This is a genomic window from Amycolatopsis iheyensis, from assembly GCF_024703995.1.
In the GTDB taxonomy this organism is placed as follows: domain Bacteria; phylum Actinomycetota; class Actinomycetes; order Mycobacteriales; family Pseudonocardiaceae; genus Amycolatopsis; species Amycolatopsis iheyensis.
Genome location: NZ_JAMXQV010000018.1, coordinates 57672 through 170413 on the forward strand (window position 1 = coordinate 57672; position 112742 = coordinate 170413).

Consider the following 112742-nt stretch of genomic DNA (forward strand, 5'->3'; position numbering starts at 1 on the left):
ACTCCATGACGAAGACCCTCGACGGCGACACCCCGGTGCCGGGCATGGTCCGGGTGGCGCAAACGAACACCGACGAAGCCTCCGCCGCCGTCAAGTACCTGGACAACGACAAGACGATCCCGGAGTCGCCGACCGTCCTGCTCGTGCAGGACCAGAACGAGGGCGACGACTTCGCCAAGACGCTCGGCACGGCCTTCGCGCGCTCGATCCAGAACGACTCCGCTCGGCAGTACAAGCTGACCTCGCCCGGCATGTTCTACAACTCGCGGCTCAGCGGCGCGGGCGAAGTGCTCAAAGCGAGCGCCGAGCGGGTGTGCGAGACCCGTGCCGACGTCGTGTACTTCGCCGGGCGCGGCAACGACCTCCAGGGTTTCCTGGCCGGCCTGGCCACCCGCAGCTGCGCGGGCGAGCGGGCGCTCACGGTCGTCGGCGCGCCGGACATCGCGCGGCAGACGAACACCCAGCTGTGGGTCGGGCAGGACGCGAACATGACGGTGATCTTCACCGGCCTGGTCAGCGCCGAGATGTGGACGAAGGACAAGCCGGCGGCGTCCGGCGCCATCATCGACCGCTTCACCGGAACCTGCGCGTACTGCTTCCCCACGCTGTTCCCCGGCGAACGACTCGACGACGGCACGGCGGTCCTTTCGCACGACGCCGTGTGGACCGTCGAACGCGCCATCCTGGAGCTTTCCGGGGCGAACCCGGGCATTTCGTTGTCCGCCGGCATGGTCGCGCAACAGCTGAACCAGCTGAAGGTGCCGGGCGCGAGCGGCTGGATATGCGCGTTCGACACCAATCACAACCCGGTGAACAAGGCGATCCCGGTGATGAGCATCGACCAGAACGGTCACCTGACCTACAAGGCGTTGTCCTCGGCGACCGGCGTCCCGCCGACGGCCTGCGGCTCATAACGAGTAGTAGTTATCTCCCGACCGAATTCGGGACCTTGCCGTCAACGGTCGCCCACGGCGGACTGTTCCGCTTGCGATCATGAACGACGCGTCGGTATGATCACCGATCACCGTAAAGCCGCGCTACGGTGCACCGCCGTTGACCGTTGGGGGAATTCGATGACAATGGCGTCACCGGAGCGTGCGACCACGGTTTCCGCGCACTGCAATGCCACCGCGTTCGTCTTCGTCCCCAACCTCTGCAATGCGAAATGCGACTTCTGCTACGTCCAGCCGGGTTTCACCCACCAGGCCCGCGCGAGCAAAGTCGTCCTGCGCCGGGCACGTGCCGCCGCCGAAGCGCTCGCCGGACTGGGTTTTCGCGAAGTGCGGTTCACCGGCGGTGAGCCCACCCTGTTCGCCAACCTGCCGGAAATCATCCAGCCTTTTCTCGATCTGGGTCTCCGCTACCGGGTGCTGACCAACGCGATAGACGTCGACGCGCGAATCCCGTTCTTCGAACACCACCCGCCCGAGCGGTTCACCATCAGCGTCCACGACACCCACGCGCCGGAGCGGTTCTTCGGGGTTCCCATCAGCAAGTCGCGCTGGTCCCGGAACCGCCGGAAGCTCGCGGCCATCGCGGAGGTCGAAGCGACCTTCGTCGTCACGAACCCGCGGAACGACAAACGGGTCGTCGGCCGCGCGCTCGAGGATCTCGCCGAGGAAGGCGTCAAGCACATCAAGCTGATCCTCGAAAACTCCCGGCAAAGTGAAGCCCGCGACTTCGACCGGCTGGCGGCCGACCTGAAGCAGGACTGGTCGGGCACGTTCGACACTTTCCGTTTCACGTCGACTTCGACGACCGCCTGTCGGCTTTCGGAAAAAGCGTTTCCGGCGCTCGAACTGGGTCGCGGGGAAGTGTATTCGTGCTGCGCGCAAGTCGGCGACAAGCACCTGCTCGACGGGCACCGTTCCGCCTTACCGGAAGACCCGGAAAGCGCCCGTCAAGCCGTCAGCGACGTGATCACGACCGCGATGTCCTACCGCGAAGCGGCCTTACCCTGCTCCGAGGGCACCAGATTCTGCCCGATAGCACTGTGTTCTTGAAAGCCCAGTCCGTGAACGAGCAGACTTGGCTGAACGCGCGCCAGAACCTCAACGCGGCTGTGCAGTCGGCGATTCAGGAGACGAATCCCCGTTTCCGGCTGAAGGGTTCGTTCGCCCGTGGGGATTTTCACCTCCTTCGGGACGGCATCACGACGTTCAGCGACATCGACCTGATCCTCCCCGACGACGGCCGGGACCGGCACGCGTGGGAGGCCGACGTGACCCGGCGGATGACGACGCTGGGCTGGCCGATCCGGACGTCCGTCCAGCACTTCGACACGATCGGGGTGGTCGGCGCCGCCGACTCGCAGCTGCTCGCGCTCGCCGAGCTGGTGCGGTTCGACGCCCGTCGCACCGAGCCGTTCTTCGACTCCTACATCCTCGCGAAGACCTGCCTGACCCTGCTTCACGCTGCCCCGCCGAAGCAGGCATCGCCGGCCCTGCGCCGATCCGCCGAACTCGCGAGACGCGGGTTTTCGACCGCGTTCGACGCGGCCTGGTCGATCCGCCTTCTTCGCGATCTGCCGGACACCCCGACGCTGGCCCACTTCCGGGAGCTGGCCTCGGGTCACGACGTCGAGGGCGTCCGCGCGTGGACCATCGACCGGTTGAAGCACTCCACGGTGCACCCTTGGCTTCGTCGCCGGATGACGGAAATCCTGGAAGAAGCCGGGTCATGAGCGAGGCTTTCGACGTCGTGGTCGTGGGATTCGGGCTGGCCGGCGCGGTGGCCGCGCTCGAGGCCGCCAGGGCCGGCGCACGCACCCTCGTCCTGGACGCGGCCCCCGCCGACCAGGTCGGCGGGAACTCGCTGGTCGCCGGTCAGGGCGTCTTCGGCAGCACCGACCACAACGGACTCGCCCGGTACCTCGCCGCGCTGCGGATCAGGGTGGCCGACCGGTATTCGTGGGCGGGGCACGCCATGGCGGTCGTCCCGTACCTGACGAGTCTCGGGATCCCCATGGCCCCGGGCAAAGCCGGCGGCGACTTCGTCGAAGCTCCCGGTTCGGAGGCGCTGCGGCGGTGGCGCCTGGCGGACGTTCGCGAAGGCCCGATCGTCCGGCGGGTGCAGAAACTCGCGGTCGCGAGCGGCGTCCGGGTCCGCTGCGACGCCCGCGCCATCGGACTCGGGCACACCGACCGGTCCCGGTTCTGCGTGGCCTACGCCCAGCGGGGTCGCCGAGTCACCGTCGACGCGCGGCACGCCGTCGTGCTGGCCACGGGCGGGCAAGCCGCTCGCCGGCGCCGGGCGTCCTCGGGAACGCCGTTCGCGCTCGGCGACGCGCTGAAACTCGCTCGTCAGGTCGGGGCGCGCACCTTTCCCGCCGGGTGTGCGGGCCCGTTCTACGGCTTCCGGGTCCCCGGGACGCGGTCCGCGCTGACCCCGCGACACCTCTACGGCCTGTCTACACCGGAACCGCGTTCCGGGGTGCTCGTTTCCCGCACCGACGCCCGGCGACTGCGCATCCCGCCTCCTCACCTGCACGGTCTCACCAAGGGGCGATCGGCGCGGTACGTCACGGCGCAGCTCCCGCCCGCGCTGCTGGTGGTCGACGACGAGGCACTCGGCGGCGGCCCGCTGGTCGAGCCGTGGCCGGACGGCCACGCCGAAGGGTGGGCGCGCCGCTACGGCGAGGCCTGGTCGCACACGAACGACGTCGAGATCGGCCGAGGCTGGGTGCGCGGCCTGGGCCGCGAATCGCGGCGGCGGCTGAACCTCAGCGCCCGCGGCGAACTCTTCGCTCTGCCGCTGGAGCCGGTGGTACTCAACACCCTGGGCGGCCTCCGCTGCGACGCCGCTTATCGGGTGCTCAGCGGGACAGGGGCGATCGAAGGGCTGTACGCGGTCGGCGAGGTGTCGTCCGTCTTCGGAAGGCTGTACCAAGGCTCCGGAAACCTCACCGAGTGCGTGCTCGCGGGCCGGATCGCCGTCGACTCCGCCTTGCACGGAAAGGATCCGAGAAGATCGTGACTGATTTCCTGGAGTCGCTGGGCGGCTGGGCCGGCGGGATCACGATACTGGTCGGCGCCATTGTCGGCGTGGTGGTCCAGAAGACCTGGGACAACCACCTCGGGCGGGCCATCCCGGTCTGGCGCAAGAACATCCGGTCCCGGGTGGATAGCGCCCGCGGCAGGACGCTGGAGGTCGGCTTGGCGAAGCCGACGGTCGGCGACGTCCTCCCGCAGTACTTTCGGCGGCAGGAGCCACAAGTCGACCTCGTGATCTACGAGCTGAGCCTCCGCCCCAACGTGCCGGTCATGGATTTGCTCTATTTCGAGTACCTCCGCTCACGACTCGCGAACGGTTCGATCAAGGAAGCCGTGATCGTCCCGTGGAGCGGCTGGCGGGACGACACCCACGCCGAAGCGGAGCGGAAAGTCCAGCGGAACATCGAGTCCATTTTCGGCCGGCACGCCCAGCGCGTGACGGTGGTTACCGCGGAAATGCTCCAGCAACACGCCGGAAGCGTTTTCGAGAACCATTTCTTCGAGATGGTGGGCAACCTCGGGAACAGCGATTTCCTCCGCAACGCGTCGGCGGTCATGGGCTACCGGTTCCAGTCGTACCACGACATCAACCAGGGCCATCCGGAAACCCACCAGGCCCGGTCGATCGTGGAGCACACGGTCCGCGGGTGGCTGATCGCAAAGTACGTCGAGGCGGAGCACTTGGCGAACTCCGGCGACTCCCGAAGAGTGGCGTCGATCATGTGGGAGCGCGAACTGACGAAGCTGCTCCTCCTCCGCAACCTCCTCGAGTCCCACCCCGACCTGGAATGCTCGCTCATCCTCGGCGCGAGCGTGAGCTACCGGAGGAGGCTGCGGTCGCACCCGGTGCCGACGTTCGTGGATTCGGCGATCACGATCTTCGGTGACCTGGACGACCAGATCACCCGGATTCGCCGCAAGAGCCACGCGGAGCTGCGCCGCACCAACCGGGTCCTGACGGACATCCTGAGCACGAGGTCGGGCCTGGGCGACATGACGGGCTGGGGAGCGAACATCGAAAACCGCCCGGACCTCCACTTGAGCGGCGACGGCATGGCCACGCTTCGCTCGATACTCCGGTTCCGTTCCCTCTACGGGTTCAGCGAGTGACGACCGCGGATCTCACCGCGTCGACGAGCTCGTTCCTGATCGTCGCCGGAGAACCGGAGTACGCCGAAGAGCTGGCCGGCGAACGAGCCGCGGACTTGCGGCTGTTGCCGACATTCCGGAAGCTGCTGGCTGCCCCGCAAGAACAACTCGGTGTCGCCGTCGACCAGCTGGTGACCCGAATCCTCCGCCTCCCACCACCGATCGGCGTGCTCTCGCTGGCCCGGGGCGGAATCCCGATCGGCACGTTGCTGGTCCGCATGGCAGCTCGCCTGGGAATACCGGCCGAGCACGGGGTCCTGGGCTGGGTGCGTGGTGAAACCGGTCCCCTGAACGAAGATTTCCTCCCGGGCGAATGCGGTTCACTGGTCTTAGTGGACGGCTGGACCGGCACGGGCGACTCGATCAGGGAAGTCCACGAACGCTGGACGGGCGGCGCCATGCTGACCGCGGCACTTTCGGACCCGGCGGGCGTGTGCGACATCGCCGGGACGAACGAAGACGTCCTGTGCCCGCACGCGATGATGCACAGCGTGCTGAACGAGGGCTTGGGCCGCGTCCGCCGGCACACCAGCGGCCTCCTTGTCGCCCCCCGCGACGACCGCTACGCGGACGGGTTGCTCGAGGAGTACCACTTCGGCCTCCTCGAACAGGCCCGGCGGGCGACAAGCCGGGTACGTGCGTTTTCCAGTCGGCTCCAGCACGAGCACGCGGATCGATCGCGGAGCCGGATCGGGATCAACGAGTGCTGGCGGGCGTCGGTCCGGGGTGAGCTGGGTGAGTTGGTCGTGAACCCCCGCTTCCGGGAGGAGCTGGACGTCGCGCTCTTGGTCGATCGGCAGAGGGGCCCGGTGCGGGAACGCGATCTGGGCGCGCTGCGCTGCGCCTGCTCGATCCGGACCGCCCCCTCACCCAGGATGGCGATGCGCTCATCGCCGCATCCGTAGGCGGTCGAGGACGGCTGAGCGTTCGGGGTACCGACGAAGTCGTGGTGGTGCCCCCGACGGGGTTCGAACCCGCACTTTGTCGATTTTAAGTCGACTGCCTCTGCCAGTTGGGCTACGGGGGCACCGCACACTCTAGGCGATGGGACACCCGCCGCACCACGACGCCTCGCCGGGGCCACGCAGTGTGAGCCGCCGGGCCAGACCCCAACAATTCGAGAACCCGATCATCGACAGACGGCTTGAGTGTCAATCAATTGACCTGGTTTTGTCCATTCCCATCAGATCGCACATCTAACGGTATTATCGAGCCAATGGCAGGAAACTCTGCGAGGCGGAAATGGACGGTGCAAGCACGGCAGCATTCGCAGCCGAACTGCTCGGTGTTTCTTCGATCACGGACCTCGCCCGGGCACAGCTGGCGCGCTCCGTGCTTCCCGGTGGCCGCGTGGAGGCGCACGAGTTCGGACGCCACCAGCACTCCTCGGCGTCCGCCGGTGGTGTGCTGATCGGGCTCGCCGGCTGTCCCCGCGTTCCGGACTCACTCGTCGCTCCCCTCGTGCGCCTGGTCAGTGCCTTGGTCGACGACACGGGCCAGGTCAGGCCCCACGACGGCGACCGCAGGAACGGGGACAGCACGTGGGCCGAAGCGCAGATACTGCTCGGCCTCCTGAGCCGGCCGAACCTCCTCGATGACCTCGCCAAGGTCGCGGTGTTGATCGACCGGCTGACCTCACTTCAGCACGACGCGGGCGGCTGGCCGCTGCGGACCGGCGGCGATCCCACTCCGACGTTCACCTTCTACCCGGCTCTGGCACTCGCCCAGGCCGCACGGCTGGGATTGCACACCGCCAAAGCCGTCGCGGCGCTACGCGCCACCGAAGGGTTCCTGGACCGGCAACTGAGCTCGGCGGCCACCTGCCTCGAAGAACGAATCCTGGCCCAGTTCGCCCTCGAACGAACGTCCGCTTCGACGACCGGCTCGGCATCCGCCCGCAGAAGAGCCGAGATACTGGCCTCCTGCTGGAACGCGCAGGCAGGACTTCTGCTCGACGACCGGCAAGTCACGATCTACGACCAGCCGGTGTGGCACTCCATCACGTGGCGCCCGCTGCTCTACTTGTGCCTGCGGACGTGGACGCCACCCTTGAGCCCGGTCGGCACCGTCCTCGGCGCCGAACTGATCGACTCCTTCGACCCCCACATCCGCGCGTGGCACGGGCCGGCGAGCAGCACGACACCCGGCAAGGGAACGTCCTGGGCATCGGCTCTCGCGCTCCGCGCGACCACCGCGTTCGCGCGCGACCTGCGGCGAGCCGGCCACACGGCCGCCGAGTTCCGCGTTCGGCAGGCGGAACTCACCACGCCGAAGTACGGCTTTGACGTCGCGATCTCTTTCGCGGGATCGGACCGCGGGACGGCCGAACTGATTTCCCGCAAACTCCAGGCCGCCGGCCTGCGAGTGTTCTACGACCGTGACTACCAGCACACGCTTCTCGGTGAGGACCTCACCATGCTCCTGCAGAACACGTACTTCGCGGCCAGCAGGTTCGCCGTCGTGCTGGTGTCGCAGGCTTTCCTGCAGTCCCGCTGGGCAGGCAACTGGGAGTTGCGCGCGATGCTGGCTCGAATGCAGCAACAGACCAGCGGCTATGCCCTGCCCTATCTGCTCGAAAAAGTCGAGGTGCCGGGCTTGAGTCCCACGATCGGCTATGTTTCCGCCGTCGACTTCAGCCCTCCGGAGTTCGCCGACCTGGTGATTCGCAAGATGCGCGAAAGCAGAACGCCGCCCAGTCCGGGATCTGGAAAAAATCAAGCGCACCAATGAGCGAATTCGGCGTGTTCACTTCCAACCCTCGCCGCACACTGCCTATACTCCGCCCATGCCCGAGTCAGAAGCAGCCGCGAGAGCGAGACCCGAGAGATCGACCGAACTGGTCCGGAAAACCGAGCAGATCGTCCGGTCCAAGCTGCACAATGAGTCCACCGGCCACGACTGGTGGCACGCCGATCGCGTACGCAGCACGGCCGTGCGCATCGCTCGAGAAGAGAGCGCCGACGAACTCGTTGTAGAACTCGCCGCATTGCTGCACGACGTCGAAGACTTCAAGTTCTCCGGCAGCGAAGATACCGGACCGCGTTTCGCCGGCGATTTCCTGCGTTCCATCGGCGTCGCCGAGCAGGACGCGAATCACGTTGCGGACATCATCCGCAACATCTCCTTCAAAGGTGCCCGAGTGACGCCGGCGCCACTCACCCTCGAAGGGCATTGCATCCAAGACGCCGATCGGCTCGACGCCATCGGGGCCATTGGAATCGCGCGCACCTTCGCCTACGGCGGCTACCGGCGGCGGCCGATCCACGACCCCGAAGTGGCGCCGGTCGAGCACGACTCGGTGCAGAGCTACCTCAGCACCAAAGGCACGACGATCAACCACTTCCACGAAAAGCTTCTGCTCTTGCGGGACCGCATGAACACCGAGTTCGGCAGGAAACTGGCGGAAGAGCGGCACCGGTTCATGGAAGGCTTCCTCGCCGAATTCGACAGTGAATGGAAAGGCGAACGCTGATCGTGGCACGGCCCGGGCCGACCGGTGGAGAAACGCGGTCGACCCGGGGCCGCTATCGCCTCAGTTCAGCGTCCACGACTGGTTCGCGCCGCCCGTGCACGTCCAGATCTGCAGTGGCGTGCCGTCCGCGGAGCTCGGGCCCGTCGCGTCCAGGCACTTGCCCGACGCCGGGTTGACCAACTGGTTTCCCGAGTGCGTCCACTGCTGCGCGCCCGTGCCGTTGCAGTCGTACAGCTGGACGCGCGCGCCGTTCGTCGTCGCGGCCGATGCCACGTCCAGGCACTTGCCCAGCGCCCGCAGCGTAGACCCGGAAGTCGTCCACTGCTGCGCGTTCGTCCCGTTGCACGTGTACAGGTCCACCGTTGTGCCGTTCGTCGACGACGCGCCCGCCACGTCCACGCACTTGCCGCCGTAGCCCGTGATCGTGCCGCCGCCCGCCGGGGGTGGCGTTGTCGTTCCGCCCGTGATCGCGTTGAAAATACGTGAGTACGCGTAGCCCGTGGCGCGGTCGTAGTCCTGCAGCTCCCAGAACGACAGCTCCGCCACGCCGTTCGACGCCGCGAAGCTCTCCAGCTGCTGGGCGTCCGACTGGCTGAACTGGGCGCCGTCGTCGTTGCGGCCCGCGATCGGGGTCAAGCCCATCATCGCGTACGCCGCCGACGTCGAGATTCCGTACAGGCTCGACAGCTGCGACGCCGATGCGCGGGCCGCCGACAACGCGTCGCCCAGGACCGGCTGGCCGTCGTAGAAGTCCATCACCATCAGGTTGACCACGCTGACCTTGACGCCCTTGTTCTTCGCGTCGCGCAGGAGGTCCAGCTCCTTCGACGGCAGGCCCGTCGGGTCGACCGCCAGCGTGTAGTCCACCTGCACCGACGGGTTCTGCTGCTGCAACGCCGCCAGCGCCGAGTTGCGGCGCTGGTTCGACGCCGTGTCGTTGAGCACCCCGCCTTCGATGTCGAAGTCCAGCCGGGGCGTGCCGTACGTGTTGACCACGTTCGCGTACGCCGCGGTCAGGCTCGACGTGTTCGTGCACGTCTGGGCCAGCTCACCGCCTTCCGCGCCGCCGAAGGACGGGATGGCGTTGCCGCCCGCCGCCTGCAGGGCGCTGATCTGCGACTTGAACGAGCCGACACCCGTGCCGTTCGCCTCCCAGACCGGCGTGCAGCCGGACTGCGGGGTCAGGAACGCCAGCGTGAAGAACTTCGTGCCGGTGGCGTTCATGTCGGCGGCCAGCTGGCCCGCGTCGCCGTCGCTGATCTGCAGGTACGGCGCCGCGTAGTGGGCGGGGAAGGCGGGCCCGGCCGCGTCGGCGGTGGCCGGAACCGCGAGTGCGAGTGCGGGGATCGCGGCCGCAAGAGCCGCTCTGACAAGGGAAAAGCGCATGGGAGCTCCTGGAGGGGACCGTGGGGAGGGAGCCGGCGCGGACTTATTCCGCGTTGTGAAGAAAGGGTTTACCCGCTCACCGGCCCAGTTGTCCAGACCATGTCACTCACCGGCACACAGCCGGTCATCCACCGCCAAAACGCCCTAACAGCACCAAAAAGCCCCCGGTCGACCCAGCGACCGGGGGCTTTCAGGAAGAAAGAATCAGGACTTCGAGACGCGCGCGAACTCGTCCTTCGGGTTGTTGATCTGCCCGAGCGAAATCACCTCACGCCGGAACAGCCCGCCGAGGATCCAGTCGAACAGGATGCGGATCTTGCGGTTCCACGTCGGCATCGCCTTGAGGTGGTAGGCGCGGTGGAACAGCCACGCCGGGAAGCCCTTGATCTTCAGGTTCAGCGCGTCGGCGACGCCCTTGTGCAGGCCGAGGCTGGCGACCGCGCCGAGGTTCTTGTGGAAGTAGTCCTTCGGCTTGCCGCCGCGGATCACCTTGATGATGTTCTTCGCCAGCAACGTCGCCTGGCGCACGGCGTGCTGCGCGTTCGGCGGGCACGTCGCCGTCGGGTCCTCTTCGGTGCGCGAGAGGTCCGGGATGGCCGCGTTGTCGCCCGCGGTCCAGACCTCCGGGTGGCCGACGACCTGCATCGCGGCGGTCGCCTCGAGGCGGCCGCGCTTGTCGAGCGGCAGGTCCGAGTTCGCCAGCACCGGGTTGGCCTTGACGCCGGCCGTCCAGATGATCGTGTCGGTGTCGAACTCCGTGCCGTCCGAGAGGACGACGTGGCCGTTCTCGAACGACTTCGCCGCGGTCGAGAGGTAGACCTCGATGCCGCGCTTCTCAAGCTGCTCGACCGTGTAGACACCCAGGGTCTCGCGGACCTCGGGCAGGATCCGCCCGGCGGCCTCGACGAGCACCCAGCGGACGTCGGCCGGCTGGATGTTCGGGTAGTAGTTCTCGACCGCGAACCGGGTCATGTCCTCGAGCTCGGCCAGCGCCTCGATGCCGGCGAACCCGCCGCCGACGACGGTGAACGTCAGCAGGCGCTTGCGCAGCTCGGGGTCCAGCGTGCTGGCGGCCTCGTCGAGCTTGGTCATGATGTGGTTGCGGAGGTAGATCGCCTCGCCGATGGTCTTGAAGGCGATGCCCTCCTCGACCAGGCCCGGGATCGGGAGGATGCGCGCGACGGCGCCGAGCGCGACCACGAGGACGTCGTAGCCCAGCTGCTCGATGTGGCCGTCGGCGGCCTCGACCGTGACGGACTTCTTGTCGTTCTCGATCTTGGTGACGCGCGCGGTCAGCACGTGGCAGCGCTTCAGGACCCGCCGCAGCGGCACGACCACGTGCCGGGGCTCGATCGCGCCGGCCGCGGCCTCCGGGAGGAACGGCGCGTAGGTCATGTGGGGCTGCGGGTCAACGACGGTCACGGAGGCCTCGTTGGCCCGGAGCATCTTCTGGAGGCCGTACGCCGTGTAGAGCCCGACGTACCCACCACCGAGGACGAGGATCCGAGTCGGTTCCGACTTCGACTTCGCAGCAGCCATGTCCTCATGGTGACACCTTCGCGGGCGCCTCGCTCGGGGACCCCATCTCGCTGTGACCAGCGTCGCTGCGGTTTCCGTAACGATTCAGTTCGGCCCTGTCACCGAGGCCGCGGCCCGGAAGACGTCGGCCACCATGGCGTGGGTCACGAGCCGGGTCTGGACATTCCGCGGCGACACGTGATAACAGCCGAAAACACGCAGGTCGTCCAGTTCCAGGACGGCGCCGTGCGCGAACGCCGGACGCGGCCGCGGCACCGGCCAACCCGCCTCGGCGAGCACGGGCAGTAACGCCTGCCAGCCGAACGCCCCGAGCACCACGATCGAGCGCAGTGTCGGACGTAACAGTGTCAGCTCCTCCGCGAGCCACGGGCGGCACGTGTCGCGCTCGGCCGGCGTCGGCTTGTTCTCCGGCGGCGCGCACCGCACCGGCGAGACCAGCCGGGTGCCGTAGAGCTCGAGGCCGTCGCCCAGCCGCTCGGACGTCGGCTGCGACGCCAGCCCGACCTCGTGCAGCACCCGGAACAGGAAGTCACCCGACGGGTCGCCGGTGAACATCCGGCCGGTGCGGTTCGCGCCGTGCGCCGAGGGCGCCAGCCCGACCACCGCGAGCGACGCGTCCGGCGGCCCGAACCCCGGCACCGGCCGCGCCCAGTACTCCTCGCCGCGGAACGCCGCCTTCGTGCCTGCGACACCCTCGCGCCAGGTGACCAGCCGCGGACAGGCGCGGCAGCCGGCGACGGCCGCGTCGAGCTGGGCGAGCGTCCTCATCGCAACGCCGCCCGGGACAGCCGGTCGGCCTGCCGTGTGGTCTCGGGCAGCCGGTAGCGCGGCGTCAGCGCCAGGGTCAGCCGGCAGGCGTGGGCCAGGCCGATCCGGTGCCCGGCCGAGACGTACACGGGCTTGACGCCGTCCTGGGTCCGCAGCACCGCGCCGACCTCCTCGCCGGCGTCGGCCAGCGGCGCCGACGAGCCTCGCGCCTGCTCCGGTTCGTCATGCGTGCCGACGAACCGGGTCTTGCCGACGCCGAACGCGGGCAAGCCGGTGAGCACGCCGAGGTGGCAGGCGAGGCCGAACCGGCGTGGGTGGGCGAGGCCGTGGCCGTCGCAGACCAGGACGTCCGGGGTGTGCGCCAGGCCCTCGAGCGCGGCCAGCAGCGGCGGCAGCTCGCGGAAGGCGAACAGGCCCGGCTCGTACGGGAAGACGGCCTTCGCGCGGTGGGTCCGCGCCTCGACCACGGTGAGCCCGGCCGTCTCCAGCGTGACGACGGCCGCGGCGATGCCGTCGGACTCGTCGTAGGCGACGTCGAGGCCGGTCACCGTCGGCGGCAGCGCCGGGAGGTCGTCGGTGAGGTCCACCAGGTCGCGCAGCCGTTCCTGGACGGCCCGCGCCTCCTCGGCCGTCTTCGGCCAGTCCCCGGTGTGCACCAAGTCACCCTGCCACAACTAGGTTGGGGCCATGGCGGACACGACCCCCGAAGAGGCGGCTGAGCAGAAGACTCCGGAAGCGACGGAGATCCCGGCCGAGCCGACCGACGACATCGTCACGACCCAGCACACGATCACCGTGAAACGCAAGAAGCTCGCGTACACGGCGAAGGCGGGGCGGATCGTCCTCCGCAAGGAGATCGTCAAGGACGGCAAGTCCGAGGGCTTCAAGGCGAAGGCGGAGGTGTTCATCACCTCCTACACCCTCGACGACGCCGACCCGGGTTCGCGGCCGGTGACGTTCGCCTTCAACGGCGGCCCCGGCTCGTCGAGCATCTGGCTCCACATGGGCCTGCTCGGGCCGCGCCGGGTGCTCTCGGGCGACGTCGACGACCTCGTGCCGCCGCCGTACGGGCTGGCCGACAACCCCGAGACGCTGCTCGCGCACAGCGACCTGGTGTTCATCGACCCGGTCGGCACCGGCTACTCGCGCGCGGCCGAAGGCGGCGAGTCGAAGGACTTCCACGGCTTCAAGGGCGACATCGAGTCGGTCGGCGAGGTCATCCGGCTGTGGGTCTCGCGCCACCAGCGCTGGCTGTCGCCGAAGTTCCTGGCCGGCGAGTCGTACGGCACGCTGCGCGCCGCCGGGCTGGCCGCGCACCTGCAGGACCGGCACGGGCTCTTCCTCAACGGCCTGCTGCTCATTTCGTCGGTGCTCGACCTCGGCACGCTGCAGTTCACCGAGGGCAACGACCTGCCGTACTCGCTGTACGTGCCGACGTACGCGGCCATCGCGCACTACCACGGCCTGCACGGCGAACGCCCGCTCGACGACGTCCTCGCCGACGCCGAGGACTTCGCGGCGAAGGAGCTGCCGTGGGCGCTGGCCCGCGGCGCCCGGCTGTCCACAGCGGACCGGGCCGAGGCGGTGGCCACACTGGCTTCGCTGACCGGGCTCACCGAGTCCTATGTGGACCGGGTCGGCCTGCGCATCGAGCACGTGCGGTTCTTCACCGAGCTGCTGCGCGACCGCGGCCTGACGGTCGGCCGGATGGACGGCCGGTTCACGACGTGGGAGCCGGACGGCGGCCGCGAGCACATGAGCGACGACCCGTCGATCTCCCGCGTGATCGGCGCGTACGCGGCGGCGTTCAACCACTACGTGCGGGCCGAGCTCGGCTACGAGAACGACCTGCCCTACGAGCTCATCCACGAGGACACGTTCCGCGCGTGGTCGTACGCGGACTTCGAGGGCCGTTCGGTGTCGGTGGTCGACTCGGTGAGCGCGGCGATGCGCGCGAACCCGCACCTCAAGCTGCACGTGGCGTTCGGCCACTACGACGGCGCGACGGCGTACTTCGCGGCCGAGCACGTGCTGGCCCACCTGCGTATCCCGGAGGAGCTGCGCGACAACATCGACACGGCGTACTACCCGGCGGGACACATGATGTACGTCCACGAGCCGACGCGGCTGCAGCAGTCGAAGGACCTCGCGAAGTTCGTCAAGAAGGCGTCGAACCGCTGATTTCGCCGGTCCCCGGAGCTCTGCTCCGGGGACTGGTGCGGCTCTTCGGTTCGCGGCCGCCTCACCGGACCGGCCGCAGTTCGCCGTAGTGCCCCGCCGGCAGCGCGACCCGGTGGCGCCGGTCGGCCAGCGCGCCGACGACCTGCAACGCGACCGCCAACGCCGCGTACCCGAGGAGCCACGGCGCGAAGCCGGGTGGCTGCCGGTGGGTCGTCACCAGGTCGGTGAGAACCAGGACCGCGTAGCCCGACGGCAGCGCGACACGGAGGTCTTCGCGCCGCAGCACGGTGTCCACCGCGAGTGAGGCCTCGTCCTCGGCGATCACCGGCCGCCGGCGCACGCCCGTCACGAGCACCGCGGACATGACCAGGGCCAGGGCGAGCACGCCGAGCCAGCTCCACGCGTAGGTGCGGTACGGGGTCGCGAAGAACATGGTGCCGCCGAGCGCGGCACCCCCGGCGAACGTCACCACGGCCGACGCGGTGTGCCAACCGCCCGGCAGCCCGCGTCGCGGCGGCACGGGCGCCTCGATCGCGCGGGTGCCCAGCCAGGCCGCCGCCTGCCGGTCCCGGTACCGCAGGCCGATCCAGGCCGCGGCCTGGATCCCGATGACGATGAAGTACGCCATCTTGCTTTCGGTCATCTCGACACCGCGTACGCCGGGCAAGTACTGCAGGCACTGGTAGCCGACGCCGCACGCGATCGCCGCGGCGACGACCGCCGCCTGCCGGACCCGCAGTCCTCGCGGCGCCGCGTTGCCGCGGACACCGAGCCGGGTTGCGAGCAACCGCGTCGGCGCCGCCACCGCGACCCCGTGCCGGCGCAACCAGAGGACGGCCTGCCCCACTTCGCCCCGCGTCGGTTCCTGTTCGCTCATGAAGTCCTACCGGCCGTAGCAGCCCGGCGGCAGGCGCCGGACCAGCAGCCAGCGGACGACCTGCGTGACGATCGCGACCCCGACGACGGAACGTCCGGCACGGTGAGGAAGGCGAAGATGGCCGAGGGCGCGAACCGGTAAGCGTCCTGCGCCCGCAACACGCGATCGACCGCCAGCGACGCGCTGTCCTCGGCGATGACGGGTCCGAACAGGACCTTGCCGAGGACCAGCGTGGTGACCCAGGCGCCGATGGCCAGTCCGAGCGTCCGCGCGGCGGGGAAGAACAGCGTGGGCGGGTCGGTGAGGAACTCCGTGACGCAGCCCGCCACGCCGCCGGCGAAGGTGATCGCGGTGGCGCTCAGGTACCACCCGCCCACCTGCTTCGCCGTCTCCCGCAGCGGCGGACGCGCCGGGGACAGGGCCTGGCGGGCGGCCGGGACGAGGCCCAGCACGAACTTGCCAACCCCCAGCGTGACCAGCATCGCGATCAGATACCGCAGTGACCGGTCGCGAACCGATTCCCGGGCCCCGACGCGCAGCGCCGGCAGCCGGGTGGGCAGGCTCACCAGCACCTCGCGCCTGGCCGGCCAGGCCCGGGTGGCCGCGACCTCCCTCATCGTCGGCTCGCCCGGAGCCACCGGCAGCGCCGGTTCACGCACGGCCATGGACTTCTCCCCCGATTCTCGATAGCGCGGCCCGCAGCCGCCGCTGCTGCCCGACGCCGGCGACGACCTGCGTCGCCACCGCGAGCACGGCGTAACCGACGAGCCACGGCGGATACCCCGGCGGCTCGGCCTGGTCGAACAGCAGGTTCGCCGCCACGGGCACGGCGTAGACCCCCGGCATCGCGATGAGCAGGTCGTGCTGCCGCACGGCCGTGTCCACGGCCCGGGAGGTCTCGTCCGCCGCGATGACCGGCCGCCGGACGACGTCGGTCACCTGCAGCGCGGTGACCGCCGCGCCCAGGGCCAGCAGAAGGAGCCACGACCAGGCGTACGTGCGGAACGACGTCGTGACGAAGATCGTCACGGCGAGCGCGGCACCCCCGCCGAAGGTCACCAGCAGCACCGCGAAGAACCAGCCGGTCACCGCGGCACGCGGCGGGCCGTCGAGCGTCCCGAACCGGGCCAGGGCCTGGCGGTCGCGGATCCGCGCCGGCAGCCAGTAGCCCAGCTGCTGGGCGATGACGAGGAAGAAGACGAACCCGCTCTCCAGCAGCTCCGCGCCGCGGACACCGGGCAGGAAGTCCAGGGCGTAGAACGCCGCGTCGGCGGCCGCGAACCCGAGGATCGCCACGACGAACCAGCGCCACGACCCGGGCGGGCGGGCGCCGGCGCGGAAGCCCAGCCGCAACGCCGGCAGGTCCGTCATCGTCGGCACGTCGACGCGGTGCCTGGCCAGCCAGCGGCTCGCCGCCGCCCGCTCCGCCTCCGTCGGGCCGGTCACGAGGCCGCCGTTCCGTAGTGGCCCGGCGGCAGCCGGCGGTAGCGACGCCGGACCTCCATCACGGCGCCGATGTGGACCGCCACCACCAGGACGCAGTACGCGACCACCGGCAGGATCCGCGCCGGGGACCACGGCCAGCTGGTGGACAGGTCGATCCAGGCGAGGAAGCCGAACAACAACGGCAACGCGAACAGCCGCGTGTCGTAAGCCCGCAGGGCCGCGTCGATGACGGCGGAAGCCCCGTCTTCCGCGATCACCGGGGCGAGCAGCGCCCGGCCGAAGACGAGCCCGACGCCCACGGCGCCGATCAGCAGTGCGGCGGCCCAGCCCGCCGGGTTGGCGGCGTACCCCGCGCACAGCGCCGCGCCGCCGCCGAACGTCGTCGCCACCGCGGCCAGGTACCACCGGCCCACCTGCCCGGCCGCCACCCGCAACGGTGGCCGGGCCCGCGCGGGAACGACGCGGGCGGCCGCGCGGTCGGCCTGGAGGACCCGGCGCCACCGGAGCAGTGGATAGGCGACACAGGACACCGCGAGCACCAGGAACCGCGCGAGCACCGGGACCGGTGGCAGCAACACGATCATCCAGACCAAGCCGGCGAGCATGCTGTAGGCCCGGTACGACCGCGTCACCAGCATCCGGGGCCCGATGCGCGCCGCGAGCAGCGGCGTCGGCTCGGCCACGTCCACGCCGTAGTGAGCCAGCCACGTCCGTGCGGCCTGTCTTTCGGCGAGCGTCGTCCACACGACTTCCACCATCGAACCTCCCCCTGTCCCGCCCTGAACGCCTGAGACGCCGTAGCGGTTTACCGGCCGTAGTAGCCCGGCGGCAGGGCGCGGTAGCGGCGGCGGACCAGCACCCAGCCGAGCAGCTGCAGCGCGATCACGGTGATCAGGTACGCCAGCGCCGTCCAGCCCAGCCAGCCGGGCACCGCCCAGTCGACGACGAAGACCGGCATCGCCAGCACGGCGTACACCGCGGAGGGCGCGAACCGGTAGGCGTCCTCGGCCCGCAGGAGCCCGTCGACGAACCGCGACGCCGGGTCCTCCGCGAGCACCGGCGCGCGCAGGACGCGGCCGAGCACCAGCGCGGTCGCCCCGGCCCCGACCGCGAGCGCGACCGTGTGCACCCAGATGGCCACCGAAGGCGGGTACCAGTGCTGCGAGGGGTAGCCCGGCTCGGTCAGCAACGACGCCGCGGACAACGCGGCCCCGCCCACGAACGTCAGGCCCGTCGAGAGGAGGTAGCACCAGCCGACTTGCTTCGCCGCCACCCGGAGCGGGAGCGGTTCCCCGGCGCCGACGAGGCTCTCGACGATCTGTTCGCGACGTTGCGTCCGGCGCCAGCGCACCACCAGGAACGCAGCGAAGATCAGGACGCTGATCGCGGCTTGCCCCGGCAGGTCCAGGTCGTCGAGCAGTGCCGCGTTGAACCACCACAGCACCGCGAACACGACCACGTACGCGGGGATGCCGAACCCGCCGAGACTGCGCCCACCCAGCCGCAGCGCCAGCAGCCGGGTCGGCAGCCACACGACGGCCCCGCGGCGCGCCAGCCACCGCCTCGCGTGGCCGACTTCGAGCACTGTCGGTTCGCCGGGCAGCCTCGGATCGACCGGCAGCGCCGGTTCACGCACGTCCACTGAACCCCCCTCGTTCACCGGATACACGCGGATCATCCCAGGGTGGTTGCCTCGCCGGAACGGGCTTTTGAAACTTTCTTTACTTCAGGCCCCGAAGTACCGCGCGGGCAGGGGAAGCGCTTCGAGGGCGGCGATGGCGTGCTCCTGGGCCACCCGCTCTTCGCGGACCAGCTCGCCGTGCCGGTCTTCGGCGAGTTCGAGGTAGACGCTCAAGCCGTCGGGCACTTCGCGCTCCGCCCACTTCTCGGCGAGCCGATCGGCCGGCAGGTGGACGCTCAGATCCCCGATCCGCTCGTGGAGCCGGTCGATGTGCGCGACCGGAAGATCGTTGCGGCGTTCGGCGAGCGACAAGGCCAGGCCGCAGAACTGCCGCAGGAGCCAGAGCTCCTGGCTTTCGGACAGCACTTCGCGGACCACCCTGGCGCGCATCGGCCAGTCGGAGCGGGTCAGGAACTCGGCGTTGGGCTCGCCGTTCTCGTACTCGAGCGCCGGGCAGATCCAGCTCGGCCGCTCGATCCCGGCCGAAAAGCCGGCGTGGTCGGCCGTGGCCAGCTCGGCCAGGGCCGCCTCTTCCACGACGATGTTCGCATCCAGTGCCATGACCATGGCGAGGTCGTCGGCAGCGGTCGGCAGGTAGAGGCCGTTCAAGGCCCGGTGTACCGCCACCCGCAACTCCTCCGGGCTCATTCCCAGCGCCCTTCCCTCGGTTGCCGGGACACTATCCGATCGGGCCGTTCGGGCCGATCTTCCCCGCCTGCCAGGCGCTGATCCCCTGGTTGAGAACCTGGTCCCAGGGCAGGCTGTTCGGCACGCTCCGGGCCCAGTCCTCGTAGTTTTCCGGCCCGCCGACGCGTTCCGACAGGTAGCGCTCGATCGTCAGCGCGTCGTCGCGCGTGTCGAAGTTCCGGAGGATGCTCATCTGGTAGCGGCCGCCGTAGTTTCGCGCCCAGTTGGTGTATTCGGCGACTGTGTAGCGCCCGGCGGGATCGTTCGTGATGCCGAACTTGAGGATCTTGCCCGCGGCCGGATCGACGATGACGTAGAGCGAAGTCTGTCCGAAGTCGGGGTAGTCACCGTAGATCGGCTTCCGCGTCATCGGGATCGCTCCCGTCTTGGCCCCGCACACGTCGTTGTGGACGAGCACCGGGGTGTCACCCGCGAAGACGTAGTAGGTGTGCAACCGGTCGACGGTGAGGTTGTAGGTCCGTCCGCTGCCGCTGTACTGCCGGTTCGCGGCCACCGCGACGCGGGCGTCGCCGAGGGCCTGAAGCTGGTCACCGGCGGCGAGACCGGCCGCGCCCGTCCAGGCGTGGTGCCCGGCGTCCCACACCAGGTGGTGCGCGGTCGTGGTGATCGAGGACGTGCCGACCGTGAGCTCGTCGAAGTCCTTGTCGTCGTCCGTCACGTGCACCGCGGTCACCGGGTGCTGCTGGGTGGCGGTGCCGTCCGGCTCGGCGTTGCCGACGAGATCGCCGGCCCGCACGAGCTCGATGGGCTTCCGGCTCCCGTCGGCCATCAGGACCTCGGTGCCCGCCGCGAAGCTGTTGAGGCACGGCGGCCGCGCCGCGGCTTCGGCGTCGCGTTGGAGCCTCGAGAGCTCCGTGCCGGTCTGGAACTCGAGGTTGCGCAGGTTCTGGAGTTCGATCACCGCCTCCGCGCCCGCCACGTCCAGCATGCCCTCGCCCTTGGCCAGCGCCCGGGCCATGGCCTCGGAGATCTCCCGGGAGCTGACCAGGCCCAGCTCCGATTCGGCGTTCTTGAGCAGCGAGCCCAGCTCGCACTCCGGGCACATCAACGCGAGCAAGCCGGCCAGGACGAGTCCGGAGAGCCCCTCGGAGAGCGCCGAGGTGCCGGTCGGCGGCGGGCCCGGCAGGTAGTCCGGGCTGAGCAGGTTCTTGGCGTCGAGGCAGTTCGCGAGGTCGGTGGTGCCCGGCTCGTTGAGCTGCCGGCACAGGTCCTGCAGGTGCTGGTAGATGCGCTGCTGTTCCTCCGGGGTGCCGCTGAACAGCTTGATGCAGTCCTCGGCGCTGTACGACTGCGCCACCCAGGCGTTGCGGTAGTTGCAGTCCCAGGTCCGCTGGTTGATCACGTTCTGCTTTTCGTTCTGCGCCTTGGTCGCGACGCTGTCCCACGCGCCCTTCGCCAGCTCGGCCGCTTCTTGGGCGCTCATCCCGGCACGGCGCGCGGCGTCATAGGCCCGGCTCGCCGAGTTGGCCGCCTGGAACGCGTAGTTGGCGGCGTCATTCGCCGAGCGCTGGGCCCGTGAGGCCGACCGGTCCGCCGCGTCCGCGGACGCCGTCGCCGACCTCGCCGCCGCGGCCGCCGTGTTGGCGGAAGTACGTGCCTGCTGCGCCGAATTCGCCGCTCGGTCGGCCGCCGCCCTGGCCTGGTCGGCGTACACGCCCGCTTGCTTCGCCGCGGCGTCGGCCTCACTGGCGTACCGGTTGGCGTCGTCGGCGGCATTGCGCGCGCGGGCCGCGGCGGCCTGCGCCTCGTCGGCGTCGTGGGTGGCCGACGAAGCCGCGGCCGCCGCCTGGGCGACCAAGCCGTCGACCGCCGCGTTGTGCGCGGCCGTGTTCTGGTCCCGGCGGGCGGCCGTGTGCTGCCCGACGGTGAGGAACTCGTGCCGCAGGGTGGGCGGGCCGTCGATGGCGGCCTGCGCCGACGCCATCAGCTCGCGGGAGCCGGCCGCCCGCGCCGCCGACATGACCTGGTTGACCGCGATGTCTTCGTCGGTCGCCAACGCGGTGTACTGACCCGTGTCGATGAACGCCCGAAGCGCCTGGCCGGAGTTCGCGTCCAGCGCGCGCTGCGCGTCCCGCACGACGACCGTGCGACCGGCGGTCCTCGCCGCCGACATGATCTGGTTGACCTGCAGGGAATCGTCGTCCTGGCGCCCGGTGTAGTCGCGGGACCGCAGGAAGTTCAGGACGTCGGTGTCGGACCCCGCCGCCGCGGCGGCGGCCGCGGTCCGGAAGCCGGCCGTCGCCGATTCGGCGAGCGTCGAGAGGACCACGCGGTTGTCCTGGCCCGCCGCGGCCGTCAGCCCGCTCTTCACGAACGTGACGGCCTCGTCGTCGGTGGCCCCGAGCGCGGCCAGCGCGGCAGCCTTCGTCCACGAGCTCCCGGTGTCGGCCAGCTTCAGCGCGACCTTGCGAGCGTCCTGGACGACCGTGGCCGGCGCCGTTCCGGCGGTGTTCGCTTCGGTGATCAAGCGGACCGTCTCGGCGTCCCACTTGGCCGCCTCGTCGAGGTCCCAGCGCGGTGGCACGGTACGGGCGGCGAAGTCCGCCAGCGCCGCCTTCGCCGCGTCGTCCTGCTCCTGCCCGGCCGAGGCGATCCGGTCGTCGTCGGCCTTGCGCGCGTCCTGCGCGATCTGCGCCGCCTGGGTCGAGGCGGTCACCGCGGCGTTGGCCGCCGAAGTGGCCGCGTTCGCGTGTGCGGTCGCCTGCGCGGCCGCGTCCGACGCGTGTCCGGCGTGGGCGGCGGCATCCAGCGCGGCCGCCTCCGCGCGCAGTGCGTCGTTCGCCGCCGCGTCCGCCGCGTCGGCCGCCTGCGAAGCGGCCTGTGACGCCTGCTGCGCCCACTCACGGCTGGCGTTCGCCGCCGCGGTCGCGCGCGCCGCCTGTGCCCGTGCCGTCGCCGCGGCGGCCTTGGCCTGCCGCGCGTCCGCGCCCGCGGCCGCCGACCGGTCCGCGGCTTCGGCGGCCGCGTCCGCGGCCGTCCTGGACTGGGCCGCGGCATCACCGGCGAGTTGTCCCGCGGTGGTGGCCTGCTGCGAGGCGGTCCGAGCCGACTGCGCCGCGTCCCTCGCCGTCGCCGCGCTCAACGCCGCGTCGTGCGCGACCTGGGCAGCCTGCCGGGCGTCGCCGGCTTTGCCCGCGTCACCGATCGCCAGCGCGGCCGCGTCGTAGGCCCGCGAGGCGGCGCGTCCGGCCTGCGCCGCCGCCGACGCGGCCCGCGACGCAGCGACCGCGGCGGTGTGCGCCGCCGCCGATGCCGCGTTCGCCGCGTTCACCGCTTGGCGGGCGGTGATCGCTGCCTGGTCCGCGGCGTACGCCGCCCGCGACGCCGCGTTGGTGGCCTGTTCGACGTGCCCCTGCGCGGCCGCGGCCGCGTCCTTCGCCGCCTGGGCGGCTTTCTGCGCCGCCGCGGCTTCCGTCACCGCGATGTCCGCTTGCCGCTTCGCCTCGGCGGTCTCGTTCGCGGCCTGTTCCGACGCGGCCTTCGCCGTCGCCGTCAGCTGGGTGAGCGAATCGATCTCGGCGTCCCGCGCCTGCGCGACCGGGAGGTCGATGGCCAGGAACTGGTTCAGCGCGTCGACCGTGTTGGCGTCGAGGGCCTGCTGGGCGGCCCGCTTGACCTCCGGGCCGCCGGCCGACATGACCTTGTTCACCTTGAGGTTCTGGTCGATCTGGAACGGGATCTGCCAGCCGCTGGTCAGGAACGTCCGCAGCGCGGCTTCCGAATTCGCGTCGAGCGCCTGCTGCGCGGCCCGCTTGAGCTGGGGGCCGCCCGCGGACATCGCCTGGTTGACCTGCAGGTTCAGATCCATCCCGTGCGGCGTCTGCCAGCCGGTGTCGAGGTAGGTCTCCAGCGCCGCGTCGGTGTTGGCGTCCAGCGCCTGCTGCGCCGCGCTCCTCGAGGACGGCCCGCCGGCGCTCATGAGCTGGTTGACCCGCAGGTTCAGGTCCATCGAGGAATCGAGGTCGAACTGCGTGGTCAGGAAGCGCGTGACGTCGGCGTCGGTGCCGGTCAGCGCGAGCGAGGCGTCCAGCTTCGTGACCGGACCGCCGAACTGCCAGAGCCGCAGGACCTTCGCGCGATCGGTTTCCGGCTGTGGTGCGGGATCCGCGTCCGAAGCAGCCGCGCCGGGAGCGGCGATCGCCTGCGGAACCGCGACACCGCCGATCCCGAGCACCACGGCGAGGACGACAATCAGAGCAGCACGAAACCGGCGTCTTTCGGAGTGCACGCGAATTTCCCCCATCACTCGAACGAAGACGTCGGTCCCGTTCGCCCGCAACGGAGATTAGATCAAGCCCGACGAGCCGGACAATCGGCCGAATGGCCGTGACACAGCTCATAACGAGCCACTCGCGAACGACGTGCCATAGTCTTACGGCGTCGTGACGGGGGTCCGTGCTGCACATTTTCGGTTTTCGCAGCCGCAACAAAATGGACATAAGGGGAAAAGATGCGCTTACCGGGTAGATCCCTGCTCGCGGCGGGCGTCGCGAGCCTCGCCGTGACCGGCGTGGTGACCGGTGCGGTGCTCGCGCACGGTGAGCCGTCGGCCGCGACCGGCCGGCCGACGCTGGGGCTCGCCGCCGCGCAGAACGCGAGCGCCGCGACCGACGACCAGCAACCCCCGCTCGTCGAGGACTACACCTACCCGGGCGCCGACCGCATCCTGGCCACCGACAACGTCCTGCTCGTCAGCGGCGACGGGCACATCGTCTACGCGACCTGCCCGACCGGACCGGACACCATCGGCCTGATCTGGGTCACGACGTCGGAGCACGTCGGTCCCGCGCACAACGGGAAAGTCTGCTTCCGCGTCCTCGGCGCGAGCGGACAGCTGTCGCTCAAGATCCCGGCCGTCTACTCGATCCGCGGCGACGGGCTCAACCCCGGCGAAGGCCACAAGCTCAAGGCGGCGCTGACCACCGACGCCGGCGTGCACACGACCGTCGACGTGCCCTCCGACGGCACCACCCAGGTCGGCGTCGCCGCGACCCCGTCGGGCGATCCCACCACCCTGCTGGAGCTCAAAACCGCTTCCTGACGCACGGAAACGGCCCACCTCCCCGCGGGAGGTGGGCCGTTTTCGGCGAAACGCTACTTCAGGTACTGCGACCCGCGGGTCACGGCCGCGTACGCGTCGACTGCGCCGTTGCCGTAGAAGCCGTTGAACGACGGGCTTCCTTCACACGTCGCCGTGAACGTGGCGTCGCGGCCTTCGTCCAGATAGTCCACCGTGCGCGGGACCGGGCACGCGATCTCCGACGCCGTGCCCTCGAGCACGCGCTGGACCTTGTCCGGGTCCATCCCGAACTCGCCGTGGGACTTCTTGCCGTACTGCGAAATGATCAGCGCCGAAACGCCCGTCGCGTGCGGTGTCGCCATCGAAGTGCCCTGCAGCCACTGGTAGTAGCCGACCCGGCCGTCGGCCGCGGTCGCCTTCTGGACGCCCAGTGCCACACCCGCCGGCGTCACGTTGCCCGCCGCGTCGATGTTCCCTTCCGCCACACCCACGTTCTTCGGGTACGTCGAGAGGATCTCGTTCTCGACCGTGCGGAACCACGGCGTGCCGAAGCCGTCGCGGAAGTAGCCGCCCGGGGCCGACACCGAGATCTGCTCGGTGCCGTAGTTCGAGTAGTCCGCCTTCGCCTGCGACGGCCCGAACGCGCTGACGCCGATCGTGTGGTTGCCCTCGACCGGCAGGTTCAGGCACGAGGTGTTGTCGATCGTGCGCGGGTGCGTCGTGTTGGCCGGGTAGTCCGGGCTCGTGGTGTCCGGCTGCGGCGCGCCGAGGTCGGTGTGCTGGTTGCCCAGCGCGACCACCATCGTGACGCCCTTGCGGTGCGCGTAGTTCAGCGCGCGCTGGGTCGCCTCGATGATCGTGCGCTGCTCGGCCTGTTCGGCGGCCGAGTCCGCCGGGTTCGCCGTGCAGTTGTACAGCCACGGGTCGGTGTAGAACGACATGTTGACCACGTCGATGCCCGCGTCGCCGGCGTAAGTCAGCGCGTCGACGGTCGGCTGCAGGAAGAAGTAGCCCGAGTCCTGGCCGGCGCGGATGTTCACCAGCGTCACGTTCGGTGCGACACCCGACACGCCGAAGCCGTTGGCCGCGGCGGCGATGGTGCCGGCGACGTGCGTGCCGTGCGCGCCGTCGTCGTGGTTCACCGGGTCGACGCAGCCGCGGAACTCGCACGGGCCGTCGACCTCGACACCGTTGACGTCGAACGGGATGTCCTTGACGAAGTTGCGCGAGTCGGCCTCGTCGAAGTTCGGCGCGATGTCCGGGTGCGTGCCGTCGACGCCGGTGTCGATGATGCCGACCTTGACCTGCTTGCTGCCGGGCTGCTTGGTGCGCGAGAGGTCCGAGCGGACGGACTTGAGGCCCCAGAGCTGGTCGTCCAGCGGGTCCATCCCGACCGCGGCGGCTTTCTTGGCCGAAGCCGCCTTGCCGCGGCCTTCCTTCTCGACGTTGTTGTTCTTGGCCTTCTTGCCGTCCTTCGGCACCGAGCCGATGACCTGCGCCTTGGCCGCGCCGAACACCGCGCGGTTCGTGGACACGCGCTCGGTGAAGCCGGTCGCCGGCGCGCTGGCCTTGATCAGGCCGACGGCGGTGTTCGTCTCGAGCACGGTGCCGCCGGCGGCCTTGATGGCCTGCTGGGCGGTGCCGATGCTCTGGGTGTCCTTGGCGAGCACGGTGAACTCGGTCGCCGGGCCGGACAGCGCGGGCTGCGCCGACGCGACCGGGACCGCGACGGCCGAGATCGCCCCGAACAGCGGGACGGCCATGGCCGCGGCGAGAAGCCTGGGTCTCTTCACGATTCTCCTCCTCGGGAAAGCGGTTCCTGCGCACCGTATAGACCGGACATTGTGCTTACAACGGCCAAACGTACGTTATGGAACAACCGACTTCTGCTCCGCGAAGTGACAAGCTGACAAGTGCCCGTCCGTCCTGGGCACCAGCTCCGGGACCTCCGTCGCGCACTTGTCCTGGGCTTTCCAGCACCGCGTGCGGAACCGGCACCCGGACGGGGGATCCAGGGGGCTCGGCACGTCGCCGGCCAGCCGGATCACCTGCCGCTGCCCGCGCACGGCCGGGTCCGCCACCGGCACCGCGGACAGCAGCGCCTGGGTGTACGGGTGGGACGGTCGTTCGTAGATCTCCTCGTCCGTGCCGACTTCGACGATCTTGCCGAGGTACATCACCGCGACCCGGTTGGACAGGTGCCGCACCACGGACAGGTCGTGCGCGATGAACACATAGGACAGCCCGAACTCGGTCTGCAGGTCGCCGAGCAGGTTCATCACCTGCGCCTGGATCGAGACGTCCAATGCGGACACCGGCTCGTCGCAGATGATCACCTTCGGCCGCAACGCGAGCGCCCGCGCGATGCCGATGCGCTGGCGCTGCCCGCCGGAGAACTGGTGCGGGTAGCGGTTGAGGTGCTCGGGGTTGAGCCCGACGACGTCGAGCAGCTCCCGCACCTTGCCCGCACGCGACCCCTTCGGCGCCACCTCGGGGTGGATCTCGAACGGCTCGCCGATGATGTCGCCGACGGTCATCCGCGGGTTCAACGACGTGTACGGGTCCTGCAGCACGATCTGGATCTCGCGCCGCAGCTTCCGGAGTTCGTTGCCCTTCATCGAAAAGATGTCGCGGCCTTCGAACTTCGCGCTGCCTGCGGTCGGTTCTTCGAGCCGCATGAGGACCTGGGCCAGCGTGGACTTGCCGCAGCCGGACTCGCCGACGACGCCGAGCGTCTCACCGGGCATCAGGTCGAACGAGACGCCGTCGACGGCCTTGACCTGGCCGATCGTGCGCTTGAACAGGATTCCGGTGCGCACCGGGAAGTGCTTCTTCAGGTCGGTGACCGAGAGAATGGGCTCAGGCACGGGAGTTCACCACCTCTTCGGCGAAGTGGCACGCGCTGGTGCGGCCGAAGCCGATGCCGTGCGGTGGTGGCACTTCGGTCGAACAACGGTCCTCGGCACGCTTGCACCGCGGGTGGAACGCGCAGCCGGGCGGGATGTCCAGAAGGCTCGGCGGCAGGCCCTTGATGGTTTCCAGCGTCTGTCCTTTGAGGTCGAGCCGGGGCAGGGAGTCCATCAGCGCCGCGGTGTAGGGGTGGGCCGGTGCGCGAAACAGCTCGACGACGTCGGCCTGCTCGACGATCCGGCCCGCGTACATCACCGCGATCCGGTCGGCGACTTCGGCGACCACACCCAGGTCGTGCGTGATGAGCACCAGGCCCATCTTGCGTTCCGCCTGGATCTCCGCCAGGAGGTCCATGATCTGGGCCTGCACGGTGACGTCGAGGGCGGTGGTCGGCTCGTCGGCGATGAGCAGGTCCGGGTCGAGCGCCAGCGACATCGCGATCATCGCGCGCTGGCGCATGCCGCCGGAGAACTGGTGCGGGTAGTCCTTGATCCGGCGTTCGGCGGCCGGGATGCGGACGATGTCGAGCAGCTCGATCGCCCGCTTCCGGGCGTCCTTTTTGGACATGCCGAGCCGCACGCGCAGTTGTTCCTCGATCTGGAAGCCCACGGTGAACACCGGGTTCAGCGCCGAGAGCGCGTCCTGGAAGATCATCGCGATCTCGCTGCCGCGCACTTCGCGACGGCGTTCGTCGGACGCGGTCAGCAGGTCTTCGCCGCGCCAGCGCACGGCACCGCCGGTGATCACGCCGGGCGGCATGTCGAGGATGCCCATCACGGTCTGCGCGGTGACGCTCTTCCCGGAGCCGGACTCGCCCAGCACGGCCAGGGTTTCGCCCGCGTGCACCGAATAACCGACGCCGTTGAGCACGTTGGCCACGCCGTCGGACGTCCGGAACTCGACGTGCAGGTCTTCGACTTCGAGGAGGAGTTCAGCGTCTGCCTGGGGCCTAGCCCCAGACCCCGGCCGGGGGGCAAGCCCCCCTGGACCCCCCAAAGAATATGTGTCGGACAAAGGAATCTACCTCGACTTCGGATCGAGCGCGTCGCGGATGCCGTCACCCAGCATCACGAAGGCCAGCACGGTCAGGGTGACGAAGGCGCCGGGGAACAGCAGCATGTGCGGGTCGTTGCGGAAGTAGTCCCGCGAGTCGCTGATCATCACGCCCCACGAGATCACCGGCGGGCGCACGCCGATGCCGAGGTAGGCGAGCGTCGCTTCGGCGCCGATGAACGCGCCGAGCGCGATGGTGGCGTACACCAGCACCGGCGCGAGCGTGTTCGGCAGCAGGTGCCGGAAGATGATCCGCGGGGTGCTCGCGCCGAGGCCGCGCGCGGCCTTGACGTAGTCGAGCTGCTTGGCCACCAGCGTCGCCGAGCGCATGATCCGCATGGCCACCGGCCAGCTCAGCACCGCGATCGAGCAGACCACCTGGACGATGATCGTGACGGCGCCCGGGTTCGAGCCCGGCGCGTTGAACGTCGTCAGGATGACGATCGCGCCGAGCACGAACGGCAGGCCCGCGAAGATGTCGCCGAAGCGCGACAGGATGCTGTCGACGATCCGGCCGTAGTAGCCGGCGAGGATGCCGACGATCGAGCCGATCAGGACGGTCAGCAGCGTCGCGAACACGCCGACCAGCAGCGACGCGCGGGCGCCGTAGATCGTGCGGGCGTAGACGTCGGCGCCCTGGTTGTCGTAGCCGAACCAGGCGTCCGCGGACGGGCCTTCGTTGGCGTGGGCCAGATCGCTGAAGCCGGCGTCGCGCGAGCTGAACAAGCCGGGCGCGATCGCGATCAGCACGATCAGCGCGATGATCACCGCCGAGGCGACGAACGCCGGCTTGCGCCGCAGCTGGCGCCACGCGTCGCTCCACAGGCTGCGGGGTTTCTGCGGGCCGGTGGCGGAGTCGTCGACGCGGGAGAGCTCGGCCGCGTCGGCCCCGCCGCCGCCCACCAGGTTCGGGTCAGTCATAGCGGATCCTCGGGTCGAGAACGGCGTAGAGCAGGTCGACGATCAGGCTCATCAGCAGGTACACCAGCACCAGCAAGACGACGACGCCGACGACGGTCGCGCTCTCCCGGTTCTGGATGCCGCGGAAGATGAGCCCGCCCAGGCCGTTGATGTTGAACACGCCTTCGGTGACGATCGCGCCGCCCATCAGGGCGCCGAGGTCGGTGCCGAGGAAGGTGAGCACTGGGATCACCGAGTTGCGCAGCAGGTGGACGCCGACGACGCGGCTCTGCGGCTGGCCCTTCGCGATCGCCGTCCGCACGTAGTCGGCGTGGCGGTTTTCGGCGATGCTCGTTCTCGACAGCCGGGCGACGTAGGCCATGGACAGGCTGCCGAGCGCGATGCCGGGCACGATCAGCTCGCCGATGGTCGGGTCGTCCGAGACGCTCGCCTCGATCAGGCCGAGGCCGTTGCCGCCCAGCGCGAGCTGCAGCACGATCGCCGTGACGAACACCGGCAGGGAGATCAGGAAGGTGGTCGAGACCAGCACGAGGTTGTCGAGGAAACCCTTGCCGCGCAGGCCGGTCAGCACGCCGGCGGTGAGGCCGATGACCGCCTCGATGACCACCGCGATCACGGCCAGGCGCAGGGTGATCGGGTACGAGTTGCCGATCAGCTCGCCGACGGACGTGCCGTTGAAGGTCTCACCCCAGTCGCCGGTGAACAGGCTCCCGAGGTACTTGAAGTACTGGACGAACAGATTGTCGTTCAGGTGGAACTTCTCGGTCATCTGGGCGATGTAGGCCGGCGGGCACGCGGTCTGCCCGCACTTGCCGGAGAACGGGTCGCCGGGCACGGCCCAGACGAGGACGTAGATCAGGAAAGTGGTCCCGAAGAACACCGGGATCAGCTGAAGCAGCCGTCGCAGGACGTAGCGGATCATGACGAGTTCCTAGTGCGCGCCGGCCGTCGTGAGTGTTTAGGGCGGGGTTTAACGCCCCCAAAACACACCACCGCGGGGGGGGGGGTGCGGCAGGTCAGCGCGTCACTACTTCTTCAGGACCTCGATCGACGAGTAGTCCGGCATGCGCCGGAAGTCGAGGGCCGCGGCCTTGAGGTTCTTCGACTTCGCCGCGACACCCATCTCGTCCCACACCGGGATCGACGGCAGGTCCTTCGCGATCAGGTCCTCGGCCTGCTGGTACAGCTTGACCGCCGCGTCCTTGTCGGCGGTGGCGTCCGCCTGCGCGAGGATCGAGTCGACCTGCGGGTTCGAGTAGCTGGAGTCGTTCGACGACCCGCCGGTCTTGTAGATCGGGTTGAGGAAGTCCTCGATGGACGGGTAGTCCGCGGACCAGTCCGAGCGACCCATCCCGGTCAGCTTCTTGCCGTTGACGATGCTGCGCCACTGGCCGAAGTCGGTCGCCGGCACGAAGTCGCACTCGACGCCGAGGGTGTTCTTGATGCTGTTGCACGCCGCGACCAGCGGTTCCTTGCGGCCACCGTCGGCGTTGGACGCGATCGTCAGCTTGCCCTTGAAGCCGGACTTCGCGAAGGCCTCCTTGGCCGCCGCCGGGTCGAACTTGCAGAACTGGCAGACGCCGGGCCGCGCACCCGGGATGCCCTGCGAGATGTAGCCGTCCGCGGGCACGTAGGTGTCGTTCATGACGGTCTTGGTGATCTGCGCGCGGTCGATCGCCAACGAGATGGCCTTGCGCAGCTCGAGGTTGTTGTAGCCGGGCACGTAGTACGGCACGGCGATGGTGCTGATCCCGAGCAGGTGGCCGGTGACCAGGCGGTCACCGAGGTCGTTCTTGTACTTGCCGCCCGCGACCGCCGACGGCGGCAGCGCCTCCATGAAGTCGACCCGCCCGCTCAGCAGGTCCTGGTAGGCGGTCTCCTGGCTGGAGTAGATCTTGATGTCGAGGTTCTTGAACTTGACCTTGTCGTCACCCTTGTAGTCGTCGAAGCGGGTGAGCTTGATGTCCTGGTTCGGCGTCCGCGAGACGAACTTCAGCGGGCCGTTGCCGATCGGGTGCTGTTCGAAGGCCTTGGGGTCCTTGAAGAACGAGTCGGGCAGCGGCGCGAACGCGGTGTACCCGATCTTGATCGAGAACACCGAGAACGGCGCGTCGAGCGTCACCTGGAACTCGTAGTCGCCCTTGGCGACCAGCCCGGACATCTTGTCCGTGGCCGGCTTGGCGTTCTTGTCCTCCGGGTGGACGTCCTTGTACCCCTGGATGTTCGAGAAGAAGTCCGTGTTGAGCTGCCCGTTCGGGGCGTAGGCGCCGTAGTTCCAGGCGTCGATGAAGTTGTGCGCCTTCACCTCGGTGCCGTCGTGGAACTTCCAGCCCTGCTTGATCTTGATGTCGAAGACCTTGGAGTCGGTCGTCGTGATCGAGTCGGCCATCAGGTTGAACGGCTGTGCGTCCGCTCCCTTGAAGCCGACCAGCGCGGCGAACATCGGCTGGACGGCCTTGGTGCCGCCCAGCTCGTTGGTGTTGGTCGGGACCAGCGCGTTCTGCGGTTCGGTGCCGTAGACGCTGACCGTGCCGTCCGGGTCCGTCCCGCCGGCGCCCGCGGAGCTGCCCGACCCGCCACCGCACGCGGCCAGCACGAGCGCCAGCGAAGTCATCACCACCGTGGGTCCCCAGAGCCTGCGCGAACGACGCATGTCCCCTCCATCTCCGTGACGTCCGAAAGGTGAGACGCACGCTATCGGGGGCGGTGAAGCCGATCACAGGACTGCGGTGTTGCAAATGTGTGACGGTCGTCGGCATCACCTGGTTGGAGTACAACCAACGTTGGAAACCGGATAGGCCGGAAGGCCCAGCGCGGACTGCTGGTCATCGCGCGCTCACCCTCGGTTCCGTTGCGGCGCAAGCCCTTTCGGGCGGCCGAACGGTCGGTCGGGCGCGGGGCACGCGGCTCCCACGTAGTGAATGACTCATTCATGTCGTCGGACGACATGAATGAGTCATTCACTACACGCGGGCGAGGGCCGGGTGGCGGGTCAGGCCAGGGCTAGGGCGATGCCGTCGAGGATGTCGTGTTCGCTGACCACCAGCTCCGTCGGGCCGCCCCGGGTCGCGAGCTGCTCCGCCAGGGTCTGGACCACCACCGCGCCGCCGCCGATCACGTCCACCCGGCCCGGGTGGATCACCGGGTTCGCCGCGCGGGTCGCGTGGTCCTCGGCGAGCAGGCGCGTCGCGAGGCGGTCGATGTCCGCCGTCGACAGCTTCGACAGGTGGACGCGCTCACGGTCGTACTCCGGCAGCCCCTGCGCGATCGCCGAGAGCGTGGTCACCGTGCCGGCGACCCCGACCCAGGTCCGCGCGCGGGCGACGTCGACGACGTCGAACGCCTCCGTGAGCACCTTGCCGGCCAGGTCGCGGGCGGCGGCGATCTCCTCAGCCGTCGGCGGGTCGCTCTTGAGCGCGCGCTCGGTGATGCGGACGCAGCCGATGTCGACGGACTTCGCCGCGAGCACCTCGGCCTGCCGGCCGTCCCACGTGCCCAGCACCAGCTCGGTCGAGCCGCCGCCGACGTCGGCCATCACGAACGGGCCGTCGTCCGGATCCTGCTCGCCGACCGCGCCGGTGAAGCTCAAGCGGGCTTCCTCGTCGCCGCTGATCACCTCGGCCTCGACGCCGAGCGTCTCGCGCGTCATGCGGAAAAACTCATCGCGGTTCTTCGCGTCGCGCGTGGCGGAGGTGGCGACCATCCGCACCTTCTCGACGCCCTTGCGCCGCGCGGCGATCGTGTAGTCGGCCAGCGCGGCCCTCGTGCGCTCGATGGCTTCGGGAGCCAGCTGCCCGGTGGCGTCGACACCCTGGCCGAGCCGGACGATCCGCATCTCGCGGTGCAGGTCGCGCAGGTCGACCGTGCCGTCGTGGCGCGGCGTCAGCTCGGCGACGAGCAGGCGGATGGAGTTGGTCCCACAGTCGATCGCGGCAACACGAGGCATGCGCCCACCCTAACCGGCGGGTGTGGTCGTCCCGACGGTCGTGGTCGTGGTGGTCGTGGTCACCGAGGTGATCGTCCCGCACGTCGGGGGCGGCGGCGTGGTCGTCGGGTTCGGTGTGGTCTCGCCGGTTCCGGTCGTCGTCGGGGGCGGGGTGGTCGTCGTCGACGTTTCGGTCGTGGTCGTGACCGTCGTGGTCGGCGCGGGGCAGGCCGGCTTCGAGGTGGTCGGACCGGTCGAGGTCGAGCCCGGCTTGGTCGGCGTGGTCGTGGGTGCCGGCGGCGTGGTCGCCGGGACCGGCGGGGGCGGGATCGCCGGTGGCGCGGGGAGCGCCGCCGCGTTCGGCGCGCCGATCGGCACGGTGCTGTCGGGCACCTGCATGATCCCGTTGCGGTAGGCCTCCGCCCACAGGATCACCGTGTTCACGTACGTGTCGGAGTTGTTGTAGCGGTAGATCGCGCCGCGCAGCTGGTCCGGGTTCGAGAGGTCGAAGCCGCCGGAACAGAGGTAGCGGCCGGTCGCCAGCGCCGCGTCGAAGATGTTGTTCGGGTCGGACTTGCCGTCGCCGTTGCCGTCGGAGGCGTACCCGCGCCAGGTCGCCGGGATGAACTGCGTCGGGCCGACCGCGCGGTCCCAGACCGGGTCCGTGTCGAGCTCGCCGTGGTCGGTGTCCGGGATCGCGGCGAACGCGCCCTGGCCGTTGAGCTCCGGGCCGAGGATCGGCTCGCGGGTGGTCCCGTTCGCGTCGACGTACCCACCGCGCGCGTGGTTGGACTCGATCCGGCCGATGCTGGCGATCAGCGCCCAGTCGATGTGGCAGGCGGGCTGCTCGCGGCCGAGGATGTCGGCGGCGTTCTTGTACGCGGCGAGCGCGGTGGCCGGGATGCCGAGGGGGCCGTCGGGGAGCTCGTAGGCCGGCAGCGGCAGCGGGGTGGGGGCGCCGGGGAGGGTGCCGTCGACGGCGATCTGCTGGATGGCGGCGTGGCCGGGGTCGTAGCCCTGGCCGAGGGCGGCGTCGCGGGTGTGGTCACCGCTGCCGCCGAGCCAGGCGAGCGTCACGCCACCGGCGAGCAGCGCCGGGATCACCGCGAAGATGCCGATGACCAGCGGGTACGCCGTGCGGTGGCGGATCCCGAATCTTCGGGTGTGGCTCCCGACTGCGTCTGGCAGTCGCCGCACGCGCATAGCTCGAAGCCCTCCTGGCCGGATCGATCCACCCTCGGGTGACAGCCTGCCGTACCCGGGGCCCGGTTTCACCCCTTCGGGAGTCTGGATCTCGCCGGACGGGGGTTTTCGCTCACCCAGCCCAGTTATCTGTTTACGACGCGCGAGCGTTACTCGGCACAGTCCCCCGTGGGCCACCCGTTCGCCTTAAGGAGCTCCAGCGTCTCGTCACCGAACGGATTCACCCCGGGACCGACGGCGAGCGAGTGGGCGACGTGCACGTGCAGGCACTTGACGCGGCCGGGCATGCCCCCGGCGGTGACCTGGTGGCCGAGCGGCTCGATCGCGTCGCGCTCGGCGAGGTAGGTCTCGTGGGTGCGCTGGTACTGCGCGGCGAGCTCGGGATCGGTGGTGAGCCGCTCGGTCATCTCCTTCATGATCCCGGACGCCTCGATCGTGCCGATCATCGAGTTCAGCTTCGGGCAGGTGAGGTAGTAGAGGGTCGGGAACGGCGTGCCGTTCTCCAGGCGCGGGCTGGTCTGCACCACCGACGGGTGCCCGCTCGGGCACCGCGCGGCGATCGCCCGCAGCGCCCGCGGCGGCCGTCCGAGCTGCTCCGCGATGATCTCGCGGTCGGCGTCGGCGACGGGCTCGAACCGGTGCTGCTGCGTGCTGTCCACAGCTCAAGGTTAGAGCGTGCCCCGGCTCTCCCTCACACCCCGCCACTTTCCCTACGAAAGCTCCGCGCCCGGCCCCCCGAAGCGGCACTTTCCCTATGAAAGTGGCGCTGGGGGCTCAGCCGCCGGAGACCTGGTTCCAGAGGTTCTCGTACCAGGAGCCGCCCGCGACCTGCTGCTGGCCGGTCGGCGGGGCCGCGTCCTGGGCCTTGTCCTCGGGCAGCTGGACGATGTAGGGCGTCTCGCCCGGCTTGACGTACCGCAGCCGCCGCCGGGCTTCGGCCTCGATCTGGGCGGGGTCGCTCAGCTCCGCCTTGCGGCCCTGGAGCTGAGCGACCTCCTGCTGCAGCTGGGCCTGCTGCGCCTGCTGTTCGCGGACCTCGGTGCGCTGGGCGAGGTAGGTCCGCAACGGCACGGCGATGGTGAACGCCAGCGCGCACACCACGATCGCCACCACCGCCGCGCGGCGGGTGGTGGACATGCCGAGCACCTTCGCCGCCCCCGACGCGCGCTTCGCGGCCAGGCTCCGGCGAAGCCGGGCCCGGGTGGTGTCCGCGTCGCCGGTGCGCCGCCGCGCGGCCGCCGAGCCGTCCGTGGGCCGGGGCGGCCGGGAGCCCTGGTTTCCCGCGCGCGCCGCTTCGGGGCGGCGGGCCCGCGTGGACCCACCGGCCCGCGAAGCCCCGCCGCCTCGGCGGTTGCGCGTTGTCCTCCCCCGGTCCGCCATCGCGGGCTCAGCCCTCGGCGCTGAACCGCGGGAAGGCCAGCTCGCCGGCGTACCGGGCGGCGTCGCCGAGGGTCTCCTCGATGCGCAGCAGCTGGTTGTACTTGGCGATCCGCTCGCCGCGGGCCGGGGCGCCGGTCTTGATCTGGCCGACGCCGGTGGCGACCGCCAGGTCCGCGATGAACGTGTCCTCGGTCTCGCCGGAGCGGTGGCTCATCATCGACTTGTAGCCGAACGACGTGGCCAGCGAGATCGCGTCGAGCGTCTCGGACAGGGTGCCGATCTGGTTGACCTTCACCAGCAGCGCGTTGGCCGCGCGGCGGGTGATGCCCTCCTCGAGCCGGTCCGGGTTGGTGACGAACAGGTCGTCGCCGACGATCTGGACCTTCTCGCCGACCTCGGCGGTCAGGGTGACCCAGCCGTCCCAGTCGTCCTCGCTCAGCGGGTCCTCGATGGACACCAGCGGGTAGTCGCGCAGCAGTTCGGCGTAGTAGGCCGACATCTGCTCGGCGCTCTTCTTGCTGCCTTCGAAGGTGTACGCGCCGTCGGCGAAGAACTCCGTCGCGGCGACGTCGAGGGCCAGCGCGACGTCGCGGCCCGGGGTGTAGCCGGCCTTCTCGATGGCCTGGAGGATCAGGTCGAGCGCCTCGCGGTTGTTCGCCAGGTTCGGCGCGAAGCCGCCTTCGTCGCCGAGACCGGTCGAGAGGCCGCGGCCCTTCAGCACCGACTTCAGCGAGTGGTAGACCTCGGCGCCCCAGCGCAGGGCCTCGCGGAAGGTCTCCGCACCGATCGGCGCGATCATGAACTCCTGGACGTCGACGTTGCTGTCCGCGTGCGAACCGCCGTTGAGGATGTTCAGCATCGGCACCGGCAGCACGTGCGCGTTCGGCCCGCCCAGGTAGCGGAACAGCTCCAGCTCGGCCGACTCGGCGGCGGCCTTCGCGACGGCCAGCGAAACACCGAGGATGGCGTTCGCGCCGAGGCGGGACTTCGCCGGCGTGCCGTCGAGGTCCACCAGCTTCTGGTCGACGATCCGCTGGTCGACGGCTTCGATGCCGACCATCTCGGGGCCGATCTCGTCGAGCACCGCGGCGACCGCGCGCTCGACGCCCTTGCCGTTGTAGCGGCCGGTGTCGCCGTCGCGGAGCTCGACGGCCTCGTGCTCACCGGTCGAGGCACCCGACGGGACCGCGGCCCGCGCCAGCGTGCCGTCGTCGAGGGCCACCTCCACCTCGACCGTCGGGTTGCCACGCGAGTCCAGAATCTCGCGCGCGCCTACCTGCTCGATGAGAGCCACGCCATGCTCCTCGGTGCGTTTGTCCTGCGATGACGCGCCCAGCCTAGCCGCCGCGGCAGTTCACCCGTTGGAGGACTCACCGCCCGCGCGGACGGCCTGCCAGCCCGGCGGCAGCTCGACGTCGTCGGACGTCTGCTGCCAGAACGTCCAGCTGTTGCCCCCGAGATCGGCGACGGTGAAGACGCGGGCGCCGTAGGGCTGGTCCTGCGGCGGCTCCAGCTCACCCTCCTCGTTGAGGGCCGTCCTGACGCGTTCGTAGACGTCGTCCACGTCGTCGACGTAGAGGATGTTGAGCTGGCCGACCGGGCCGTCGACCCCTTTGGCCTGCCAGTAGTCGTCGCCGACGCCGGCGATCTGGACCTTCGCGGCACCGGCGCAGAGGGTCGCCTGGAACACTTCGCCGGCCCCGTCGCAGAACCGGACCTCCTCGGTGAACCCGAAGACCCTGGTCAGCCAGGCGAGCGCCGCGGTGGCGTCGGCGTAGTAGAGGTAGGGCGCCAGGCCCCGGTACGGGCTGCTCATGGCGGAACAGTCCACCACGTCCCGTTCGGCGGCGTGTGCTAGCCCCTCTTCCGAGGTAACGTGGGAGTGACCATGACGGACGCCGCAGCTGCTTCGCAGCCTCCCGAGGAGTCGGGGTTCCATGCCTTCCGTCAGGCCGAAGACCTGGTCGTCCGCCGTCGTCCGCTCGACGCGCTGAAAGCGTTGCAGCCCCTGATCGAGTCCGAAACGGACAAGCCGTCGGTGCACCTGCTGGCCGGCCGCGCGTACTTCCACTCCGCCCAGCTGCGCCGGGCCGAGCAGGCGTTCATCCGGGTGCTCGAACTGGACCCGACGGACCACTACGCGAGGTTCATCCTGGGCCGCACCCTGGAGCGTCTCGGCCGCTTCGTGGAGGCGCTGGCCCAGATGCGCATGGCGGCGGCGATGAACCCGGTGCCGGAGTACCTCGAGGCGATCAACGAGGTCAAGGCCCGCATCGCCCTGCGCGAACCCTGACGTGGCCAGGGCCGATCGGCCTGCCCGGGGTCAGACTTTCGGCCGAGGAGGCCGGGCCCCTCGGCCGATCCGCCCGACCCCCGCGACCGGCGAAGCTGGTTCCAGACCGAAACAGGGAGGAACCGGAAATGTCGATTCTCGCGACACTGGGTGCGTACGCCGGCTTGCTGCTGCTGGTGCTGATGGCCGTCACGCCGTTCTTCGCGGACCGCGAGCTCTAAGGCGCGACGCTCGCCTCGGCGTACGCGTCCGCCGCGCTGAACACGTCCTGGCCGTACGGCACGCCCGGGTTGTAGAACAGGATCGCCCGCCACCACCCGGCCGGCGTCCCCAGATCATCCCCACCGGAACACAGGAACCGCGCCGCCGTGAACGCCGCGTCGTCCACGTTCTGCGGGTCCGGCGCGCCGCCGTCGCCGTTGGCCCGCTCCTGGTACTTCTTCCACGTCGAGGGCAGGAACTGCATCGGGCCGATCGCGTGGTCCCACGACTTGTCGCCGTCGAGCTTGCCCGCGTCCGTGTCGTGGACCGCCGCGACCCCCGGGGAGCCGTCGAGCGGCGGGCCGACCACCGGCTTCACCACGCGGCCGTTCGCGGCCACCGCCGACAGGTCGAAGTCGCCGCGGGCCGTCTCCACCCGGCCGATGCCCGCCAGCGTCGCCCACGAGAGGTGGCAGGTCGGCTTCTGGCGCTGCATCCACATTTCCGCCCGCCCGTACGCGGCCAGCACCCGCGCCGGGATGTGCGTCTTGCCCGCGACGCGCGTCGCCCACGCGTCCAGCTCCGCCTGGTCCGACACCGCCGGGCGGTCGACCGGCGCGGCCAGCCCCGCGCGCGGTGACTCGGCGCCCGGCTGCGGGCGCTGCTCCGGGATCGCCAGCGCCGGCTGCGCGGGCGGGGGCGCGGCCGGCTCGTCCGGGTTCCGGACGCCGATCGTGACGACCAGGATCACGCCGGTGAGCACGAGTCCCAGCGCGAGGGCCACCCGGCCGAGGTACCGCCGGGGCGGGCCGCCCGAGGACGTCGAAGGAGGCGTGACGGTCGGCTGAGCGGTTTCGGCCACCCGATCAGGTTACGGAGCCACTCAAGAGGGACCCTCGACCGCCTGACCAGGCAAGCGGAGGGTAAAAACCGCTCTGCTGCCAGCGACGTCACAGAATTCGTTATCGAGTCGACGCGCAAGGCCCTGACCTGCGGTTACCCTAACCTAACCTGACAGCCGAGTCCCATTTGTCCGATTGCATCGTTTCGAGCCGAAGTGAGCTCGCTGGACTTACAGGTGAGCCTTACCTAAAAACTTCCTGGAGGCCGACGAACTCAGGGAGGCGGAACCGGTGTTGTTCTCGAGCGCGCTGATCGGGCTGCGCGAAGGCCTGGAAGCCGCGCTGGTCGTGAGCATCCTGGTGGCGTTCCTCGTGAAGACCGACCGGCGGCACGCCCTGCGCTGGGTGTGGCCCGGGGTCGGCGCCGCGGTGCTGCTGTCGGTGGCCGTCGGCGCGATCCTCACCTACACCACCGCCCAGCTGTCGTTCGAGCACCAGGAGCTGCTCGGCGGGAGCCTGTCGATCGTCGCGGTCGTGTTCGTCACGGCGATGATCTTCTGGATGCGCAAGGCGTCGAAGAGCATCGCCGCCGAGCTGCGCGGCAAGATGGACGACGCGCTGGACGTCGGCCCGATGGCCGTGCTGCTGCTGTCGTTCCTCGCGGTGGGGCGCGAAGGCCTGGAGACCGCGGTGTTCTTCTACTCCGCCGTCCAGACCGCGCAGTCGGACACCGTGCAGCCGCTGATCGGCTTCGCCATCGGCATCGCGGCCGCCGTGGTGCTCGCCTGGCTGCTCTACAAGGGCGCGGTGCGGTTCAACCTGGGCAAGTTCTTCACGATCACCGGCGTCCTGCTCGTGTTCGTCGCCGCGGGCGTGCTCGGCTACGGCCTGCACGACCTGCAGGAGGCCGCGTTCCTGCCGGGCATCGGCACCCTCGCCTTCGACGCCTCGAACACGCTGCCCGAGACGTCCTGGTACGGCGCCCTGCTCAAGGGCATCTTCAACTACTCGCAGCAGACGACCGTGCTGCAGGCCGTCGCGTGGGTCGCCTACGTCGTCATCGTGCTGCCCCTGTTCCTCAAGCCCAGCAAGAAGACCGCGCCGGCGCCCGCCGCCGCGGCCGCCTCGAAGGAGTGACCGTGCGCAGAACCACCCCGCTGGCCGTGCTGGCCGGCGTCGCCACCCTGGTGTCGCTGTCCGCCTGTGACAGCAAGAGCGACACCGCCGGTGCGGCGGCGGACGGCGGCCCGATCAAGGTGGCGGCCTCCGACACCGCGTGCGACGTCTCGGTCAACACCGCCAACGCGGGCAACGTGACCTTCGAGATCACCAACAAGGGCAGCAAGGTCACCGAGTTCTACCTCTACGCCGAGGGCGACCGGATCATGGGCGAGGTCGAGAACATCGCGCCCGGGCTCAACCGGCGGCTGATCGTCGAGGTCGCCGACGCCGGCAAGTACCAGACCGCGTGCAAGCCGGGCATGGCCGGCACCGGCATCCGCGGCGAGTTCACCGTCACCGGCGGCGCGGCGAAGCAGAGCGACGCCAACGCGCAGAAGGCCCAGGCCACCAAGAGCTACGCCGACTACGTCGCGAACAACACCGCCGCCCTCGAAGAGGAGACGGGCAAGTTCGTCGACCTCGTCAAGGCGGGCAAGGTCGACGAGGCGAAGGCCGCGTACGCGCGCACCCGCATCTACTACGAGCGCATCGAGCCGGTCGCCGAGAAGTTCGGCGACCTCGACCCGGCCATCGACGTCCGCGAGGCCGACCTCGAGCCGGGCCAGGCGTTCACCGGCTTCCACCGGCTCGAGAAGGACCTGTTCGTCACCGGCCTGCAGGCCGACAGCCCGAAGATCGCGGACAAGCTGCTGACCGACGTCAAGGACCTGGTCGCGAAGTCCAAGACGCTCGAGCTGACCGCGCTCGACCTGGCGAACGGCGCCAAGGGCCTGCTCGACGAGGTCGCCACCGGCAAGATCACCGGCGAGGAGGAGACCTTCTCGCACACCGACCTCTGGGACTTCCAGGCCAACGTGGACGGTTCGAAGGGCGCGATCGCCTCGCTGCGCCCGCTGCTGCAGCAGCGCGACGCCGCCCTGGTGTCCACTTTGGACAAGGAGTTCGCGAACGTGCAGGGCCTGCTGGACAAGACGCGCTCCGGGGACGGCTTCAAGCTCTACACCGACCTGTCCCAGGACCAGATCAAGGAGTTCGCCTCGGCCGTCGACGCGCTGAGCGAGCCGCTGAGCAAGGTTGCGGAGGTCGTTTCGAAGTGACGTCGACCGAGGGCACGCGGGTTTCCCGGCGGAAGCTGTTCGGCCTGGCGGGCGCGGGTGTCGCGCTCGCCGGGGCGGGGGCCGCCGCCGGGATCGGCATCGACAAGGCGACGACCGGCAACGCCGAAGCGGCGGTGACCACCGTCGACTTCCACGGCGAGCACCAGGCCGGGATCGTCACGCCGGCACAGGCGAACCTGCACTTCGCGGCCCTCGACGTCACCACGAAGGACCCGGAGAAGCTGCGGCAGCTGCTGAAGACGTGGACCGACGCGGCCCGCCGGATGACAGCGGGCCAGGAAGCCGTCGCGAACGGTGCGCTGGGCAGCGGCCAGTACGCGCCGCCCGGCGACACCGGCGAGGCGCTCGACCTGCCGGCGTCGCAGCTGACGCTGACCATCGGCTTCGGGCCGTCGCTGTTCGACGGCCGGTTCGGGCTGGCGGGCAAGCGGCCGCCGCAGCTGATCGACCTGCCGCTGTTCCCGAAGGACAAGCTCGACCCGGCCCGCGGCGGCGGCGACCTGTGCATCCAGGCCTGCGCGAACGACCCGCAGGTGGCGGTGCACGCGGTCCGCAACCTGGTGCGGCTCGGCTTCGGCGTCACCGAGGTCCGCTGGTCGCAGCTGGGCTTCGGCCGCAGCTCGTCGACGTCGCGGACGCAAGCGACACCGCGGAACCTGTTCGGCTTCAAGGACGGCACGAACAACATCAAGTCCGAGGACACCGACTTCCTGCGCGACCAGGTGTGGGCGGAGCGGGGTGACGGCCCGGCCTGGATGGCCGGCGGCTCGTACCTGGTGGCCCGCCGGATCCGCATGCACATCGAGACGTGGGACCGCGAAACCCTCGACGGCCAGCAGCAGATCATCGGCCGCACGAAGGGCACCGGCGCCCCGCTGGGCCAGACCGCGGAGTTCGACGAGCTGGACCTGGACGTCGGCGGCGCGGGCGGCGAGAAGGTGATCGCCGAGGACGCCCACGTCCGGCTGGCCTCGCACCAGGCGCTGAACGGTGTGCGGATCCTGCGCCGCGGCTACAACTTCGTCGACGGTTCGGATGGTGTCGGGCACCTCGAAGCGGGACTGTTCTTCCTGGCGTTCAACCGGGACACGCGGAAGCAGTACGTGCCGATGCAGCAGGCGCTGTCGTCGAAGGACGCGATGATGGAGTACGTCCAGCACACGGGGTCGGCGCACTTCGCCGTGCCGCCGGGTGTCTCGCCGACCGGTTACTGGGGCGAAGGGCTCTTCGCCTAGTCCACCTGCTCGGTCGGGTACACGTCGCGGATCTTCCGGTTGAAGAACCGGCCCTGGCTCTCCGCCGCCATCAGCTCCCGGTGCACGGACTCCGGCACCAGCCGGTACCGGTAGACGCTGCCGTTCCGGAACTCGATCTCCAGGAGGTGCTCCTCCCGGGCGTAGCCGATCGACGCGATGGTCGAGGAGCTGACGGCGTGGCGACGCATGTCACCCAGTATCCCCTTGCCTAAAGCCTTTAGGGAACTCTACATTAGCTTTAGGAGGTGGTGCCGGTGGTCCGCGTCGGGTTGACGACCGAACGGCTGGTGCGAGCGGGCGCCGAGCTGGCCGATGAGCTGGGCTTCGACCGGGTGACGCCGTCGGAGCTGGCGCGCCGGTTCGACGTCCAGGTCGCGAGCCTGTATTCGCACGTCAAGAACGCGCACGACCTGCGGACGCGGATCGCGCTGCTGGCGCTGGACGAGCTCGCCGACCGGGCGGCCGCCGCGCTGGCCGGCCGCTCCGGGCGGGACGCGCTGATCGCGTTCGCCGACGTCCACCGCGACTACGCCCGGGCGCACCCCGGCCGGTTCGCCGCGGCACAGCTGCGGCTCGACGCGGAGACCGCGGCGGCGAGCGCGGGCGTGCGGCACGCGGAGCTGATGCGCGCGATCCTGCGCGGCTACGACCTGACCGGGCCGGACCAGACGCACGCCGTCCGGCTGCTGGGCAGCTTCGTCCGCGGGTTCGTCGCCCTTGAAGCCGACGGCGGCTTCGACCACAGCCCGCCCGCGGCGCCCGAGAGCTGGACCCGCCTCCTCGACGTCCTCGATTCCCTTCTCCGTGATTGGCCCGCTTCATGATCACCACCCCGCTGACCGGCCTCGTCCGAGGCGCGCTCGAACTCGAAGAAACCCCGCGCGGCCTGGTCCCGCACCGGCTGCCGGCCCACGCACGGGCGCAGAACACCGACCCGCGGCTCGCGATGGCCGAGGCGCAGCCCGCCGGCGTCCGCGTGCGGTTCCGCACGACGGCTCGCGTGATCGAGCTCGACACGGTGGCGACGAAGGTGGAGTACCCGGGTGCGCCGCCGCGGCCCGACGGCGGCTACGACCTGCTGGTGGACGGCAAGCTCGCCGCCCAGGCGACCGCGCCCGCCGGCGTGCGGTTCGCGGACCTGCCCGGGCACGACAAGGACGTCGAGATCTGGTTGCCGCACAACGAACTGACGACGCTGGTCGCCTTGCGCACCGATGCTCCGGTGACGCCCGCTGCCCGGGCGGACCGCGTGTGGCTGCACCACGGCAGTTCGATCAGCCAGGGTTCGAACGCGGCGAGCCCGTCGACGACGTGGACCGCGCGGGCCGCGCTCGCGGCCGGGGTCGAGCTGGTCAACCTGGGCTTCAGCGGCAACGCGCTGCTGGACCCGTTCACCGCCCGCGCGCTGCGCGACACCCCGGCGGACCTGGTCAGCGTGAAGCTCGGCATCAACATCGTCAACGCGGACCTGATGCGGCTGCGCGCGTTCGGCCCGGCGGTGCACGGGTTCCTCGACACGATCCGCGAAGGCCACCCGGCGACGCCGCTGCTGGTCGTCTCGCCGTTGTACTGCCCGATCCACGAGCGGACACCGGGTCCCGGCGACTTCGACCACGCGGCGCTCGCGTCGGGCGTCGTGCGCTTCCGGGCCACCGGTCTCCCGGGCGAGGGAAAGCTCACCCTGGAAGTGATCCGCGACGCGCTGGCGGAGATCGTCGCGCAGCGGGCGGACCCGGCGTTGCACTACGTGGACGGCTTGTCGTTGTACGGCCCGGACGACTACGCGGAGTTCCCCCTGCCGGACGAGCTGCACCCGGACGGCGCCGCCCACGAACGGATCGCCACGCGGTTCGCGTCCTGGCTTGACTTCAACCTCCCTTGAAGTTGAATTCTGGGGACATGTTCACCGAAGCAGAGCTCGCGTACCTCGAAGCCCAGCCCCTCGGCCGGCTGGCGACCCAGCAGCCGAGCGGAACCCTGCAGGTCAGCCCGGTCGGCTTCCGGTACAACCCGGACGAGAAGGCCATCGACGTCACCGGGCACAACCTGGCCAAGAGCAAGAAGTTCCGCAACGTCCTGGCGAACGGCCAGGCGGCGTTCGTGGTGGACGACCTGCCCTCGACGAACCCGTGGCGGGTCCGCTGCCTGGAGATCCGCGGCACGGCGGAGGCCCTGACGGGGGTGGACCTCCCGGACAACCACTTCGACGACGCGGTGATCCGCATCCACCCGAAGCGCATCATCGCCCTCGGCGTCGAGGACTGGGACCGGGAGCCGCTGGAGCTGGAGGCGAACATCCGCAACGTGTGACCGCCGATCCACCACGGGGACTGGGGGTGCCCGTGGTGGATCAGCGGCGCGCGCCGAACACCGTGTACGACGCCGTCCCCGCCACCGCGAGCACCACAGCAGTCCACATCGCCACCCCAGCCCCCACCGGCTGCAACACCCACGCCGCGACCCCCGCCGCCGTCGTGCCGTCGCGCGGGACGAACAACGCCACCGCGCACCAGCCCACCGGCAACGTCCACCCGAACTGACCACCAGCGATCGTCGCCGCCAAGCCCGCCAACCCCAGCAGACCCGCCGCGTCGCGCAGGATCAACGACACCGGCACCGCGCCCAGCTGGACCACCAGCACCGCGCCCGCCGCCGCGACGCCCACCGAAAGCAAGTGGACGAACCTTCGCGGCCGCCACGGCAGGGCCGCCGTGCGGTCGAGGTCCGGGTCCTGGCCGCTGAGGCCGATCGCCGCCACCGCGATCGCCGCCGTCAGGGCCAGCAGCGCGTGCGGGAGTGCCCAATCCCCTCCCGCCAGGAGGCGGATCCCGGCCGGGCACGCGACCAGCGCCGCGAACGCCGCCGGCAGGTGCCGCGATCGCGCGTACAACACCGTCCACCTCATCGCGGGGCTCCGGGCACCAGCTTCTGCAGCGGGTCTCCCTGGCACGTCAGCAGCACCTGCCGAGCCGCCACCACCCGCTCCTGCTGGACGTCGGCCGGCAGCGCGTGGAACGTCGCCCACAGCTGGTCGATCGTGGCGAACTTGTCCTTCAGCCAATGGCCGCCGAGCTCGGGAAGCGGCTTCAGCTCGCCGGTGAAGTACGCGCCCGTGATCATGCGCGCCGCCTGGTCCGGGAGGTCGACGACGCTGTGCCGGTTGCACGACGGCAACCCGGCGCCGGCCAGGACCGCCGCGCGCAGGTCGGCCGCGTCCGCCGTCAGGAGGTTTTCGTTGTACTGGAAGTCCAGGTAGACCACGTCGGCCGCGCGGTGCGGTGGCTCGTCCGGCAGCGTGGCCGCCGTCTGCTCCTCGATCCGCGTCGGCGCGCCGGGCAGTTTCGCCAGCAGCGCCAACGCTTCCCGGCCCGGTCCCGCCAACGCCGTCAGGCGGCCGGCGTGCAGCTTGCTCACGCAGATCGGCCCGTCGCACAGCTTCGCCGCCGCGCGACTGTCCACTTCGGTCGCGTCGGCGACGGTCGCCGGGAACAGCGGCACCGCGATCGCGAGGCCCGCCACCAGCGGCAGCAGGCCCAGCAGCCGGGCCCGCACGGAGTTCGCCGCCAGCAGCAGGAACCCGGTCGCCGCCAGGCCGATGAACCACGCCGCCTGGCCGAGGTCGAGCGACGCCGTCGTCGTCACCATCGAGCCCCGCGGCTCCGCGAGCGCCGGCGCCAGCAACCCCGCCCGCGCCGGCAGGACCGCGTGCACGCCCGGCTCCAGCGCCATCCAGCACAACGTCGTGCCGACCATCGTCACCACGGCCAGCCCCGGCGCCGTCAGCGGGTGCGGCAGCAGCCGCCCGACCGCCAGCCCCAGCCAGCTCCCGGCGACCACGCCGAGCAGCCCGACGACGAGCACCGGCACGAAGGAAACCGAGAAGAACCCGCCGTGCGCCAGCACTTCGACCGCGCCGACGGCGAACACGCCCAGCACGCCCAGCGCGCTGGCCGCCCCGACCGCGCCGGCCAGCCGCGCCGCCCGGTGCCAGCCCGGCCGCGACGTCGTCGCGAGCAGCTCGACCATCCCGGACCGGCTGTCGCGCATCCCCTGGATCGCCCCGGCGCCGACCACGATCGGCCACAGGAACTGCAGCATGAACCGCACCCACAGCGCGGTGGTCGTCGTGTGCTCGGTCCACGACGCCGGCGCCTTCCACCACGGCCCGGACAGCAGGAACAGGAACGCGAGCGCGACGGCCAGCACGGCGAGTCCGGCCCACGGCGCGATCGAGCGCCGGAGTTCGATGCGGAAGATCATCACCACGCCCCCGTGCCCGGCTCGTGGTTCAGCAGCGCGGAGTACCCGCGCTCGATCGGGCTGTCGCCGACGTGCTCGGGTGTGCCCGCCGCCGCCAGCGCGTCCGGGCTGCCCTGGAACACCAGCTTCCCCTCGGCGAACAGCACGACGTCGGTGCACGCCGTCGCGACGTCCTCGACCAGGTGCGTCGAGATCAGCACGCACGAGTCGTGGCCCAGCTCCTGCACCAGCTCGCGGAACCGCACGCGCTGCGCCGGGTCCAGCCCGGCCGTCGGCTCGTCGAGCAGCAGGATGTCCGGGTCGTTGACGATCGCCTGCGCGATGCCCACCCGCCGCACCATGCCGCCGGACAGCGTCTTCATCCGGTCGTCGGCCCGGTCGGCCAGCCCGACCCGCTCGACCGCGCGCTGCACGGCCCCCGGGATGTCCGCCTTGGCCATCTCCTTGAGCCACGCCATGTATTCGACGAACTCGCGGACGGTGAACCGCTTGTAGTAGCCGAAGTTCTGCGGCAGGTACCCGATCCGGCGGCGCAACGCGCGCTGCCCGGCGCCGCCGAGCAACGTCAACGTGCCCGACGCCGGGCGCAGCACCGTCGCCAACGCCCGGATCAGCGTCGTCTTGCCGGCGCCGTTCGGCCCCAAGAGGCCGTGCACCCCCTTGCCGAGGGACAGGTCCAGCCCGTCCACGGCCATCTTCCGCCGCCCGGCCCGCACCTTCAGCCCCTCCGCCTGGATTTCCCAGGCGTAGGTCGTCGGCGCGACCTCGGCGGCCTCGACTGCCCGCATGTCTCTTCCTCCCTAGTGGTGCGCGCCGAGCCGGGTGAACGCCGTCCTGCGCAGGACGACGACCACCGAGGTCAGCGCGAAGATCCCCGCCCACACCGGCAGCGAGCCGGTGCTGAGCGCAAACGTTTGCCCCTGCGCCGCGAAGGCCGGCAGGAGGATGACCACGACCCACACCGCGAGCAGCGCGTACGCCGCCCGGCTGATCCCGACCAGCCCGCCGAGCGCGAGCGTCCCGGTGGTGAAGGCCAGGCTCGGCAGCAGCCAGAGCGCCGGGGCAGTGCCGGTCAGCAGGCCGGCCACGGCGAGCACCGGCAGGACGACGGCGAGCACCGCCACGGTCCGCCGGGTGACCAGGTAGAGCCCAGCCCGCGGGGTCGCGGTGACGACCTCGTAGGCCGGGTCCAGCCCCCGCGCCCACGACGCGGCCACCCCCAGCACCGGGAGCACCGGCGCGAACAGCTGCACCACCGTCGCGTCCAGCACGATCGGCCAGACGCGGTCGAGCAGCACCGCGAGCAGCGTGACCAGCGCCGTCATCACCAGCCACGGCACCATCGCCGGCGTGACCCACGTGTCGAGCCGACGCCGCCGACGTCGGACCGGCGCCGGCCCGGCGTCGAGGTCGAGCCGGCTCCAGACGGCTTCGACCAGCGGCTGGGCCGGTGCGACCGCGGCGAGGCGCGCGCGGCACACCGCGCACGTCTCGAGGTGGGCCTCGACGCCCCACAGCTGGTCACCCGGGAGGTCCGCGCCCGCCGCGTAGTCGGCGATGAGCCGGTCCGACGCATGGTTCATGACAATGCCTCCCGCATCGCGAACCGCGCCCGCCGCGCGCGGGTCTTGACGGTTCCTTCCGGCAGCCCGAGCAGGACGGCGGTTTCGCGGACGGTCAGCCCGTCGAGCACCATCGCCTGCAGGACCTGCCGCAGCTCCGGAGCGAGCTCGCGCAGCGCGTCCCCGACGTCGTCGCCCACCGTCGCGGCCAAGGCCACGTCCTCCGCCGCCGGCACGGGTGCGACGTCGAGGGCCACCTCCGCCGGCAGCTCGGCGTGGTGCGCCCGGCGCCGGAACGCGTCGACCAGCCGGCGCGCGGCGATCGTCCACACCCAGCCGACCGCGGTGCCCCCGGTCGCGGCGCCCGCGAACGAGCCGGCCGCGCGCCAGACGGCCAGGTACGTCTCCTGCATGACCTCGGCGACGACCTGCTCGTCGGCGCACCGGCGGCGCAGGCGCACGGCGAGCCAGGGCGACGTGCGGCGGTAGAGCTCCTCGAACGCCGGACGGTCGCCCTTGGCCGTGCGCCGGACGAGGTGCTCCTCGTCGGCGTCCTCCAGTGGCTGCTGCTTCACACCAGGCAAGACGCCTGCTACCCGGAAACGGTTCTCACCCGATTGTGTCCTGCGTCACAGCGGCACTTTCATGACGAAAGTGCCGCTTCGGCTCAGGCGGTGGTGGGCCAGAACTTCCGCCAGCCGTCGGCCTCGAGCGTCGTCGGCTCGAGCCCGGCGTCGCGGGCGGCCTGCTCGGCGGCCCGGATGTCCTTCGCGAACTGCTTCGCCAGCGCCCGCAGCTCACCTTCGGGGTCGACGCCCGCGCGCCGCGCCGTCGCCGCGATGCGGAAGAGCTGCGCGGCCGCGGCGGACCCGGCCGGGAACAGGTCGAGCGGGATGCCGGCCCGCCCGCTGCGCTGCCCGAGCTTGCCGGCCAGCGCCACCGCCGGCTGGCCGAGCGCCACGCCGTCCACAATGGACCGACGCTGCTTTTCCTGCTGCTTCAGCTCTTCCCACTTGACGTTCTGGTGCTCGACGGTGTGGACGCCGTCGGCGTCGGCGAAGACGTGCGGGTGCCGGCCGACCAGCTTCGCGACGAGCGTGGCGGCGACTTCGTCGATGCCGAAGGGATCTTCGGGGTCCTCGGCGGCGACGCGCGCGTGGAAGAGCACCTGCAGCAGGACGTCCCCGAGCTCTTCGCGCAACGCCTCGCGATCGCCCTCTTCGATGGCGTCGAGCAGCTCGTAGGTCTCCTCGACCAGGTACTGCCGCAGGGAGTCGTGCGTCTGCACCGCGTCCCACGGGCAGCCGCCCGGCGAGCGCAGCCGGTCCATCACGTCGGCGGCCTCGACCAGCGGCGGCACGGGCGTCTCGACGACCTCGGCGCCGGTCGCGATGAGCAGCGACGCGGCCGGCTCGTCCCGGGACCCGGCGAGCAGCACGACGTCCTTCAGCGACGGCGCTTCGGTGACGGCGGGAACCCCGAACACGGCCGGGTCGACGTCGGTGGCCGCGTAGACCTCGGTGGAGTCACGCAGGATCTTCAGCGCCGCGGCGGGCAGTGTCGCCCCGCGGACGAGCACGACGACCCCCGTGCTCACTGCTGCGTGGGTGCGGCGCCGCCGAGGGGCAGCACGAGGCCCTGGGCGGTGTCCTGGTTCGCCACGACGGACATGCCGACGACGTCCCACACGCCGTAGCGGGCGTTGACGCGCACGCCGAGCTTGTCGGCGTAGGGCTGCAGCTGCCGCATGCCGATGGCGGTCTTCGTGGTGGCGTCGAGGGCCGGGGCCTGCTCGGTGGCGACGGGCCGGTCGTCGACGCGCTGCCGGACCACCCCGACGAACCAGGTGCCCGCGCGGTTGGGGTACGGGAAGACCGTGACGCTGTTGGCGGGCGAGCCGAAGAGCGGCGTGGTGGCGAGCGCGGGCACCTGCGCGGCGGGCTGCACCTCGCCGACGCCGGTGAGCGGCGGGATGGAGTCGGTGTTCTGGCCGGCCTGGGCCGCCTGCTGCCGCAGCTGCTGCTCGTACTGGGCGTCGCCGGTGATGCGCTTGGCCACGGCGGCGGGGTCGGCGGCGAACTGCCGGGCGAGGTCGTAGGCGGCTTTTTGAGCGGCGGGCCCCTGCGGCGGCTCACTGCCGTCCTGGGACGGCATCGAACCGATCGAGGTGTAGTCGAAGGTGACCGACAGGTTCGGGAGCTTCTTCTCCGCCAGCGCCTGCGCGAGGTAGGTGTCGGTCAGCTCCTCGCGGTGGTCGCGCGTGCGGGCCACGACCTGGCTGACGGCCTGGGCCTCGTTGCTCGAGTCCGCGGGCACCGGGCCGGTGAGCGGGTCGCTCTTCAGCTGGGCGTCGACCTGTCCGTAGTTGACCGCGATGCCCTCTTTTTCGGCGATCTGGGTGAGCAGCTCGTGCACGACGAGCTGGCCGACGATCGCCCGGCCCAGCTGGTCGAGCTTGTGCTCGGACGCGAGCTTCTGCGCGTACGGCTGCTCGCGGACGGCTTTGTTGATCAGGTCCTGGACGCGATCGATGGAGACGGAGTGGTCGCCGACGATGGCGGCGGCCCCGACCTGGCTCGGCCCCGACCCGCACCCGGCGAGCAGAAACGCACCGGCAACGACCGCGACCAGCGCGCGAGGGCGCCCCATGATCCGCATCACAGCGCATACCCTCTCATACTGTCGCGGCCGAAACGCAACACCCGTGCGGTGTTGCCGGGCGTAATGTCGAGACATGGACCACTGGTTGACCATCGAGGTCTTCGATGGCGAGTCCACGGCTTCGTTGTGGCGGCTCGCCCGCGGTGACGCACTCACCGAAGCAGCACTGACGAACGGCGCGGAACAGTGGGTCTGGCACGAACACCGCTGGGGCGTGGTGCTGGAGATCGAGTTCAAGTCCGAAGAAAGCCGCGACGCGTTCCGGGCGTTGCCGGTGGTGACGGCGGCGTTGGACGCGGTCCCGGACCCGACGCGCGGGTTGCTGGTGTACCCGGGCCGAGGAGGGGGCGCCGGGGCACGGATGCCTCGGAGGCCGCGGCCATTGCCGATGGCGGGCGCTGGGGCGGTTCCGGTGCCGGTGGAGTCGGTGCGGATGGGGTTGGCGGAGGCTTTGCCGCCGATGTTCAGCGAAGTCGGCTGAGCAGTTCCCGCCAGGCCGAAGGGGAGGCGGTGAGGGTGCCGCCGGCCCGGTCTTTGGTGTCCCGAACGAGGACTTCGGGCCGGTCGACGGCGACCTCGACACACTCGCCGCCATTGGTGCTGTAGCTGCTCTTTCGCCAGGTCAGCATTACTCGCGCTCCATCTACAGATCGGCGATGAACCTCTTGGATTCTGCCGGATCGAGCGCGATCCGGTCCAGTCCGGCGAGCACGCGCCGATAAGCCACCACATCGGCGGTTTCCTCCAGGAACAGCGCGGAAATCTCACTGTCGATGTAGATCACCGGGGCGAAGTTCTTCGACTCGATCAGCTGGAAATGCCCGGCCATCGCGGGATGCCCTCCGCAACTGGCGGGCACCACCCGGATCGAAACGTGGTTCCGGCCCGCCAATCGCGCCAAATGGCCCAGTTGACCGCGCATCACCTCAGGCGCTCCACGCCCGATCGGCAGCCGGAGCACGAATTCGTGCAGGAAGAACTCGAACTCGACCGGAGGCTGCTTGTCGAGGATCACCTGGCGGGACATGCGGGCGAAGACCAGCTCATCGATGTGGTCCGGCTCGGTCGCGTTGCCGATCTCAGAAATCAGGCTGCGGGCGTAATCGGCCGTCTGGAGCAATCCGGGCACCGCGCAACCGTGGAACTGAGCTATGGCGGCGGCTCGCTCCTCGTGCCAGATCAACGTGCGCAACTGCAGCGGCTTTTCGAGCAGGCCGGGCTTGCGCATTTCGTCACCCAGGGCCATCAGCTCGCGAAATTCCGCTCCCCGCACCCCCAGCTCCGTCAGAAACCTCGCCAGCCGCACCGGGTCCGGCCGCACGTGTCCGCGGGTCACGGACGAAACCCACTGCGCGCTGACCTCGAGCTTCCGGGACATCTCCCGAACGCCCCAGCCCTTCTCCGCCATGCGCTGAAGCAGCCGCTCACCAAGCTGCCTGCTACGGATGTTCATCGGGCGAAGGTAAAGCCACCGCCACGGCAAACCCAGGCGCCACAACGAGAGTTCCCCCGAAGTAGCGCCTGGTGTCCGCCCCGCCTTACACCGCGGTCCTTTACACCGCCGCGGGCTTCTTCGTCAGCTGGGTCAGCAGCTTCGTGCACCAGTCCAGCAGCTCTTCGTCCCGCAGCGTCGGCGCGCCGATGCGGCCGCCCGCCGGGCCCTCCGTGGGCTTCGGGACCGAGACCGTGTTCGTCACCGCCTTGAACATCGCCTTCGGGTACAGCCGCTTCAACCGCACCATCTGCGAATCCTGCAGCGGCAGCGGTGCGAAGCGGATCGTGTTGCCCTGGACCGCCACCTCCGTCACCCCCGCCTCGCGGCAAATATGACGGAACCGCGCCACCGCCAGCAGCCGGTTCACCGGCGCCGGCGGCTGGCCGTAGCGGTCGATCAGCTCTTCGCGGACCGCGTCCAGCCCCTCGGTGTCCGGCGCCGCCGCGATCTTGCGGTACGCCTCCAGCCGCAGCCTCTCGCCCGGGACGTAGTCGTGCGGGATGTGGGCGTCGATCGGGAGGTCGACGCGGACTTCCGCCAGCTCCTCGTCTTCCGCCGGCTCCGCGCCCGCGTGCCGCCGGAACGCGTCGACCGCTTCGCCGACCAACCGCACATAGAGATCGAACCCGACGCCCGCGATGTGCCCCGACTGCTCCGCGCCCAGGATGTTGCCCGCGCCGCGGATCTCGAGGTCCTTCATCGCGACCGCCATGCCCGCGCCCAGCTCGGTGTTCTGGGCGATCGTCGCGAGCCTGTCGTGCGCCGTCTCCGTCAGCGGCGCCTCCGGCGGGTACAGGAAGTACGCGTACCCGCGCTCGCGCCCTCGCCCGACCCGGCCGCGCAACTGGTGCAGCTGCGCCAGCCCCAGCAGGTCGCCGCGCTCGACGAGCAGCGTGTTCGCGTTCGAGATGTCCAGCCCGGTCTCGACGATCGTGGTGCACACGAGAACGTCGTACTCGTTTTCCCAGAAGCCCTGGATGATCTTCTCGAGCTTCTCCTCGTTCATCTGCCCGTGCGCGGTGACGACCCGCGCCTCCGGCACCAGCTCCCGGATCCGCCGCGCCGCCTTCTCGATCGACGACACGCGGTTGTGGACGTAGAAGACCTGGCCGTCACGCAGCAGCTCGCGCCGGATGGCCGCGCCGACCTGCTTGTCGTCGTACGCGCCGACGTACGTCAGGATCGGGTGGCGGTCTTCCGGCGGGGTCAGGATCGTCGACATCTCGCGGATGCCGGCCAGCGACATCTCCAGCGTGCGCGGGATCGGCGTCGCCGACATCGTGAGCACGTCGACGTGCGTGCGCAGCGCCTTGATGTGCTCCTTGTGCTCGACGCCGAACCGCTGCTCCTCGTCGACGATCACGAGGCCGAGGTCCTTGTAGCGGATGCCGGTCTGCAGCAGCCGGTGCGTGCCGATCACGATGTCGACCTCGCCGCCGGCGAGCTGCTCCAGGATCGCGTCGGACTCCGCCTTGTTCGTGAAGCGGGACAGGCCCTTGATCGTCACCGGGAACGAGCGCATCCGCTCGTGGAAGGTGTTCAGGTGCTGCTGGGCGAGCAGCGTCGTGGGGACGAGGACGGCGACCTGCTTGCCGTCCTGGACCGCCTTGAACGCCGCTCGGACGGCGATCTCCGTCTTGCCGTAACCGACGTCGCCGCAGATCACGCGGTCCATCGGGACGCCGCGTTCCATGTCGGCCTTGACCTCGTCGATCGCGGCCAGCTGATCGTTCGTCTCCGTGAACGGGAACGCGTCTTCCAGCTCGCCCTGCCACGGCGTGTCCGAGCCGAAGGCGTGCCCGGGCGCGGCCTGGCGCGCCGCATATAGCTGGACGAGCTCGGCCGCGATCTCCTTGACCGCCTTCTTGGCCTTGGCCTTGGTGTTCTTCCAATCGGAGCCGCCGAGCTTGTTGAGCGTGGGCAGCTCACCGCCGACGTAGCGGGAGACCTCGTCGAGCTGGTCGGTGGGCACGAACAGCCGGTCACCCGGGTGGCCGCGCTTCGACGACGCGTACTCCAGCAGGAGGTACTCGCGGGTGGCGCCGGCGACCGTGCGCTGGACCATCTCGACGAACCGGCCGATGCCGTGCTGGTCGTGCACGACGTAGTCGCCGGCCTTGAGCGCCAGCGGGTCGACCGCGTTGCGCCGCCGGGACGGCATCTTGGTGTTGAAGTCCTTTGTGGACGTTCCGGCGCCGGCACCGCGGCCGGTGAGGTCGGCCTCGCTCAGCACGACCAGGGCGCGCTCCGGCGACACGAAACCGTCGGTGAGGCCGCCGCAGGTGACCGTGACCATGCCCGCGGCCGGCGCGCCGGTGAGGCCCTCGCCGGCCTGGGTGGCCGGGACGTCGGCGCCGCTCAGCTGCTCGACGGCGCGGGCGGCGGTGCCCTGACCGGCGACGACGAGCACCGCGGTGCCGCCTGAGGCCGTGTGGGCGCGCAGGTCCGTCAGCGCGCGCTCCAGCTCGCCGCGGTAGGACGGCGCGGCCTCGACCGAGACGCGGTAGACGTCCGGGTCTTCGCTGGTCAGCTGGGTGAGCGTCCACCAGGCGCGCTTGGTGTCCTGGGCGTGGGCGGCGATCTCGTCGAGCCCGCGGTAGGCGGACGCGCCGAGGTCGATCGGGGCCTGGCCGCCCGCCGCGGCCGTCGTCCAGGAGGCCTCCAGGAACTCGTGGCCGGTGCGGACGAGGTCGGCGGCGCGGGCGCGGATCTTCTCCGGGTCGGTGAGCAGCACGTGGGCGCCGACCGGCATCGCGTCGGTGAGCAGCTCCAGCTCGCCTTCGCAGAGCACCGGGATGAGCGCCTCCATGCCCTCGACGGGGATGCCGTCGGCGAGCTTGGTGAGCATCTCGGCCAAGTGCGCGTCGGCCTCGTACGTCTTCGCCAGCTCCGCGGCCTTCTCCTTGACCGGCGCGGTGAGCAGCAGCTCGCGGCACGGCGGCGCGGTGACGCGCGGGATCTCGCCGGGCAGCGACCGCTGGTCGGAGACGGCGAACGCGCGGATCTCGCTGACCTCGTCGCCCCAGAACTCGACGCGGACGGGGTGCTGCGCGGTGGGCCCGAACATGTCGAGGATGCCACCGCGGACGGCGAACTCGCCGCGCTTCTCGACCATGTCGACGCGGGTGTAGGCCAGCTCGACGAGCCGTTCGAGGAGGCCCTCGAAACTTTGTTCCTCGCCCACGACGAGGTCGACCGGCGCGAGCGAGCCGAGACCGGGGGCCATCGGCTGGATGAGGCTGCGGACGGTCGCGACGACGACGCGCAGGGAGTCGTCGCCGGTCTTGAGCCGGTGCAGCACCTCCAGCCGCCGGCCGACGGTGTCGGCCCGCGGCGAGAGCCGCTCGTGCGGCAACGTCTCCCAGGACGGGAAATCGGTGACTTTTTCCCGGCCGAGCAGCGCGCCGAGGGACGCGGTCAGCTCATCGGCCTCACGGCCGGTGGCGGTGACGGCGAGCACGGGTTTCCCGGCCCCGTCATCGGCGGCGAGGGCGGCCGCGACGAGCTGCCGGGCGGCGATCGGGCCCTGGAGCTCGAGCAGCGGCGCACCGGCGCGCTCGACCACGCCGCGCAGGGCCGGGTCGGGAAGGATGGCGGTGAGGAGTCCGGACAGTGGAGCGTCGGTCACGGTCCCAGCCTACGTGCCACCCCCGACAAGTTTTCGATCACGGCTGGTCGCGGGCCGGAACGCCCCAATGTGGCCTTGGTTGCTCCACCGATGCCCCCACCACCACCCTCAACGGAGGCGCTCCGCGCCGCAGCGCCCATTCAACGCACCCAATGTGGCCTTCGGTGCGTCAGACGCACCGAAGGCCACATTGGGGCGCTGGCAACCTGTCAAGAGCGCAGCAGATCCGCCACCTCCGCCAGCCGCGGCAACTGCGCGTCGAACACCTTCGGGTCGGTGCTCGCGATGCGCAGCAGCACGTGCTCCGCGCCTTCGTACTCCCGGAGCCGCGCGGCCACCTCCTCGGCCGATCCGGTCACCTGCATCTGAATCCCCTGCACGAAGTCCGCGGGCCTGCCGTAGTTGGTCACGCAGTACTCCTCCAGCAGCGCGCGTCCGCGAACCGGGTCGTCCTCCACCAGGACCGTCGCGAACAGCGCGGGGGTGATCGGGCGCGAGGACCGGATCTTCGCCAGACCAGACACGTAGTCCGCGGGATCCGGCGGGTACGGCAGCCAGCCGTCGTACAACCGGCCGACCCGGGAAAGCGCCCCCGGCGTGTACGCCGCCAGCCACACCGGCGGGCCGCCGGGCCGGGCCGGCGCCGGGAACGACGGCAGCGAGTCGTAGTGCAGCACCTCCCCGTGGAACGAATCCGCACCGCGCCACGCCGCCCGCCACAACCCCACGATGTCGTCCAGGCGCGCCCGCCGGCGCTCCCACGGCACCCCGACGAACGCGAACTCCGGCTCGCTCCGCCCGGCGAACCCCGCGCCGACGGCCACCGTCAGCCGGCCGCCGCTCAGCAGGTCGAGGGACAGCAGCTGGTTCGCCGAGAGAACCGGGTCCCGCAACGCCGGGAGCAGCGCCGACGTCCCCAGCGTCACCCGTGACGTCCGCGCGGCGAAGGCGGCCAGGACCGTGAGCGCGTCGAGCGGCGCGCGGGCGAGGGTGTCGCCCACCCAGACCGAGTCGAGGCCGAGCTGCTCGGCCGAGACGGCGGCGTCGACCAGCTCGGGCGCGGTCCGCCCGGCGTCGAGGATGGGCTGGTAGGTGGGCACGACCAAGCCGAATTTCGTCATGCCGGAAGCTTCGCGAACGCGAGGTATGCGCTCAATTCCCCGCGGGGAATGGCGCCGCCGAGCAGGATGGACCCGTGGACTTCGGCAGCGCGCTCAAGGACTGGCGCACCCGGCGGCGGCTCAGCCAGCTCGACCTGGCGTTGCGCGCGGGCACGACGCAACGGCACGTGAGCTTCATGGAGAGCGGGCGCTCGGTGCCCGGCCGCGGCATGGTGCTGCGCGTCGCCGAGTCCCTCGAGCTGCCCCTGCGCGAGCGCAACGGCCTGCTCCACGCGGCCGGCTACGCGCCGACGTACCCCGAAACGCGGCTCGACGACCCGGCGATCCGGCCGGTGCTCGACGGCCTGCGGCGGCTGCTCGACGGCCACCGCCCCTACCCCGCGATCGTCGTCGACCGCTACGGCCTGCTGGTCGCCTCGAACGACGCGTTCGGCCTGCTCACCGAGGGCGTCGCACCCGAGCTCCTGGCCGAGCCGGTCGACACGCTGCGCCTCGCGCTGCACCCGCGCGGGATGGCGCCGCGCGTGCGCAACCTCGACGACTGGGCCCGGCACATCCTCGAGCGCATCCGCAACGACCTCGCCCGCACGCCGGACGAACGCCTCGCGCGGCAGCTCGCCGAGCTCGAGGGCTACCTGCCGCCGGCGGCCGCGCCCGGCCCGGAGCACCTGGGGTTCGCGGTGCCGGTCCGGCTGGCCACTTCGGCCGGTGAGCTGCGGCTGATCACCGCGATCACGACGTTCGCGACCGCCGCCGACGTCACCGTGTCGGAGCTGAAGCTGGAGACGTTCCTGCCCGCGGACGCCGAAACGGCGGAACGGCTTCAGACCACCAGCGCCGTGCAGTGACCCACGAGCAGCTCCGCGCTCGCCCACAGCACCGCGGCGCACACGCTGCCCGCCGCGAACCGCCGGTACGGCATCGCCGCCGAGCCCGCGACGCGTGGCATCAGCGTCCGCACGCCGACCAGGCAGCGGCCCGCGATCACCGCGGGGACGCCGTACCGGACGATCGCGGATTCGGCGCGCTGCCAGCGTTCCCGGCCCGCTCGGCGCGCCAGGCGTGGTCCCCAGCGGCGCCCTTCGAGGTACGCGAGCTGATCGCCGAGGATGGCCGCGACGACCGCCACCAGCAAAGCGAGTCCGAAGTGGAGCGTGCCCCGCTCGGCGAGGAAGCCCATCAGGAGCAACGTCGACAGCGTCGGCAGCACGATTCCCGGCAACAGCGCGGTTTCCGCCGTGATCACCGCGGCGCAGACCAGGTAGACGACCACCGCGGGCGCGTCAAGCAGTGGCCGCAGCAGGCTGTCCACGCCGCGCCCTCCCCACGGCCACCGGCAGCGCCGCGCGGTAGACGAACGCGGGCGGCAGGTTCCCCCAGACGACCGAAGTCCGCTCCACGACCGCGAAGCGGCTTCGCAGTGAAGCGGCGAAGCGACGCGCGGGCGGCGTCCAGGCCGCGTGGGCGTACGCGAAAGTCGTGAACCGGCCGTTCGCGGCCAGGGACGCGGTGACCGCGTCGAGGATGCGCGACTGGCGGTCCGCGGTCATGGCCGTCCAGGGCAGGCCGGAGACCACGACGTCGACGCCGTCGAGTGCGAGGTGCTCCGCCGAGCCGGTGACGACGTCCACCTGCGGGAAGCGTTCGCGGAGTGCCCCGGCGAATCGCGGGTTGATCTCGTACGCCGTCAAGCGTGCTTCGGGGCGCAGCAGCGCGAGGACCGCTTCGGTGAACACGCCGGTGCCCGGCCCGAGCTCGGCGACGCGTGTCGCGCGTTCCAGGCCGAGGCCCGCGGTCATCGCCTCGGCCAGCCGCGGCGAGCTGGGCGCGATCGCGCCCGTCAGGATCGGGTGGCGGAAGAACTCCGTGGTGATCGACATGCTTCCGACGCTAGGAACGGCCGGGGTGGCCGCGAATCCGCCGGCCCGACCGGATCAGTCCTCCCAAGGGAGGACACGGTCGGACCGAAGGGATGACGCCCCCGAGCCCCTCCCGCCGCTAGGTTCGGTGACGTGGAACGACTCGTCGTGTGGATGCGCGGGCACCGGTGGACGGTGGACCTGCCGCTGTACGCCGTTTTCGTGTTCCTCGCGCCGAACTGGACGGGCGAGGAGCCGTGGACCACGCGGGCGATCCCGATGCTGTTCCTGCTCCCGCTGCTCGTGCGCCGCCGCTACCCGCGGACGGTCGCGGTGCTGATCATCGCCGGCGCGGTGGTGGTGTACTTCAACGAGATCTGGGCCTACGACCGCGGCCGCACCGAGCTGGCCATGGCGGTCGTGCTGTTCACCCTCGTCAAGCTGGGGCAGCGGCGGTTCGCGGCGGTGATCGCCGTGGCGATCTTCGCGCTCGGCTGGGAATGGGGCTTCGTCTGGGGGACCTACACCGACAATCCCACGGCGACGATCGTCGGCATCTGGCCCCTGCACATCGCCGCCTGGGCACTCGGGGAGTTCTTCCGCAGCAAGGAAAAGCTCACCGCGGAGGAGGAGAGGCGCGACGAAGCCCAGACGAGGGCGGCGGTCGCGGAGGAGCGCACGAGGATCGCGCGCGAGCTCCACGACGTCCTCGCGCACAGCATGAGCGTGATCGTGCTGAACGCCGAGGGCGCGAAGCTGGCGAGGCACCGAGACCCGGAGGCGGTCGACCGCACGCTCGACACGATCGGCCGCACGGGCCGCGACGCGCTCGCGGAGCTGCGGCGCCTGCTCGAAGTCCTGCACGCGGGCCAGGCGGCACGCAGTCCCCAGCCGACCGTCGGCGAGCTGCGCGAGCTCGTGGAGCAGTGCGGGCGCGTGGTCGCGCTGGAGGTCACCGGCGATCCCGCCGGCCTGCCCGCGAGCGCCGCGCTGCAGGCGTACCGGATCGTCCAAGAGGCGCTGACCAACATGATCAAGCACGCTCCGGCCGACGCGACCGGCCACGTGGAAGTCGCCTTCGCCCCGGCGGAGATCCGCATCGAGGTGACGAACACCGGCGGCAAGTCACCACCGGCGCCGGCGCTGCCATCGTCCGGGCGCGGACTGGCCGGGATGCGCCAGCGAGTCGACATGTACCACGGCGAGCTGACAACCGGCCCGCTCCCGGACGGCGGGTACCGCGTGTGCGCGAGCTTGGCGGTGGGGACATGAGCCCGCCAGCGGCGCTCACCCCGCACAGCAGTCGCCGGCCGGCCAGGTCGGTCCGGTTGCGCCACCACGCGAACCCGGCGGCACGCCTGCGACCGGCCGAACACCGCGAGCGCGGGGCCAGCCCGTGCCGACACCCCACCCACCGAAGTCAGGTGCCCGGACCATGACCACCCGAGTCCTCCTCTGCGACGACCAAGAGCTGGTGCGCGTCGGCCTTCGCATGATCGTCGAAAGCCAAGACGACCTCGAAATCGCCGGCGAAGCCGCCAACGGTGACGAGGCCGTCGCCAAGGCGCGGGCGCTGCGGCCGGACCTCGTGCTGATGGACGTCCGGATGCCGGTGCTCGACGGGGTCGCCGCGACCGAACGGATCTGCCGCGAACTCCCCGACGTGCGCGTCCTGATCATCACCACCTTCGACCTCGACGAATACGCCTACGCCGCGCTGCGGGCCGGCGCCAGCGGGTTCCTGGTCAAGGACGCGCCGTCCGAGGAGATGCTCGTCGCCGTCCGGGGGGTGCTGCGTGGTGACTCCATGGTCTCGCCGTCGGTCACGCGGCGGCTGCTCGACCGCTACCTCGCCGACGAGCGCGACCCTGTCGACGTCGAGAAGCTCGGCGCCCTCACCGAACGCGAGAAGGACGTGCTTGCCCTCATCGCGCGCGGACTGTCGAACAGCGAGATCGCGGCGAAGCTCTACATCGGCGAGACGACCGTCAAGACGCACGTCGGCCGGATCCTCGGCAAGCTCCGGCTGCGTGACCGGGTGCACGCGGTGGTCTTCGCCTACGAGTCCGGGCTGGTCCGACCCGGATCATAAGTACCGCATTTATCCTCTTGATAGGGAAGTATAGAGTAGTATGCATGACGATATACAAGTCCGAGACCGGTGCCCGCCTTCTGCGTGAGCGCTACCTCGAAGCGTTGACGGCGTGGCCCGTGCCCCACGAGCAGGTGCGCGTGCCGACCCCCGAAGGCGAGACGTTCGTCGTGGTCTCCGGCCCCGAGAACGCGCCGCCGCTGGTGCTGCTGCACGGCTCCGGCAGCAACTCGGCGGAGTGGGCGCCCCGGATCCGGGAACTGGGACAGTTCCGGGTGTACGCCGTCGACATCATCGGCGAGCCCGGGCTGAGCGCCGAGGCGCGACCTCCGCTGGCCTCGGACCGGTACGCCGTCTGGCTGGACGCGGTGCTGGACCACTTCGCCCTGCCCAAGGCAGCCTTCCTGACGTCGTCGTTCGGCGGCTGGCTCGCGCTCGACCACGCGATCCGGCGGCCCGAACGCGTCGCCGCGCTGGCGCTGCGGTGCCCGATCGGCCTCGGCCCGATGAAGAAGGGGTTCGTCGTCAAGGCGGTGCTGCTCGCGCTGCTCGGCGAGCGCGGCCGGCGCCGGTCCGTGGCCTCCACGATCGGTGAGCCGGAGACGTCGCCGATCGTCGAACACCAGCTGCTCGTGTCGGCGAACTACCGCTACCGGACCGGGCCGTTCCCCGTCTTCGACGACGCCGCGCTGGCCGGGCTGACCATGCCGGTGTACGCCGTCGCCGGGGCCGAAGACGCCATGGTCGACTCCGCGACGACGAAACGGCGGCTGGAACGGGCCGGCGCCACGGTCGACCTCGTGCCCGGCACCGGCCACTACATCCCGGGCTCGGCCGACCTGGACTTCCTGACCCGCGCGGCGGCGAACGGCGATTTCACCGCTTGATGGCAGGATGAACGGTATGCGGTGTGCGCTGGGTCTCCTCGGAGTGGTGTCCCTGCTGGTCGCGGGCTGTTCGGGGGCGGCGAGCGCGCCGGTCCAGAGCGTCCCGCCCGCGACGACGTCGGCGGCGGCCACCACCGGGAAGTTCAAGGTCGAGACGGTGACCGCCGGCCTGGAGCACGGCTGGGACATCGGCTTCCTGCCCGACGGCGGCATGCTCGTGCCGCAGCGGCCCGGCAAGCTCGCGCTGGTCCGCGGCGGGCAGCGCACCGACGTCAAGGCCGACTTCTCCGACGTCCTCGTGCAGGGCGAAGGCGGCCTGCTCGGCCTGGTGATCAGCCCGGACTTCTCGACCAGCCGCGAGTTCATCACCTGCCAGGACCACCAGGAGGGCGGCAAGGCCGTCGACATCCGGCTGGTCACCTGGAAGCTGGCCGAGGACGGCGCGAGCGCCACCAAGGTCAAGAACCTGCTGACCGGCCTGCCGGTGAACCCGAGCGGCCGCCACTCCGGCTGCCGCCCGACGTTTGCGCCCGACGGCGCGCTGCTGGTCGGCACCGGCGACACCGCCCGCTCGACGATCGCGCAGGACCGCCACTCCCTCGGCGGCAAGGTGCTGCGGCTGGACGCGAAGACCGGGAACCCGTTGCCGGACAACCCGTTCATCTCCTCGGCGGACCCCAAGGAACGGCTGATCTACACCTACGGCCACCGCAACGTCCAGGGCGTGGCGATCCGGCCGGGCAGTGGCCAGGTGATCACGGCCGAGCACGGCCCGACCTTCGACGACGAGGTCAACCTGCTGCGGCCGGGCGCGAACTACGGCTGGGACCCGTCCAAGGGCGGCACGGACTCCAGCTACGACGAGAGCGTCCCGATGACGGACCTCAAGCGCTTCCCGGACGCGGTGAGTCCACTGTGGACGTCCGGCAAGATCACCGAGGCGATCAGCGGCGACGCGTTCCTGACCGGTTCGCAGTGGGGCAAGAACGACGGCGCGCTGGTCGTGGTGGCGCTGAAAGGCCAGAAGCTGCTGCTGTACCACTTGGACCCGGCGGGCAAGGTCCTCGACGTCACGCTCCCGCCGGAGTTCGACGACAAGTTCGGCCGCCTGCGCGCGGTGCGCTCCGGCCCGGACGGCGCGCTGTACGTGACGACGTCGGACGGGACGGACGACAAGCTCCTGCGAGTCACCCCGGCCTGACTTCATGAAGAACGCACGGCCACACGATGCCGTGGGCACTATCACCCGTCCAAGAGATCGCGGACCATGGTGGGCAGCAAGAGTTTTTCGCCCGCCGACGAGTGTTGGACGCGGTCCGAAGAGTGCGTTCCCGCGGCAGCACCGCGCCGGTCCCCGGGCGCCATCGCCGACCTGGCGCCCGGGGACCGGCCTCCAGCGCCCCTACTTGCCGGGGTGCGCCCCGCCGTTGACGTGCACCACCTGACCGGTGACGTGCCCGGCGGCGGGGCTCGTCAAGAACGTCACGACGGCAGCGACGTCCTCGACCGTGCCCGGCCGCTTGTTCATCGTGTTGCCGATCAGCCACTCGCGACGGCGGTCGCTGAGCTTGCCGTGGAAGAACTCCGTCTCGCCGATCAACCCGGGCGCGACGACGTTCGCCGTGATCCCGCGCGGGCCGAACTCCCGCGCCACGCTGACGTTCCACGCCTCGACCGCGGCCTTCGCGGCACCGTACGAACCGGCGCCGGTGTGCGCGGCGATCGAGCCGATCGTCACGATCCGCGCGTCTTCGGCGAGCCGGTCGCGCAGCGCGTGCGTCACCAGCGCCGCACTGACCACATTGGACTTCAGGTTCCGCTCGAACGCCGCCGCGAAGCCGGCGAGACCGTCTTCGTCACCGCCGTCGAGGAAGTCCGTGTTGCCGCCGGCGTTGTTGACGAGCACGTCGACGCGGTCCGGCAACTCCTCGAGTGCGGCTTCGACGGCCACGGGGTCGGCGGCGTCGAACACCACCGGCCGCGCGCCAAGGAGCGTCGCCGCTTCGGTGAGCACGGTCTCGCGGCGCCCGCTGATCGTGACGCGGTCACCGGCCTTCGCGAAGGCCGCCGCCACCGCGTACCCGATCCCGGTGCCGCCGCCGGTCACCACTACTTCCCTGCTGTTCCCCATGACCTCGACCCTAGTGCCTAGGATCGGGCCATGACCAAGATCGACCCGGCCACGTCCGCGCTCGTGCTCGTCGACCTGCAGGAGCGGATCGTGGCCCTGCCGACCACGCCGTACACCGGCGAAGCCGTCCTGGCCAACGCGCTGCGGCTGCGCGCGGCGTTCCGCGAGGCCGGCGCGCCCGTGGTGATCGTGCAGGTCTCGCGGCCGGACAACCCGCCGGGCAACGAGCTCTCCTTCGACGCCGAGGACGACAAGATCGTCACCAAGTACACGATCGGCGGCTTCGCGAACACGGACCTCGACGAGTACCTGCGCGGCAAGGGCGTGCGGACGGTCTACTTCGGCGGCATCGCGACGGAGTTCGGCGTCGAGTCGACGCTGCGCGCGGCGTCGGACCACGGCTACGACACGGTGGCGGTCTCGGACGCGATGACGGCGCTGGCCGACATCTCGCACGAGAACGCGATCACGAAGATCTTCCCGCGCCTCGGCACGGTCGTGACGACGGAGGAAGCACTGGACGGCTTCAAGTGATCGACAAGATCGCCTGGATCCACGTGGCCGACGGCCGAGTCCTGGTCGCTCGCTCGCGGGGCAAGGACAAGTTCTACCTGCCCGGCGGCAAGCGCGAGCCGGGCGAAGCGGACGTCGAGACGCTGGTGCGCGAGGTCCGCGAAGAGCTGGCCGTCGAGATCCTGCCGTCGACCGCGAAACCCGCGGGCACGTTCGAGGGCCAGGCCCACGGCCACGCGGAAGGCACCGTCGTCCGGACGACCGCGTACATGGCGGACTTCGCGGGGACCCCGAGCGCGAGCAGCGAGATCGAAGAGATCGCGTGGCTGACGTACGCCGACCGCCCGCGGGTTTCCTTGGTGGCGCAGCTGATCTTCGACCACCTGCACGCGGCCGGCCTGCTCAGTGACTGAGGAACTGGGCTAAGTCCGCGCTGAACCGGCGAAGGTCCTCGCCCGGAGTCAAGTGCGTCCGGACCGTGCAGGTCCAGAAGTCCACCGGTTCCCAGTCCGGCCCGGGGTACCGCAGCGTCCACTCGAGCCCGACCACGCGGCCGTCGTGGGTCGCGCGCAGTTCGAGCTCGCCGCGCGAAGACGTCCAGACCCGGACTCCTGGCCAGCCACGGAAGTCCTCGTCGAGACCGGCGGCGAACGCGGCGAGGCCGTCGCCGTGCAGGGTCTGGACGCTGACCGAGGCCGCCATGTCGGCACCTTCGGCCCGCGCCGTGAAGTACACCAGGTCGCCTTCGGAGGCGTCGAAGCCGGTGAGGGTGAGCGTGACGCCCTGGCCCGCGACGGAGAAGGTCATCCGAGCCGCAGCTTCGGCTTGTGCTCCAGGTGCGACAGCCCGTTCCAAGCCAGGTTCACCAGGTGCGCCGCGACCTCGTCCCGTTTCGGCTTGCGCGCGTCCAGCCACCACTGGCCGGTCAGCGCGACCATCCCCACCAACGCTTGCGCGTACAACGCCGCCAGCTTCTCGTCATACCCCCGCGCGGCGAACTGCTGCGCGAGAATGTGCTCGACCTGGCTCGCGATGTCGTTGAGCACCGTCGAAAACGTCCCGGTCGAACTGGCCACCGGCGAGTCGCGGACCAGGATGCGGAAGCCGTCGTGGGAATCCTCCACGTACGACAGCAACGCCGTCGCCGCCTGCTCCAGCATCACGCGGGGGTGACCGCCGTGCAGCGTCGACACCATGCGATCCAGCAGGAGCTGCGTTTCGCGGTCGACGACCACCGCGTAGATGCCTTCTTTGCCGCCGAAGTGCTCGTACACCACCGGCTTCGACACGTTGGCGCGGTGCGCGATCTCCTCGATCGACGTGCCGTCGAAGCCCTTCTCGGCGAACAGGGCGCGGGCCACGTTCAGCAGCTGGCGACGCCGCTCGCTGCCGGTCATCCGGACGCGCGTCACCGGGGCGGCCGGGCGCGCCCCGGTGACCTGCTGTTCTCGCTTGGAACGTCGTCTCCCCGCCACCGGGGCAGCCTAGTTGACTAGTGCTTCTCGGTGGCGATACGGGCCAGCCGCTGCGGCGTCGGCCAGCGCACGTCGTGCACCCAGCCGAACTTCTCGAACATCCAGATCAGCCGCGCGGAGATGTCGATCTGACCGCGCTTGACGCCGTGGCGCGCGGACGTCGGGTCGGCGTGGTGCAGGTTGTGCCAGGACTCGCCGAACGAGAAGATGGCCAGCGGCCAGAAGTTCGCCGACTTGTCGCGGGCGGCGAACGGGCGCTCGCCGATCATGTGGCAGATCGAGTTGACCGACCAGGTCACGTGGTGCAGCACGCAGATGCGCACCAGCCCGGCCCAGAAGAACGCCGTCACGGCGCCCCACAGCGACCACGAGATCAGGCCGCCCAGCAGCGCCGGCAGCAGCAGGCTGACCAGCGACCACAGCCAGAACAGGTCGTCGACCTTCTTGATGGCCGGGTCCTTGACGAGGTCCGGGGCGAAGCGCTCGGCGTTGGTCTGGTCGCGCTCGAACAGCCAGCCCATGTGCGCGTGCCAGAAGCCCTTGGCGATGGCCCACGGCGAAGTGCCGAACGCCCACGGCGAGTGCGGGTCGCCGTCGCGGTCGGAGAACGCGTGGTGGCGCCGGTGGTCGGCGACCCAGGTGATCACCGGGCCCTGCAGGGCGATGCTGCCCGCGATGGCCATGAGCACGCGCAGCCACTGCTTGGCCTTGAACGAGCCGTGCGTGAAGTAGCGGTGGTAGGACACCGTGATGCCGAGCCCGCTGATCGCGTAGAACACGACGAAGATGCCGACGTCGACCCAGCTCAGTCCCCAGCCCCAGGCGAACGGCACCGCGACCAGCAGGGCCACCAGCGGCGCGATCACGCCGAAGTAGACCGACAGCTGCACGCCGATGCCGCGCGTGCCTTCGGTGACGGGTTTCGGCCCCTTCGGAGCCGGCGGCTCCCCGGTGGGCTGCGAACGGTCGAGCGTGGCCGTCATACGCTTCACTTCTTCCTACGCGGGGCCCTTACGAAGGGTGACCTAACCTACGATGCCGTAAGTTACGGTACAGGAGGTTCGGTCGGCCCGGGAGTGCCTGAACGTCACACCGCTGTTCGGAACCGGGGTACCCGCCGGACGGGTCCACGACGCACCCGCGCGCGGACGACACCCGATCGTCGCTATCCTGACCAGGTTCGATCCGCCGTAGTGTAATCGGCAGCACTTCAGATTTTGGTTCTGACAGTTCAGGTTCGAATCCTGGCGGCGGAGCAACAGACGGACCCCTCACCCACGACACCGGGAGGTTGGCGCTGACCGAAGAGGCGACCGACCCGGCGGCGGCCAGGCGGCCCGCGCTGGTCGAGATGTCCGACGCCTGGCTCGTCGGGCGCGCGCGGGAGCTCACGGCCGCGATCCAGCGCTCCGAATACGCGCAGCAGCTCGAGATCGTCTCGCTGATGGACGAGCTGCTCGACGAAACCCAGCGGCGCGGCGAACCGCTGCTGGTCGCGCAGCTGCTGCGCGCGTCCGCGATCGCGCGGCTGATCACGATCGGCCTGGCCGCCGAAGCGGAGCCGCGGCTCGACGAGATGCTCGCGCACACCCGGCGCCACGGCCTGGCGCTGCTGCGCGCCGACGCGCACGCGTTGCGCGGGCGCCGGCTGGTGCTGGCCGCGCAGGAGGACGCCGCGCTCACCGAGATCGCCCGCGCGCTGGCCATCCTCGACGACTCCGCGACCCCGGACCGCCAGGTCGGCGTCCGCGCGTGGAACCGGATGCTGTGGTCGACGCTGAACGACTGCTGGATCGTGCTCAACCAGCTCGGCGTGTACGAAGCCGCCGAAGAGGTCAGCAGCCGCGCCGCCGCCGCGATCCGCGCGAGCGCGAGCCCGCACGAGATCACCCTGCAGCTGCTGAACCGGGTGAAGATGCTGCTCGGCTGGGGCCTGCGGCTGGAGCGGATCGAAGAGTACGACGAGAGCGTCGAGAAGTTCCGCACCGCCGCGTCGATGGCGATGGCCATCGAAGGGCCCTACAGCGAGTCGCTGTTCCCGCGCAAGGCCGGCGTCGAGGCCGTCGAGCAGGTCGGCGTCCTGGCCGCCGCGCTCGCCCTGCACCGGCCCAGCGAGGACCAGATCGAGCGGCTCCGGAACCTCCACGAGGGCGTCCGCTACCCGGGGGAACGCGAGATCGTCACGATCGCGCTCGCCCGGTGCTTCGACAAGGCCGGCCGGCGCGAAGACGCGCTGGAGGTGCTGCGCTCGGTCCGCGAGGACTTCCAGGACATGGAGCAGCCCTCGATGCGCCTGAACATCGTCCGCGAGCTGGCCCGGCTCGACACCAACCCCGACTACGCCTCCGGCGCCAGCCAGTCGCTGATCGACTACGCGACCCAGCTGGAGTCCGAGATGTGGGGCCTGCGCGAGTCGCAGATCGCCACGCTGAACGCCCGCCGCGAACACGAACGGCTTTCGGCCGAGCACGGCGCGATCACCCAGCAGGCGCTGCAGGACCCGCTCACCGGCCTGCCGAACCGGCGCGCGCTGGACGAGAAGCTGCGTCAGCTCGCTTCGTCGGCGGACGCGCAGCCGCTCGCGGTGGCGCTGGTCGACCTCGACGGCTTCAAGGGCGTCAACGACAAGCAGTCGCACGCCGAAGGCGACAACGTGTTGCGTGTTGTCGCGAGCACGCTTCGTGACGCGTTGCGCGGCGACGACCTGGTCGCGCGCTACGGCGGCGACGAGTTCATCGTGCTGCTCCCGGGCACGCCGGCGTCCGCGGCGAAGATGGCGCTCGGCCGCGCAGTGAAGTCCGTCGCAGGTCTGCCGCACCACCTCTCGCACGGCGTCACGCTGTCGATCGGGCTCGTGTCGCTGCGCCCGCAGGAGCGCGGCGAACAGGTCCTCGCACGCGCGGACGCGGCCATGTACCAGGCAAAACGCGGTGGCGGCAACCAGGTGGCGTCGGCCAACTCGATGGCCGCCGACCCGGCCGCGGCATGGGCCGGCGAGGCCCCTCCGACCGACCCCGCGTGGGACGCCGAAGACCACAGTTAGGATCTGAGCCCGACAGAAGCCACACGTTGGTAACCGTTGGGAGCGCCGTTGACCGGCCCGCTGAGCACGTTGATCCTCGCCGCGGGTGAGGGCACCCGCATGCGATCCGCGACCCCGAAGGTGTTGCACCCGATCGCCGGGCGCCCCCTCGTCGAGCACGCCGTCCGGGCCGCCGACGGCCTCGGCCCCGAGCACCTCGTCGTCGTGGTCGGCCACGGCCGTGAAGCGGTCGGCGAACGCCTCGCCCAGGTCGGCGAAGCCCTCGGCCGCACGGTCGGCACCGCGGTGCAGGACCAGCAGAAGGGCACCGGCCACGCCGTGTCCTGCGCGCTCGAGACGCTCCCGGCCGACCTCACCGGCACCGTGATCGTCAGCTACGGCGACGTCCCGCTGCTCGACACCGACACCCTGCGTGCCCTGCTCGAGGAGCACACCGAGGCGAAGAACGCGGTCACCGTGCTCACCGCGGTCGTCGCCGACCCGACCGGCTACGGCCGGATCACCCGCGACTCCGCGGGCAAGGTCACCGGGATCGTCGAGCACAAGGACGCCACCCCCGAGCAGGCCGAGATCACCGAGATCAACTCCGGCGTCTACGCCTTCGACGCCGCCGTGCTGCGTGACGGCCTCTCCCGGCTCTCGACCGACAACGCGCAGGGCGAGCTGTACCTCACCGACGTCCTGGGCATCGCGAACCACGACGGGCTGCACGTCGGCGCGCTGGTCGTCGACGACCCGTGGCTGACCGAGGGCGTCAACGACCGCGTCCAGCTCTCGGTGCTCGGCGCCGAGCTGAACCGCCGGATCGTGCAGCGCTGGCAGCGCGAGGGCGTCACCGTCGTCGACCCCGCGACGACCTGGATCGACGCCGGCGTGACGTTGTCGCGCGACGTCGTCATCGAGCCCGGCGTGCAGCTCAAGGGCAGCACGACGGTCGGCGAAGGCACGACGATCGGGCCGGACAGCACGCTGACGAACATGAAGATCGGCGCGGGCGCGTCCGTCGTGCGGGTGCACGGCTCCGATTCCGAGCTGGGCGACCGCGTCAACGTGGGCCCGTTCACCTACCTGCGGCCGGGCACCAAGCTCGGCGAGAAGGGCAAGCTCGGCGCGTTCGTCGAGACGAAGGCGGCCGACATCGGCGCCGGCACGAAGGTGCCGCACCTGACCTACGTCGGCGACGCCACGATCGGCGAGCACAGCAACATCGGCTGCTCGAGCGTGTTCGTCAACTACGACGGCGTCAACAAGCACCGGACCGTTATCGGGTCGTATGTCCGGTTGGGTGCGGACAACACGTTCGTCGCCCCGGTGCAGGTGGGCGACGGCGCTTACAGTGGAGCCGGCGCGGTGATCCGGGAGGACGTCCCGCCGGGCGCTCTCGCGGTGTCCGCGCCGCCGCAGCGCAACATCGAAGGCTGGGCGGGCCGGCGCAGGCCGGGCACGCCCGCGGCGGAGGCGGCCCAGGCCGCTCTCGACGCCGAGTCAGCAGCAGGAACCGACGGGGAGTCGCCAGCATGAGTCCGAAGTCCGGTACGCCGAAGAAGAACCTGATGCTCTTCTCCGGCCGCGCGCACCAGGAGCTCGCGGAAGAGGTCGCCAAGCACCTCAACGTGACGATCACCCCGCAGACGGCGCACACGTTCGCGAACGGCGAGCTGTTCGTCCGCTTCGAGGAGTCCGTCCGCGGCACCGACGCCTTCGTCATCCAGGCGCACACCATGCCCATCAACGAGTACGTGATGGAGCAGCTGATCATGGTGGACGCGCTCAAGCGGGCGAGCGCGAAGCGGATCACCGTGGTGATGCCGTTCTACCCGTACGCGCGCCAGGACAAGAAGCACAAGGGCCGCGAGCCGATCTCCGCGCGCCTGATCGCGGACCTGTTCAAGACCGCGGGCGCCGACCGGATCATGACGGTCGACCTGCACACCGCGCAGATCCAGGGCTTCTTCGACGGCCCGGTCGACCACCTGATGGCGCAGAGCGTGCTGGCCGACCACATCAAGAAGACCTACGGCAACGCCGACATCACGGTCGTCTCGCCGGACTCGGGCCGCGTGCGGCTGGCCGAGAAGTGGGCGCAGCAGCTGGGTGACCGGCCGATCGCGTTCATCCACAAGACGCGTGACCCGGACAAGCCGAACCAGGCCGTGGCCAACCGCGTGGTCGGCAAGGTCGAGGGCAAGCTCTGCGTGCTGATCGACGACATGATCGACACCGGCGGCACGATCGTGAAGGCCACCGAGGCCCTGATCGACGAGGGCGCGGCGGACGTCGTCATCGCGACGACCCACGGCATCCTGTCCGACCCGGCCACCGAGCGGCTTTCGCAGTGCAAGGCGCGCGAAGTGATCGTGACGAACTCGCTGCCGATCCCCGAGGAGAAGCGCTTCGAGGGCCTCACGGTCCTGTCGATCGCCCCGATGCTGGCGGAAGCCATCCAGCAGGTCTTCGAAGACGGCTCGGTGACGTCCCTCTTCGACGGCAACGCCTGAACCCGTCCGCCGGGCGCGAACTCCGCGCCCGGCGGGGGTTTCCGGCGCTAACGTCGCCGGCATGGGGAACTTCACCTTCGGCGTCAGCCTCCGCGAGATCGGCAGCCGCGACGCCTGGATCACCAAGTGCCGCCGCGTCGAAGAGCTCGGCTACGACGCCATCACCGTGCCCGACCACCTCGGCACCGGCCGGTTCGCGCCGTTCCCGGTGCTCGCCATGGCGGCCGCGGTCACCGAACGCGTGCGGCTCGGGACCCTCGTGTCCAATGTGCCCTTCTACAACCTCGCGCTCTTCGCGCGCGAAGCCTCTTCGACGGCCGCGTTGCTCGACGGCCGCCTCGATCTGGGCCTCGGCGCCGGGCACATGAAGGCCGAGTTCGACAACGCCGGCCTCCCCTGGCAGAACGCCTCAGCCAGGATCGGCTACCTCGAAGAAAGCCTCGGCTACCTGCGCAAGCACTTCGAGGACGAGGGCATCGAGCATCCTCGGCTGCTCATCGCGGGCAACAGCGACGGCGTCCTGGACCTGGCCGCCGAGCACGCCGACATCGTCGGCTTCGCGGGCCTGAAGCAGCAGCCCGGCAAGCCGCCGGGCACCTTCAAGCTCGATGCGTCCATGGACGAACGCGTCGCGTACTTCCGGTCGAAGACGACCCGCGAGATCGAGTTCAACATGCTCGTCCAGCACGTCGAGATCACCGAAGACCGGCTTGCAGCCGCCGAAGCGTGGCACGAGAAGACCGAGCGAAGCGCCGTCGAAACCGCCGAAGACCTCCTCGACGCGCCTCAGCTGTTGCTGGGCACCGTCGAGGAGATCGCCGGACAGCTCGAGAGCCGGCGTGAGCGGTACGGCTTCTCGTACATCACCGTGTTCGAGCCGTACCTCGAGACCTTCGCGCCGGTGATCCGAGAACTTCAGTAAGCGACGGTGAACCGCGCGCGGTGGTGCTTCGGCTGCTCGATCTCGTCGACGTAGGCGATCGCGAAGTCGTCGCCGCCGATGTGGGACTTGCCGTTCTCGTCGGTCACCAGGACGTCGCCGCCGAGCCGGAACTCGCCCCTGCGCTCGCCGGCGGTCCAGGCGCCGAACTCGGCGGCGGGGCTGACGTAGAACCAGTCGAGGCCCTCGGGCTGCTCGCGCAGCAGGCCGAGCACCTCGGCGTGGCTGCCGGCCTCCTCCTTGTACTCGGCCGGGAACTCCGGGGTGTCGAACAGCCGCGGGCCGCCCTCGGCGACCAGCAGGCTCGCCGCGCCGCCGACGAACGACAGCCGGACGTCGTTCTCCCGCGCGATCTTCGCCAGCGACGGCACCGCCTCGATGAGCTTCTTGCCGTCGAGCGCGCGGGCCGGGGTGGCGACCACGAACACGTCGGCGTCCTTCGCCAGGCCGGCGACGAACTCCTCGTCGTGCAGCGAGCCCTGCCGCTCGTCGACGCCCTCCGGCGCGGAGCCGGGGTTCCGCGCGACGCCGACCACCTCGTGCCCGCGCCGCAGCGCCTCGGCGCCGATCCTGCCCCCGGCGTACCCGGTCCCCCCGAAAACCACCAGCTTGGCCATGTCTCTTCTCCGTTCGTCTCGGCTGTCTACAGCCGATGCTAAGAACGGAAGATCACCTACTTCAACGGAAGCAACGCACCCCCGGGTAGGTGTCCAGCTCAGCCGCCCAGGCCGGCGAACTCCGCGGCCACCTTCTGCTTCACCGCGTTGACGTCGAGGGCCGCGCGGACCTCCGCGGTCGCGTTCGGCTTGGACAGCACCTGGTAGCTGGCCGTGCGGTTGGGCAGCTTGAACTTGACCGTGCAGGACATGCTGACCGTCGCGTACGGCTCGGCGTCGGCGGCCGCGGTGCAGGTCTGCGCGCCGAGCGAGTCGGCGCTGACCTCGACCGAGAGGTTGATGTGCACGACGCTCTTCTCGCCCGAGGCCGGCGTGCCGACCGTGCTCGTGGAGACGTCGACCGTCGTCGTGCAGGCGCCGACGAAGTCCTTGCAGTCGAGCTTGTCGTTCGTGACGACGGCGCTGGCCTGGACCAGCCCCTCGAACGGCTGGCCCAGCCCGGCGACGGTGTTGTCGACGTCGGTGTGGAACGTCTTCAGCGCGTCGCCGGTGAGCGGCTCGACGCGGAACTCCGCGCCGTACTTCGGCCCCGCCTGCGGGTCGAGCAGCACGGGGGCGAAGCTGACGACGCGGTTCGGCTTGGCCGTGGTGACGCGCAGGACGCTCGGCGCGGCCCCGAGCTGGTAGACCTCGGTGCCGTCCGGGAGCTTCGCCTTCACCGGCTCGCTCAGCCGGTCGAGACCCGCCAGTGCCTTGCGCAGCCCGTCCGCGAGCGCCTTGGGCGCGAACCGGGCCGCCGGGTCGAACGGCAGTTCCGAGCCGAGCGAGCGCACCCAGCTCGTGCCGAACTGCGTGCCCTCGTCGATGGCGTGGGCCTTCCAGTAGTCGGCGTCGGCCTGCAGGTAGAACTGGCCGGCCGCGGCGGTCACCTGGACGACCCGGCCCTCCAGCGGCAGCGCGCCGATGGCGGTGCCGCCGCGGGTGACGCGGAACTGCTGTTCGGCGCCCTTGGTCGTCGCCTTGAGGGCCAGCGCCGGTGCTTGGCCGAGCGCGGTGAGGGCGGCGTCGACGGCGGCGCGCTGCTCGGCGCGCCGGTCCGCCGTCTGCTGGTCGGCGGCGGAGACACCGGCGCTGCCGGGGACCGCCACCTGGCAGCCGGCCAGCAGTCCGCCCAGCAGCAGCACGGCCGCCACCCTGGCTCCTCGAGCCCGCATCTACGCCCCCTGCTCTCCCGCCGCCCCGAGCACACCTCGGCCGGCGAAGTCCCACCACCGGAATTGTGTCGTCACATCCCGGGGTTCAGGAGGGTTCTAGCCTGGTCCAGGCCCCCGCCGCAACCCACCGTGATGAGGTTGGTTTACACTCTTGAGGTTGTCTCGGCGAGGCGGGGCCCTTCTGGGGTGCCCGGCGTGATCGACGCGGCGGCTCGAGTAGCCCCCGTTGTCGTGCACGCCCGGAACTCGCCGCCGAACGCAACCGCCTGAGAACTGCAAAACCCCGGCCTTTCCCCGCCGCAGCATGCTGTCTTGATTTGAAGGAGTGCCACACCGTGTCCGAGGTACGTCTGTCCGTCGAGCCGCGCACCGAGTTCGGCAAGGGCGCCGCGCGTCGCACGCGTCGCGCCGGCAAGATCCCCGCCGTCCTGTACGGCCACGGCTCGGACCCGCGGCACTTCGCGCTGCCGGCCATCGAGTTCGCCCGCGTCGTCCGCGAGAACGGCTCGAACGCCGTCATCACCCTCGCCCTCGAGGGCTCCGACGAGCTCGCGCTGACGAAGACCATCGTCGTGCACCCCCTGAAGAACTACATCGAGCACGTCGACCTGCTGGTCGTGAAGCGCGGCGAGAAGATCGTCGTCGACGTCCCGGTCGTCGTCACGGGCAACCCCGGCCCCGGTGGCCTGGTCAACCAGGACGTCGACACCCTCCAGGTCGAGGTCGAGGCGCTGCACATCCCGGAGCAGTTCGAGGTCTCCATCGAGGGCCTCGAGGTCGGCAGCCAGGTGCTCGCGGGCCAGGTCGAGCTGCCCTCGGGCGCCACGCTGGTCACCGACCCGGAGTCGCTGGTCGTCGCCGTGAACGAGCCGCAGCGTGAAGAGGCCGAGGACGACGAGGCCGCCGCCGAGGCGGGCGACGAGCCGGCCGAAGCCGCCGAATAAGCGTGACCGAAGATCTGCCGGGCGCCGGCGAGCTGATCCTGCTCGCCGGCCTCGGCAATCCCGGACCCCAGTACGCCGGAAACCGGCACAACGTCGGGTTCATGGTGCTGGACGAGCTGGCCGGCCGGATCGGCGGCAAGTTCAAGACGCACAAGAGCGGCGGCGAGGTGCTCGAAGGCCGCCTGGGTGGCCGCCGCGTGGTGCTCGTGAAGCCGCGCTCGTACATGAACCTCTCCGGCGGGCCGGTGGTCGGCGCGGCCCGGTTCTACAAGGTGCCGCCGTCCGGCGTGGTCGTGGTGCACGACGAGCTGGACGTCGACTTCGGCGCGCTGAAGCTGAAGTTCGGCGGCGGCGACAACGGCCACAATGGACTCCGCTCGATCACGAAGTCGCTGGGCACGCGCGACTACTACCGGGTGCGGTTCGGCATCGGCCGCCCGCCCGGCCGCCAGGACCCGGCGGACTTCGTGCTGAAGGACTTCTCGACGGTCGAGCGCAAGGAGCTCCCGTTCGAAGTGGACCGGTGCGCGGACGCGACCGAGGCACTGGTGGGCACGGGGCTCGCGGCGGCGCAAAACGCCTTCCATGCGGGCTGACATCGGTGGCAAGGTGAGCTCATGACCCCCGACGAAGTCCGGGCGATCGCGTTCGGCAAACCCCGGTTCGGCCGGCGCGGCTACAACGAGGACGAGGTCGACGCGTTCCTCGACCTGATCGCCGAGGCGCTGTCGGGCCGCAACATCCTGACCGCGGACGACATCCACTACGTCGAGTTCACGATCATGCCGGTCGGCATGCGCTCCTACGACCAGGCCCAGGTGGACCTGTTCCTCGACGAGGCGGAGGCGGCGCTGGTGGCGCTGCGCAACCCGCAGCCGGTGGTGGAGGAGCGGCGCCCGCAGGGCCCGAAGAAGTGGTTCGGCCGGACCTGAGGCTGTGAGCCCGGCCACACAGCGCTGCGTAGTCCCGGCTCACTCACAGGCGGACGGCGACCGCCCGTCGGGGTGAGCTTCGCGGTCCACCCTTCCGGGGGCGCCTGTTCAGCGGCTAGGACGGTGTACGGCAGTTCGCACCGCCCAACCCCGGAATCGGAGAGTTGCATGTCGTTCACCGCCGAAGACCTCGCCGAGGTCACCTTCGGTAACGCCCCGATCGGCCGCCGTGGCTACGCGAAGCACGACGTCGACGAGTTCGTCCGGCGGATCGCCAAGACGATCGCCGAGGAGGACGACCTGACCGCCGCCGAGGTCCACCACGTCATGTTCGCCAAGCCGCTGATCGGCAAGCGCGGCTACGACGAACGCGAGGTCGACGAGTTCCTCGACCGGGTGGAGGACCAGCTGGCCGCCCGCACGGGCCACGCCCCGGACCTCCCGGGCGCCCGCACCCCGTCGGAAGCCACCGCCGACCGCGCCACCCCACCATCCCTGCGCGCGGAGCGCCTCCAACAACGCTAAAGCGCAACTTTCCCTATGAAAGTGCCGCCTCCGGGTCTCCGGGCGGGCACTTTCATAGGGAAAGTGACGCGCTAGGCGTCGGCGTTCTTCTTGATCTTGTCGGCGAACTGCTGGGCCGTCGCCGCGCGCTTGACCTTGCCAGACGGCGTCTTCGGCAGGCTGCCCGCCGGGAGCACCACCACCGCGTACGGCCGCATGTCGACGGCGTCGCGGACCCGCGCCGAGACCTGCTTCATCAGGTTCTTCTCGGCTTCGGCGTCGCCCGCGAGCTTCGACTCCACGACGACCGCGAAGCGCTCGCGGCGGCTGCCCGCGTCGAGGCGCACCGCCACCGCGTTGCCCGCCCGGACGCCCTCGACCGACGTCGCGGCGCGCTCGATGTCGGTCGGGTACAGGTTGCGGCCACCCATGATGATGACGTCCTTGCGGCGGCCGCAGATGACGATCTGGCCGTCGACGAGGTAGCCGAGGTCGCCGGTGTCGAGCCAGCCCTCGGCGTCCTGCGTCGCGACCGGGCCGTCCATGGTCAGGTAGCCGGGCGTCACTGCCTCGCCGCGCAACCGGATCTCGCCGACCTCGCGGTCGCCGACGGGCTGCCGCGCCTCGTTGACGATCTCCGCCTCGAGCCCGTCCAGCGGACGGCCGAGCAGCGCGAACGACCGGATGCCGTCGGTGCCGCGCCGCGGGTCACCTTCGGGCACCGGCACCGCGCGGTTTTCGGCCTCCAGCGCGTCGGCCTCGACGACGTCGAGCGTCAGCCCGGTGAACAGCGGCGCGAACGACACCGCGAGCGTCGCCTCGGCCATGCCGTAGGCCGGGAAAACGCATTCCGCCGGCATCTTGAACCGCGCGCCGGCGTCCACAAAGGTCTGGACGGCGGTCTCGTCGATGGGCTCGGCGCCGTTCAGGGCGATGCGCAGCTTCGAGAGGTCGTAGGTGTTGTCGTCGTCGACGCGGGCCATCCGGCGCCCGACGATGGCGTAGGCGAAGTTCGGCGCCGCCGTCGTGGTGCCGCCGTACTTGGTGATCAGCTCGGGCCAGATCAACGGCCCGGACAGGAACTCAACCGGCGTGATCTTGACCAGCTCGACGCCGAAGGTCATCGGCACGGTCAGGAAGCCGACCATGCCCATGTCGTGGAACGTCGGCAGCCAGGACACCATCACGTCGGTGTCGAAGTCGAACTCCGCGCGGTCGACCATGGCCTTGACGTTGGAGTACAGGTTCCCGTAGGTGATCCGGACGGCCTTCGGGTCGGCGGTCGAGCCGCTCGTCAGCTGCAGCAGCGCGGTCTCACCCTCGTCGGTGGTGACGACGTCCGCGAGCGGCTCGGCGCCGACGAGGTCGCTGATCAGCTTGAAGCCGATGCCCTTTTCTTCGAGCACCGGGGCGAGCTGGTCGAACGGCTCGCCGAGCAGCACCAGGTTCGACCCGATCATGCCGAGCACCCGCACGGTGTCCTCGGCCCACTCGGCGAGGTCGGTGCGCGGGGTCGGCTGGTGCAGCATGGTGACGCTGCCCCCGGCCAGCCAGACGGCCTGCACGGTGGGCGCGATCAGCACGGGAGCGGCGGCGAGCACCGCGACGGCGCCACCCCGCTCGAACCCGCCGGCGACGAGCCCACCGGCGATCCGCCGGGCCTCCTCGTGTACGTCGGCCCAGGTCCGCCGCGCGGGCTCCTTCGGCTCCCCGGTGACCATCCCACGCTGCTGACCCCGCCCCGCCGCGGTGGCGACGAGCGTGTCCACGAACCTGCTCATGGGCGGAACATTACTTGGCCACCCGCACGGTTCGCGTGCCAACGCGTGAACAGGCCCCCGCAGCCAGTGGCCGACCTGCCGCCGACCCCGCAACCGCACGACGACGAGGGCCGGGTGCCGGTCCTCGTCGATCACCCGGCGGACCCGCGCACGCATGATCGGGTGGTACCGCCACGAGATCCGGACGATGTGGTCCCGGTCGGTGAAGAAGGTGTGCAGGGACCCCTCGACGTTTCCCCCGGCGATCGCCGGACCACGCCCGAAGCGGCGCCGGAGCGTCCGCAGGACGACCCGGGTCGCGACCAGGAGCCGCGGGTGGTCGAGCCACACGAGCACGTCGAGCCGCGCCGTCATCCGGTCCCGGACCTGTTCGCCCTGCCAGAGGGAGTCGCGCGGCCCGAGGACCGTGGTCACTCCAGCAGCTCGGACGTCTCCAGCCAGCGGCCTTCGACGTCCGCGACCTCGCCCTGCACGCCCTTCAGCTCGGCGTTCAGCTCCATCAGCTTCCCCGGATCGGTCGCCGCCTCCAGCAGGGCCGCGTGGAGCTTCTCCTCCTTCGCGTGCAGCTGATCCAGCTTGCGCTCCAGCCGGCCCAGCTCCTTCTGGGCCGCGCGCAGGTCCGCCGCCGACTTCTTCGCCTCGACCTTCTCCGCCGTGGGGGCCGCCGAAGTCACCACCTGCGCCGACGCGCGGCGGTTCAGGTACTCCTCGATGCCGCCCGGCAGGTGGGTGATGCGGCCGTCGCCGAACAGGGCCACCACCGTGTCGCAGACCCGTTCCACCAGGTAGCGGTCGTGCGAGACGACCACCATCGTGCCCGGCCAGCCGTCGAGGAGGTCCTCCAGCTGCTGCAGCGTGTCGATGTCCAGGTCGTTCGTCGGCTCGTCCAGCAGCAGGACGTTCGGCTCCGCCATCAGCAGGCGGCACAGCTGCAGCCGGCGCCGCTCGCCGCCGGACAGGTCGCCGACCGGGGTCCACTGGCGGGCCTGGGGGAAGCCCAGCTTCTCGCCCAGCTGCGACGCCGTCATCTCCTGCTTGCCGAACACCACGCGCCCGGCCACCTGCTCGATCGCCTGCAGCACGCGCAGCTCGCCGGGCAGGTCGTCGAGCTCCTGGCGCAGGTGCGCGAGCGCCACCGTCTTGCCCTCGATCCGGCGGCCGGTCGAGCCCTCGACGTCGCCGCCGAGCAGCTTCAGCAGGGACGTCTTGCCCGAGCCGTTGATGCCGACCAGGCCGATCCGGTCACCCGGGCCGATCCGCCAGGTGACGTGGTCGAGCAGCGTCCGCTCGCCCACCGCGTACGTCGTGTCTTCCAGCTCCAGCACGGTCTTGCCGAGCCGCCGCTTCGCGAACGCCTGCAGCTCCACGGAATCACGCGGCGGCGGGACGTCGGCGATCAGCGCTTCGGCCGCTTCGACGCGGTAGCGCGGCTTCGACGAGCGCGCCTGCGGGCCGCGGCGCAGCCACGCCAGCTCCTTGCGCGCCAGGTTCTGCCGCTTCTCCTCGGCCGTCGCGGCCAGCCGCGCGCGCTCGGCGCGGGCGAAGATCCAGTCGGCGTAACCACCTTCGTACTGCTCGACGCGGCCGTTCGCGACCTCCCACGTCAGCGTCGCGACGGTGTCGAGGAACCACCGGTCGTGGGTGACGACCACGACCGCGATCCGGCGCGCCAGCAGGTGGTCGGCCAGCCAGCGGACACCTTCGACGTCCAGGTGGTTGGTCGGCTCGTCGAGCACGACGAGGTCGAGCTCGCCGGTCAGCGCGGCGGCCAGCGAAACGCGGCGCCGCTCGCCACCGGACAGGTTCGCGGTCGGCGTGTCCAGCCCGATCGCGGTGATCCCCAGGCCGTCCACAATGGACCGGACGCGGGCGTCGGCGGCCCACTCGTGCTCGGCGCCGTAGCGTTCGAGGACGACGTCGCCGACCGTGCTGCCGTCCGGCAGCTCCGTGCGCTGGGTGACCACCGCCATCCGCAGGCCGCCGACGTGGCTGACCCGCCCGGTGTCCGGCTCCGCGAGTCCGGAAAGGACTTCCAGGAGCGTGGTCTTGCCACCGCCGTTGAGGCCGACGACGCCGATGCGCTGCCCGGCCGCGACCCCGAGCGAAACGCCGTCCAGGAGCGGGCGGATCCCGTAGGACTTGCTCACCGACTCCAGGTTGACCAGGTTGGCCATCCGCTCAGCCGATCCTCTCTACGATGACGAACCGCGTCGCCACGACCATCGTCGTGTCGTCCACGGTGAACTCCGGATCCTTCAGCGCGGCGCGCATTTCGGCGCTGTGCCAGAACTTCTCGTGCTCGGTCCGCCATTCGGCGACGCTCGTGAAGCCCTCGCCCTCGTCGAGCGCGTGCTGAAGGTCCACTTCGGACAGGGGGACGACGCGCACTTCGGTGGTCTCGATGACCGCGACCCCGGCGCCGGCCGAATCGAGCACCAGCTCACGCACGCCCACGACAGGCAACGCTTCGCCCTCCAGCTCGTATTCCGCGAGCAGGCCGGAGGTCGTCGTTTTCGAGCCGTCGAGGATCGCCGCGACCAGTTTGTCGCGCAGCGGCCCGGGAAACGCGAATTCGGCGTGCTTCACGCGTGCACCCGCGGCGGCGCCGGGCGCGGCGCGTCGTCGCCGCCGACCACGCGGGCGCCGGGCACCGGGCCGTGCGCGACGCGGACCGTGCGGCACACCCCCGCACCCGAAAGCTCCGCGGCGACTTCGACCGCCGACTGCGCGTCTTCGCAGAGGAACGCGCACGTCGGGCCGGAGCCGGAGACCGTGCCCGCGAGCGCGCCCGCGTTGACGCCCGCCCGCAGGGTCCGGCGCAGCTCCGGCCGCAGCGAGACCGCGGCCGCCTGCAGGTCGTTGCCCAGCAGCAGGGCCAGCTGCCGCGGGTCGCCCGAGGCCAGCGCCTCGACGACCGGGGTGTGCGAGCCGATCCGCGGCGGGTTGCCCGCCGCGCGCAGCCGGTCCAGCTCCTTGAACACCTTCGGCGTCGACAGCCCTTCGGAGTCGAAGGCCAGCACCCAGTGGAACGTGTGGCGAGACAGGACCGGGACGAGGTGCTCGCCGCGGCCGGTGCCGAGCGCGGTGCCGCCGTAGAGCGCGAACGGGACGTCGCTGCCCAGGCCGGCGGCGATCCCGGCCAGCTCGTCGCGCGTGATCTCCAGGTTCCACAGCGAGGCGAGCCCGACCAGGGTCGCGGCGGCGTCGGCACTGCCGCCGGCCATGCCGCCGGCGACCGGGATGCCCTTGCGCAGCACCACGCGGACCTTCGGCTCCTCGGCGCGGCCGACGTGCGCGGCCAGCGCTTCGACCGCGCGCCAGGCCAGGTTTTCGGGGCCGGTCGGGACCGAGCCCTCGCCTTCGCCGTAGACCTCCAGGCCCGGTTCTTCGGTGACCGCGACGGTCACTTCGTCGGTCAGCGACAGGGCCTGGAACACGGTGACCAGCTCGTGGTAACCGTCTTCGCGCAGGTCGTCGACCGCCAGGTGCAGGTTGACCTTGGCCGGGACCCGGACGGTGACTGGTGGCGGAACTACGGCGAGCACCCGACCAGCCTACGTGCCCGGGTTCCGACCAGGAGAAAGGATGTCGAGCCCGACGGCGAGGGCGACCTCCGGCGACGTCCCCGGGCCGCTCTCGGCGCTGTTGAGCTGCACCGCGACCAGAGCGAGCCGCGCGCGGAGGTCGACTTCGGGATCGGCGGACCCGCCACAGAGCCGCTCGTGGAGCCGGATCATGCGGTCGGCCAGCCCGGCGCCGGCCGCGATGGCCTTCAACGCCGTCGTGTTGCGCTGGACCAGACCCATCACCGGGCCGAACCGGCTCTCGACGAGCCCGGCGTACGCGGTGAGCAGCTCGGCCGGGCGGGATTCGCGCTCCAGGAGGTCGTCGAGCGCGGCCCCCCAGTCTTCGAGGAGGCTCGTGACGATGTCCTCCTTCGTGCGGAAGTGGTAGTACAGCGCGGCTTTCGTGACGTTCAGCCGCTCGGCGATCTCGCGCAGCGAACTGGCTTCGTAGCCCTGCTCGGCGAACAGCTCGAGCGCGACGCGCTGGATGCGCTCACGCGTGTCGGTGCGCCGCCCGGCCATGCACAGCTCCTCAACTTACTTGACGGCCGACTAGCAATGACTTAGCTTGGCATTGCTTGTCGGCCGACAAGCAATGCATCCACAGCTTACCTCGGGGGTCCGCCATGACCACAACCGCACCGCCACGCGCCAGGGCGCGCTGGCTCGCTCTCGGCGCGCTGGGCCTGGCCCAGCTGATGGTCGTGCTCGACACGACGGTCGTGAACATCGCCCTGCCGTCGGCCCAGCACGCGCTGGGCATGTCCGACACCGGCCGCCAGTGGACGATTTCGGCGTACACGCTGGCGTTCGGCGGCCTGCTGCTGCTCGGCGGCCGGCTCGCCGACCGGGTCGGCCGGCGCACGACGCTACTGATCGGCGTCGTGGGGTTCGCGCTGGCGTCCGCGGCGGGTGGCGCGGCGCCGACGTCCGCCTGGCTGATCGGCGCGCGGGCCGCGCAGGGGGTGTTCGCCGCACTGCTCGCGCCGTCGACGATGGCCCTGCTGACGCTCACCTTCACCGACCCGCGCGAGCGCGCCAAGGCGTTCGGAATCTTCAGCGCGATCATGCTGTCCGGCTCCGCACTCGGGCTCACCGTGGGCGGCGCGCTGACCGAGTTCCTCGACTGGCGCTGGAGCCTGTACGTCAACATCCCGATCGCCGTGCTGGCCGGGCTCGGCGCCTGGTTCGCGGTGCCCGCCGTCGCCGGCCACCGCGACACCCGGCTGGACTGGACCAGTGCGGTGCTCAGCTGCGGCGGGATCGTGCTGCTGGTGCACGCGCTGTCCGAAGTGGCCACTCAGGGGTTTTCCTTGCCAGTGCTGGTTTTCCTCGCGGTTTCGGCGGCGCTGCTCGCGTTGTTCGTGCGCCGGCAGGCCCGGCGCCCGCACCCGCTGCTGCCGCTCTCGGTCGTGCGGAACCGGGCGCGCGCCGTCGCTTACCTGACCGTCGCGGTCGCGTCGTTCGGCGCGTTCGGGATGTTCCTGTTCCTGACCTACCAGCTGCAGGCGGTCATGGGCTACGGCGCGCTGGCCGCGGCGCTGGCGTTCCTGCCGACGTTGGCGGCGAACATGCTGACGTCGACGCAGGTGTCCGGCCGGCTGCTGCCGCACGTCGGCCCGCGGCCGCTGCTGGCGGGCGGCCTGGCCCTGCTCGCCGGCGGGTTGCTGCTGGCGACGCGGCTGACGCCGGACGCGTCGTACGCCGCGGTGATCCTGCCGATGCAGCTGCTGCTGGGCGTCGGGGCCGGGCTGTGCATGCCGGTGGTGCTGAACGTCGCGACCCGAGACGTCGGCGCGCGGGACGCGGGCGCGGCATCGGCGTTCGTGACGACGTCACAGCAGGTGGGCGCGTCGCTGGGCACGGCGACGCTGAACACGATCGCCACTGCCGCTTCGGCAGGCCTCGCCACCCCCGCGGCGATCGTCCACGGCTACACGACGGCGGCGGCCTGGGCGGCCGGCCTCGTCGGTCTCGCTTCGCTCACCGCGCTGCTGGTCCTCCCCCGCGGCACCCGCTGAACCTGAGCGCCCCAATGTGGCGTTGGGTGCGTCCAACGCACCCAATGTGGCGTTGGGGGGGGGGGGCGGCCCCCCCCCCCCCCAGGGGGGGGGGGGGGGCCCCCCCCCCCCCCCACGCCACATTGGGGCGCTTGAGACCAGGTCAGGCTGCGGCGACGCCCTGGGGGCCGCGTGCGGTGTGCGTGACGTGGCCGCCGCGCTCGGCGACCCAGGCCAGCGCCGCGTCGGCCCGCTCGCCGCGGACGCCCAGGCGGAAGCGGCCCACCGGGGTGTCGCCGATCCGGGTCAGGCCGCCGCCGATGGTGGCGAACTCGACGTCGAAGCGGCCCGCGGCCTCGGGCAGCAGCGCGCCGACCGACGCGAAGCCGACCAGCACGACGTCGGCCGAGCGGTCGTAGCGCGAGGTCTGGGCGCGCGTCGTCTCGATGGCCGGCAGCAGCGACTGCGCGGTGCGGCTGGCCGGGTCCGAGATCAGGTCGAGGACCGTGCCGCGCTCGACGACCGTGCCGTCTTCGAGCACCGCGATGTCGTCGCAGACCCGGCGGACCACGCCGGCGTCCGGCGTCGTGACGACGACCGTGGTGCCGAGCTCGGAGCGGGCACGGTCGAGCACGGTGAGCACCGCGCCGGCCTCCTCCGGGTCGATGCCGGCGGTCGGGTCGTCGGCGAGCAGCACCGCGGGGGCCGCCGCCAGCGCCTTCGCGACCGCGACGCGGCGGAGCTGACCGGCGGACAGCTCGCCGGGGCGCTGGGCCGCACGCTGCGTCAGGCCGACGAGGTCGAGCAGCGAGCCGACCCGGCTGCGGCGCTGCGGGCCGTCGACACCGAGCTGCTCGAGCGGGGAAGCGATGTTGCCGGCGATGGTGCGCTCGGCGATCAGCTCCGGCTTCGTCGAAACGACGCCGAGCTGACGGCGGATTTCGCGGAGGCGGCGGCCGTCGAGCGTGCCGGTGTTGAGGCCGTCGAGGCGGACGACGCCGCGGTCGGGGCGCTCCTGCAGGGCGATGCAACGGGCGAGGACGGACTTGCCGGAGCCGGCGGGGCCGACCACGCCGAAGAGCGAGCCCGCCTGGACGTCGACGCTCACGTCGCGCAGGGCGAGGACCGAATTTCCGTTGGTGGCAAAGGATTTGGACAGGTTTTCGACGGTGATCACGAAGGCTCCAGAAAACGGGGCGCGCTCACTCGGAGGCGCCCGGCCGCGTACGAAGTCCGTCCTCAGTGGACGGTGCGTGAAGAAGAGGTGGACCGGCTGGCTAGCTCAGTGGGAGCGTCGACATGCGGTCACGGAGCGGCGGCCTTCGTCGACTACGCGACGCCTGGTCAGGAGCAGGGGGCGAGCTACCCTCTTCATCGGAAACGGCCTCCATCGGTCCTGGCGGTAGCACCTGCCCTGCGGAGGGTGGTTGCTGCGACTTCGGCGAGCCAGGTCTCTCAGTCGCTCGGGATGGACGCTTTCGAGTAAAGCCGATCCCGGCGAGCGAAAGCAAGCCTGTTGGCCCAGATCACACGAGTGGAGGTGTCCGGATGGCGGGATGGACGTCCGGGGCGGGTATTTTTCCCGCCTCTACTGTGGACCCGCTAACGCGCGGCGGCGATCCGCGCGAAGTCGTGCACGCCGAGCTGCTCACCTCGGGTCTTCGGGTCGATCCCGGCGGCCGTGAGCAGCTCACCGGCACGTTCGGCGGAGCCCGCCCAGCCCGCGAGCGCGGCGCGGAGGGTCTTCCTGCGCTGTGAGAAGGCGGCGTCGACGAGTCCGAAGAGGCGCTCGCGGTCGCCTTCGGGCGAGGTGGCCCCGCGTTCGAAGGCGACGAGCGCGGAATCGACGTTGGGCACCGGCCAGAACACCGAGCGTGGCACGGCGGCCACCTTGCGTGCCGGGCCGTACCAGGCGAGCTTGACGCTGGGCACGCCGTAGATCCGGCTGCCCGGGCCGGCGGCCATCCGATCGGCGACCTCGGTCTGCACCATGACGAGGCCGGACTTCAGGGAGGGAACCTCGGCGAGCAGGTGCAGGACGACCGGCACGGCGACGTTGTAGGGCAGGTTGGCGACGAGCGCGGTCGGCTGCGGCAGTTGGTCGTTCGTGACGCGCATGGCGTCGGCCTCGAGGACGGTCAGCCGCTCGGCGGCCTCGGCCCCGCGCTCACCCACGGTCTTCGGCAGCCGCTCGGCGAGCTTGGGATCGATCTCGACGGCCACGACGTCGGCACCGGTGGCGAGCAGCCCGAGGGTCAGCGACCCGAGCCCGGGCCCGACCTCGAGCACGACGTCGCCCGCACCGACACCGGCGAGTTCGACGATCCGCCGCACGGTGTTGGGATCGTGCACGAAGTTCTGCCCGAGCTTTTTGGTCGGCCGCACGTCCAGCTCGGCCGCCAGCGCCCGGATCTCGGCCGGTCCCAGCAGTTCAACCACCGGACGAGCCTACCGGCGGGGCATCACCCGTGATTGAGCAGGCATCACGTGTGATTGGAGGGGCATCACTCGTGATTGGGAGGTCGACACGGCTAGACCGGCCGCCCTCCGCCGTGTCGACCCTTCAATCACGCGTGTCGGCTGTCCGATCACGCGTGTCGGCTCTTTGCGCACGCGAAACGGCCCCCGTCCGAGCTGGACGGGGGCCGTTCCGGGAAGACTCAGGCCTTTTTGCCGCAGACCGGCCAGGCGCTGTAGCCGCCGCGGGCGTCGCGGACCTTCTCCGCGATCGCGATCTGCTGGGCCTTCGAGGCCTGGCTCGGGAGCGCCGCGTACTGGTCGCCGCCGTAGGCGTCCCACGTGCGCTTGTCGAACTGGAGGCCGCCGTAGTAGCCGTTGCCGGTGTTGGCGGCCCAGTTGCCGGTCGACTCGCACTGGGCGATGCGGTCCCACGCGGAGGTGTCGCCGATCGCCGGCTCGGCCGGCTTCTTGGTGCCGACGTGGATGATCTTCGGCTTGGCCTCGGTGATGACCTGCTCGGAGATGCTCTCCCGCGAGACCTCTTTGCCGTTCTTCTGCGTGACCTTGTAGGTCACCATCTTCTGGCCGGGCGTGCCCGGGTCCTCGACGCTGGTCTTGCCCTTTTCGAGGTTCGGGTCGTCGACCTTCTGCTCGGGCGGGTCGATGGTCTCCTTCTGGACGACCGTCGAGACGCCGGTGCGGCTGATGTGCACCTCGGCGCCGTCGGTCAGCTTGACGTCCAGACCACCCTCGGCGGCGTCCTCCGGGCCCAGGGTGAGCTTGTACTCGCCCAGGAACTCCTTCGTGGTGACCGCGGTCGTCTTGACCTGCTTCGGCGCGTTGGCGCCGTCGTACAGCGTGATGTTCTTGAGGGTCTTGATCTCGACCGTGGCGCCCTGCAGCGGCAGCTCGCCGTCCTTCGGCATCGACATCCACGTGCCAGGCTTGTCCATCCCGGCCATGCCGAGCTGGGTCAGCGCGTCGCCGAGGTGGGTCGCGCGGACCCAGGAGGTGTGCTCCGCGCCGTCGACGACCATCTTCAGCTGGCGGCCGCGCTCGAGCTTGATGACGCCGCCGTCGCCGACCTCCGCCTGCGGGGAGGGCGAGAGCGAGTCGTGCTCGCCGACGGACAGGCCCGCGTCCTCCAGCACCTCGCCGACGGTGTCGCCGAAGGAGTGGATGGTCTGCTGCTGACCGTCGACGTCGACGGTGACGCTCTTGTTCATCGCCAGCGCGGCCGCGCCGCCGCCGGCGACGCTGATCATGACGCTGAGGACGGCGCCCTTGAGGAAGCGGCGCTTCCAGACCTTGGTGGTCTGGCGGAGGCCCTCGTCCAGAGCCGCACGACGCGCTTCGGGGGAAGCGGTGCGGTCCTCCTCGAGGCCGTCCGGGATGACGATCGGCGGCAGGTAGGTCGTCTCGGCGTTGATGAGGCGGATCAGCTCGTCGACGTCGACGTCGATCTCGGCCATCATCGCGTCGGCGTCGGGGCCGAGCGCGGCGAGGATGTCCTGCTGCGTGATGTTCGGATCGTCGGAGAAGTCGAGCTGGCCGTACGCGGTGTCCTCGAAATAACTGCGTTCGAGGACGGCGGAGCGCGCTCCAGCCTGTCTGCTACCTGTCACCGGGGATCGTTCCCTTTCACGAGACGGCGGTCGGGGGCGCCGTCTCTACGACTGGGCGTGACGATCGGAAGCTGCTGAGCGCAGGCACCGACCGGCACGATCACGGGACAGTAACGGGTCCCGCCGGGTTGCGCAAACACCCCCCGGAGTGTCGTGATCCCCGTCACTCCATCAGGTGGCCGATCAAGGAACCCTGTTGTCGCAATGCGTTCAACCCGTTGTGACACTGGGGAGTCGGTAGATCCGCTCGGCAGTGGTCCGGACCGATTCGGCGACTTCGTGGACAGCTTCGCCCCTGAGCGCCGCGAGGTGACGGACGGTGTAGGCAGCGCCGAACGGCTCGTTCGGCCGCCCACGGAACGGGTGGGGGGTCAGAAACGGCGCGTCGGTCTCGACGAGGTATCGGTCCGGCGGGCAGAGCCGCGCCGCCTCGTGGAGTCCCTTCGCGTTCTTGAACGTCACCGTGCCGGCGAAGGAAAGGACATACCCCGCGTCGAGGCAGCGGCGGGCTATTTCCGCGTCCCCGGAAAAACAATGGAAGATTACGGCATTCGGCGCACCCTCTTCGGCCAGAATGCGCAACACGTCCTCGTGGGCCTCGCGGTCGTGGATCATCAGCGGCTTGTCCAGCCGTTTCGCGAGGTCGATGTGCCAGCGGAACGCCTCCTGCTGGGCGTCGCGGGGCGAGTAGTCCCAGTAGTAGTCGAGGCCGGTCTCGCCGACCGCGACCACGCGCTCCTGACCCGCCAGGCGCTCCACTTCGGACTTCTCGGCCTCGCCGAACTCCTTGGTCCGGGTCGGGTGGATCGCCACGGCGGCCCAGACCCGCGGGTCCCACGTCGCGGCCTCGGCGGCCCAGCGGGCGGCGGCGAGGTCGTCGGCCACCGTGACGACGCGGGCGACGCCGGCCCGCTCGGCGCGGTCGACCACGGCCTTGACATCGGCCGCGGTGACCGCGCCGCACGCGTCGAGATGGGTGTGCGCGTCGACCACCGTCACCGGGAGCCGGTCCGGGACCGGCGGCAGCTCGCGCTTCTCGTCACCCATGCACTACTTCCTACTCCTTGGTGATCGGCGCCCACTCCGGGCCGGTCTCGCCGAGCGCCGGGTCGAGCTTGGTGAACAGCGGCGACGGCTTGGCCAGTGGCTTGCCGACCTCGATCGGCTTCGACTCCCACTTCGCCTGCTCACCCGCGTAGTCGCCGGTGAGGATCGGGTTGACCCGGCCGGCGATGTCGAGGTCGTCGACCTCCTTGAGCTCCGGCTGGGCGGCCCAGACGCCGGTGCCGCCGAGGGCCTCGTGCACCTTCTGGGCCGAGTGCGGCAGGAACGGCGTCAGCAGCGTGTTGGCGTCGGAAACGACCTGCAGCGCGGTGTGCAGCACGGTGTCGCGCCGGGTCGGGTCGTCCTTGAGCTTCCACGGCTCCTGGTCGGAGATGTACTTGTTCGCCGCGGTGACGACCTTCATCGCCTCGGCCGCCGCCAGCTTGAACCGGGAGCGGGCCAGGTGCGCGCCCGCGGTGTCGAACGCCTTGCGCGACAACGCCTTCAGGTCCTCGTCGGCCGCCGTCGGGGCCTCCGGGCGCGGGATGGCGCCGACGTTCTTGTGCGCCATCGAGATCGACCGGTTGACCAGGTTGCCCCACTCGTTGGCCAGCTCGAAGTTGGTCCGGCGGACGAACTCGTCCCAGGTGAAGTCGGTGTCCTGGGTCTCCGGGCCGGCGACCGAGATGAAGTACCGCAGCGTGTCCGGCCCGAAGTCGCGCAGGAAGTCCTCGACGTAGATGACGCGCCCGCGCGAGGTCGAGAACTTCGAGCCGCTCATGGTGAGGAACTCGCTGGAGACGATCTCGTCGGGCAGGTGGAGCTTGCCGTACTTGCCCGGCTCGCCACCCTTGTCACCCTCGCCGTTGTGGCCGAACAGCAGGGCCGGCCAGATCTGGGCGTGGAAGGTGATGTTGTCCTTGCCCATGAAGTAGTACGACCGGGCGTCGGCGTTGTTCCACCACTCCTGCCACGCGTCCGGGTTGCCGGAGCGCCGCGCCCACTCGACGCTCGCCGAGAAGTACCCGATCACCGCGTCGAACCAGACGTAGAACCGCTTCAGCGGCTGGTCGCGCCAGCCGTCGAGGGGGATCTTGACGCCCCAGTCGAGGTCGCGGGTGATCGGCCGGGGCCGCATGTCGTCGATCAGGTTCTTGGTGAAGTTGAGGACGTTCGGGCGCCAGTCGGTCTTGGTGCCCAGCCAGTCGCCGAGGGTCTTGGTGAACGCCGGCAGGTCGAGGAAGTAGTGCTCGGTCTCGACGAACTTCGGCGTCTCGCCGTTGATCCGCGACTTCGGGTTGATCAGCTCGGCGGCGTCGAGCTGGTTGCCGCAGTTGTCGCACTGGTCGCCGCGCGCGCCGTCGTAGCCGCAGATCGGGCAGGTGCCCTCGACGTAGCGGTCGGGCAGCGTGCGGCCGGTGGACGGGCTGATCGCGCCGCGCGTGGTCTTCGGCACGACGTAGCCGTTGCGGTGCAGCGCCAGGAAGATCTGCTGCGTCACCTCGGCGTGGTTGCCCGTGGTCGTGCGCGTGAACAGGTCGTAGGAGAGGCCGAGGCCCTGCAGGTCGTTGCCGATCTGGCGGGTGTACTTGTCCGCCGTCAGCTGCGGGGTCGAGTTCTCCTTGTCGGCCTGGACGGTGATCGGGGTGCCGTGTTCGTCGGTACCGGAGACCATGAGCACCCGGTTGCCGGCCATTCGCTGGTAGCGGGAGAAGACGTCGGACGGGACGCCGAATCCGGACACGTGGCCGATGTGGCGGGGGCCGTTGGCGTAGGGCCAGGCCACCGCGGTCAACACAGGGGTGCTCATACCTTATTAGCCTACGGAGGGCGTCACGCGCATTGTCGAGAGGGAGGCCCGGTTGTCGGCGACACGGTTGCTCGTGCTCGGGGTGGTGCGGATGTACGGCCGCGCGCACGGCTACCAGGTGCGGCGCGAGCTGCTGAGCTGGTCGGCGGACAAGTGGGCCAACGTCCAGCCCGGGTCGATCTACCACGCGCTGAAGAAGATGACCGCCGAAGACCTCCTGGCGCAGGTCGACGTCGAGCCGGGCGCCGGCCCGGACCGCGTCGCGTACCGGCTGACCGCCGAGGGTGAGCAGGAGTACCAGCTGCTGCTGTCGAAGGCGCTGTCCGACCCGCAGCTCAACCACCCCGACCTGTCGGCGGCGATCTCGCTGATGACCACCCTCCCGCGGGCGCGCGTGATCAACCTGCTCCGGCACCGGCTGGTGCACCTGGAGGCCGAGCAGCGGCAGGCGCGGATGATGCTCGAAGAGCTGAAAATCAGCATGGGGATGGGGACGCCGGAGCACGTCGGCGAGCTCTACCGGCTGTGGGGCGGGATCACCGACGCGAGCTTCACGTGGCTGGAGGGGCTGATCGCCCGGCTCGAAGCCGGCGAGTACGTGATGGCCGACGAGTCCGGCGACGCGTTCGGCGAGCCACCGTCCCGCGCCTCGGAGTAATCAAGTTTGACTAGCGTTCCCTCCGGCGGGCACAGTGGACCCTTCGGCTAGTCAAGTTTGACCATGGAGGGGTTCTCATGATCACGGCACGCGGTCTCGAGCGGCGGTTCCGCCGCAAGGGCCGCACTGGGGGCGAAGTACACGCGGTGAAGGGCGTCGACCTCGACGTCGAAGCGGGCGAGCTGGTCGGATTCCTCGGGCCGAACGGCGCCGGGAAGACGACCACCCTCCGCATGCTGACCACGCTGCTGAAGCCGACGGCGGGCACCGCGACCGTCGGCGGCCACGACCTGCTGACCGATCCGCTGGGGGTGCGGAAGCGGATCGGCTACGTCGCACAGGGCGGCGGCAGCTCCCCGGAGACCAAGGTCGCCGACGAGCTCGAGCTGCAGGGGCGGCTCTACCGGATGACCAGGGCCGACGCGCTCGCCCGCGCCGCCGAGCTCGCCGAGCAGCTCGACCTGACCGGGCTGGACCAGCGGCTGACCAAGACGCTCTCGGGCGGGCAGCGGCGGCGGCTCGACATCGCGCTCGGGCTGATCCACTCGCCCGGTCTCGTCTTCCTCGACGAGCCGTCGACCGGGCTCGACCCGCAGAGCCGCGCGAACCTGTGGGAGCACATCCGCCGGCTGCGCGCCGAGCAGGGCGTCACGGTCTTCCTGACCACCCACTACCTCGACGAAGCCGACGCGCTGTCGGACCGGCTGATCGTCATCGACGACGGCCGGATCGTCGCCGAGGGCACGCCGGACGCGCTGAAGGCGCGGGTCAACGGCGACCGCGTCGAGGTCGGCGTCGACCCGGAGCAGGGCGCCGACGCCGCCGAGATCGCCGGCCGGCTCGCGGGCGCCCAGGAGCTGTCCGTCGACGGCGGCGAGGTCCGGTTCCGGGTGCCGCGCGGCGACGTCGCGCTGCCGGAGCTCCTGCGCGCGCTCGACGCGAAGAGCATCCCGATGCTTTCGGTGCAGGTGCACCGGCCCACGCTCGACGACGTCTTCCTGACCCTGACCGGGCGCTCCCTGCGCGAAGCCGAGGAGGGCACCCGTGCTGCATGACACCTGGCTGATCTTCCGCCGCGACATGAAGGCGGCCCTGCGCAACCCGACCTGGGTGCTGATCGGGATCATGCAGCCGCTGCTGTACCTGTTCCTGTTCGGGCCGCTGATGGTCAAGGCGATGCAGGCCCAGGGCCTGTCCGAAGTGGACGGCTGGATGCTGCTCACCCCGGCGCTGATCGCCCAGCTGGCGTTGTTCGGCAGCTCGTTCGTCGGGTTCGGGCTGCTGGCCGACTACCGCTCCGGCGTGGTCGAGCGGTTCCGCGTGACGCCGGTCAGCCGCACCGCGCTGCTGCTGGGCAAGGTGCTGGCCAACGCGCTGCAGGCCGTCGTCCAGGCCCTGCTGATCATCGCGCTGGCGTACCTGGTGTTCGACCTCGACGCGCCGGTCGGCGGCGTGCTGCTGAGCCTGGTGATCGTGTTCCTGCTGGCGGTTTCGCTGGCGTCGTGCTCGTACGCGCTGGCGCTGACGTTGAAGAGCGAGGAGACGTTCCCCGCGCTGCTCAACGCCGTGCTCATCCCGCTGCTGCTGCTTTCCGGGATCCTGCTGCCGATCACCGCGGGCGTCGCGCCGAAGTGGCTGTACACGGTTTCGCAGATCAACCCGTTCCGGCACGTGGTCGACGTCGAGCGCAACACCTTCAAGGGCGACTTCACGATGGACGCGTTGTTCACCGGCAGCGTCGTGGTGCTCGTGATGGCGGTGGTGTCCGTGTGGTGGGGAACACGGACGTTCCAAAAGGAAAACGCCTGATCAACCGCGCGTTTGTCACTGCGGGTCCGCTCCCGGCGACGTATGGTGTGCTCTCCACCGACGTGCCGGGGGCGGACTGTGACGGAACCGGAGAGCGAACGCGGGATCTCGCTGTCCCACCGGGAGCGGGTGGCCGACTGGCAGGCCGTCCGCGCGGCGGAGACCAAGTTCGTGTCGGTGACGATCAGCGAGAACGTCAACTGGAGCAACGGCGCCGCGGAACGGACCCTGGCCGGCGCCCAGGAAGCCGGCCTGCACGTCGGCGGCCGGCACTACGCCCGGCCCGGCGCGGCGCACGACCAGGCGGACCACTTCGTGCGGACGGCCAGCCGGCTCGGCGCGTTCGCGCCCGGCTCGCTGGCCCCGGCACTGGAGGTGGCCGCGCCGAACGTCGACGACCGGTTCATCAAGACGTGGATCAAGCACGTCCGGCACGCGGCGCGCATCGAGCGGGTGCTCGTCTACGCCGACCACGACTGCTGGGCCCACCGGCTGCACCCGGACCGCTGGGCCGACAGCGAAGTCGTGCTCTGGCTGATCCGGCACAACGGCATCCCCGGCCGGCCGGGCTGGTTCCACGCGCGGCTCGGCGTGCACCAGCACGCCTGCGCGCCCGACGTGCCCGGCATCGACGGGCCGGTGGAGCAGAACGCCGTCGTGTACCCGTTCACATTGGGTGACCTTTTGCTCTGACCTGTGGTGCTATGGCGCCATGCGCGTGACGAGCAGGGCACTTCGGACGAAGGTCACGCCCGCGCGGGCTTTTTCGGTGCTCGCTCACCACAACGCGTCCCGCGGGCTGCCGCCGCCCGCGATGCTGTCCGGCGACTGGTTCTCCTCCGGCGCGGTGCTCGCGCCTTCGGTCACGATCTCGCCCGGGGACTTTCCCGCCTGCACGGAGATCGACGCGCCGCCGGGCGTGGTCGGCGGCGGCTGGTTCGGCCACCTGGCCTACGACCTGGCGGACCCGTCCGGGCGCTCGGGGGCGTTGCCGGCGTCGGCGTGGGGCTGGGCGGACCACGTGCTGCGGTGGTCCGCATCGGGCGTCTGCTACCTGGAGTCCCTCGACGGCGGCGGGCCGTCGGTGTCCACAATGGAGTCCCTGCTGGCTTCTGCGCCGCCGCCGGTGTCGTGGTCGGCCGGGCCGCTGCGGCGCCCGCTGCCCTCGGAGCACCGGGACGCGGTGAAGGCGTGCGTGCACGCGATCGAGGCCGGCGAGCTGTTCCAGGCGAACATCTGCAGCCGATTCACGGGGACGTTCGCCGGCTCCCCCGCGGCGCTGTTCGCCGCCGGGATTTCTTCGCTGGCGCCGCGGCGTGCGGCCTTTCTGTCCGGCGTGTGGGGGTCGGTGGTGTCGTTCTCGCCGGAGCTGTTCCTCGCCCGGCACGGCCGCGCGGTCTCCTCGACGCCGATCAAGGGGACGCTCCCCCGCCGCGGCCCCGCCGACGCCGGGAACGCGCTCCTGCTGCGACAGTCCACAAAGGACGTCGCGGAGAACGTGATGATCACCGACCTGGTGCGCAACGACCTCGGCCGGGTGTGCGAGGTCGGCTCGGTGACCGTGCCGTCGCTGCTGCGGGTCCGCCCGGCGCCGGGGGTCTGGCACCTGGATTCGACGGTGACAGGGACGTTGCGTCCCTCGGTCACCGACTCGGACCTGCTGGCCGCGACCTTCCCACCGGGCTCGGTGACGGGCGCGCCGAAGATCCGCGCGCTGGACCTGATCGCGGCGCTGGAGCCGTGCGGACGCGGGGTCTACACGGGTGCGGTCGGGTTGCTGTCGCCGGCGGCAGGGCTGGAGCTGAACGTCGCGATCCGGACGTTCGAGATCGCTTCCGGCGCGATCTCGCTGGGCGTGGGCGGCGGGATCACGGCGGATTCGGACCCGGAGGCGGAGTGGCAGGAGTGCCTCCACAAGGCGGCACCCCTGGAACGCCTACTTGCCGGGGTCGAGCAGTAGCTTGCCGACGGTCTTGCGGGAGCGCAGGGCCTCGTGCGCGCCACGGGCGTCCGACAACGCGAACTCGCCGCCGGGGATCGCCTTGAGCTTGTTCGCGAGGACCAGGTCGAACAGGTCGGTCAGCGCGGTCCCGAAGACGTTGCCCGGCAGCCGGAAGACGTGCGGCAGCCACATGCCGCTGACGGTCGTGCTGTGGCCGAGCAGGTTGCGCAGCTCGACCGGCTTCGGGTTCTCGCGCCCGGCAATGCCGTAGAAGGCGAGCCGCCCGAACGGCGCGAGGGCGGCGATGCTCTGGTCGGTGGTCGTCCCCCCGACCATGTCGAGCACGACGTCGACCCGGCGGCCGTCGTTGGCCTCGATCAGCGTCGCGGTCATGTCTTCGGCCCGCGAGTCGACGGCGACGTCGGCGCCGAGCTCGAGGGCGAGCGCGCGCTTCTCGTCGCTGCTGGCGGTGGCGATGACCCGGCCGGCGCCCCAGGCCTTGGCGAGCTGCACGGCAACGGTCCCGACCCCACCGGCGGCGGCGTGCACGACGACCGACTCACCCGGCTCGAGGTGGGCGTTCTTCTTGAGCAGGACCCAGGCGGTGGTGCCCTGGACCAGCATGGACAGCGCGGTGAGGTCGTCGACGCCGTCGGGCACGGGGAAGGTGGTGGCCTCCGGCGCGACGGCCTTCTGGGCGTACCCGCCACCGTTGTTCAGGAGCGCGACGACGCGCTTCCCGCCGCTGGTGCCCACGACCTCGCCGCCGGGCACGAGCGGCAGCTTGCTGGGCGCGAGGTAGGAGTTCTCGGCCTGGTGGGTGTCGGCGTAGTTGACGCCGACGCGTTCGACGTCGATGAGGACCTCACCCGGGCCGGCCACCGGATCGGGCAGCTCGACCGGCATGAGCACCTCGGGTCCGCCGAACTCGGTCACCTGCACTGCGCGCATCTGCGTTTCCCTTCCGGACGTGCCTGTGAGACATTCTGACATATGTCTCACGAGTTCGAACGGGCACGCGAGTGGTTCCTGTCGGGCCGCCGGCTCGACATGGGCGAACTGGCGGAGGACCTGGCGATCAGCCGCGCGACCCTGCACCGGCGCGTGGGTTCCCGCGACCGGCTGCTCGGCGAGATCCTGTGGTCGCTGTCGGCCGCTTCGATCGCGCGGCTCTGGCCGTCGTGCGCCGGGCGCGGGGCGGCGGGCATCGCCGACTTCGTGAGCGGGTACGTCCGGTTCGCGAACGACTCCCCGCCCTTCCGCGACTTCCTTCGCCGGGAGCCGGAGCGGGCACTGCGGCTGCTGACGACCCGCGCAAGCGTTTGCCAGCAGCGGACGACCACGGAACTGGAGATGCTGCTGTCCACGGAGATGTCCGCCGGCCGGCTGGTGCCGCCGCTGCCGGTGCCGGACCTGGCCTACCTGCTGGTGCGGATCGGCGAGTCGTTCGTGTACACCGACGTGATCACCGGCGACGCGCCCGACGCGGCGAAGGCGCACGCCGCGGTCACGGCGTTGCTGAGCTGACGATCTGGACCTTCGTCGCGAAATCCGCGTCGTCGGCGAGCACGGTCAGTTCGACGGTTCCGGAGCCGGCGCCGAACTCGTGGCGGACGGTCTCGTCCGGATCGTGCACCACCAGCCGCCCGGCGGGCGAGGAGATGGTTTCCCGCACCAGGACGACGGGGAGCGGGTCGGCCGGAGGCTCGGTGAAGACCTCGCCGTCGACCGGGCCTTCCGAGCCGGGCATGACTCCGAAGATGACGCTGTCGCCGGACCGGTACGCGTTGCCCGCGGCCGGGTCCCAGTCCGACAGATCGTCGGCGGCATCGACGTCACGCACGATCAGGCAGCCGTGCGCCGCCTTGACCCGGAAGGACCGAAGCCGGATCCGCGCCGCCTCGGCCCGGGCCGCGCGGGCCTCCTCCGCTGCCCGCTGCCGGTCCTCCGGGAAGAGCAGCAGCGGGGCCAGCGACTCCAGCGCGCCCGCGATGTCCGACCGCCACGCGGCGAAGGCTTCCGGGCCGCTGTCCGGCTTCTGCGCCCGCACCTGCCGCAGCACGCGCAGCGCGGCGCGCAGCTCGGCGTTTTCAGCCACCCGCCACTCCTTGCGCGATCTGGGCGGTCAGCGACCAGTAGACGTCGAGGTCGATCTCCTCCAGGTTGGCCACCGTGTCCGCGCCGCCCAGGAACAGCGGGACTTGGTAGCCCGCGCACGAGCCCCACGCCGGTGGCTTGCCCGCAGTCGTCACCCACTCCTCGAAGAAGCTCGCCGCCAGGGCCGCTTCCGGCTCGTCGAGCAGCACTTCCTCGTGGAACGCCGCGAACCCGCCCGGGATCTCCAGCACCTCCGCCGTCCCCGGCTCGAACAGCAGGACCTGCTCGGCGGCGGGCTCGAACGCGAACTGCCGGCCGAGCCAGTCGAAGCCGAACGGCACCACCCGGCCCGTCCACACCGGGAACATCTCCAGCACCGAGCCGAACACCGCGACCGACGCCGAGTCGTGCACCCGGTAGACGCCCGAGCCGAACTCGCGGCCGTGGTACTGCCGCAGGAATGCGCCGACCGGCTCCGGAAACGACGACGCCTCCCCGGTGCCGAGCCGGCGGCCCTCCTCATAAGCGTCCGCGAACCGGGACATCACGGCGTCTTCCGCGACGCCAGCACCGCGTCGTAAAGCTCCTTTTTGGACACTCCGGCCGCCTCGGCGACGTCGGCCGCCGCGGACTTCAGGCGCTCGCCGGCCGCCACTCGGTCCGACACCTCCGACACCAGGTCCGCCACCGAGACCGCGCGGGGCTCGGCACCCGCGAGCACCACCGTGATCTCGCCGCGCACCCCGTCCGAAGCCCAGGCCGCCAACGAGGAAAGCGAGCCCCGCTTGACCTCTTCGTACGTTTTCGTCAGCTCCCGGCACACCGCCGCCTGGCGAGAAGAGCCCAGCACCGAAACCGCGTCCGCCAGCAACGACGCCAGCCGGTGCGGGGACTCGAAGAACACCGCCGTCCGCGGCTCGTCGCGCAACGACGTGAGCCAGCGGGTCCGCTCGCCGGGCTTGCGCGGCGCGAAGCCCTCGAAACAAAACCGGTCGCACGGCAAACCGGACAAAGCGAGCGCCGTCGTCACCGCGGATGGGCCAGGCAGGCACGTGACCGGGAGGTCCGAAGCAACACAAGCCGCCACCAGCCGGAACCCCGGATCGGACACACTGGGCATACCGGCGTCCGTCACGAGCACCACCGTCTCGCCCGCGCGTAACGATTCGAGCAACTTGGGCAGCCGCGCCGTCTCGACGTCCTCGTAGAAGCTCACCACGCGGCCCTGCGGGGTCACCTCCAGCGCGGACGCCAGTGATCGCAGCCGCCGCGTGTCCTCGGCCGCGATGACGTCGGCTTCCGCCAAGGCCGAAGCCAAGCGCGGGGAAGCGTCGCGGACGTCGCCGAGCGGGGTCGCGGCGAGGATGAGGCGGCCGGAGGTCACCGGGTCAGCCTAGGCTGATCAGCGGATCCCGACGACGCACGCCCCGCCTCGCCCGTAGGATCGCCCCCGTGACCGCCGTGCTGACCCGTCCCGACGACGAAAGCGTCCGGCCGGACCCGGTCGAGGCGCTCCGGCCGCCCACCGACCGCGAAGTGACCCTGCTCGGCCGCGGCATGCCGACCGACCGGCTGCGCGGCTGGGTCGTCACGATCGTGCTGACCGTGATCGGCGGCATCGTCCGGCTGCAGAACCTCGGCGTGCCGACCGACAAGGGCAGCCCGGTCTTCGACGAAAAGCACTACGTGCCGCAGGCGTGGCAGATGCTGCGCAACGGCGGTTACGAAGACAACTACGGCTACGAGCTGGTCGTCCACCCGCCGCTGGCGAAGCAGCTGATGGCGATCGGCGAATGGCTGTTCGGCTACAACGGCTGGGGCTGGCGGATCATGCCCGCGCTGGCCGGGACGCTGATGGTGCTGCTGGTCGTCCGCATCGCCCGCCGCCTCACCCGCTCGACGCTGCTGGGCGCCATCGCCGGCATCCTCGTGATCAGCGACGGCGTGCTGCACCTGCAGTCGCGGATGGGCATGCTCGACATCTTCATCGCGCTGTTCGTGCTCGCCGCGTTCGCCTGCGTGCTCGCCGACCGCGACCAGGTGCGGCAGCGGCTCGCGACGGCCGTGCGCGAGGGCTGGGTCAACGAGTCCGTCTGGGGCCCCAAGCTGGGCTTCCGCTGGTGGCGGTTCGGCACCGGGCTGATGATCGGGCTGACGTTCGGCGTCAAGTGGTCGGCGCTGTACTACATCGTCGCGTTCGGGCTGCTGACCGTCGGCTTCGACGTCGCGGCGCGGCGCGCGGCCGGCGTCGAGCGGCCCTGGCTGGGCACGATCCGCCGGGACGTCGCGCCCGCGCTGTGGGCGATCCTGCTCATCCCGTTCCTGATGTATCTGAGCGCGTACTGGGCCTGGTTCGCCAGCGAAACGGCGACCGACCGGCACTACACCGAGATCAAGGACATCGCGCCGGGCTTCTGGTCGTGGGTGCCGGCGTCGCTGCGCTCGCTCGGCGACTACTCGGCGAACGTCCTGCACTTCCACGAAACGCTGGTCACGCCCAAGGACAACCCGCACCCGTGGGAGTCCAAGCCCTGGACGTGGCCGATGGGCCTGCGCCCGATGCTCTACAGCTACGACGGCGACGTCACCGGCTGCGGCGAATCCCGCTGCGTCAGCGCGACGATGCTGATCGGCACGCCGGCCATGTGGTGGCTGGCGATCCCGATGCTGGGCTGGTCGGTGTGGCGCTCGGTGTTCCGCGCGGACTGGCGCTACGCGGCGGTGCTGGTGGGCTACCTCGGCGGGTACGTCTTCTGGTTCACCAACATCGACCGCCAGATGTACTTCTTCTACGCGACCCCGCTGGCGGCGTTCCTCGTGCTGGGGCTGACGTTGTGCCTGGGCCAGATCCTGGGCAGCGCGCGGCGCGGGTTCGAGAGACGCGGGACCGGTCTGCTCGTGGTGTCGCTGTACGTGGGCCTGGTGGTGGCGAACTTCGCCTGGCTGTGGCCGATCCTGAACGGCATCGCGATCACGAACGGCCAGTGGGAAGCCGAACGCTGGCTGCCGTCCTGGCGGTAGCTCACTCCGCGAAGTACGCCCCGGGCGTGACGCCGACCGAGCGCCGGAACGCGGCGACGAACGCGCTCGCCGAGCTGTAGCCGACCCGGTGGGCCACCGCTTCCATCGGCGCGCCCTGGGCGAGCAACGGCAGCGACGCACGCAGCCGCACCTGCGTGCGCCAGGTCCCGAACGGCATCCGGCACTCCCGGACGAAGATCCGCGCCAGCGTCCGCTCCGCCGCGCCGACGTCGCGGCCGAACTCCGCCAGGCACCGCGGGTCCGCCGGGTTGGCCAGGATGGCCCGCTCGACGTCGCGGGCACGCGGGTCGGCCGGCGACGGCACCACGATCGGGACCACGTCGAGCGGCTCGAGCAGGTCGAACGCCACCGACTCCGCACGCAGCCGCGCCGGCTCGGTGATGCCGTCGCCGGTCAGGTACTCCAGCAGCTCGCGCAGCAGCGGCCGGACGACGACCAGCCGCGGCGCGGGCCACGACACCGGCGACAGCGCCGGGTCGGCGTAGATGCCGCGCAGGGCCGCCCGGCCGAGCGCGCCCGTGCGGTGCGGGACGCCTGCGGGCATCCACAGCGCGCGGGTCGGCGGGAGCACCCAGCCGGCGTCCCCGGACTTCACGGCGACGACGCCGCGCGCCGACCAGACCAGCTGGTGGACGGGGTGTTCGTGCTCCGGGAACCAGGTGCCCGCCGTCAGCTGCAGCTCGCCGATCAGCATCGCGCCGGGATGACTGTTTCGCGACATCGGTTGGCAGCCTATCGGCTGTCGGCCACCGGAATGTCGCTTTAGCGTCGTGGGTATGCCGATGAACCTGATCCACCGCAAGCTCTGCAGCTCCGCGAAGTGGGCGGACACGGTCGAAGAGCGCCTGAAGCCGTGGCTGGCCGAGCGCGAGCTCGGCGACGACGTCCTCGAGATCGGCCCCGGCTTCGGCGCCACGACGAAGGTGCTGCTCGACGTCGTCCCGAAGCTGACGGTCCTGGAGATCGACCACGCGTCGAGCGAGCTGCTGCGCGCGGAGTACGGCGACCGCGCGGAGGTGGTGGAGGGCAGCGGCGCGGAGATGCCGTTCGAGACGGGCCGGTTCTCGGCGGTGGTGTGCTTCACGATGCTCCACCACGTGCCGACGGTCGGGCTGCAGGACGCGATCTTCGCGGAGGCGGCCCGGGTGCTGCACCCGGGCGGCACGTACTGCGGCAGCGACAGCCAGCTGAGCTTCCGCTTCCGCCTGCTGCACATCGGCGACACGATGAACGTCCTCGACGCGGCGACCCTGCCGGGGCGGCTCGAACGAGCGGGCTTCGAGCGGGTGGAGGTGAAGGCACGGCCGAAGGAGATCGTGATCTTTTCGGCCGTGAAGCCCGGCTAAGTCAGCCAGCAGGGCGTGCTGCAGGCCGGGCAGAACGCGCGCTTGGCCGTGGAGACCACGTCGAGGCCGCACTCGGGACAGGTGCCCGATTCCCAGTTTCCCGACGCCGGGCCGAACCCGCCGTCGTAGTACTCCCGGTCCGGCCAGGCCACGACGTCGACGCTCGGCCCCAGATCACGGCGGCCGCTCACCCACCAGACCTCGGCGAGGCACAGGGTGTTGGGCGTGGCGCCCCTCGGCTTGGCGTATGCGGGCAGCACCCGCCGGAGCACGTCGACCAGCTCGGGCAGCGGCAAGCGCGACAACCCGCTCGCCAGCGCCGCCCGCTCGTCGTCCGTGGTCACCGGCGCGGCAGCTGGCCACCCGGCTGCCGCGGCACGACCCGCGTCACCGGACCGTCAGCCGACTTCCCGGCCCGCGACAGCCACCCCTCCACCTCACGCCGCACAGCGTTCAGCGTCGGACGTCGCCGCGGCTCCGGGTCCAGCGAAGCCGCCAGCAGCCGCGCGTGCGCACTCCGCTGAGGCAGCCGCGACACCGGCTCCGCTCGAGCCGCCGCCATCAACGCCGCCATCGGTGTCTCGCGAGTACCTCGCGGTGGCTGGCCCGACAGCGCGTAGCTGATCGTCGCCGCCAGTTGCCAGGCGTCCGACGCCGGTGAGGCCGCCGAGCCCATGGCCTGCTCCGGGGCCACGAAGTCCGGCGTGCCGATCATCATGCCCGTCGCCGTCATCTTCGAGTCGCCCTGGCTGCGGGCGATGCCGAAGTCGATCAGGTGGGCCAGGCCGCTCGGGTCCAGCACGATGTTCGACGGCTTGATGTCGCGGTGCAGGACGCCCTTCTCGTGCGCCGCCGCCAGCGCGCCCGCCATCGTCGCCCACAGGCGGCCCGCGGCGACGTCGTCGAGGGGGCCCTGGCCGTCGACCAGCTCGGCCAGCGGCCGGCCTTCCAGGTACTCCATGACCAGCGCGAGGCCGTCCGGCTCCTCGGCGAGGTCGTACACCTTGACGCAGTTCGGGTGGCTGACCACGGCCAGCGCGCGGGCCTCGCGCTGCATGCGCTCGGCGGTGTCGCGGTCCGGCGCGTGCGCGATCTTCAGCGCGACCGTGCGGTTGAGCTGGGTGTCGACGGCCTGCCAGACCGTGCCGAACCCGCCGGCGCCGAGCTGCTTGACGCGCCGGTAACGGCTGCCGCCGGCGTTGCGCGAGCCCGGCGGGGGCGGGATCGGGCCGGGCGCGGCGGCCAGCGCCCCGGCCATCGGCGGGGGCTCGGGCGCCGACGCCAGCGCGGTCTTCGGGTACGGCTTGTTGATCGGCGGCGGGGGCGGCGGAGGCGGGGTCGGGCGCGGCTGCAGCTGCGACTGCGGCGGGCGGTGCGGCTCCTGGTCGCGCTGCGGCGGCGCGTCGGACCGGTTGATCACCGACCAGGGCGGCGGCCCGACCATCGCGACCGGGATCAGGCCCAGCACGCTGAACGGCAGGAACCCGAGCCAGAAGTGCAGCGCGGTGTTCGCCTCCATGCCGACGCTGAACACCAGCATCGCGGCGAACGGGATCCAGAAGAACCGCGACGGCCACTTCGGCCCGCGGCGGAAGGCCGTGCGGCCCTGCAGCATGACGAACAGCAGCGAGCCGGCGCCCAGCACGATGAACGCCAGCAGGTAGACGAAGAACGGGATGTCACTGCCGTGGCGGGCGAACAGCACGTCGTAGACGCTCTGGCCGCCGCCCAGGTAGTCCTTCTGGCTGCCGACCCAGCAGCCGCCCACGCTGTCGAGCGAGGACAGCTCGTTCTTGCTCAGGCCGGTCTTGCCGCCGGCGAACGCCGCGCGGTACACGCCCGACACGCCGTTGGACAGCAGCCACGGCAGCACCAGCGCGCTGACCAGGCCGATCGCGCCGAAGACGCCCAGCGTCGTGGCGTCGTAGCGGTTGCCCGTGCCCTTGCGGATGATCGACACCGCCAGCGCGCCGATCGGCGGGACCAGCGCGACGAGCGCGCCGGCCGCACTCGTGGCCCAGACCCAGTCGCCGGGGCAGAAGCCCGGGCCGAACAAGGAATGGGCTAGCGAGAGCAACGCGCTCGCGAGTCCGTTCACCGCCGGATCCCCTCACTGTCCGTGTTCACTTCGTGCCTTCACGCGGCATTTCCCCGCGGTCCAGCTTAGGACGCTCCCGGCCGCCGCGAGGTTGCCGGGTCTTCAGGGTGCCCGGAATCCGGCGAGCCCGCCGCTCCCGCGTCATGATGGGGTCGGTCCGGACGATCGACGCGAAGGAGCGGGGCATGGGCGCGTACTCCGAAGCCTACCGGCGGAGCCTGGCCGAGCCGGACGCGTTCTGGCTGGCCGCGGCGGAGAAAATCAGCTGGAGCAAGGCTCCGGAGAAGGCGCTGGACGACACGAACCCGCCGTTCTTCCGGTGGTTCCCGGACGCCGAGCTGAACACCGCGTACAACGCGCTCGACCGGCACGTCGAGGCCGGCCGGGGCGGGCAGGCCGCACTGATCTGGGACTCTCCCGTGACCGGACGGCAACGCACCTACACCTACGAAGAGCTGCGTGACGAGGTCGCGAAGTTCGCCGGCGCGCTCAGCTCCCTGGGTGTCACGAAGGGTGACCGGGTCATCGTCTACCTGCCGATGGTGCCCGAGGCGGCCGCCGCGATGCTGGCCTGCGCGCGAATCGGCGCGGTGCACTCAGTGGTCTTCGGCGGCTTCGCGCCGAAGGAGCTCGCGGCGCGGATCGAAGACGCGAAACCCAAGGTCATCCTGGCCGCCTCCTGCGGCATCGAGCCGACGCGGGTCGTCGAGTACAAGCCGATCATCGAAGACGCGCTCGCGCTGACCGAGCACCAGCCGGACCACGTCGTCGTGCTGCAGCGCGAGCAGGCGCCGGCCGAGCTGACCGCGCGTGACCTCGACTGGGCCGAGCTGGCATCGGGCGCCACCCCGGCCGATCCGGTGCCGGTCGCCGCGACCGATCCGCTGTACATCCTCTACACGTCCGGGACGACCGGGAAGCCGAAGGGCGTCGTGCGCGACACCGGCGGCCACGCGGTCGCGCTCGCCTACTCGATGGACGCGGTCTACGACGTCCACGCGGGCGACATCTGGTGGACGGCCTCCGACGTCGGCTGGGTCGTCGGGCACTCCTACATCGTCTACGCGCCGCTGCTGGTCGGCGCGACGACCGTGCTCTACGAGGGCAAGCCCGTCGGCACGCCGGACGCGGGCGCGTTCTGGCGCGTCATCGCCGAACACGGCGTCCAGGCGCTGTTCACCGCGCCGACCGCGCTGCGGGCGATCAAGAAGCTCGACCCGGACGCTCTCGAACTGCAGAAGTACGACCTCAAGGCGTTCAAGACGCTCTTCATGGCCGGTGAGCGGCTCGACCCGGAGACCTACCACTGGGCGCACGACAAGCTCGGCACGCCGGTGATCGACCACTGGTGGCAGACCGAGACCGGCTGGCCGATCGCGGCCAACCTCCGCGGCGTCGAGCCGATGGCGGTCAAGCCGGGTTCGGCGACCGTACCCGTGCCCGGCTGGGACGTCCGGATCCTCGACCAGGCGGGCGCCGAGCTGCCGGCCGGGCGCGAAGGCGCCATCACGGTCAAGCTGCCGCTGCCGCCGGGCTCGCTGCCGACGCTGTGGGGCGACGACGAACGCTACCGCGAGGCCTACCTGTCCCGCTACGACGGCCACTACCTGACCGGCGACTCCGGTTACCTCGACGAGGACGGCTACCTGTTCGTCATGGGCCGCACCGACGACGTCATCAACGTCGCCGGGCACCGGCTCTCCACCGGGTCGATGGAGGCCGTGCTGGCCTCGCACCCCGCGGTCGCCGAGTGCGCGGTCATCGGGGTCGCCGACCAGCTCAAGGGGCAGCTGCCGCGCGGGTTCGTCGTGCTCAAGGCGGGTGCGGACATCGGCGAGGAGCAGTTGCGCGACGAACTGGTGGCGATGGTCCGCCGCGACATCGGGCCGGTCGCCGCCTTCCGCGATGTGTCCATTGTGGACGCGCTGCCGAAGACCCGGTCGGGCAAGATCCTGCGCAAGACCATGCGCGCGATCGCCGACGGCCGCGACGAGGCCGTACCTTCGACCATCGAAGACCCGAGCGTGCTCGAAGCCATCCGGAAGGCCCTTCGTTAAGGACTGTTCCAAATAGCCCAGCTGGTCTGTACCTTTGGGTGGAGTCCCCGACCGGAGGTGCCCTGATGCGCTTGTCCAGAGCCGTCCTGACCGCGGCGATCGTGAGTCTCACGGCCGTCGGCGTGCCCGCTTCTGCGGCAGCAGCCCCGGCCGCCCCGGAACGCAGCGTGACCGACGTCGTCCCGGCGCCCGTCTCCGCGAAAGCCGATCCGCGGGGCGAGTTCAAGCTGACCCCGTTCACCGTGATCAGCGCCGACCGCGGCGCCGGCCAGGTCGCGGACTACCTGCGTGGCCTGCTCCGCCCGGCCACCGGCTACCCGCTGCCGGTCGTGCCGCGCGCGTGGGGCCTGCCCGCGATCTCCCTGCAGCTCGGCCACGACACCCGGATCGGCACCGAGGGTTACGAGCTGAAGGTCGCCCGCGACGGCGTCTCACTGAAGGCCAACACCGCGGACGGGCTCTTCGAGGGCGTCCAGTCGCTGCGGCAGCTGCTCCCGTCGGCGATCGACGCGAAGCGCGTCCAGCACCGGACGTGGACGGTCGCCGGCGGCACGATCCTCGACTACCCGCGCTTCGGCGAGCGCGGCGCGATGCTCGACGTCGCCCGGCACTTCTTCAAGCCGGACCAGGTCAAGCGGTACATCGACCAGATCGCCCAGTACAAGATCAACACGCTGCACCTGCACCTGGCCGACGACCAGGGCTGGCGCATCGAGATCAAGAGCTGGCCGAAGCTCGCGACGGTCGGCGGCAAGACGGCCGTCGACGGCGACCCCGGCGGCTACTACACCCAGAAGCAGTACCAGGACATCGTCGCGTACGCGGCTTCGCGGCACATCACGGTGATCCCCGAGATCGACATGCCGGGTCACACGAACGCGGCGCAGTCGACGTACGCGGAGCTGAACTGCGACGGCAAGGCCGTCCCGGTCCGCACGGACACCGAGGTCGGCTACAGCTCGCTGTGCATCGCCTCGCCGATCACGTACCGGTTCGTCGACGACGTCGTGCGCGAGCTGGCGACCATCACGCCGGGCCAGTACCTGCACATCGGCGGCGACGAAGCGCACGCGACGCCGCCGGCGGACTACCTGACCTTCCAGCAGAAGGTGCAGCCGATCGTCGCCAAGTACGGCAAGAAGGTCACCGGCTGGCACGAGATCGCCAAGTCCACGCTGCCGGTGTCGGCGATCCCGCAGTACTGGGACTTCGGCGGCGACAACGCGTCGGTGGCGGCCGCCGCGGCCCGCGGCAACAAGATCCTCATGTCGCCGGCGAACTACGCGTACCTGGACATGAAGTACAACGACCAGACGCCGCTGGGCCAGGACTGGGCCGCGCTGATCGAGGTTCGCGATGGCTACGACTGGGATCCGGCGTCGCTGGTGACCGGCGTCGGGGAGAGGTCGGTCGCGGGCGTCGAGGCGCCGCTGTGGACCGAGACGCTCCGCACCAGCGCCGACATCGAGTACATGGCGTTCCCGCGGCTGCCGGGGATCGCCGAGATCGGCTGGTCCCCGAAGTCCACGCACAACTGGGACGCCTACCACGCGCGGCTGGCGAAGCAGAGCCCGCGCTGGGTGGCCCAGGGGATCAACTTCTACCGCAGTCCCCAGGTCGACTGGAAGTAAGCAGGTGGTCACCTTGTCGTGAGTGTTTAGGGCGGTTCTAACCGCCCTAAACACTCACGACAGTCTTGCGCCGATGGCTCGTCTGGCCAGGGTGTATGCCCGCGTCCCGCCGTTGAGGACCGCGTCGGCGTTGGCCGCGCGGCCCAGTGCGTGCAGCTCGAACGCCAGGATCTCGGGGTCCGTGTCCACGTGACCGAGGGCGACGGCTTCGAGGCAGGACTCGCGGATGAACTCCGCGAACGAGCCGCTCGCCGCCGCCACCGCGTCGTGCACCCGGCCCGGGCGCGCGTCGAACTCCGCGCCGACGTTGAAGAAGAAGCACCCGCCCGGGAACACGCGGTTTTCCGAATAGTCCAGCCAGTTCTCGCAGATCGCGCGTAGCCGCGGCAGGCCCGGCGCGACGTCGAGCGACGGCGTCACGACGTACGAGCGGAAGATCTCCAGCGCCGCTTCGACCGTCGCGAGCTGCAGGTCCTCCTTCGAGCCGAACAACGCGAACACGCCGCTCTTGCTCAGCTCCAGCTCGGTGGCCAGCCGGCCGAGGGACAGCCCGTCGAGACCGTCGACCGACGCGACGTCGACCGCGTGCCGCAGCACCAGGCGCCGGGTCGCGTCGCCGCGGGCGAGCCGGCCGTCAGCCGGCACGCCGCGCCCGCCAGCGGTCCACAGTGGACTGGATGCCGGCGCTCCACTGCACCGCCAGCGCGGGCGTCGCCAGCACGCGGTCGGCGAAGTCCAGCGCGGGTTCGACGTGCTCCGGCGGCAGCTGCCCGTAGTTCGCGAACGAGATGACGTACACCTCGGCGACGGTGGGCCCGTCCGCGCGTTCGACCAGCTCGATCGCGCCCGACGTCGGCACCGTGCCCGGCCGCAGCACGCGCAGGTACCACCCGCTGCGCCCGGAGTCGATCATCGCCGGGGTGATGTCCTTGCGCCCGGTCTTCATCCCGAGCTTGTAGCACGGCGACCGCGGCTGCGAGACCTGCACGAGCGCGTCGCCCCAGGCCCAGACGTCCCCGATCCGCACGTCGTCCTCGGTGAGCCCGGACAGCGAGATGTTCTCCCCGAAGTCGGCCGTCGAAACCTCGAAGCCGTCCTCCCGCCAGGCCGCGTAGTGCTCGGCCGGGTAGACGTAGACGGCCTTGTCGGGGCCGCCGTGCACGGTCAGGTCGGCCTGCCGGTCGCCGTCGAGGTTCAGCTCGGTCAGCTTCAGCTCCGGCGCCGTGACCAGCGCCTTCGTGATCCCGCTCAGCACCGGCAGCTCCCGCCGGTACCCCAGGACGCTCGGCTCGCCCACGTAGACGCTGTCGACGTTCATACCGAGAAGATAGCACGACCGTTCGTATAGTTTCAGCCCTCTAGGCTGGCGGCCATGGAACTGCTCGACCAGGCCCGCGCCCACGTCGACTCCGGCGCGTACTTCACCGAACTCGCCCGGCTCGTCTCCTACCCCACGGTCAGCGACGCGCCCGAAGGCCGGCAAGCGATCCAGGCGTACCTCGACGAAGTCCTGACCCCGGCGCTGACCGGCCTCGGCTGCGACGTCACTCAGCACGCCAACCCGGACCCGGCGGGCGGCCCGTTCCTGGTCGGGGTCCGCGCGGAAGGCGAACACCTCCCGACCCTGCTCTGCTACGGCCACGCCGACGTCGTCGGCGAGGCCGGCGAGTGGGGCGAAGGCCGTGATCCGTGGACGCTGACCGCCGAAGGCGACCACTGGTACGGCCGCGGCACCGCCGACAACAAGGGCCAGCACCTGATCAACCTGACGGCGTTGCGGCTGGTCCTGGCCGAGCGCGGCAAGCTCGGCTTCAACCTCAAGTTCTTGTTCGAAACCGGCGAGGAAATCGGCTCGCCCGGGCTCACCGAGTTCGCCGAGCAGGAGAAAGACCTGCTGAGCGCGGACGTCCTCATCGCCTCCGACGGCCCGCGCCTCGACGCCGCGACCCCGACGTTGTTCCTCGGGGCGCGCGGCGGAATCCGGATCGATCTGGACGTCGACCTGCGCCCGGGTGGCTCCCACTCCGGGAACTGGGGCGGCATCCTGCGCAACCCGGCCACGACGCTGGCCGCGGCGATCGCGACCCTCGTCGACGGCCACGGCCGCATCCAGGTGCCCGCACTGCTGCCGCCCGAGCTGCCGGAGTCCGTCCGCGAAGCGCTGGCCGACGTCGTCGTCGACGCCCCGGACGAGGGCTGGGGCGATCAACGACTCGGCCCCGCCGAGCGGCTCTACGGCTGGAACACCCTGGAGGTGCTGGCCCTCGACGCCGGGAACGCCGACCGCCCGGTCAACGCCATCCCCGGCCGCGCCCGCGCGGTGCTGCAGCTGCGGTACGTCGCGGGCACCGATGTCGGCGACATCACCGCGACGATCCGGGACCACCTTGTGGCGCAAGGGTTTCCGATGATCGAGGTGACCACCGACGCCAGCTTCAAAGCCAGCCGCACGCCGGTCGAAAACCCGTGGGTGACCTGGGCCCGCGAAGCACTGGCCGAAGCCGGGAAGCAGGTGGCCCTGCTCCCCAGCTTCGGCGGCGGCCTGCCCAACCACGTCTTCACCGACGTCCTCGGCCTGGCCACGCTGTGGCTGCCACACTCCTACCCGGGGTGCAAGCAGCACGCGCCGGACGAGCACCTGCTCTCCTCGGTCGCCCGGGAAGGACTGGAACTCGCCACGGCGTTGTTCGGCTCCCTCAGTTCAGCGCCGCCGACTCTTCGTCGGTGAGCAGCCGCGAGCGGATCAGGAAACGCACGCCTTCGGGCGCCTCCAACGAAAACCCGCTCCCGCGCCCCGGCACGACGTCGATCGTCAGGTGCGTGTGCTTCCAGTACTCGAACTGCGGGCCCGACATCCACACCGGCACGTCCTCGATGCCCTCGACCTCCAACGCGCCGAGGTGCACGTCCGAGACGCCGGTCTTGAACTCGCCCAACGGGTAGCACATCGGGGCACTACCGTCGCAGCACCCGCCGGACTGGTGGAACATCACCGGCCCGTGGAGTGACACCAGCTGCCGCAGGAGGTCCGCGGCAGCCGGTGTCAAGTCGACCCTTCGTGTCATCAGAAGAACCCGAGCGCCTGGTCGGAGTAGGAGACCAGCATGTTCTTCGTCTGCTGGTAGTGGTCCAGCATCATCTTGTGGTTCTCGCGGCCGATGCCGGACGCCTTGTAGCCGCCGAAGGCCGCGTGCGCCGGGTAGGCGTGGTAGTTGTTCACCCAGACGCGGCCCGCCTGGATGTCGCGCCCGGCGCGGTAGGCGGTGTTGCCGTCCCGCGACCAGACACCGGCGCCGAGGCCGTAGAGCGTGTCGTTGGCGATCTTGACGGCGTCGGCGTAGTCGTCGAACTTCGCCACCGACACGACCGGGCCGAAGATCTCCTCCTGGAAGATCCGCATCTTGTTGTCGCCGGCGAACACCGTCGGCTCGACGTAGTAGCCGCCCGACAGCTCGCCGCCGAGGTCGCTGCGCACGCCGCCGGTGAGGATCTCGGCACCTTCCTGCTTGCCGATGTCGATGTAGGACAGGATCTTCTCGAGCTGGTCGTTCGAGGCCTGCGCGCCGATCATCGTGTCGGTGTCGAGCGGATTGCCCTGCTTGATCTTGCGGACGCGCTCGACGCCGTCGCCGAGGAACTTGTCGTAGATGCCGGCCTGGATCAGCGCCCGCGACGGACAGGTGCAGACCTCGCCCTGGTTGAGCGCGAAGAGCGCGAAGCCCTCCTGCGCCTTGTTGTAGAAGTCGTCGTTCTGCGAAGCGACGTCGTCGAAGAAGATGTTCGGGCTCTTGCCGCCCAGCTCGACGGTCACCGGGATGATGTTCTCGCTGGCGTACTGCAGGATCAGCCGGCCGGTCGTGGTCTCGCCGGTGAAGGCGACCTTGCGGACGCGGTTACTCGACGCGAGCGGCTTGCCGGCCTCGACGCCGAAGCCGTTGACGATGTTCACCACGCCCGGCGGGATCAGGTCGCCGATGATCGAGAACAGCAGGTGGATCGACGCCGGGGTCTGCTCGGCCGGCTTGAGCACGATCGCGTTGCCCGCGGCCAGCGCCGGGGCGAGCTTCCAGACCGCCATCAGGATCGGGAAGTTCCACGGGATGATCTGCGCGACCACGCCGAGCGGCTCGTGGAAGTGGTAGGCGACGGTGTTCTCGTCGATCTGCGAGATGCCGCCCTCCTGGGCGCGCAGCGCGCCGGCGAAGTAGCGGAAGTGGTCGATGGCCAGCGGAATGTCGGCGGCGAGCGTCTCGCGGACCGCCTTGCCGTTCTCCCACGCCTCGGCGACCGCGATCGCTTCGAGGTTCTGCTCCATCCGGTCGGCGATCTTGAGCAGGATCCCCGCGCGTTCCTCGACCGAGGTCCGGCCCCAGGCCGGCGCCGCGCCGTGGGCCGCGTCGAGGGCCTTCTCGACGTCCTCGGCGGTGCCGCGGGCGATCTCGCAGAAGGTCTTCCCGGTGACGGGCGTCGGGTTCTCGAAGTACTGGCCGCGCGCGGGTGGGACGTACTCCCCGCCGATGTAGTGGTCGTAGCGCGACTCGTAGCTGACGACGCTGCCTTCGGTGTTCGGTGCGGCGTACTGGACCATCTTCCCTGCCTCGTTGCTCGGAGTGACGGAGTGGGGGCAACGTAGGTCCGGCCACGTTGCACGAGCGTTGCACCGCCGCGAACCGGCTATCTACGCTGGTGAACGTGGCAGAGGCGCCCGACCCGGAGCTGCTGCGCGACCCCGAGGCGTACGCGCGGCTGCTGGAGCACGTCCGCGAGGCGGTGCTCCAGGGCGTTCCCGGGCCACGGGCGCCCCGCTCGGTCGTCTCGGATTCGTGGCACCGGTCGCTGTCGGCGCGGGTCGACCCGGACGAGGGCGAGGCCCCGTTCGTCTACGACACCGGCGACC

The 112742-nt window shown here is 70.7% G+C and carries 111 protein-coding genes, 2 tRNA genes, 1 pseudogene and 1 riboswitch (2 of these 115 cut by a window edge); of the genes and pseudogenes, 47 read left to right on the forward strand and 67 right to left on the reverse strand.

Annotated elements, in window-relative coordinates; genetic code table 11:
- The 6 genes from M8542_RS30695 to M8542_RS30720 form a co-directional block, all read left to right on the forward strand.
- Positions 1-914, forward strand: the 3' portion of a protein-coding gene (locus tag M8542_RS30695; RefSeq protein ID WP_257923768.1) for a type 1 periplasmic-binding domain-containing protein. Its footprint begins 583 nt before the window's first position; the window shows 914 of its 1497 coding nt (coding positions 584-1497); its start codon lies off the left edge, out of view; its stop codon occupies positions 912-914.
- Between the two features lie 96 nt (positions 915-1010).
- Entirely contained in the window at positions 1011-2003 is a 993-nt protein-coding gene (locus tag M8542_RS30700; protein ID WP_257923769.1) for a radical SAM family protein, read from the forward strand.
- Between the two features lie 11 nt (positions 2004-2014).
- Positions 2015-2683: a hypothetical protein gene (locus tag M8542_RS30705; protein WP_257923770.1), complete on the forward strand. Its 669-nt coding sequence runs from the start codon at positions 2015-2017 to the stop codon at positions 2681-2683.
- On the forward strand, positions 2680-3975 hold the full coding sequence (locus M8542_RS30710; protein ID WP_257923771.1) for an FAD-binding protein: 1296 nt from the start codon (positions 2680-2682) through the stop codon (positions 3973-3975). Before M8542_RS30705 ends, M8542_RS30710 begins: the two co-directional genes overlap by 4 nt.
- Positions 3972-5102 carry a hypothetical protein gene (locus M8542_RS30715; RefSeq protein ID WP_257923772.1) on the forward strand — a complete coding sequence of 377 codons (1131 nt, stop codon included), beginning with the start codon at positions 3972-3974 and terminating at the stop codon, positions 5100-5102. The genes M8542_RS30710 and M8542_RS30715 overlap by 4 nt, the downstream gene beginning before the upstream one ends.
- Complete coding sequence (locus M8542_RS30720; RefSeq protein ID WP_257923773.1) at positions 5099-6046, forward strand: cysteine protease StiP domain-containing protein; 948 nt, start codon at positions 5099-5101, stop codon at positions 6044-6046. Before M8542_RS30715 ends, M8542_RS30720 begins: the two co-directional genes overlap by 4 nt.
- Before the next feature lie 45 nt (positions 6047-6091).
- On the opposite strand, the gene M8542_RS30725 is transcribed toward M8542_RS30720, so the two are convergent.
- Positions 6092-6168, reverse strand: a tRNA-Leu gene (locus tag M8542_RS30725).
- Between the two features lie 215 nt (positions 6169-6383).
- On the opposite strand from M8542_RS30725, the gene M8542_RS30730 reads away from it, so the two are divergent.
- A complete protein-coding gene (locus M8542_RS30730; RefSeq protein WP_257923774.1) occupies positions 6384-7871 on the forward strand; it encodes a TIR domain-containing protein in 1488 nt (495 codons plus the stop codon).
- A 55-nt stretch (positions 7872-7926) separates the two neighbouring features.
- A complete protein-coding gene (locus M8542_RS30735) occupies positions 7927-8613 on the forward strand; it encodes an HD domain-containing protein (RefSeq protein ID WP_257923775.1) in 687 nt (228 codons plus the stop codon).
- A 60-nt stretch (positions 8614-8673) separates the two neighbouring features.
- On the opposite strand, the gene M8542_RS30740 is transcribed toward M8542_RS30735, so the two are convergent.
- From M8542_RS30740 to nfi, 4 genes are all read right to left on the reverse strand, one after another.
- Positions 8674-9999, reverse strand: a complete 1326-nt coding sequence (locus M8542_RS30740; RefSeq protein WP_257923776.1) for a lectin — start codon at positions 9997-9999, stop codon at positions 8674-8676.
- 204 nt (positions 10000-10203) lie between these two features.
- Positions 10204-11538: an NAD(P)/FAD-dependent oxidoreductase gene (locus tag M8542_RS30745; protein WP_257923777.1), complete on the reverse strand. Its 1335-nt coding sequence runs from the start codon at positions 11536-11538 to the stop codon at positions 10204-10206.
- An 84-nt stretch (positions 11539-11622) separates the two neighbouring features.
- Positions 11623-12306, reverse strand: coding sequence for a uracil-DNA glycosylase (locus M8542_RS30750; RefSeq protein WP_257923778.1), 684 nt, complete (start codon positions 12304-12306; stop codon positions 11623-11625).
- Positions 12303-12962, reverse strand: a complete 660-nt coding sequence (gene nfi / locus M8542_RS30755; RefSeq protein ID WP_257923779.1) for a deoxyribonuclease V — start codon at positions 12960-12962, stop codon at positions 12303-12305. The genes M8542_RS30750 and nfi overlap by 4 nt, the downstream gene beginning before the upstream one ends.
- Positions 12963-12993: 31 nt before the next feature.
- Here nfi and M8542_RS30760 point away from each other — a divergent pair, with 31 nt between their 5' ends.
- Complete coding sequence (locus M8542_RS30760; protein ID WP_257923780.1) at positions 12994-14487, forward strand: S10 family peptidase; 1494 nt, start codon at positions 12994-12996, stop codon at positions 14485-14487.
- 61 nt (positions 14488-14548) lie between these two features.
- On the opposite strand, the gene M8542_RS30765 is transcribed toward M8542_RS30760, so the two are convergent.
- The 7 genes from M8542_RS30765 to M8542_RS30795 all read right to left on the reverse strand — a co-directional run bounded on the left by M8542_RS30765 (position 14549) and on the right by M8542_RS30795 (position 23376).
- On the reverse strand, positions 14549-15364 hold the full coding sequence (locus M8542_RS30765; protein WP_257923781.1) for a hypothetical protein: 816 nt from the start codon (positions 15362-15364) through the stop codon (positions 14549-14551).
- Complete coding sequence (locus tag M8542_RS30770) at positions 15361-16029, reverse strand: hypothetical protein (RefSeq protein WP_257923782.1); 669 nt, start codon at positions 16027-16029, stop codon at positions 15361-15363. Before M8542_RS30770 ends, M8542_RS30765 begins: the two co-directional genes overlap by 4 nt.
- On the reverse strand, positions 16016-16810 hold the full coding sequence (locus tag M8542_RS30775) for a hypothetical protein (protein ID WP_257923783.1): 795 nt from the start codon (positions 16808-16810) through the stop codon (positions 16016-16018). Before M8542_RS30775 ends, M8542_RS30770 begins: the two co-directional genes overlap by 14 nt.
- Positions 16807-17568, reverse strand: a complete 762-nt coding sequence (locus M8542_RS30780) for a hypothetical protein (RefSeq protein WP_257923784.1) — start codon at positions 17566-17568, stop codon at positions 16807-16809. The genes M8542_RS30775 and M8542_RS30780 overlap by 4 nt, the downstream gene beginning before the upstream one ends.
- Before the next feature lie 47 nt (positions 17569-17615).
- Positions 17616-18452, reverse strand: coding sequence for a hypothetical protein (locus M8542_RS30785; protein ID WP_257923785.1), 837 nt, complete (start codon positions 18450-18452; stop codon positions 17616-17618).
- Between the two features lie 84 nt (positions 18453-18536).
- Positions 18537-19118, reverse strand: a complete 582-nt coding sequence (locus tag M8542_RS30790; RefSeq protein WP_257923786.1) for a hypothetical protein — start codon at positions 19116-19118, stop codon at positions 18537-18539.
- Between the two features lie 52 nt (positions 19119-19170).
- On the reverse strand, positions 19171-23376 hold the full coding sequence (locus tag M8542_RS30795) for a polymorphic toxin-type HINT domain-containing protein (protein ID WP_257923787.1): 4206 nt from the start codon (positions 23374-23376) through the stop codon (positions 19171-19173).
- A 273-nt stretch (positions 23377-23649) separates the two neighbouring features.
- Between M8542_RS30795 and M8542_RS30800 the strand changes: the two genes are divergently transcribed.
- Positions 23650-24240, forward strand: a complete 591-nt coding sequence (locus tag M8542_RS30800) for a hypothetical protein (RefSeq protein ID WP_257923788.1) — start codon at positions 23650-23652, stop codon at positions 24238-24240.
- Between the two features lie 53 nt (positions 24241-24293).
- On the opposite strand, the gene M8542_RS30805 is transcribed toward M8542_RS30800, so the two are convergent.
- From M8542_RS30805 to M8542_RS30860, 12 genes are all read right to left on the reverse strand, one after another.
- The gene (locus M8542_RS30805) at positions 24294-25982 is read right to left on the reverse strand and encodes a S8 family serine peptidase (protein WP_257923903.1); all 1689 of its coding nucleotides are present in this window, start codon (positions 25980-25982) and stop codon (positions 24294-24296) included.
- Positions 25983-26087: 105 nt separating this feature from the next.
- Entirely contained in the window at positions 26088-27086 is a 999-nt protein-coding gene (locus M8542_RS30810; RefSeq protein WP_257923789.1) for an ABC transporter ATP-binding protein, read from the reverse strand.
- Positions 27079-28038 carry an ABC transporter ATP-binding protein gene (locus tag M8542_RS30815; RefSeq protein ID WP_257923904.1) on the reverse strand — a complete coding sequence of 320 codons (960 nt, stop codon included), beginning with the start codon at positions 28036-28038 and terminating at the stop codon, positions 27079-27081. Before M8542_RS30815 ends, M8542_RS30810 begins: the two co-directional genes overlap by 8 nt.
- Before the next feature lie 111 nt (positions 28039-28149).
- On the reverse strand, positions 28150-29103 hold the full coding sequence (locus M8542_RS30820) for an ABC transporter permease (RefSeq protein WP_257923790.1): 954 nt from the start codon (positions 29101-29103) through the stop codon (positions 28150-28152).
- Complete coding sequence (locus M8542_RS30825) at positions 29096-30025, reverse strand: ABC transporter permease (protein WP_257923791.1); 930 nt, start codon at positions 30023-30025, stop codon at positions 29096-29098. The genes M8542_RS30820 and M8542_RS30825 overlap by 8 nt, the downstream gene beginning before the upstream one ends.
- Before the next feature lie 105 nt (positions 30026-30130).
- Positions 30131-31756, reverse strand: coding sequence for a peptide ABC transporter substrate-binding protein (locus M8542_RS30830; protein ID WP_257923792.1), 1626 nt, complete (start codon positions 31754-31756; stop codon positions 30131-30133).
- Positions 31757-32095: 339 nt separating this feature from the next.
- A complete protein-coding gene (locus M8542_RS30835) occupies positions 32096-33049 on the reverse strand; it encodes a Ppx/GppA phosphatase family protein (protein WP_257923793.1) in 954 nt (317 codons plus the stop codon).
- 9 nt (positions 33050-33058) lie between these two features.
- The gene (locus M8542_RS30840; RefSeq protein ID WP_257923794.1) at positions 33059-34231 is read right to left on the reverse strand and encodes a lytic transglycosylase domain-containing protein; all 1173 of its coding nucleotides are present in this window, start codon (positions 34229-34231) and stop codon (positions 33059-33061) included.
- Between the two features lie 149 nt (positions 34232-34380).
- On the reverse strand, positions 34381-34890 hold the full coding sequence (locus tag M8542_RS30845; RefSeq protein ID WP_257923795.1) for a DUF501 domain-containing protein: 510 nt from the start codon (positions 34888-34890) through the stop codon (positions 34381-34383).
- A gap of 115 nt (positions 34891-35005) precedes the next feature.
- Complete coding sequence (locus M8542_RS30850) at positions 35006-35368, reverse strand: FtsB family cell division protein (RefSeq protein ID WP_257923905.1); 363 nt, start codon at positions 35366-35368, stop codon at positions 35006-35008.
- A 250-nt stretch (positions 35369-35618) separates the two neighbouring features.
- A complete protein-coding gene (gene eno / locus M8542_RS30855) occupies positions 35619-36905 on the reverse strand; it encodes a phosphopyruvate hydratase (protein WP_086865093.1) in 1287 nt (428 codons plus the stop codon).
- A gap of 60 nt (positions 36906-36965) precedes the next feature.
- Complete coding sequence (locus M8542_RS30860; protein WP_257923796.1) at positions 36966-37427, reverse strand: VOC family protein; 462 nt, start codon at positions 37425-37427, stop codon at positions 36966-36968.
- 72 nt (positions 37428-37499) lie between these two features.
- Between M8542_RS30860 and M8542_RS30865 the strand changes: the two genes are divergently transcribed.
- Entirely contained in the window at positions 37500-37904 is a 405-nt protein-coding gene (locus M8542_RS30865) for a tetratricopeptide repeat protein (RefSeq protein WP_257923797.1), read from the forward strand.
- A 217-nt stretch (positions 37905-38121) separates the two neighbouring features.
- On the opposite strand, the gene M8542_RS30870 is transcribed toward M8542_RS30865, so the two are convergent.
- Positions 38122-38868, reverse strand: a complete 747-nt coding sequence (locus M8542_RS30870; RefSeq protein ID WP_257923906.1) for a lytic murein transglycosylase — start codon at positions 38866-38868, stop codon at positions 38122-38124.
- Positions 38869-39238: 370 nt separating this feature from the next.
- On the opposite strand from M8542_RS30870, the gene efeU reads away from it, so the two are divergent.
- From efeU to efeB, 3 genes are read left to right on the forward strand one after another with little or no spacing between them, the layout of a single operon-like run.
- Positions 39239-40084, forward strand: a complete 846-nt coding sequence (efeU, locus tag M8542_RS30875) for an iron uptake transporter permease EfeU (RefSeq protein WP_257923798.1) — start codon at positions 39239-39241, stop codon at positions 40082-40084.
- On the forward strand, positions 40081-41226 hold the full coding sequence (efeO, locus tag M8542_RS30880; protein ID WP_257923799.1) for an iron uptake system protein EfeO: 1146 nt from the start codon (positions 40081-40083) through the stop codon (positions 41224-41226). Before efeU ends, efeO begins: the two co-directional genes overlap by 4 nt.
- Entirely contained in the window at positions 41223-42482 is a 1260-nt protein-coding gene (gene efeB, locus M8542_RS30885; protein ID WP_257923800.1) for an iron uptake transporter deferrochelatase/peroxidase subunit, read from the forward strand. Before efeO ends, efeB begins: the two co-directional genes overlap by 4 nt.
- Here the strand turns inward: efeB and M8542_RS30890 are convergent.
- Positions 42479-42691 (reverse strand): KTSC domain-containing protein, encoded by a 213-nt coding sequence (locus M8542_RS30890; RefSeq protein WP_257923801.1) that lies wholly within the window; start codon positions 42689-42691, stop codon positions 42479-42481. The genes efeB and M8542_RS30890 overlap by 4 nt on opposite strands.
- A gap of 66 nt (positions 42692-42757) precedes the next feature.
- Here M8542_RS30890 and M8542_RS30895 point away from each other — a divergent pair, with 66 nt between their 5' ends.
- The 3 genes from M8542_RS30895 to M8542_RS30905 are packed head-to-tail and all read left to right on the forward strand — an operon-like array spanning position 42758 to position 44813.
- Entirely contained in the window at positions 42758-43327 is a 570-nt protein-coding gene (locus M8542_RS30895; protein WP_257923907.1) for a TetR/AcrR family transcriptional regulator, read from the forward strand.
- Entirely contained in the window at positions 43324-44385 is a 1062-nt protein-coding gene (locus M8542_RS30900) for a GDSL-type esterase/lipase family protein (protein ID WP_257923802.1), read from the forward strand. Before M8542_RS30895 ends, M8542_RS30900 begins: the two co-directional genes overlap by 4 nt.
- A gap of 17 nt (positions 44386-44402) precedes the next feature.
- Positions 44403-44813: a PPOX class F420-dependent oxidoreductase gene (locus M8542_RS30905; protein ID WP_257923803.1), complete on the forward strand. Its 411-nt coding sequence runs from the start codon at positions 44403-44405 to the stop codon at positions 44811-44813.
- 40 nt (positions 44814-44853) lie between these two features.
- Here the strand turns inward: M8542_RS30905 and M8542_RS30910 are convergent, their stop codons facing one another.
- The 7 genes from M8542_RS30910 to M8542_RS30940 form a co-directional block, all read right to left on the reverse strand.
- Complete coding sequence (locus M8542_RS30910; protein ID WP_257923804.1) at positions 44854-45408, reverse strand: hypothetical protein; 555 nt, start codon at positions 45406-45408, stop codon at positions 44854-44856.
- On the reverse strand, positions 45405-46763 hold the full coding sequence (locus tag M8542_RS30915) for a hypothetical protein (RefSeq protein ID WP_257923805.1): 1359 nt from the start codon (positions 46761-46763) through the stop codon (positions 45405-45407). Before M8542_RS30915 ends, M8542_RS30910 begins: the two co-directional genes overlap by 4 nt.
- Positions 46763-47551 carry an ABC transporter ATP-binding protein gene (locus M8542_RS30920; protein ID WP_257923806.1) on the reverse strand — a complete coding sequence of 263 codons (789 nt, stop codon included), beginning with the start codon at positions 47549-47551 and terminating at the stop codon, positions 46763-46765. The genes M8542_RS30915 and M8542_RS30920 overlap by 1 nt, the downstream gene beginning before the upstream one ends.
- Before the next feature lie 12 nt (positions 47552-47563).
- On the reverse strand, positions 47564-48346 hold the full coding sequence (locus tag M8542_RS30925) for a zf-HC2 domain-containing protein (RefSeq protein WP_257923807.1): 783 nt from the start codon (positions 48344-48346) through the stop codon (positions 47564-47566).
- Entirely contained in the window at positions 48343-48900 is a 558-nt protein-coding gene (locus M8542_RS30930; RefSeq protein WP_257923808.1) for an RNA polymerase sigma factor, read from the reverse strand. Before M8542_RS30930 ends, M8542_RS30925 begins: the two co-directional genes overlap by 4 nt.
- Positions 48901-48992: 92 nt before the next feature.
- Positions 48993-49922, reverse strand: coding sequence for a nucleoside triphosphate pyrophosphohydrolase (locus tag M8542_RS30935; RefSeq protein ID WP_257923809.1), 930 nt, complete (start codon positions 49920-49922; stop codon positions 48993-48995).
- Complete coding sequence (locus M8542_RS30940) at positions 49919-50974, reverse strand: SurA N-terminal domain-containing protein (RefSeq protein ID WP_257923810.1); 1056 nt, start codon at positions 50972-50974, stop codon at positions 49919-49921. Before M8542_RS30940 ends, M8542_RS30935 begins: the two co-directional genes overlap by 4 nt.
- An 85-nt stretch (positions 50975-51059) precedes the next feature.
- Here M8542_RS30940 and M8542_RS30945 point away from each other — a divergent pair, with 85 nt between their 5' ends.
- Positions 51060-51467 carry a hypothetical protein gene (locus tag M8542_RS30945; protein WP_257923811.1) on the forward strand — a complete coding sequence of 136 codons (408 nt, stop codon included), beginning with the start codon at positions 51060-51062 and terminating at the stop codon, positions 51465-51467.
- Here the strand turns inward: M8542_RS30945 and M8542_RS30950 are convergent.
- The 4 genes from M8542_RS30950 to M8542_RS30965 form a co-directional block, all read right to left on the reverse strand.
- Positions 51451-51615: a DUF397 domain-containing protein gene (locus M8542_RS30950; RefSeq protein WP_257923812.1), complete on the reverse strand. Its 165-nt coding sequence runs from the start codon at positions 51613-51615 to the stop codon at positions 51451-51453. The two genes, M8542_RS30945 and M8542_RS30950, sit on opposite strands and share 17 nt — an antisense overlap.
- A 14-nt stretch (positions 51616-51629) precedes the next feature.
- Positions 51630-52439, reverse strand: coding sequence for a helix-turn-helix domain-containing protein (locus M8542_RS30955; RefSeq protein ID WP_257923813.1), 810 nt, complete (start codon positions 52437-52439; stop codon positions 51630-51632).
- A gap of 100 nt (positions 52440-52539) precedes the next feature.
- Complete coding sequence (gene mfd / locus M8542_RS30960) at positions 52540-56094, reverse strand: transcription-repair coupling factor (RefSeq protein ID WP_257923908.1); 3555 nt, start codon at positions 56092-56094, stop codon at positions 52540-52542.
- Positions 56095-56318: 224 nt separating this feature from the next.
- On the reverse strand, positions 56319-57230 hold the full coding sequence (locus M8542_RS30965) for an LLM class flavin-dependent oxidoreductase (RefSeq protein ID WP_257923814.1): 912 nt from the start codon (positions 57228-57230) through the stop codon (positions 56319-56321).
- 74 nt (positions 57231-57304) lie between these two features.
- On the opposite strand from M8542_RS30965, the gene M8542_RS30970 reads away from it, so the two are divergent.
- Positions 57305-58078: a helix-turn-helix transcriptional regulator gene (locus M8542_RS30970; RefSeq protein ID WP_257923815.1), complete on the forward strand. Its 774-nt coding sequence runs from the start codon at positions 57305-57307 to the stop codon at positions 58076-58078.
- Here M8542_RS30970 and M8542_RS30975 read toward each other — a convergent pair.
- Together M8542_RS30975 and M8542_RS30980 are read right to left on the reverse strand one after the other, a co-directional pair.
- Positions 58054-58542, reverse strand: coding sequence for a DedA family protein (locus M8542_RS30975; protein ID WP_257923816.1), 489 nt, complete (start codon positions 58540-58542; stop codon positions 58054-58056). The two genes, M8542_RS30970 and M8542_RS30975, sit on opposite strands and share 25 nt — an antisense overlap.
- On the reverse strand, positions 58514-59110 hold the full coding sequence (locus tag M8542_RS30980; protein WP_257923817.1) for a class I SAM-dependent methyltransferase: 597 nt from the start codon (positions 59108-59110) through the stop codon (positions 58514-58516). The genes M8542_RS30975 and M8542_RS30980 overlap by 29 nt, the downstream gene beginning before the upstream one ends.
- Before the next feature lie 153 nt (positions 59111-59263).
- On the opposite strand from M8542_RS30980, the gene M8542_RS30985 reads away from it, so the two are divergent.
- The 4 genes from M8542_RS30985 (at position 59264) to M8542_RS31000 (ending at position 63269) form a co-directional block, all read left to right on the forward strand.
- A complete protein-coding gene (locus M8542_RS30985; protein WP_257923909.1) occupies positions 59264-60361 on the forward strand; it encodes a sensor histidine kinase in 1098 nt (365 codons plus the stop codon).
- 163 nt (positions 60362-60524) lie between these two features.
- Positions 60525-61181, forward strand: coding sequence for a response regulator (locus M8542_RS30990; RefSeq protein WP_257923818.1), 657 nt, complete (start codon positions 60525-60527; stop codon positions 61179-61181).
- A gap of 44 nt (positions 61182-61225) precedes the next feature.
- Positions 61226-62068: an alpha/beta fold hydrolase gene (locus tag M8542_RS30995; RefSeq protein ID WP_257923819.1), complete on the forward strand. Its 843-nt coding sequence runs from the start codon at positions 61226-61228 to the stop codon at positions 62066-62068.
- Between the two features lie 16 nt (positions 62069-62084).
- A complete protein-coding gene (locus tag M8542_RS31000; protein WP_257923820.1) occupies positions 62085-63269 on the forward strand; it encodes a PQQ-dependent sugar dehydrogenase in 1185 nt (394 codons plus the stop codon).
- A 201-nt stretch (positions 63270-63470) separates the two neighbouring features.
- On the opposite strand, the gene M8542_RS31005 is transcribed toward M8542_RS31000, so the two are convergent.
- A complete protein-coding gene (locus M8542_RS31005) occupies positions 63471-64199 on the reverse strand; it encodes an SDR family NAD(P)-dependent oxidoreductase (protein ID WP_257923821.1) in 729 nt (242 codons plus the stop codon).
- Positions 64200-64229: 30 nt separating this feature from the next.
- Between M8542_RS31005 and M8542_RS31010 the strand changes: the two genes are divergently transcribed.
- Entirely contained in the window at positions 64230-64733 is a 504-nt protein-coding gene (locus M8542_RS31010; protein WP_257923822.1) for an isochorismatase family protein, read from the forward strand.
- Positions 64730-65125: an NUDIX hydrolase gene (locus M8542_RS31015; RefSeq protein WP_257923823.1), complete on the forward strand. Its 396-nt coding sequence runs from the start codon at positions 64730-64732 to the stop codon at positions 65123-65125. The genes M8542_RS31010 and M8542_RS31015 overlap by 4 nt, the downstream gene beginning before the upstream one ends.
- On the opposite strand, the gene M8542_RS31020 is transcribed toward M8542_RS31015, so the two are convergent.
- The 3 genes from M8542_RS31020 to M8542_RS31030 all read right to left on the reverse strand — a co-directional run bounded on the left by M8542_RS31020 (position 65115) and on the right by M8542_RS31030 (position 67170).
- Positions 65115-65519: a DUF6228 family protein gene (locus tag M8542_RS31020; RefSeq protein WP_257923824.1), complete on the reverse strand. Its 405-nt coding sequence runs from the start codon at positions 65517-65519 to the stop codon at positions 65115-65117. The genes M8542_RS31015 and M8542_RS31020 overlap by 11 nt on opposite strands.
- Positions 65516-66109 (reverse strand): TetR/AcrR family transcriptional regulator, encoded by a 594-nt coding sequence (locus M8542_RS31025; protein ID WP_125312529.1) that lies wholly within the window; start codon positions 66107-66109, stop codon positions 65516-65518. Before M8542_RS31025 ends, M8542_RS31020 begins: the two co-directional genes overlap by 4 nt.
- Positions 66110-66204: 95 nt before the next feature.
- The gene (locus tag M8542_RS31030) at positions 66205-67170 is read right to left on the reverse strand and encodes an acyl-CoA desaturase (protein WP_257923825.1); all 966 of its coding nucleotides are present in this window, start codon (positions 67168-67170) and stop codon (positions 66205-66207) included.
- Between the two features lie 201 nt (positions 67171-67371).
- Here M8542_RS31030 and M8542_RS31035 point away from each other — a divergent pair.
- The 5 genes from M8542_RS31035 (at position 67372) to M8542_RS31055 (ending at position 72650) form a co-directional block, all read left to right on the forward strand.
- Positions 67372-67443 (forward strand) — tRNA-Gln (locus tag M8542_RS31035).
- Positions 67444-67478: 35 nt separating this feature from the next.
- Complete coding sequence (locus M8542_RS31040; protein ID WP_257923826.1) at positions 67479-69230, forward strand: GGDEF domain-containing protein; 1752 nt, start codon at positions 67479-67481, stop codon at positions 69228-69230.
- A gap of 48 nt (positions 69231-69278) precedes the next feature.
- Positions 69279-70751 carry a bifunctional UDP-N-acetylglucosamine diphosphorylase/glucosamine-1-phosphate N-acetyltransferase GlmU gene (gene glmU / locus M8542_RS31045; RefSeq protein WP_257923827.1) on the forward strand — a complete coding sequence of 491 codons (1473 nt, stop codon included), beginning with the start codon at positions 69279-69281 and terminating at the stop codon, positions 70749-70751.
- Positions 70748-71728 carry a ribose-phosphate diphosphokinase gene (locus M8542_RS31050; RefSeq protein ID WP_257923828.1) on the forward strand — a complete coding sequence of 327 codons (981 nt, stop codon included), beginning with the start codon at positions 70748-70750 and terminating at the stop codon, positions 71726-71728. The genes glmU and M8542_RS31050 overlap by 4 nt, the downstream gene beginning before the upstream one ends.
- Positions 71729-71789: 61 nt before the next feature.
- Complete coding sequence (locus tag M8542_RS31055; RefSeq protein WP_257923829.1) at positions 71790-72650, forward strand: TIGR03621 family F420-dependent LLM class oxidoreductase; 861 nt, start codon at positions 71790-71792, stop codon at positions 72648-72650.
- Here M8542_RS31055 and M8542_RS31060 read toward each other — a convergent pair.
- Both M8542_RS31060 and M8542_RS31065 read right to left on the reverse strand, forming a co-directional pair.
- Positions 72644-73285 carry an NAD(P)-dependent oxidoreductase gene (locus M8542_RS31060; RefSeq protein ID WP_257923830.1) on the reverse strand — a complete coding sequence of 214 codons (642 nt, stop codon included), beginning with the start codon at positions 73283-73285 and terminating at the stop codon, positions 72644-72646. The two genes, M8542_RS31055 and M8542_RS31060, sit on opposite strands and share 7 nt — an antisense overlap.
- Before the next feature lie 98 nt (positions 73286-73383).
- Positions 73384-74478: a hypothetical protein gene (locus tag M8542_RS31065; protein WP_257923831.1), complete on the reverse strand. Its 1095-nt coding sequence runs from the start codon at positions 74476-74478 to the stop codon at positions 73384-73386.
- A gap of 356 nt (positions 74479-74834) precedes the next feature.
- On the opposite strand from M8542_RS31065, the gene M8542_RS31070 reads away from it, so the two are divergent.
- The 4 genes from M8542_RS31070 to M8542_RS31090 all read left to right on the forward strand — a co-directional run bounded on the left by M8542_RS31070 (position 74835) and on the right by M8542_RS31090 (position 76900).
- Entirely contained in the window at positions 74835-75443 is a 609-nt protein-coding gene (locus M8542_RS31070) for a 50S ribosomal protein L25/general stress protein Ctc (RefSeq protein WP_257923832.1), read from the forward strand.
- Between the two features lie 2 nt (positions 75444-75445).
- Positions 75446-76039: an aminoacyl-tRNA hydrolase gene (gene pth, locus M8542_RS31075; RefSeq protein WP_257923833.1), complete on the forward strand. Its 594-nt coding sequence runs from the start codon at positions 75446-75448 to the stop codon at positions 76037-76039.
- Positions 76040-76060: 21 nt separating this feature from the next.
- Positions 76061-76375 (forward strand): DivIVA domain-containing protein, encoded by a 315-nt coding sequence (locus tag M8542_RS50025; protein WP_276587331.1) that lies wholly within the window; start codon positions 76061-76063, stop codon positions 76373-76375.
- A gap of 168 nt (positions 76376-76543) precedes the next feature.
- The gene (locus M8542_RS31090; RefSeq protein ID WP_257923834.1) at positions 76544-76900 is read left to right on the forward strand and encodes a DivIVA domain-containing protein; all 357 of its coding nucleotides are present in this window, start codon (positions 76544-76546) and stop codon (positions 76898-76900) included.
- A gap of 71 nt (positions 76901-76971) precedes the next feature.
- On the opposite strand, the gene M8542_RS31095 is transcribed toward M8542_RS31090, so the two are convergent.
- From M8542_RS31095 to M8542_RS31115, 6 genes and pseudogenes are all read right to left on the reverse strand, one after another.
- Complete coding sequence (locus M8542_RS31095; RefSeq protein ID WP_257923911.1) at positions 76972-78660, reverse strand: fatty acyl-AMP ligase; 1689 nt, start codon at positions 78658-78660, stop codon at positions 76972-76974.
- 54 nt (positions 78661-78714) lie between these two features.
- Positions 78715-79041, reverse strand: a pseudogene (locus M8542_RS50410) (adenylate kinase); the annotation flags it as partial.
- A 29-nt stretch (positions 79042-79070) separates the two neighbouring features.
- The gene (locus tag M8542_RS31100) at positions 79071-80834 is read right to left on the reverse strand and encodes an ABC-F family ATP-binding cassette domain-containing protein (protein ID WP_257923835.1); all 1764 of its coding nucleotides are present in this window, start codon (positions 80832-80834) and stop codon (positions 79071-79073) included.
- A gap of 4 nt (positions 80835-80838) precedes the next feature.
- Positions 80839-81246: an ASCH domain-containing protein gene (locus tag M8542_RS31105; protein WP_257923836.1), complete on the reverse strand. Its 408-nt coding sequence runs from the start codon at positions 81244-81246 to the stop codon at positions 80839-80841.
- Entirely contained in the window at positions 81243-82205 is a 963-nt protein-coding gene (locus M8542_RS31110; protein ID WP_257923837.1) for a 4-(cytidine 5'-diphospho)-2-C-methyl-D-erythritol kinase, read from the reverse strand. The genes M8542_RS31105 and M8542_RS31110 overlap by 4 nt, the downstream gene beginning before the upstream one ends.
- Positions 82206-82214: 9 nt before the next feature.
- Positions 82215-82748 (reverse strand): TetR/AcrR family transcriptional regulator, encoded by a 534-nt coding sequence (locus tag M8542_RS31115; RefSeq protein ID WP_257923838.1) that lies wholly within the window; start codon positions 82746-82748, stop codon positions 82215-82217.
- A gap of 104 nt (positions 82749-82852) precedes the next feature.
- Here M8542_RS31115 and M8542_RS31120 point away from each other — a divergent pair, with 104 nt between their 5' ends.
- The gene (locus tag M8542_RS31120) at positions 82853-84247 is read left to right on the forward strand and encodes a DHA2 family efflux MFS transporter permease subunit (protein WP_257923839.1); all 1395 of its coding nucleotides are present in this window, start codon (positions 82853-82855) and stop codon (positions 84245-84247) included.
- A gap of 142 nt (positions 84248-84389) precedes the next feature.
- Here M8542_RS31120 and M8542_RS31125 read toward each other — a convergent pair whose 3' ends face one another.
- From M8542_RS31125 to metG, 5 genes are all read right to left on the reverse strand, one after another.
- Positions 84390-85403, reverse strand: a complete 1014-nt coding sequence (locus M8542_RS31125; RefSeq protein ID WP_257923840.1) for a methionine ABC transporter ATP-binding protein — start codon at positions 85401-85403, stop codon at positions 84390-84392.
- Positions 85404-85610: 207 nt separating this feature from the next.
- Positions 85611-85701: riboswitch (SAM riboswitch) on the reverse strand.
- A 127-nt stretch (positions 85702-85828) separates the two neighbouring features.
- Positions 85829-86665, reverse strand: a complete 837-nt coding sequence (gene rsmA / locus M8542_RS31130) for a 16S rRNA (adenine(1518)-N(6)/adenine(1519)-N(6))-dimethyltransferase RsmA (RefSeq protein ID WP_257923841.1) — start codon at positions 86663-86665, stop codon at positions 85829-85831.
- Positions 86666-86886: 221 nt separating this feature from the next.
- Positions 86887-88311: a resuscitation-promoting factor gene (locus tag M8542_RS31135; RefSeq protein ID WP_257923842.1), complete on the reverse strand. Its 1425-nt coding sequence runs from the start codon at positions 88309-88311 to the stop codon at positions 86887-86889.
- A 210-nt stretch (positions 88312-88521) separates the two neighbouring features.
- Positions 88522-89358 carry a TatD family hydrolase gene (locus tag M8542_RS31140; protein WP_257923843.1) on the reverse strand — a complete coding sequence of 279 codons (837 nt, stop codon included), beginning with the start codon at positions 89356-89358 and terminating at the stop codon, positions 88522-88524.
- Positions 89359-89368: 10 nt separating this feature from the next.
- Positions 89369-91165 carry a methionine--tRNA ligase gene (metG, locus tag M8542_RS31145; protein WP_257923844.1) on the reverse strand — a complete coding sequence of 599 codons (1797 nt, stop codon included), beginning with the start codon at positions 91163-91165 and terminating at the stop codon, positions 89369-89371.
- A 52-nt stretch (positions 91166-91217) separates the two neighbouring features.
- Between metG and M8542_RS31150 the strand changes: the two genes are divergently transcribed.
- From M8542_RS31150 to M8542_RS31170, 5 genes are all read left to right on the forward strand, one after another.
- Positions 91218-91823: a PadR family transcriptional regulator gene (locus tag M8542_RS31150; RefSeq protein WP_257923845.1), complete on the forward strand. Its 606-nt coding sequence runs from the start codon at positions 91218-91220 to the stop codon at positions 91821-91823.
- Between the two features lie 77 nt (positions 91824-91900).
- Positions 91901-92878: an ATP-binding cassette domain-containing protein gene (locus tag M8542_RS31155; RefSeq protein WP_257923846.1), complete on the forward strand. Its 978-nt coding sequence runs from the start codon at positions 91901-91903 to the stop codon at positions 92876-92878.
- Complete coding sequence (locus M8542_RS31160; protein ID WP_257923847.1) at positions 92868-93632, forward strand: ABC transporter permease; 765 nt, start codon at positions 92868-92870, stop codon at positions 93630-93632. The genes M8542_RS31155 and M8542_RS31160 overlap by 11 nt, the downstream gene beginning before the upstream one ends.
- Positions 93633-93710: 78 nt before the next feature.
- A complete protein-coding gene (locus M8542_RS31165; RefSeq protein ID WP_257923848.1) occupies positions 93711-94325 on the forward strand; it encodes a glycoside hydrolase family 25 protein in 615 nt (204 codons plus the stop codon).
- A gap of 19 nt (positions 94326-94344) precedes the next feature.
- Positions 94345-95592: an aminodeoxychorismate synthase component I gene (locus tag M8542_RS31170; protein ID WP_257923849.1), complete on the forward strand. Its 1248-nt coding sequence runs from the start codon at positions 94345-94347 to the stop codon at positions 95590-95592.
- Here the strand turns inward: M8542_RS31170 and M8542_RS31175 are convergent.
- On the reverse strand, positions 95569-96525 hold the full coding sequence (locus tag M8542_RS31175; protein ID WP_257923850.1) for a quinone oxidoreductase family protein: 957 nt from the start codon (positions 96523-96525) through the stop codon (positions 95569-95571). The genes M8542_RS31170 and M8542_RS31175 overlap by 24 nt on opposite strands.
- A gap of 42 nt (positions 96526-96567) precedes the next feature.
- Here M8542_RS31175 and M8542_RS31180 point away from each other — a divergent pair, with 42 nt between their 5' ends.
- Entirely contained in the window at positions 96568-97101 is a 534-nt protein-coding gene (locus M8542_RS31180) for a QsdR family transcriptional regulator (protein ID WP_257923851.1), read from the forward strand.
- Here the strand turns inward: M8542_RS31180 and M8542_RS31185 are convergent.
- The 3 genes from M8542_RS31185 to rsmI are packed head-to-tail and all read right to left on the reverse strand — an operon-like array spanning position 97082 to position 99055.
- Complete coding sequence (locus M8542_RS31185) at positions 97082-97672, reverse strand: hypothetical protein (RefSeq protein WP_257923852.1); 591 nt, start codon at positions 97670-97672, stop codon at positions 97082-97084. The two genes, M8542_RS31180 and M8542_RS31185, sit on opposite strands and share 20 nt — an antisense overlap.
- A complete protein-coding gene (locus M8542_RS31190; RefSeq protein ID WP_257923853.1) occupies positions 97665-98216 on the reverse strand; it encodes a T6SS immunity protein Tdi1 domain-containing protein in 552 nt (183 codons plus the stop codon). Before M8542_RS31190 ends, M8542_RS31185 begins: the two co-directional genes overlap by 8 nt.
- Complete coding sequence (gene rsmI / locus M8542_RS31195; protein ID WP_257923854.1) at positions 98216-99055, reverse strand: 16S rRNA (cytidine(1402)-2'-O)-methyltransferase; 840 nt, start codon at positions 99053-99055, stop codon at positions 98216-98218. Before rsmI ends, M8542_RS31190 begins: the two co-directional genes overlap by 1 nt.
- A 68-nt stretch (positions 99056-99123) precedes the next feature.
- Between rsmI and M8542_RS31200 the strand changes: the two genes are divergently transcribed.
- Positions 99124-100692: a dolichyl-phosphate-mannose--protein mannosyltransferase gene (locus tag M8542_RS31200; protein WP_257923855.1), complete on the forward strand. Its 1569-nt coding sequence runs from the start codon at positions 99124-99126 to the stop codon at positions 100690-100692.
- Between the two features lies 1 nt (position 100693).
- On the opposite strand, the gene M8542_RS31205 is transcribed toward M8542_RS31200, so the two are convergent.
- Positions 100694-101434 (reverse strand): AraC family transcriptional regulator, encoded by a 741-nt coding sequence (locus tag M8542_RS31205; RefSeq protein WP_372508652.1) that lies wholly within the window; start codon positions 101432-101434, stop codon positions 100694-100696.
- A 55-nt stretch (positions 101435-101489) separates the two neighbouring features.
- Here M8542_RS31205 and M8542_RS31210 point away from each other — a divergent pair, with 55 nt between their 5' ends.
- Entirely contained in the window at positions 101490-102059 is a 570-nt protein-coding gene (locus M8542_RS31210) for a class I SAM-dependent methyltransferase (RefSeq protein ID WP_257923856.1), read from the forward strand.
- Here M8542_RS31210 and M8542_RS31215 read toward each other — a convergent pair.
- Both M8542_RS31215 and M8542_RS31220 read right to left on the reverse strand, forming a co-directional pair.
- Complete coding sequence (locus M8542_RS31215) at positions 102056-102403, reverse strand: hypothetical protein (RefSeq protein ID WP_257923857.1); 348 nt, start codon at positions 102401-102403, stop codon at positions 102056-102058. The two genes, M8542_RS31210 and M8542_RS31215, sit on opposite strands and share 4 nt — an antisense overlap.
- Entirely contained in the window at positions 102400-104157 is a 1758-nt protein-coding gene (locus M8542_RS31220) for a serine/threonine-protein kinase (protein WP_257923858.1), read from the reverse strand. The genes M8542_RS31215 and M8542_RS31220 overlap by 4 nt, the downstream gene beginning before the upstream one ends.
- A gap of 185 nt (positions 104158-104342) precedes the next feature.
- On the opposite strand from M8542_RS31220, the gene M8542_RS31225 reads away from it, so the two are divergent.
- Together M8542_RS31225 and M8542_RS31230 are read left to right on the forward strand one after the other, a co-directional pair.
- A complete protein-coding gene (locus M8542_RS31225) occupies positions 104343-106214 on the forward strand; it encodes a propionyl-CoA synthetase (protein WP_257923859.1) in 1872 nt (623 codons plus the stop codon).
- A gap of 65 nt (positions 106215-106279) precedes the next feature.
- Complete coding sequence (locus M8542_RS31230) at positions 106280-107845, forward strand: beta-N-acetylhexosaminidase (protein WP_257923860.1); 1566 nt, start codon at positions 106280-106282, stop codon at positions 107843-107845.
- A gap of 54 nt (positions 107846-107899) precedes the next feature.
- Here the strand turns inward: M8542_RS31230 and M8542_RS31235 are convergent, their stop codons facing one another.
- Positions 107900-108490 carry a TetR/AcrR family transcriptional regulator gene (locus tag M8542_RS31235; RefSeq protein ID WP_257923861.1) on the reverse strand — a complete coding sequence of 197 codons (591 nt, stop codon included), beginning with the start codon at positions 108488-108490 and terminating at the stop codon, positions 107900-107902.
- Positions 108480-109163 carry an MOSC domain-containing protein gene (locus M8542_RS31240; protein ID WP_257923862.1) on the reverse strand — a complete coding sequence of 228 codons (684 nt, stop codon included), beginning with the start codon at positions 109161-109163 and terminating at the stop codon, positions 108480-108482. Before M8542_RS31240 ends, M8542_RS31235 begins: the two co-directional genes overlap by 11 nt.
- Positions 109164-109217: 54 nt before the next feature.
- Here M8542_RS31240 and M8542_RS31245 point away from each other — a divergent pair, with 54 nt between their 5' ends.
- A complete protein-coding gene (locus tag M8542_RS31245) occupies positions 109218-110573 on the forward strand; it encodes a M20 family metallopeptidase (protein ID WP_257923863.1) in 1356 nt (451 codons plus the stop codon).
- On the opposite strand, the gene M8542_RS31250 is transcribed toward M8542_RS31245, so the two are convergent.
- Together M8542_RS31250 and exaC are read right to left on the reverse strand one after the other, a co-directional pair.
- Complete coding sequence (locus M8542_RS31250) at positions 110542-110910, reverse strand: DUF779 domain-containing protein (RefSeq protein ID WP_257923864.1); 369 nt, start codon at positions 110908-110910, stop codon at positions 110542-110544. The genes M8542_RS31245 and M8542_RS31250 overlap by 32 nt on opposite strands.
- Positions 110910-112433, reverse strand: coding sequence for an acetaldehyde dehydrogenase ExaC (exaC, locus tag M8542_RS31255; RefSeq protein ID WP_257923865.1), 1524 nt, complete (start codon positions 112431-112433; stop codon positions 110910-110912). Before exaC ends, M8542_RS31250 begins: the two co-directional genes overlap by 1 nt.
- A 104-nt stretch (positions 112434-112537) precedes the next feature.
- Here exaC and M8542_RS31260 point away from each other — a divergent pair, with 104 nt between their 5' ends.
- Positions 112538-112742, forward strand: partial view of a helix-turn-helix domain-containing protein gene (locus tag M8542_RS31260; protein ID WP_372508653.1) — the start only. The gene runs 1271 nt beyond the window's last position; the window shows 205 of its 1476 coding nt (coding positions 1-205); the start codon lies at positions 112538-112540; the stop codon falls past the right edge of the window.

Excerpts from the sequence above, each read along its gene's own strand:
- M8542_RS31140 (WP_257923843.1), bottom strand. The coding sequence starts at position 89,358 with ATGGGTGACGAGAAGCGCGAGCTGCCGCCGGTCCCGGACCGGCTCCCG.
- M8542_RS31240 (WP_257923862.1), bottom strand. The coding sequence starts at position 109,163 with ATGAACGTCGACAGCGTCTACGTGGGCGAGCCGAGCGTCCTGGGGTAC.
- M8542_RS31210 (WP_257923856.1), top strand. The coding sequence starts at position 101,490 with ATGCCGATGAACCTGATCCACCGCAAGCTCTGCAGCTCCGCGAAGTGG.
- M8542_RS31170 (WP_257923849.1), top strand. The coding sequence starts at position 94,345 with ATGCGCGTGACGAGCAGGGCACTTCGGACGAAGGTCACGCCCGCGCGG.
- M8542_RS31225 (WP_257923859.1), top strand. The coding sequence starts at position 104,343 with ATGGGCGCGTACTCCGAAGCCTACCGGCGGAGCCTGGCCGAGCCGGAC.
- M8542_RS30950 (WP_257923812.1), bottom strand. The coding sequence starts at position 51,615 with ATGCTGACCTGGCGAAAGAGCAGCTACAGCACCAATGGCGGCGAGTGT.
- metG (WP_257923844.1), bottom strand. The coding sequence starts at position 91,165 with ATGAGCACCCCTGTGTTGACCGCGGTGGCCTGGCCCTACGCCAACGGC.
- M8542_RS30780 (WP_257923784.1), bottom strand. The coding sequence starts at position 17,568 with ATGGTGGAAGTCGTGTGGACGACGCTCGCCGAAAGACAGGCCGCACGG.
- M8542_RS31060 (WP_257923830.1), bottom strand. The coding sequence starts at position 73,285 with ATGGCCAAGCTGGTGGTTTTCGGGGGGACCGGGTACGCCGGGGGCAGG.
- M8542_RS30910 (WP_257923804.1), bottom strand. The coding sequence starts at position 45,408 with ATGAGGTGGACGGTGTTGTACGCGCGATCGCGGCACCTGCCGGCGGCG.
- M8542_RS30905 (WP_257923803.1), top strand. The coding sequence starts at position 44,403 with ATGTTCACCGAAGCAGAGCTCGCGTACCTCGAAGCCCAGCCCCTCGGC.
- M8542_RS30985 (WP_257923909.1), top strand. The coding sequence starts at position 59,264 with ATGCGCGGGCACCGGTGGACGGTGGACCTGCCGCTGTACGCCGTTTTC.
- M8542_RS30760 (WP_257923780.1), top strand. The coding sequence starts at position 12,994 with ATGGCGGACACGACCCCCGAAGAGGCGGCTGAGCAGAAGACTCCGGAA.
- M8542_RS31090 (WP_257923834.1), top strand. The coding sequence starts at position 76,544 with ATGTCGTTCACCGCCGAAGACCTCGCCGAGGTCACCTTCGGTAACGCC.
- M8542_RS30920 (WP_257923806.1), bottom strand. The coding sequence starts at position 47,551 with ATGCGGGCAGTCGAGGCCGCCGAGGTCGCGCCGACGACCTACGCCTGG.
- M8542_RS30750 (WP_257923778.1), bottom strand. The coding sequence starts at position 12,306 with ATGAGGACGCTCGCCCAGCTCGACGCGGCCGTCGCCGGCTGCCGCGCC.
- M8542_RS50025 (WP_276587331.1), top strand. The coding sequence starts at position 76,061 with ATGACCCCCGACGAAGTCCGGGCGATCGCGTTCGGCAAACCCCGGTTC.
- M8542_RS31000 (WP_257923820.1), top strand. The coding sequence starts at position 62,085 with ATGCGGTGTGCGCTGGGTCTCCTCGGAGTGGTGTCCCTGCTGGTCGCG.
- M8542_RS31155 (WP_257923846.1), top strand. The coding sequence starts at position 91,901 with ATGATCACGGCACGCGGTCTCGAGCGGCGGTTCCGCCGCAAGGGCCGC.
- exaC (WP_257923865.1), bottom strand. The coding sequence starts at position 112,433 with ATGGTCCAGTACGCCGCACCGAACACCGAAGGCAGCGTCGTCAGCTAC.
- M8542_RS31030 (WP_257923825.1), bottom strand. The coding sequence starts at position 67,170 with ATGACGGCCACGCTCGACCGTTCGCAGCCCACCGGGGAGCCGCCGGCT.
- M8542_RS30900 (WP_257923802.1), top strand. The coding sequence starts at position 43,324 with ATGATCACCACCCCGCTGACCGGCCTCGTCCGAGGCGCGCTCGAACTC.
- M8542_RS31180 (WP_257923851.1), top strand. The coding sequence starts at position 96,568 with ATGTCTCACGAGTTCGAACGGGCACGCGAGTGGTTCCTGTCGGGCCGC.
- M8542_RS30860 (WP_257923796.1), bottom strand. The coding sequence starts at position 37,427 with ATGAGCAGCCCGTACCGGGGCCTGGCGCCCTACCTCTACTACGCCGAC.
- M8542_RS30730 (WP_257923774.1), top strand. The coding sequence starts at position 6,384 with ATGGACGGTGCAAGCACGGCAGCATTCGCAGCCGAACTGCTCGGTGTT.
- M8542_RS30990 (WP_257923818.1), top strand. The coding sequence starts at position 60,525 with ATGACCACCCGAGTCCTCCTCTGCGACGACCAAGAGCTGGTGCGCGTC.
- M8542_RS31095 (WP_257923911.1), bottom strand. The coding sequence starts at position 78,660 with ATGAGCAGGTTCGTGGACACGCTCGTCGCCACCGCGGCGGGGCGGGGT.
- M8542_RS31250 (WP_257923864.1), bottom strand. The coding sequence starts at position 110,910 with ATGACACGAAGGGTCGACTTGACACCGGCTGCCGCGGACCTCCTGCGG.
- M8542_RS31055 (WP_257923829.1), top strand. The coding sequence starts at position 71,790 with ATGGGGAACTTCACCTTCGGCGTCAGCCTCCGCGAGATCGGCAGCCGC.
- M8542_RS30710 (WP_257923771.1), top strand. The coding sequence starts at position 2,680 with ATGAGCGAGGCTTTCGACGTCGTGGTCGTGGGATTCGGGCTGGCCGGC.
- M8542_RS30800 (WP_257923788.1), top strand. The coding sequence starts at position 23,650 with ATGCGCTTACCGGGTAGATCCCTGCTCGCGGCGGGCGTCGCGAGCCTC.
- M8542_RS31010 (WP_257923822.1), top strand. The coding sequence starts at position 64,230 with ATGACCAAGATCGACCCGGCCACGTCCGCGCTCGTGCTCGTCGACCTG.
- M8542_RS30980 (WP_257923817.1), bottom strand. The coding sequence starts at position 59,110 with ATGTCGATCACCACGGAGTTCTTCCGCCACCCGATCCTGACGGGCGCG.
- M8542_RS30945 (WP_257923811.1), top strand. The coding sequence starts at position 51,060 with ATGGACCACTGGTTGACCATCGAGGTCTTCGATGGCGAGTCCACGGCT.
- M8542_RS31115 (WP_257923838.1), bottom strand. The coding sequence starts at position 82,748 with ATGGCCGGGCGGCGCACCGACACGCGTGAGCGCATCCAGCGCGTCGCG.
- M8542_RS30700 (WP_257923769.1), top strand. The coding sequence starts at position 1,011 with ATGATCACCGATCACCGTAAAGCCGCGCTACGGTGCACCGCCGTTGAC.
- M8542_RS31175 (WP_257923850.1), bottom strand. The coding sequence starts at position 96,525 with ATGCGCGCAGTGCAGGTGACCGAGTTCGGCGGACCCGAGGTGCTCATG.
- M8542_RS30765 (WP_257923781.1), bottom strand. The coding sequence starts at position 15,364 with ATGAGCGAACAGGAACCGACGCGGGGCGAAGTGGGGCAGGCCGTCCTC.
- M8542_RS30890 (WP_257923801.1), bottom strand. The coding sequence starts at position 42,691 with ATGCGTCGCCACGCCGTCAGCTCCTCGACCATCGCGTCGATCGGCTAC.
- M8542_RS31100 (WP_257923835.1), bottom strand. The coding sequence starts at position 80,834 with ATGGCCAACCTGGTCAACCTGGAGTCGGTGAGCAAGTCCTACGGGATC.
- M8542_RS31020 (WP_257923824.1), bottom strand. The coding sequence starts at position 65,519 with ATGACCTTCTCCGTCGCGGGCCAGGGCGTCACGCTCACCCTCACCGGC.
- M8542_RS30925 (WP_257923807.1), bottom strand. The coding sequence starts at position 48,346 with ATGAACCATGCGTCGGACCGGCTCATCGCCGACTACGCGGCGGGCGCG.
- M8542_RS31005 (WP_257923821.1), bottom strand. The coding sequence starts at position 64,199 with ATGGGGAACAGCAGGGAAGTAGTGGTGACCGGCGGCGGCACCGGGATC.
- M8542_RS30770 (WP_257923782.1), bottom strand. The coding sequence starts at position 16,029 with ATGGCCGTGCGTGAACCGGCGCTGCCGGTGGCTCCGGGCGAGCCGACG.
- M8542_RS31190 (WP_257923853.1), bottom strand. The coding sequence starts at position 98,216 with ATGTCCCGGTTCGCGGACGCTTATGAGGAGGGCCGCCGGCTCGGCACC.
- M8542_RS30745 (WP_257923777.1), bottom strand. The coding sequence starts at position 11,538 with ATGGCTGCTGCGAAGTCGAAGTCGGAACCGACTCGGATCCTCGTCCTC.
- M8542_RS31050 (WP_257923828.1), top strand. The coding sequence starts at position 70,748 with ATGAGTCCGAAGTCCGGTACGCCGAAGAAGAACCTGATGCTCTTCTCC.
- M8542_RS30825 (WP_257923791.1), bottom strand. The coding sequence starts at position 30,025 with ATGATCCGCTACGTCCTGCGACGGCTGCTTCAGCTGATCCCGGTGTTC.
- M8542_RS31025 (WP_125312529.1), bottom strand. The coding sequence starts at position 66,109 with ATGACCGGCAGCGAGCGGCGTCGCCAGCTGCTGAACGTGGCCCGCGCC.
- M8542_RS31230 (WP_257923860.1), top strand. The coding sequence starts at position 106,280 with ATGCGCTTGTCCAGAGCCGTCCTGACCGCGGCGATCGTGAGTCTCACG.
- M8542_RS30740 (WP_257923776.1), bottom strand. The coding sequence starts at position 9,999 with ATGCGCTTTTCCCTTGTCAGAGCGGCTCTTGCGGCCGCGATCCCCGCA.
- M8542_RS30850 (WP_257923905.1), bottom strand. The coding sequence starts at position 35,368 with ATGTCCACCACCCGCCGCGCGGCGGTGGTGGCGATCGTGGTGTGCGCG.
- M8542_RS31205 (WP_372508652.1), bottom strand. The coding sequence starts at position 101,434 with ATGTCGCGAAACAGTCATCCCGGCGCGATGCTGATCGGCGAGCTGCAG.
- M8542_RS30955 (WP_257923813.1), bottom strand. The coding sequence starts at position 52,439 with ATGAACATCCGTAGCAGGCAGCTTGGTGAGCGGCTGCTTCAGCGCATG.
- M8542_RS30995 (WP_257923819.1), top strand. The coding sequence starts at position 61,226 with ATGACGATATACAAGTCCGAGACCGGTGCCCGCCTTCTGCGTGAGCGC.
- M8542_RS30865 (WP_257923797.1), top strand. The coding sequence starts at position 37,500 with ATGACGGACGCCGCAGCTGCTTCGCAGCCTCCCGAGGAGTCGGGGTTC.
- M8542_RS30965 (WP_257923814.1), bottom strand. The coding sequence starts at position 57,230 with ATGACGAAATTCGGCTTGGTCGTGCCCACCTACCAGCCCATCCTCGAC.
- M8542_RS30915 (WP_257923805.1), bottom strand. The coding sequence starts at position 46,763 with ATGATCTTCCGCATCGAACTCCGGCGCTCGATCGCGCCGTGGGCCGGA.
- M8542_RS30735 (WP_257923775.1), top strand. The coding sequence starts at position 7,927 with ATGCCCGAGTCAGAAGCAGCCGCGAGAGCGAGACCCGAGAGATCGACC.
- M8542_RS31245 (WP_257923863.1), top strand. The coding sequence starts at position 109,218 with ATGGAACTGCTCGACCAGGCCCGCGCCCACGTCGACTCCGGCGCGTAC.
- M8542_RS31120 (WP_257923839.1), top strand. The coding sequence starts at position 82,853 with ATGACCACAACCGCACCGCCACGCGCCAGGGCGCGCTGGCTCGCTCTC.
- M8542_RS30830 (WP_257923792.1), bottom strand. The coding sequence starts at position 31,756 with ATGCGTCGTTCGCGCAGGCTCTGGGGACCCACGGTGGTGATGACTTCG.
- M8542_RS30805 (WP_257923903.1), bottom strand. The coding sequence starts at position 25,982 with ATGGCCGTCCCGCTGTTCGGGGCGATCTCGGCCGTCGCGGTCCCGGTC.
- M8542_RS30835 (WP_257923793.1), bottom strand. The coding sequence starts at position 33,049 with ATGCCTCGTGTTGCCGCGATCGACTGTGGGACCAACTCCATCCGCCTG.
- M8542_RS30940 (WP_257923810.1), bottom strand. The coding sequence starts at position 50,974 with ATGGGGCGCCCTCGCGCGCTGGTCGCGGTCGTTGCCGGTGCGTTTCTG.
- M8542_RS30820 (WP_257923790.1), bottom strand. The coding sequence starts at position 29,103 with ATGACTGACCCGAACCTGGTGGGCGGCGGCGGGGCCGACGCGGCCGAG.
- M8542_RS30840 (WP_257923794.1), bottom strand. The coding sequence starts at position 34,231 with ATGCGCGTGCGGCGACTGCCAGACGCAGTCGGGAGCCACACCCGAAGA.